Here is a 111,496-nt window from a genome sequence, read left to right as displayed (position 1 = left end):
TGTCCAGCGCCTTCATGATGGCCGCGCCGCCCACGCTGATGGAGCGCGAGCCATAGGTGCCCATGCCGAAGGGCACACGGCCCGTGTCGCCGTGGACGATGTCCACGTTCTCTACGGGTATCCCCAGGCGCGCGGCCACCACCTGGGCAAAGGTGGTCTCGTGCCCCTGGCCGTGGCTGTGCGAGCCCGTGAACACGGTGACGCTGCCCGTGGGGTGCACGCGCACCTCGCCGCATTCGAACAGGCCGGCCCGCGCGCCCAGGGCGCCCGCGATGTTGCTGGGCGCCAGGCCGCAGGCTTCGATGTAGCTGCTGTAGCCCAGGCCGCGCCTGAGGCCCCGCGCCTCGCTGTCGGCACGGCGCGCGGCAAAGCCGGCCACGTCGGCCAGGGCCTCGGCCTTGTCCATGCAGGCGCCATAGTCGCCCACGTCGTACTGCAGGGCCACGGGCGTCTGGTAGGGGAAGCTGGTGACGAAGTTGCGCCGCCGTATCTCGGCCTGGGACAGGTTCAGCTGCCAGGCGCAGCGGCTGACCAGGCGCTCCAGCAGGTAGGTGGCCTCGGGCCGGCCCGCGCCCCGGTAGGCATCGACGGGCGCGGTGTGGGTGAACCAGGCATCGACTTCCACATAGACCTGGGGCGTGGCGTACTGGCCGGCCAGCAGGGTGGCATAGAGGATGGTGGGCACGGCGCTGGCGAAGGTGCTCAGGTAGGCGCCCAGGTTGGCATCCGTGTGCACGCGCATGGCCAGGAATTTGCCGCTGGCGTCCATGGCCATCTCGGCATGGCTGACGTGGTCGCGGCCATGGGCGTCGGTGAGGAAGGACTCGCTGCGGTCGGCCGTCCACTTGATGGAACGATTGAGCTTGCGCGCCCCCCAGGTCAGGCAGACATCCTCGGCATACAGGAAGATCTTGGAGCCGAAGCCGCCGCCCACGTCGGGCGCGATCACGCGCACCTTGTGCTCGGGCAGGCCCATGACGAAGGCCGTCATCAGCAGCCGCTCGACGTGCGGGTTCTGGTTGGCCACGTACAGCGTGTACTCGTCATTGGCGCGGCTGTAGCTGCCGATGGCCGCGCGCGGCTCCATGGCGTTGGGAATCAGGCGGTTGTTGACCAGGTCCAGCTGGGCGACGTGGGCGGCACCGGCGAACACGGCATCCACGGCGGCCTTGTCGCCGATGGCCCATTTGTAGCAGTGGTTGTCGGGGGCGATGTCATGCACCACCGCGCCGGGCACGCTGCCCGCCGCCGCGTCGGCCACCAGCACCACGGCGGGCAGCGGGTCGTAGTCCACCTCCACCAGCTCGGCCGCGTCGCGCGCCTGCTCCAGCGTCTCGGCCACGACCATGGCGACCTGGTCGCCCACGTAGCGCACGGTGTCCAGCGCCAGGATGGGATGCGGCGGCTCCTTCATGGGCTCGCCGTTGGTGCTGGTGATCAGCCAGCCGCAGGGCAGGCCGTTGATCTTGTCGGCCGCCACGTCGGCGCCCGTGAGCACGCCGATGACGCCGGGCGCGGCCTTGGCCGCGTCGGTGGACACGGAGCGCACACGCGCATGCGCGTGCGGCGAGCGCACGAACACCGCATGGGCCTGGGCGGCCAGCGCGATGTCGTCGGTGTACTGGCCCGCGCCCGTGAGGAAGCGGTAGTCCTCCTTGCGCTTGACGGGCTCGCCGATGTGGGGGAGCTTGGAAAAGTCGGATGCACCCATGGCTGTCTCCTTGTGGTGACCTGCGGCGCTCAGGCCGCAGGTCCTGCCATGGCCTGGCTGCCCTTTTTCACGGCAGCCACGATGTTCTGGTAGCCCGTGCAGCGGCACAGGTTGCCCTCCAGCGCCTCGCGGATCTCGCGATCGCCCGCGCACGGCTGGCGCTGGCACAGGTCCACGGCGCTCATGACCATGCCCGGCGTGCAAAAGCCGCATTGCAGGCCGTGGCACTCCTTGAAGGCCGCCTGCATGGGGTGCAGGCCGCCGTCGATATCCGCCAGCCCTTCGATGGTGCGCACCTCGCAGCCCTCGGCCTGCACGGCCAGCATGGCGCAGGACTTGACGGCGTGGCCGTCGACGATGACGGTGCAGGCTCCGCACTGGCTGGTGTCGCAGCCCACATGCGTGCCGGTCAGGCGCAGGTGCTCGCGCAGCGCATGCACGAGCAAGGTGTTGGGAGGAACATCAATGCGCTGCGCGCGCCCGTTGACGGTGAGCTGGACATTCATCGTGCTGTCTCCTGCCTGTGATCGGCGGTGATCTGGAACGTGGGGGAACGCCGGAAACCTCGCCTGCCATGGTCGCCCTGCCCGCAGGCGCCCGTTCTAGGGTTGACCCGCAAGCCCGGGCCGGGCGGCGCGGATATTCTCAAAATGACACAGTTGCCTGCGCAGCCTCCGCCATCAGCGGCCGGGTCTTCGCCTGCGCCCGCTTGTGCACCCGCTTCTGCACCCGCCTGCCAGCCCGTTCGCAATCCCTTGCCAGCCAGCCACAGGAGTCCCCGCCCCATGTTCGCCCTGAGCCCCGACGCCGCGCAGCCCTGCCCCGCCGATCCGCGCCACCAGCAGGTCGCCCGGGCCCGCAGCCTGGCTTTCGGCGATCAGGCGCTGGCCGGTTCACCGCCCGGCATCGCACCCTGGCTGTGGCGCTCCTGGCAGCGCTGCCTGGCGGCAGGCCGGCGCCCGGACGAGCGCGTGGTCTACGAAGCATTGGGGCCGCATGCGCTGCGCCAGACCCGTGATGGCCATGAGGTGCTGCTGCAGGCCGCGCGCCCCGTGATGGCCCAGTTGGTGGGCGCCGTGGGGGCCATGCACTACTTCAGCCTGCTGACCGATGCACGCGGCACGGTGCTGGAGGTGCAGGGGCCGCTGGAGCGCAGCGACATCCGCGTGCAGGCCATCGCCCGCGTGGGCGTGGACCTGTCCGAGCAGGGCGTGGGCACCACGGCCATTGGCGCGGCCCTGGCCGAGCACAGCCCCGTCTGGCTGCACCGGGCAGAGCATTTCTTCGAGGCCAACCGCCACTACAGCTGCGCGGGTGCGCCGCTGTCCGGCCCGGACGGGAGCTGCCTGGGCATGCTGGACATCACGGGCGTGGATGTGCCGGAGCGGCCCGAACTCATGCACCTGGCGCTGCGCTGTGCCCGCGCCATAGAGGACCGGCTGCTGCGCGCCCTGCCCCATGCCCTGCTGCTGCACCTGAACTGGCCCGGCGGGCCGCTGGGCCAGGAGGGCGAAGGCCTGCTGGCCGTGGACGCCGAAGGGCATGTGGCGGGCAGCAATACCCTGGCCCGCCAGCTGGTGCCCCAGCCGCTGTCGCTGCCGGGCCAGCCGCTGCACTGCAGCGAACTGCTGGCCATGCCCTGGACGGCGCTGGTGGACCATGCGCGCCAGCGCCCCAACGAGCCGCTGCGCCTGCCGCTGTGGTCGGGCCTGCGGCTGCAGGCCCTGGTGCAGCCCGGCCCCCAGCTGCGCCAGCTGCTGCCTGCGCTGGGCACGGCGGCACTCGCTGCCGCCGCCCAGGCCAGCCCGCTGCGCGCCAGCGAGGGCGTGCTGATCGAGCAGGCCCTGCAGGACGCCCAGGGCAATGTGACCCGGGCCGCCCGCGCGCTGGGCATCAGCCGCGCCACGCTGTACCGCAAACTGGGGGCCCGCAAGCCTCACACCACCACTTGAACGGGACGTTTCCTCGGGTTCACACGGATTTCTTTTAGGGGGAGCAGGCCGCCTGCGGCGGTCGGGTCTCCGTAGAATCGACGGCTTTGGTCCATGCGCCGACAAGAGCGCTGCGCGCCGGCCTACAGGCTGGCGTACGGCGACGGACCCAATACAGCCTACTTTTTGGAGACACCATGCAGGCTTTGCTCAAATTCTCAAGGGGGGTCGACTGGCTCAACAGCCTGGTCGGGCGATGGCTTATCTGGCTGATCCTGGCCTCCACGGTCATCAGCGGCATCAATGCCATCGTGCGCAAGGTGTTGCACACCAGCTCGAACGCCTACCTCGAAGTGCAGTGGTACCTGTTCGCGGCCTCTTTCCTGCTGGCCGCCGGCTACACGCTGCTGCAGGGCGAGCATGTGAAGGTGGATGTGATCGCCAGCCGCCTGTCCAAGCGCACGCAGATCTGGATCGACATCTTCGGCTTCGTCTTCTTCCTGACCCCCATGGCGCTGGCCATCCTGTGGTTCGGCACGCCCTTCGTGATCCAGGCCATGCAGACCGGCGAGATGTCGGGCAATGCAGGCGGCCTGGTGCGCTGGCCCGTCTACCTGATGATCCCCATCGGCTTCGGGCTGCTGCTGCTGCAGGGCATGTCGGAGCTGATCAAGCGCATCGCTTTCCTGAAGGGCCTGATCGACGATCCCACGGCCAAGAAGGGCGAGAAGACCGCCGAGGAAGACCTGGCCGACGCCCTGCGCGGGCTGGCAGGTGCCAAGGACAAAAGCGGGCAAAGCGCCTGATCGGGGAAACAGACATCATGGAATTCGTAATCCACAACCTGGCCCCGATCATGTTCGCGGGGCTGATACTTTTCCTGCTCGTGGGTTTTCCCGTGGCATTCAGCCTGGGCGCCTGCGGCCTGTTCTTCGCCTTTGTCGGCATCGAACTGGGCGTGCTGCCCGAAGCCCTGCTGCAGGCCCTTCCGCTGCGCATCTTCGGCATCATGCAGAACGAGACGATGCTGGCCATACCGTTCTTCACCCTCATGGGGCTGATACTGGAGCGAAGCGGCATGGCCGAGGACCTGCTGGAGACCGTGGGCCAGCTCTTCGGCCCCGTGCGCGGCGGCGTGGCCTTTGCGGTGATCTTCGTCGGTGCGCTGCTGGCGGCGACCACGGGCGTGGTCGCGGCATCGGTGATCTCCATGGGCCTGATCTCCCTGCCCATCATGATGCGCTACGGCTATGACCGCCGGGTGGCATCGGGCGTGATCGCGGCCTCGGGCACGCTGGCGCAGATCATTCCGCCCTCGCTGGTGCTGATCGTGCTGGCCGACCAGCTGGGCCGCAGCGTGGGCGACATGTACAAGGGCGCCTTCCTGCCGGGCCTGATGCTGACGGGCTGCTATGCGCTGTTCATCGTCGTGCTGGCCATCTTCAAGCCCGCCATGGTGCCCGCCCTGCCGCCCGAGGCGCGCACGCTGCGCGAGCCCAATGGCAATTCCGGCCTGCCTTCCACCCTGGTGCTGACCGTGCTGTGCGTGGCCGCCTCCATCGTGGTGGGACAGTACATGCCCCAGCTGCACACCTGGTGGTCCGGCGAGGTGGTGGAGAAGGTCGCGCTGGACGAGACCATCGTGGTGTCCATGTGCTTCGGCGTGGCCCTGGCCTTCATCGCCGCCATGTTCAACAAGCTCACGGGCCTGCACCTGCTCAGCCGCATGGCCGAGCGCGTGACCTTCGTGCTGATCCCGCCGCTGCTGCTGATCTTCCTGGTGCTGGGCACCATCTTCCTGGGCGTTGCAACCCCCACCGAAGGCGGCGCCATGGGCGCGCTGGGCGCGGCCATCATGGCCTTCGCTCGCGGCCGCCTGAACATGGACCTGCTCAAGCAGGCGCTGATGTCCACCACCAAGCTGTCGTGCTTCGTGATGTTCATCCTGATCGGCGCGACCATGTTCGGCCTGACCTTCCAGGGCGTGGACGGCCCCAAGTGGGTGGAGGAACTGCTGGTGTCCCTGCCCGGCGGCGAGATCGGCTTCCTGATCGTGGTCAACATCATGATCTTCGTGCTGGCCTTCTTCCTGGACTTCTTCGAGCTGTCCTTCATCGTCGTGCCGCTGCTGGCTCCCGTGGCCGACAAGCTGGGCATCGACCTGGTCTGGTTCGGCGTGCTGCTGGCCGTGAACATGCAGACCTCGTTCATGCACCCGCCCTTCGGCTTCGCGCTGTTCTTCCTGCGCAGCGTGGCCCCCGCCAAGGCCTACGTGGACAAGGTCACCAAGAAGATGACCGAGCCCGTGACCACCATGCAGATCTATGCAGGTGCCATCCCCTTCGTGGTGCTGCAGCTGTTCATGGTGGCCCTGATCATCATCTTCCCCGGCATCGTCTCCAGCGGGCTGGACAAGAAGGTGGAGTACGACCTGGACAAGGTGCGCCAGGAGATGGAGGCATCCATGCCAGAGGCCATCGACTTCAACGACCCCATGTTCAACGGCGACGGCGCGAACCAGCCGCCTGCCCCCGGAGCAACGCCTGGCGAGCCTTCGGCCCCGGGCAGCGAGGACGATGCACTCAAGGCGCTGCAGGACCAGTTGCAGCGCGAGCAACCGGCCACGCCGGGCGAGAGCAAGTCCGGCAGCTGATCGCAGGCTCCCTCAAGGACAGCAAAGGCCCCGCAACCGCGGGGCCTTTTTTCGTTCGGACCCCGGCGTGCGCCGGTCCCCTGCGCCCATGAAAAAAGCCGGGCAGTGCCCGGCTTTCCCGCATGACGCCCGAGGGCGCCGCGACTTCACAGCTTTTGCGCCGACATGAAGGCGTCGTAGCGCGCCTCGGCAAAGCGGAACCACAGCACCTCGTCGCGCTGGAAGTTGCGGTAGTCGCCGTAGATCTTCTTCCATGCAGGATTTTTCTCGGCCAGCTCCGCATAGACCGCCATGGTGGTCTTGTAGGAAGCATCGAGCACGGTCTGCGGGAAGGCCAGCACCTTGGCCTTGCTGGCCACCAGTTGCTTGAGCGCGCCGGGATTGCGCGCGTCGTAGCGGGCCTGGGTGACCACATGGGCCTCGTGCGAGGCGGCCTGCACCATGGCGCGCTGCTCGGGCGTCAGCGCGGCCAAAGCCTTCTGGTTCACGTAGAACTCGAGGTTCAGGCTGCCTTCCCACCAGCCGGGGTAGTAGTAGAACGGAGCGACCTTGTTGAAGCCCAGCTTGAGGTCGTCATAGGGGCCGATCCATTCGGCCGCATCGATGGTGCCCTTTTCCAGCGCCTGGTAGATTTCGCCGCCCGGGATGTTCTGGGGCACGCCGCCCATGCGCTCGATGATCCGGCCCGCGAAGCCGCCGATGCGGAACTTCAGGCCCTTGATGTCCTCGGGTGTCTTGACCTCCTTGCGGAACCAGCCCCCCATCTGGGCGCCCGTGTTGCCGCCCAGGAAGTTGACGATGCCGTATTCGGCATAGAACTCGCGCATCAGCTTGCCGCCGTTGCCGTCCACGATCCACGCCGTGAGCTGGCGCGAGTTCATGCCGAACGGAATGGCGCCGCCAATGGCGAAGGCCTCATTCTTGCCAAAGAAGTAGTAAGGCGCCGTGTGCGCGATCTCCACCGTGCCGTTCTGCACGCCATCGACCACGCCGAAGGCAGGCATCAGCTCGCCGGCCGCATGGACCGAGACCTCGAACTTGCCGCCCGACATCTCCTTGATCGCCTTGGAGAACACCTCGGCCGAGCCGTAGATGGTGTCCAGCGAGCGCGGGAAGCTCGACGCCAGGCGCCAGCGTATTGCCGCCTGCGCGTGAACGGCCGGTGCCGCTGCGGCAGTCAACACACCGGCCAGACCGGCGTGCTTGAGTGCTTTTCTTCTGTCCATCACTGTCTCCTCCTGGTTCGCTCTGCTTGAGAGCATTCAAAAAAGGCCGGACTGCTCTTGGCAGCCCGGCCCACATACATCCTCGGAACAACAAAAAAAGCCCGCTGTCCCCTGCTGCATTCAACAGAGGGGACGCGGGCTTGGCCTGCAGGCTTGGAAGGCATGGACCGTCCTTGTGCGTGCTGCTGGCTGGGGAGACCTGGCCTTACAGCTTGGCCGTGGTCATGTAGCTGTTGTAGCGGAACTCCGAGAAGCGCTCCCACAGCAGCTGGTCGCGCTGGAAGGTGCGCAGGCTCTGGTTGATCTTCTTGAACATGGGCGACTTGGCGTCATGCTCGGCCATGATCTCCATGACGGCCTTGTAGCCGGCATCCATGAAGTCCTTGGGGAAGGCCTTGAGCTGGGTCTTGTCGGCCACCAGCTTCTTGAGTGCCACGGGGTTGTTGGCATCGTACTTGGCCGTCATGTCGCGTGCCGCCACGTTGCAGGCTGCATCGACCATGGCCTTGTACTCGGGCGACAGGGCCGCATACGCCTTGGTGTTGATGAAGAACTCCAGCTCGGCGCCGCCTTCCCACCAGCCGGGGTAGTAGTAGTAGGGAGCAACCTTGTTGAAGCCCAGCTTCTGGTCGTCGTAGGGGCCCACGAATTCCACGGCATCCAGCGTGCCCTTTTCGAGCGCCTGGTAAACCTCGCCCACGGGCATGTTCTGGGCGACCACGCCAAGCTTGAGCATGGCGTCGCCGAACAGGCCGCCGCCCAGGCGCATCTTCAGGCCCTTGAGATCGGCCACCGACTTGATTTCCTTGCGGAACCAGCCGCCCATCTGGGTGCCCGTGTTGCCGGCGCTCTGGCTCTTGATGTTGTACTGGGCATAGAACTCGTCCATGAGCTTGCGGCCGCCGCCGTGCTCCATCCAGGCATCCATCTGGCGGGCGGTCAGGCCGAAGGGCACGGCGCAGCCGAAGGCGAAGATGTAGTCCTTGCCGGTGAAGTAATAGGGCGCCGTCAGCGCCATCTCGATGGTGCCGTTCTGGATGCCGTCGACCACGCCGAAGGCGGGCATCAGCTCACCGGCCGCATGCACCGAGACTTCGAACTTGCCGCCCGACATCGCCTTGAGCGTCTTGGAGAACATTTCGGCCGAGCCGAAGATGGTGTCCAGCGACTTGGGAAAGCTCGCAGCCAGACGCCAGCGGATCGCCTCCTGGGCATGGACTGCGGGTGCGGCTCCCACAGCCAGCACGCCAGCGATTCCCGCATGTTTGATGATCGAACGACGGTCCATGAATGTCTCTCCGCGATGTGTTGTGTCAGTCAGAAAAAGCCCCCACGCCCCCCTTGCTGCGCAAGGTCCGCGGCCACCCCGAGGGGGCCGCTTTCTGCCTTGGGGCGACCCGGCGGCAAAAAAAACGCACGTTCGCACGTGCATTCACACTGTATCAGGTGGTATCGATTCTAAAAACGCCGCAAAGCAAGCGCGGACGGGGTTTTCCCCCGCGTAGTTCTGCTCGGCTGGCCGGCTGCCCGGCGCCGCTCAGGCCACGGCGCGCTCGGGTGCCAGATGGGCGCGGACCGAAGCCTCGATGCCCGCCGCATCCAGGCCCTGCAGGGCCAGCAGCTTGGCGGGATCGCCGTGCTCGATGAACTCGTCGGGCAGGCCCAGCTGCAGCAGCTGGCGCGTGATGCCGGCGGCCTGCAGCGACTCGGCCACGGCGCTGCCTGCGCCGCCCATGATGCAGCCCTCTTCCACGGTGACGATGAGCTCGTGCGTGGAGGCCACCTGGCGCAGCAGTTCCTCGTCCAGCGGCTTGGCCCAGCGCATGTTGACCACGGTGGCGTCCAGCGCCTCGGCCGCAGCCAGGGCCGGGTACAGCAGGGTGCCGAAGGCCAGGATGGCGACCTGCTTCTTGGCAGACTCGCGGCGCACCTCGCCCTTGCCGAAGGGCAGGCCCTCCAGGCTCTCCAGCGGCGCCACACCCACGCCCGCGCCACGCGGGTAGCGCACGGCCACGGGATGGTCCTGCTCGTAGGCGGTGGTGAGCAGCTGGCGGCATTCGCGCTCGTCGGCCGGGCAGGCCATGCTCATGTGCGGAATGCAGCGCACGAAGGCGATGTCATACGCACCTGCGTGCGTGGCACCATCGGCGCCGACCAGGCCTGCGCGGTCCAGCGCAAAGACCACGGGCAGCTTTTGCAGCGCCACGTCGTGGATCAACTGGTCGTAGCCGCGCTGCAGGAAGGTCGAATAGATGGCGACCACGGGCTTGAGGCCCTCGCAGGCCATGCCGGCCGCGAAGGTGACCGCATGCTGCTCGGCAATGCCCACGTCGTAGTAGCGGCCCGGAAAGCGCTTGTGGAACTCCACCATGCCCGAGCCCTCGCGCATGGCGGGGGTGATGCCCACCAGGCGCTGGTCCTTGTCCGCCATGTCGCACAGCCAATGGCCGAAGACCTGGGTGAAGGTCTGCTTCGGGGGCGTGGCCGGCTTGACCAGGCCCACGCTGGGATCGAACTTGCCGGGGCCGTGGTAGGCCACGGGATCGGCCTCGGCCAGCTTGTAGCCCTGGCCCTTCTTCGTGACCACATGCAGGAACTGCGGGCCCTTGAGGCTCTTGATGTTCTCCAGCGTGGGGATCAGCGAATCGAGGTCATGCCCGTCGATGGGGCCGATGTAGTTGAAGCCGAAGTTCTCGAACAGCGTGGCCGGCACGACCATGCCCTTGGCCTGCTGCTCCAGCCGCTTGGCCAGCTCCAGCAGCGGCGGCACCTGCTTGAGCACGCTCTTGCCCATGTCGCGCGCCTTGGCGTAGAACTGTCCGCTCATGAGCTGGGCCAGGTAGCGGTTGAGCGCGCCCACGGGCGGGCTGATGCTCATGTCGTTGTCGTTGAGGATGACCAGCAGGTTGGCATCGGTCACGCCGGCGTTGTTCAGCGCCTCGAAGGCCATGCCGGCCGTCATGGCGCCGTCGCCGATGACGGCGATGGCGCGGCGGTCCTCGCCCTTTTGCTTGGCAGCCAGGGCCATGCCCAGGGCGGCCGAGATGCTGGTGGAGGAGTGCGCCGTGCCGAAGGTGTCGTACGGGCTCTCGGCGCGCTGCGGAAAGCCCGACAGGCCGCCGAACTGGCGCAGCGAGGCCATGCGCTCGCGCCGGCCCGTGAGGATCTTGTGCGGATAGGTCTGGTGGCCCACGTCCCAGACCACGCGGTCGTAGGGCGTGTCGAACACCGCATGCAGCGCCACCGTCAGCTCCACCGTCCCCAGGTTGGAACTCAGATGCCCGCCGGTCTTGGAGACGCTGTCGAGCACATAGGCACGCAGTTGCTGGGCCAGGGTCTTGAGTTCGGCACGCGACAGACGCCTCAGATCCGAGGGATCGTCGATGGTCTGCAGCAGGGAGTAGGTGTTCGTGGTCATGCTAGGTATCTTGGAGCGGCAAGGCCGCGGTCCGTATTGTCAGTGGGTGCGGCTCACGACCATGTCGGCCAGTGCCGCCAGGGCCCGCGTGTCCGGCAGGCCGCTGCGCGCCAGCGCCGCGTGCGCCAGGGCGCACAGCTCGTCGGCATGGGCGCGGGCCTGGTCCAGGCCCAGCAGCGAGACGTAGGTCGGCTTGTCGTTGGCCGCGTCCTTGCCGGCCGTCTTGCCCAGGGTGGCCGAGTCGGCCACCACGTCGAGGATGTCATCCACCACCTGGAAGGCCACGCCCAGCGCCTGCCCGTAGTCGGACAGCGCCTGCCAGGCCTGGGCATCCACGCCCTCATTGCAGGCTGCTCCCATGAGCACGCTGGCATGCAGCAGGGCGCCGGTCTTGAGGCGGTGCATCTCGCGCAGCTGGGCCTCGCTCAGTTGCAGGCCCACGCTGGCCAGGTCGATGGCCTGGCCACCGGCCATGCCCTGCGCGCCTGCGGCACGGCCCAGCAGCCGGCACAGCCGCGCCTGCAGGGCGTCCGGCATGCTGCCGACCTGATCGGGCTCGGGAACGAGCAGCTCGAAGGCCAGCGCCTGCAGCGCATCGCCAGCCAGCAAGGCCGAGGCTTCGCCGAACTGCACATGCACCGTGGGCTTGCCACGGCGCAGCACGTCGTTGTCCATGCAGGGCATGTCGTCGTGCACCAGCGAATAGGCATGGATCAGCTCCACCGCGCAGCCGGCACGCACGGCGGCGGGCTGCAGGCCATCCACGGCCTCGGCGGCGGCCCAGACCAGCAGCGGGCGCAGGCGCTTGCCGCCATCGAGCACGGCGTAGCGCATGGCCTCGCCCAGGCCCGCAGGCGCATCCACGCCCACCCATTGCGACAGCGCGCTTTCGGTGCGCGCCAGGCGATCGGTCATCCAGCAGGGGAAATCCAGCGCGCCGGGGCCGGCCGGCTGGGAAACATCGGAAGCGCAAGTCATCACGGCACTCATGGCAATCTTCAATCCTGGCTCCACGGGGCCAGCGTCCCCTCGTCAAGCACCTTGACCTGTTCCTGCACCGCGTCGAGCTGGCCGCGGCAATAGCCGAGCAGCTGCGCCGCGCGCTGGTAGCCTGTCAGCATCTGCTCCAGAGGCAGCTGGCCCGACTCGATCTGCGCGATGAGCTGCTCCAGCTCCTGCAGCGCGGATTCGTAACTGGTGGGCTCGGCAAGAGCCTTGGGAGCAGCCTTGGGCATGGTGCGATGGCGGTGCGTTGTGGGGAACCGACGATTCTAGGCGCCCCTCCATGACCGTGCCGCCAATAACCGGACAGCCCTTGACAGGCGGCATCCGGCGCGCGCAATACACGTACCGGGCATCCGGAAATAACCCCACGGGCTATAATCCCATTCCCCGTCAAACCGGCCCCTTGCCTGGGCATACGGTCGGGCTCATCGACAAGAGACAGCGCCTCGGGCGCCGCTTCTTTTCACGTCGTGAAGCCTGCCTCCATGTCCAGGAACGGCCGGTTTTGCTTTTTCCAATCCCGTGCGCACGCGCACCCTCCCTGTGGGGAGTCTTTAGGTCAGGTCACCCATGTCTGATTTAAGTCTTCAACTGCAGCAGGCCGCAAGCCAACTACCAGTTTCCAGTTACTTCGACCCTGCGTTGTTCCAGCGCGAGTTGGAGACCATCTTTCAACGCGGCCCGCGCTACGTGGGCCACCAACTGGCCGTTCCCGAGATAGGCGACTACTACGCCCTGCCCCAGGAAAAGGAAGGCCGTGCGCTGGTGCGCAACGCCAGGGGGCAGGTGGAGTTGATCTCCAACGTCTGCCGCCACCGCCAGGCCGTGATGCTCAAGGGCCGGGGCAATCTGATGACCGAAGGCAAGGGCCATGCGGGGGGCAACATCGTCTGCCCGCTGCACCGCTGGACCTACAGCACCAGCGGCGAGCTACTGGGCGCACCGCACTTCAGCCACGATCCCTGCCTGAACCTGAACAACTACCGGCTGCGCGAGTGGAACGGTCTGCTGTTCGAGGACAACGGCCGCGACATCGAGTCCGACCTGGCCGGCATGAAGCTGCGCGAGCAGCTGAGCTTCGAGGGCTTCGTGCTCGACCATGTCGAGATGCACGAGTGCAACTACAACTGGAAGACCTTCATCGAGGTCTACCTCGAGGACTACCACGTGGGTCCCTTCCACCCGGGCCTGGGCAACTTCGTGACCTGCGACGACCTGCAGTGGGAGTTTGCCAAGGAGTACTCGGTGCAGACCGTGGGCGTGGCGCCCGGCTTTGCCCAGCCCGGCTCGGACACCTACAAGAAGTGGCACGACGTGCTGCTGGCCTACCGCAACGGCGAGCTGCCCGAACGCGGCGCGATCTGGCTGACCTACTACCCGCACATCATGGTGGAGTGGTATCCGCACGTGCTCACGGTCTCGACCCTGCACCCGCTGGCGGTTGACCGGACGCTGAACGTGGTCGAGTTCTACTACCCCGAAGAGATCGCGGCCTTCGAGCCCGAATTCGTGCAGGCGCAAAAGGCCGCCTACATGGAGACCTGCATCGAGGACGACGAGATCGGCGAGCGCATGGACGCCGGCCGCAGGGCGCTGTACGAGCGCGGCGACAACGAGGTCGGCCCCTACCAGAGCCCCATGGAAGACGGCATGCAGCACTTCCATGAGTGGTATCGCGGCGTGATGGGTGACGCAGTCCCCGCACGCTGATCTGCTCCGGCTCTCCCGACGGCCCGCATTCGTGCGGGCCGTCTGCATTGGGCCGTCTGCATCGGGCCGTCTGTATTAGGCGGCAGGCCCGCTGCACAGCTCCTCTGAATGCAAGCGCCCTGATGTGCCCAATGGGCAGGGCTGGCGGCGGCAATGCATCCCGAGGCAAGTCCAATGTCTTGGCTTATGCAATACAGTTCCTTGCGCGTGTCCCTGCCACGGCCCTGGGCCGTACGCAGCCAGGCGGCATGCGCCAAAAACAAAACCCAACCCTTTTCTCGTCCAGCGCCGCGGTCCTTGTGCGGCTCTATCCGGTCATTTATATGCAAGCCCTGTGGATGGTGGCGGCCGCATTCGTTTTCGCGGTCATGAGTGTGTGTGTGAAGTTCGCCTCCCAGGATTTCAATGCGGCGGAAATCGTCTTCTACCGCGGACTGGTCAGCATGGTGGCGCTGTGGTGGCTGGCGCGCCACCAGGGCATCTCGCTGGCCACTCGCTACCCGCGCGAGCATGCCTGGCGCAGCTTCGTGGGCGTGACGTCCATGGGCGCCTGGTTCTACTCCATCGGCCATCTGCCGCTGGCCACGGCGGCCACGTTCAACTCCATGAGCAGCATCTGGATGGCGGTCTTTCTGATCGGCCAGGGCCTGCTGCTGCGCCACCAGCTGCGCCGCCAGCCTGAATCGCATGCGCTGCGCGCGCTGCCGCCGTTTCCCTGGAGCCTGGTCGCCACCGTGGCCCTGGGCTTCGTGGGCGTGATCCTGGTGCTGCGCCCCAGCGCGGCGCCGCAGGAATTCGTGGCCAGCGCGGGCGGCCTGATCGGCGGGGTGTTCGCCGCCATGGCCTATATGCAGGTGGCCACGCTGTCGCGCATGGGCGAGCCCGAGGCGCGCGTGGTCTTCTACTTCGCACTGGGCTCGGCCGTGGCCGGTGCCCTGGCCATGTGCTTTACGGGCGTGTCCGTCTGGCCGGGCTGGCGCGCGCTGTGGCTGCTGCCCGTGGGCGTGCTGGCCGCCGTGGCCCAGGTCTGCATGACGGCGGCCTACGCCTCGGCCAGCAACAGCCGCAACACCCTGGTCGTGGCCAACCTGCAGTATTCGGGCATCGTCTTCGCGGCCCTGCTGAGCCTGGCGATGTTCGGCGAAAGCGTGCCGCTGATCGGCTGGGCCGGCATTGGCCTGATCGTGGCCAGCGGCGCCCTGGCCACGGCCCTGCGTTCGCGCGGCTGACGCCGCCGGCCCGCCTGGGGCCGTCGCATAATGGATCGGATCTTTTGCCGCAGGCGCACCACCGCCTGCACAGGCCTTCGGAGTTCCGCATCCATGACTTCCAACACCTCCTACCAGACCCTGATCTCCGTCCAGGAGCTGGCCGCGCTGCAGGCCAGCGGCCGTCCGCTGATGGTCTTCGACTGCAGCTTCGACCTGACCCAGCCTGCGGCCGGCAAGGCCCAGTATCTGCAGGCGCATATTCCAGGCGCCGTCTTCGCCGACCTGGACCATGACCTCAGCGCAAAACACGGCGTGCCCGGCGCACATGGCAGCGTGGCGGCCAGCGAGCAGGCCGCCTCGGGCGGCCGCCATCCGCTGCCCAACCGCGAACGCTTTGCCGTGTGGCTGTCCAGCATCGGTTTTTCCAACGACATGCAGGCCGTGGTCTATGACCGCAATGGTGCCAACCACTGCGGGCGCCTGTGGTGGATGCTGCAATGGGCCGGCCATGGCGATGTGGCCGTGCTCGACGGAGGTCTCCAGGCCTGGCAGGCCGCAGGCCAGCCCGTGGCATCGGGCGAGGAAAGCGCGCGCTTCCAGTCCAACTTCGAGCTGCGCGAGCCGCTGCAGCAACTGGCAACGGCGCGGCAGGTGCTCGATGCACTGGGCAGCGCAGGCCAGACCGTGGTCGATGCACGCGCCCCGGCCCGCTACCGCGGGGAGGTCGAGCCGCTGGACCCTGTGGCCGGCCACATCCCGGGCGCGCTCAACCGGCCCTTCACCGAGAACATCGCCGCCGACGGCCGCTTCAAGCCTGCCGCCCTGCTGCGCGCGGAGTTCGACCAGCTGCTGGCAGGCCGCGATCCTTCCAGCGTGGTGCACCAGTGCGGCAGCGGCGTGAGCGCGCTGCCCAACCTGCTGGCCATGCGCATTGCGGGGCTGCCGCCCGCAAGGCTGTTCGCGGGCAGCTGGAGCGAGTGGTGCAGTGACCCGAAGAGGCCGGTGGAGCGCGGCTAATTCGGCTTATGCCTCCCCTTGGGGAGGCTGCACAATGACAGCACTGTGTCAAAAGGCCGACATGCAACAACGCCACTGCAGCGGCCTGCTCCCAAGCCCCCAGACGGCGGGGCCAGAGCGAAATCGAGTCATCCAAACCTTGCTACAGGTGTAAGGTAAATCTTACAAACGCCGTCTCACAACCAGACATCCGGCGCAGACCTGCCCCGACTTCAACGGCGAAGGGCCCTCCTCCACAATCCATCTCAACAGATCGCAACAGGTTGAACATCTTGTTTCTACCCGGGCGTTGCGGCTGCCGAGATGCAAAGGATGGTCCTATGAACAATGAACAGCTGCTTGCCGAAATCCGCGAAGCCAACCTCACTTACCTGATGCTGGCCCAGACCCTGATCCGCCAGGACAAGGCCGAAGCGGTGTTCCGCCTGGGACTGAACGAAGAATCGTGCGACCTGCTGGCCGCACTGTCGGCAGCCCAGGTGCTGAAGCTGGCCTCGCGCAACACCTTGCTCGCCAGCTTCCGGGTGGACGACGAAATGGTCTGGAGCTTGCTGACCAACCACAGCAGCAACAAGATCGGCAACGGTGCGACCAACACGCTGCACGCCAACATCCTGATGGCCAGCCGCGTCTCCGAAGTCCTCTGATCCGCCTGAAGAACTCTGGAGCCCGCCATGTCCACCCCCGCCAAAAGTGTCCTGAACGAGTCCAAGCAGATCGAGCGCGCCGCCATGCTCATCGAGATGGGTGCACGCATGCAGGTGCTCGAATCCGAGACCACGCTGTCCTACGAGCGCCTGATCCGCCTGTACAAGGAGATCGCCGGCAAGTCGCCTTCCAAGGGCCAGCTGCCGTTCTCGACCGACTGGTTCCTGACCTGGCAGGAGAACATCCACAGTTCGCTGTTCCTGAATATCTACGAATACCTGTCCAAGGGCGCCGAGCTGGATGCCGTTGAACAATTGACCAAGGCCTACCGTCTCTATACCGAGCAGATCCAGGCCGCCGAACTGGAAGCGCTGCTGTCCTTCACCCGCGCATGGCGCCTGGTGAAGTTCGTCGACGCGCAGATGCTGACCCGCACCCAGTGCACGGTGTGCAAGGGCCAGTTCGTGACCGAGCCCTACGAGAACGAGCGCCACTACCAGTGCGGCCTGTGCAATCCGCCCGCACGCGCCGGCAAGAGCAAGAGCGCCGGCTCGCTGATGCTGCACTGATGATCTGCACTGCGCATCGCAACCGCGATGCCGCCACAGGAATCCAGGAATCTAGACCGTCCCGCCGCCTGCCCTGGCGGCGCAGTCCCTGGCGAACTGCGGCAGTTTCTCGCCCGGCAGGGCGCGGCTGAAGTACCAGCCCTGCACCAGCAGATCGCCCTCGAAGCCCAGGGCCTGCAACTGCGCCTCGGTCTCCACGCCCTCGGCCACCACGTTCAGCTGCAGCGCCTCGCAAAAGCGCAGCAGGCCGTCCAGCACCAGCTCGCCCTTGGCATGGCCGCTGGCCACGACGAAGCTGCGGTCGATCTTGATGGCATCCACATCGAACTGGTGCAGGTAGCTCATGGAAGAGAAGCCGGTGCCGAAGTCATCGATGGACACCTTGGCGCCCAGCGCATGGATCTGCCCTATGGCGCGGCGGATCGCCTCCACATCGCCCACCATTTCTTCCTCCGTGATCTCCACGCCGACCTGCCCCCTGGCCTGGGCCAGCAGCAGCATCAGGCGCGAGCAGTACTCGGGCGAGGTCAACGTGGCACCCGACACATTGATGCTGATCGGCATGGCAAAGCCCTCCTGGCGCCAGTGCCGGCTCTGGCGCACGGCAGCGCCCGCCACCCACAGGTCCACCTCGCGCATCAGCCCCGCATCGGCCAGCCAGCGCAGGAAACTGCCGGGCTGCTGCAAGCGGCCCTGCGCGTCCCGCGCGCGCAGCAGGGCCTCGCAGCCCAGGCACAGGCCGCTGCGGTGCGAGACCTGGGGCTGGAATTCCAGGTGGAACTCGTACTCGCTGATGCGACGGATATGCGCCAGCATGGTCTCGCGCCGGGCCTGCGCCTGGTGCGCCTGCACCAGCGGATCGCGCACGATCAGGCCAGCCTCTTCGGGCAGGCGCGAGAACGTGGTGTCCAGCGCATGCAGCACGATGGCACCGTCGTCCTGGCCCAGCCGGTCGATGGCCCGCACGTAGGGCGCATAGATCAGCGCTCCCAGGGCCGTCAATGCCAGTTGCAGCACAACGGCCGCCATGTCCCCGCCCGTGCTCACATAGGCATTGAAGAGCACGGGCGCAGTCAGCGGCAGCACCATGGAGGCCGGTGCCACCCAGCCGGCCTGCACCACCGTGACGGCCACGACCAGGTTGATGGCGGGTACCGCGAGAAACGGCACGAGCAGGCGCAGGTTCAGGATGATCGGCAGCCCGAACAGCAGGATCTCGTTGACGTTGAGCAAGGAGATGGGCAGCGCCGCCAGCGCCAGCACGCGCAGGCCCCGCCCCCGGCAAAACAGCAGCACGGCCAGCGCCAGCGACAGCGTTGCGCCGGAGCCGCCGATGAAGACGAAGGAGCCCATCAGCCCGCCGCTGAGCGCCCAGGGCGCCTGCAGCCCCTGCGCCATCGCGGCGGCATTGGCCACCACCGCCTGGTCCAGCACCTGGAAGAAGGGTTGCATGGCGTAGTACCCCTGGACGCCGAAGAACCAGAGCACGGAATTGAGCAGTGCCAGCGTCAGCCCGCTGCGGTAGGGGGTCTCTGGGCCCGCGATGGCCAGCGGCAGTTCGGCCCGCGTGAGATCCGGCAGCACCTGTTGCAGGCCCAGCAGCAGCAGCACGAGCAGCACGGCAACAAGGGCGCCGGGAACGACGAGGTTCATGACCTCGCGCACGTTCTCGCTCACGAAGCCGGTGCGCGCGATGCGCGTCCAGCGCAGCCGGCTCAGGCGCGCCATCAGGGGCACGGTGATCAGGGGGGAGGCGATGGAGATGAACAGCACCAGGGTGGCCGCCGCGCGCGGATGCTCGCTCAGCAGATAGATGGCCATCTGCACATGCGCGAAGCACAGAAAGGTCACCGGCAGGCGCGGCAGCCGGTGGCGTATGGAGAGCATGTAGCCGATGGACGCGGCCACCAGCAGCGGCAGGATGCTGCCGATCTCCGCGTGCAGGCCTGCAAGCACCCGCACCACGGGTTCGGGCTGGCCGGACATCTGCGCCAGCGCCGACAGGATGAGGAACAGGGCCGAGACCAGCAGACAGGGAACCAGCCAGAGCAGGCCCTCGCGTATGGCCCGCATGGAGTTGGCGCCGGCCAGCCTGGCCAGGCGCTGTGTCAGGAACAGTTGCACGTCCGGAAAGCCGGCCCGTGACGTCTTGTTGCCCATGGCTCCCACCCTTTTCTTCCCGGCAGAAGTCAGGCGCTCCTGTCCGGAGCACATCGTACAACGCCGGCCGCAAAGGGCTGTTGCGGCCTCCAGAGAGCAGGATCAGCCCGTGTTGCGCACCCCGGCCGCGATGCCGTTGATGGACAGGTGGATGCCGGTCTTGATGCGCTCATCGGTCTGGCCTGCGCGCCAGCGGCGCACCAGCTCCACCTGCAGATGGTGCAGCGGATCGATGTAGGGGAAGCGATGGCGAATGGAGCGCGCCAGCGCTTCGTTGTGGGCCAGGCGCTGCTTGTCGCCCGTGATGCGCGCCAGCGCATCGACGGTGCTGTGCCACTCGGCCTCGATGGCGCTGAAGATACGGCGGCGCAGGCGCGCGTCCGGCACCAGGTCGGCATAGCGCGAGGCCAGGTTCAGGTCGCTCTTGGCCAGCACCATGTCCATGTTGGACAGCAGGGTACGGAAGAACGGCCACTGGCGGTACATCTTCTGCAGCAGGGCCAGCTGGGCCTTGCCATCCTTGCCCGGCTGGTCGATGAAGGCCTTGACCGCGGCGCCAAAGCCGTACCAGCCCGGCAGCGTGAGCCGGCACTGGCCCCAGCTGAAGCCCCAGGGAATGGCGCGCAGGTCCTCGATCTTCTGCGAGGGCTTGCGCGAGGCCGGGCGCGAGCCGATGTTCAGCTCGGCAATCTCGCGGATGGGCGTGCTGCTGAAGAAGTAGCTGGTGAAGCCGGGGGTCTCGTACACCAGGGCGCGGTAGGCGCCCATGCTGGCGTCGGACAGGAAGGCCGCCGCATCCAGGAAGGCGCGCGTGGCCGGCTTGGTCGGCTGCAGCAGCGTGGCCTCCAGCGTGGCGGCCACCAGGGTCTCCAGGTTGCGCCGGCCGATCTCGGGGTTGGCGTACTTGGAGGCGATGACCTCGCCCTGCTCGGTCAGCCGGATCTGGCCGCGCACCGTGCCCGGGGGCTGGGCCAGGATGGCCTGGTAGCTGGGGCCGCCGCCCCGGCCCACGGTGCCGCCGCGGCCATGGAACATGCGCAGGCTGATGCCATGGCTGTCGGCCAGCTCGTCGAACAGCTCGACCAGCGAGATCTCGGCGCGGTACAGCTCCCAGTTGCTGGTGAAGATGCCGCCGTCCTTGTTGCTGTCGCTGTAGCCCAGCATGATGTCCTGCTCGCCGCCGCTGCGCTGCACCATGGCCGCCACGCCGGGCAGCTGGAAGTAGCGGCGCATGATGGGCGAGGCGCTGCGCAGGTCGCCAATGGTCTCGAACAGCGGCACGACGATCACGTCGCAGATGGCGCCGTCGTCCAGCGTGCCGCGCAGCAGCCCGGCCTCCTTTTGCAGCAGCAGCACTTCCAGCAGGTCGCTGACCGATTCGGTGTGGCTGATGATGCAGTGGCGTATGGCCTCGGCGCCCAGGGCCGCGCGCAGGCGGCGCGCGGTCTCGAAGATGGCCAGTTCGCCGCGCGCATGCTCGGAATAGTCGGCGCCCACCACGCGCAGCGGCCGCGCCTCTTCCAGCAGGCGCACCAGCAGGGCGCACTTGGCGTCTTCCTGCAGGCCCGAGTAGTCGGGCTCCAGGCGCGCCGCAGCCAGCAGCTCGGCCACCACTTCCTCATGCTTGTCCGAGCTTTGGCGCAGGTCCACCGTGGCCAGGTGGAAACCGAAGACCTGCACGGCGCGCATCAGCGGGCGCAGGCGCTGGGGCGCCAGCACCTCGCCGTGATTGCGGCTCAGGGAATCATCGATGACGCGCAGGTCGGCCAGGAACTCCTCGGGCGAGGCATAGGCGTTCTGCGGCGCCACGGCATGGCGCGCGGCCTCGCCGCCCGTCAGGCCCTTGAGCGTGGCGGCCAGGCGCGCATAGATGCCGGTGAGCGCGCGGCGGTAGGGCTCGTCGGAGCGGTGCTCGTTGGTGTCGGGCGAGCGCTCTGCCAGGGCCTGCATCTCGGTGGACACATCAGTCAGGCGCTGGGACAGCGACAGCTCGCCGCCCAGGTAGTGCACCTCGCGCAGATAGTGGCGCAGCGCCACGTCGGCCTGGCGCGACAGCGCCAGCTCCAGGCTCTGGGCCGTCACATTGGGGTTGCCATCGCGGTCGCCGCCGATCCAGTGGCCCATGCGCAGGAAGCTGTGCACGGGCAGGGTGTTGCCCAGCTCCTGCTCCAGCTGCGCATACAGCTTGGGGATCTCGCGCAGGAAGGTGGCTTCGTAGTAGGACAGCGCGTTTTCGATCTCGTCGGCCACGGTGAGCTTGGAGTAGCGCAGCAGGCGTGTCTGCCACAGCTGGCTGACACGGGCGCGCAGCTGGGCCTCGTTGCGTTCCAGCTCGCGCGGGGTGAGCGCGTCCTTGGCGCTGTTGTACAGCTGGGCGCGGGCCACGATGTCCTCGCGCGCGGCCAGCAGTTGGGAGATGTCGCGCTCGGCCACCAGAATGCTCTGGCGCTGCACTTCCGTGGGGTGGGCCGTGAGCACGGGCGCCACATAGCTCTTGGCCAGCGTCTGCGCCACGGTGCCGGCCGAGATGCCGGCCCAGCGCAGGCGCGCCAGCGCCACTTCGATGCTGCCTTCCTGGGTGTTGCCCGCGCGCTCGTGCACGGCGCGGCGGCGGATGTGGTGGCGGTCCTCGGCGAGGTTGGCCAGATGGCTGAAATAGGTGAAGGCGCGGATCACGCTCACCGTCTGGTCCGTCGTCAGGCCCTTGAGCAGGCGCTTGAGCGCGCGGTCGGCGGTCTCGTCGGCATCGCGGCGGAAGGTCACCGACAGCTGGCGCACCTGCTCGATCAGCTCGAAGGCCGCCACGCCTTCCTGCTCGCGGATCACATCGCCCAGAATGCGCCCCAGCAGGCGTATGTCCTCGATCAGCGGCAGGTCCTTGTCCGTCTTGCGGACAGGCTTGTCATCACGCCTGTCATCTCGCGCATTGCTCTTGCGGGGGGCGGTGGCCATCAACGAATCTCCTGGAATCGGTCAGCGTATCGGTTTGCTTGGGCTTCGGTCCTGGTGCCGGGTTTACTGCGGCGCAGCATGCTAGCATCCCGCGCTCCCCCCGAGGCACCTGATGAACACCAAACCACTTCTCCCCCACTCCATCGTGATCGCCACGCGCGAGAGCCAGCTGGCACTGTGGCAGGCCGAGCATGTCCAGGCGCTGCTGCGCGCCCGGGGGCATGAAGTGGAATTGCTGGGCATGACCACCAAGGGCGACCAGATCCTGGACCGCACGCTGTCCAAGGTCGGCGGCAAGGGCCTGTTCGTCAAGGAGCTGGAAGTGGCGCTGGAAGAAGGACGCGCCCACATCGCCGTGCACTCGCTCAAGGACGTGCCCATGGAGCTGCCCGAAGGCTTTGTGCTGGCCTGCGTGATGGAGCGCGAAGACCCGCGCGACGCCTTTGTCTCCAATCGCTACACCGCGCTGGCCGAGCTGCCGCAGGGCGCCGTCGTCGGCACATCGAGCCTGCGCCGCCAGGCACTGCTGCAGGCCCTGCGCCCCGACCTGAAGATAGAGCCGCTGCGCGGCAACGTGAACACCCGCCTGCGCAAGCTGGACGAAGGCCACTACGACGCCATCGTGCTGGCCGCCGCAGGCCTGATGCGCCTGGGCCTGGCCGACCGCATCCGCGCCAGGTTCGAGCCCACCGGCATGCTGCCGGCCGCAGGCCAGGGCGCGCTGGGCATCGAGGTGCGCGCCGACCGCCAGGACCTGATCGACGCGCTGGCCCCGCTGGCCCACCAGACCACCTGGCTGACCGTGACCGCCGAGCGCGCCGTCAGCCGCTGCATGGGCGGCAGCTGCTCCATGCCGCTGGCGGCGCACGGCACATTCGACGGCCGGCAACTGCGCCTGGACGCAGCCTGGGGAGACCCGGAAGGCCGGCTGCCGCTGGTGCAGGTGCACGCCGATGCCACCGTCACCGACTTCGCCAGCGCCGACGCGCTGGGCCAGCACGTGGCTGCGCTGCTGCAGGCGGCGGGCGCCCAACCGGCCCCCAAGCTCTAGACGGCACGCCCACATGCCACCGCGCATACTCGTCACCCGCCCGGCCCATGACGCAGCCGCGTGGGTGGATGCGCTGCAGGCCCGTGGCCTGCCGGCCCAGCCGCTGGCGCTGATGGCCATAGGCCCCTGCCGCGATGCGGCCACGCAACAGGCCTTGCAGGCCGCCCGCAACGCGCTGCGCGAAGGCCCGGGCTACCGCGCCGTGATGTTCGTCAGCGGCAATGCCGTCCAGCATTTCTTCGGCACCGACCCCGCACGGCTTCCGGCCTCCACCCGCGCCTGGACGCCCGGCCCCGGCACGGCCCAGGCGCTGCTGGCCCTGGGCATTGCGCCAGCACAGATCGACGGCCCGCCACCGGACGCCGCCCAGTTCGAATCCGAAACGCTATGGCAGCGCGTGCATGACCAGATCCATGCGGGCGACCGCGTGCTCATCGTGCGCGGCGACAGCCAGGCAGGAGCGCCCAGGACCGTGCCGGCCACGGCAGGCGCCGGCCGCGATTGGCTGGCCGCCCGACTGCGCGAGGCCGGTGCCCAGGTCGAAATGCTGGCCGTCTACCAGCGCGAACTGCCTGCCTGGGATGCAGCCCAGACGGCACTGGCACGCCTGGCGGCCGAAGATGGCTCGCTCTGGCTGCTCAGCAGCGCCGAATCCGTTGCCAACCTGCAACAGCTCTTGCCGGGCCAATCGTGGCAAAAGGCGCGAGCGCTTGCTACGCACGAGCGAATCGCCGCCCAGGCCAAACAACTGGGATTCGGATATGTCAAGCAATGTCGGCCGGCTCTGGAGGACGTGGTTGCGTCGATAGAATCGACGCCATGAGTTCCGACGCAGCGCAAGACCGCCCCACCCCGCAGGACCTGACGCCCCCAGCCTCCGCCGCAGCATTCGCTGCCGGCTCCGCCCAAAGCAGCCCCGCTGCAGACCTGCGCAGCGGCTCCTCTGCCCTGGTCCTGGGCGTGGGCGCCGTGGCCGTGGCGGCGCTCATTGCCTGCGGCATGCTCTGGCAGCGCCTGGGCAATATCCAGGAACAGTTGGCCCGCCAGTCCGCGCAGTCCGGCTCCCAGTCGGTCGAGGCCCGCACCCTGGCGCGCGACGCCCAGGACCTGGCCCGCGACAGCGCGGCGCGCACCTCGGTCATGGAAGCGCGCATTGCCGAGCTGTCGCTGCAGCGCACGCAGCTCGACGAACTCCTGCAAAGCATGTCGCGCTCGCGTGACGAGAACCTGGTGGTGGACATAGATTCCTCCATCCGCCTGGCCCAGCAGCAGGCCGAGCTGTCCGGCAGCCTGCAGCCGCTGGTGGCCACGCTCAAGAACGCCCGCCAGCGCATAGAGCGCGCCGCACAGCCCCGTCTGGCTCCCGTGATGCGCGCGCTGGACCGCGACCTGGAGCGGCTGGCCCGCATGAGCGTGACCGACACGGCCGGCCTGCTCACCCGCATCGAGGACCTGGTGCGCCTGGTCGACGAGATGCCCCTGCTCAACGCCGTGGCCCAGCCACGCGCCAGCCGCCATCGCGGCGTGGCCGGCCAGGCGGCCCGCCAGCCCGAGCCCGCCCCCATCGAGGGCAGCCCCACCGAGTGGAGCTGGTGGCAGTCCTGGGGCGAGCGCGGCTGGACGGCCGTGCGCGAAGAGGCCCAGGACCTGCTGCGCGTCAGCCGCATCGACCACCCCGACGCCATCTTGCTGGCGCCCGAGCAGGCCTATTTCCTGCGCGAGAACCTCAAGCTCAAGCTGCTGAACTCGCGCCTGGCCCTGCTGTCGCGCCAGTGGGATGCGGCGCGTGCCGACCTGGCCGCCTCGGGCATGGCTGTGAACAAATACTTCGATCCTGCCGCGCGCCGCACCCAGATCGTGCAGGCCCAGCTGCAGCAGATCCAGGCCAATCTGCGCACCACCGAACAGCCGGCGCTGCAGGAAACCCTGGCGGCGCTGGCAACAGCCGCCGCAGGCCGCTGAGCAGCCGGGAGACAGACGAATGCGCGCTGCACTGTGGTTGATCGGTTTGTTCGGCATGGCCGTTGCGGCCGCCTTGTTCGCGGGCTCCAACCAGGGCACGGTGACCCTGTTCTGGGCGCCCTACCGGCTGGACCTGTCCCTGAACCTGGCCATTGCCATCATCGTGCTGGCCTTCGTGCTGCTGTATGCCGCGCTACGCGCCCTGGCCGCGCTGCTGCAGATGCCGCACCAGGCACGGCGCTGGCGCAGCCAGCAAAAAGAGCGCGCCATGCACCACAGCCTGCTGGAAGCCCTGTCGCACCAGCAGGCCGGCCGCTTTCTGCGCGCACGCAAGTCGGCACTGGCCGCCCTGGCGATGGAGGAATCCCTGGCCGAGGCCCATGCCGCCGTGCCACACGGCACGCGGCTGCGTGCGGCCGCCCACATGGTGGCCGCCGATGCCTCCCACGCCCTGCAGGACAGCCCGCAGCGCGACCATCACTGGCGCGAAGTCCTGGCCAATGCACCGGCCCAGGGCAATGCCCAGGAGCAGGAAATGCGCGAAGGCGCCCAGATGCGCGCCGCGCGCTGGGCCCTGGACGACCGCGACGCAGCTGATGCGCTGCGCCGCCTGGCCGAACTGCCCCAGGGCGCGGCACGCCGCACGATCGCGCTGCGCATCCGCCTGAAGGCCTCGCGCCTGGCCGGCCAGACATCGACGGCGCTGGACACGGCGCGCCTGCTGGCCAAGCACCGCGCCTTCTCGCCAGCGGCCGCCGCCAGCGTGGTGCGCGGCCTGGTGCTGGAGAGCATCAACGAGGCACGCGACACCACGCAGCTGCAGCACTTCTGGCTGTCGCTGGACGGTGAGGAACGTGCCATGCCCGAGATCGCGCTGCCGGCCGCATCGCGCCTCATGGCCCTGGGCGGCGAGGCCGCGCAGGCCCGCGCCTGGCTGCTGCCCGTGTGGGAACGCCTGCTGTCCCATGCCGGCCCGCGCAGCGAATCGCATCTGCCGCGCCTGGTCCAGGTGCTGGAGCCCTGCCTGGACGGCCTGGACGGCACCTGGCTGGCGCGCATCGAGGCGGCCACCAACAGCCATCCGCGCGAACCCCGCCTGCAATACCTGGCCGGCATGGCCTGCGTGCAGCGCCAGCTCTGGGGCAAGGCCCAGCAACTGCTGCTGCGCGCTGCGCCCCATCTGCAGGAAAGCGCACTGCGCACCCGTGCCTGGCAGCGCCTGGCCCTGATGGCCGAGCACCGGGGCGATGCCGACGCAGCCGCCGCCGCATGGAAGCAGGCGGCGCAGGCCGTGGTCATGCTGCCCGCCGATCCCGCCCGGCCCTGAACTCCCGCAGCCCGCGCGTAACGCTGGTACTGCGGGCACGGGTGCTGCGGCCTTCATCTTTTTTGAATTGAGCCGTCAATACCGCTGAACTCTTTTGGATTTGCCGCTTCCTACACTGCACGTTGTCCGCAGTGCACGAAGTTCTCGCAGAGCGCACCGCACCCTTTTTGCCATCCAGGGCCCCTTCACAGGGGCCCTGAACGGTTCCAAAGCCTGCCGCCATCCATGACAGAGTCCTCAGCCCGCGCCAACGCGCCAGCAAAATCCTCCTCCAGAGCCACGCGCTATACCGGCGTGGCCATGGCCGCCCACTGGGTGCTGGCACTGGGCCTGATCGCCGCCCTGGGCCTGGGCTGGTACATGACCGGCCTGCCGTTCTCCCCTTCGCGCCTGAAGCTGTACAACTGGCACAAGTGGCTGGGCGTCACGCTTTTGTCGCTGAGCCTGCTGCGCCTGCTCTGGCGCGTCACCCACCGCCCGCCCGAGCTGCCGCCCGCCGTGGCCCGTGCCATGCCGCAATGGCAGCACTGGGCCCACAACGGCACCCACCACGCCATGTACCTGCTGTTCTTCGCCGTGCCCCTGCTGGGCTGGGCCTACAGCTCGGCGGCCGGCTTTCCCATCGTCTTCCTCGGCATGCTGCCCCTGCCTGACTTCGTGAGCGCCAGCCCCGAACTGGCGGAAACCCTCAAGCCCCTGCACGGCTGGGCGGCCTGGGCCCTGGTCGTGCTGATTGCCATGCATGTGGGCGCCGCCCTCAAGCACCAGTTCATCGACCGCGACGGCCTGATCTCCCGCATGCTGCCGGGCCGCGCCTGAACCTTTCGCCAACCTCTCGCCAGCCAGGGCCGGAGTCCATCCGGCCCCAGCCACCCCCTGACCGGATTTTCCCGACCCCTAGGAGTCTCGCCATGCGCTTTTCCTCCACGCTGACCACCATCGCCCTGGCCGCTGCGGCCCTGGCTTCCCAAGCGGCACTGGCCGAGCAAAAGCTCGTGCCCGCCCAAAGCGCCGTGAACTTCACGGCCAAGCAGATGGGCGTGCCCCTGCAGGGCCACTTCAAGAAGTTCGATGCCCAGGTCCAGTTCGACACGGCCAAGCCCGACACCAGCAAGATCCGCTTCACCGTGGACACCGGCAGCGCCACCATGGGCGCCAAGGAAACCGACGCTGAACTGCCCAAGGCGGATTGGTTCAACGTCGCCAAATTCCCGCAGGCCGTGTTCGACTCCACCGCCGTCAAGGCGCTGGGCGGCGGCAAGTACCAGGTGGACGGCAAGCTCAGCATCAAGGGCCAGGTCCAGAACGTGAGCATTCCCGTGCAACTGGCCCAGTCCGGCACCACGACCACGGCCACCGGCACGCTGCCGCTCAAGCGCCTGCAATTCAAGATCGGCGAAGGCGAATGGGGCGATACCTCCATGGTGGCCGACGAGGTGCAGGTGCAGTTCAAGCTGGCACTGACCGGCGTGGGCAAGCTGTAAGCCGCGTCCCTGCCCAAGATCGGCCATTTTCTTTCCCGTTTCGTGCAACCCCAACCTAGGAGTTCTTTCATGCGCACTTCCGTGTTTGCCCTGGCCATTGCTGGCCTGTTCGCCACCGCTGTCCAGGCTGCTCCCGCAACCTACGCCATCGACCCGACGCACACCTTCGCCACGTTCGAGATCGACCACAACGGCGCCTCGACCAACCGCGTGCGCTTCGACAAGAAGAGCGGCACCGTGGAATTCGACCGTGACGCCAAGGCCGGCAAGGTCGAAGTCGTGCTGGAAATGGAATCGCTGAGCTCGGGCACCGCCGCCTTCGACAAGCACCTCAAGAGCGCCGACATCTTCAACGTGGCCAAGTTCCCCCAGGCCAAGTTCGTCTCCGACAAGTTCGTCTTCGACGGCGACAAGCTCAAGGAAGTCACCGGCCACCTGACCATCCTGGACAAGACCCAGCCCGTGACCATCAAGGCCAACAAGTTCACCTGCTACCCCAACGCCATGCTGCAAAAGCGCGAGACCTGCGGCGGCGACTTCGAAGCCGTGATCGACCGCACCGCCTTCGGCGTGAACTACGGCGTGGACTATGGCTTCCCCAAGCAAGTGCGCCTGGTGATGTCCATCGAAGCGGTCAAGCAGCAGTAAAACCGCATTCGCCGCAGTGCCTTTCAGGGCGCTGCCGCCCAAAGCCCGTGATCCGCAAGCCGGTCACGGGCTTTTTTTTGCCTTTTCTGAATTCCCCGGAAAAGACCTTGCCAACGCCCTCCATTCGCACCCGCTCCACAGAGGAACAGCGAGCACATTGGCGGCCTTTGCAAATGCATCAAATTGATAGCGATTTCACGGTCATTGAAAAGTCGCAGCATAACGATTCCTCGATATCGATAGATACAAATAGACATACTCCAAAAAACTTACTTTAAATTTCATTTTCCGATCACTCCCTGGCACTCACCCATGAAGCAGATCTCCATTGCCCCCGCCGTTGTCGCCGCCATTGCCGCCCATTCATTCCCAATGGCCGCCAATGCCCAGAGCATCACGGTCGCTCCGGCTGCCGCCGTCGCGGCAACCGCGATTCCGGTGGACAACCCTTGGAGTCTGTTGGCCCTTGCCATAGGGCTGGCCATGGCCGCCTGGCTGGTGCTGCGCAACCGGCAGCACCGGGCGCTCTTCATGGCGCTGTGCACCAGCGCCATCGTGTGCGCCACGCTGTGGCACAGCCCCGATCTGCGTGCCCAATTGACGGGCAGCTTTACCAACCCGGCGGGCGAGACACGGCCATTGCTCGTTGCGCAAATTGTCAATGGCGGCAATATCAATGGATTTTCTGCAGAAGATTTCACCAATGATTCCGGTGTGGCACTGAAAATCACCGCCATTCAGCCACCGAATTTGAATCAGTGTTTTCCCTCGGGCTTCACCCATCTCATGCCGCCAGGGGCACCGCCCGCATCGCCCCCGCCTCTTTGCGCCGTGGGCAACACCATTGCGCCCAATGGCACATGCCGGGTGAATGTGGAAACCATTTGCCGCGCCGAGGCAGCCCAGGCCACGGCCGGCGCCAGCCCCACCACGCTCAGCGTTCCCGGCGCGGGCCTGTCATTTGCCGCAGGCAGCACCGGCACGGTGAACGTCAGCAACAGCGGCGGCTCGGCAGCGCTCAATGTGCAGGCCACCATTCCCGCAGGCAGCGGCATCACCATCTCCTCCAACAGCTGCGCGGCAACGCTGCCTGCGGGCTCCAGCTGCGCCATCACCCTGACGGCACCCGCGGCGGAAGGCCCGACCACCGTCAGCATTGCCGGCAGCAACGCCGCAGCCACCACCACCCCGGTCACCGTGACAGGCGGCCCGGCCCCGACCACCACGCTGAGCATTCCCGCCACGCCGCTGTCGTTTGCGGCGGGCAGCACGGGATCGGTGACCATCACCAACAGCGGCGGCGCAAATGCGCTCAATGTGCAGGCCAGCATTCCTGCAGGCAGTGGCATCACGGTGTCCAACACCACCTGCCCTGCCGCCCTGGCACCCTCTGCCAACTGCACGATCACGTTGACCGCGCCCTCGGCGGAAGGCCCGACCGCCATCGGCTTCGGCGGCAGCAATACGGCATCCACTTCCGTGCCGGTCACGGTGTCGGCAACCGGCACGCCCACCACGCTGAACATTCCTGCGACGTCCGTGTCCTTCGGAGCGGGCGGCGCCGGCTCGGTGAGCATCACCAACAGCGGCAGCGCACCTGCGCTCAATGTGCAGGCCAGCATTCCCGGGGGCAGTGGCATCACGGTGTCCAACACCACCTGCTCCGCCATCCTGGCTCCCTCGGCCAGCTGCACGATCACGCTGACAGCCCCCTCGGCGGAAGGCCCGACCTCCATCGGCTTCGGCGGCAGCAACACGGCTTCCACGTCCGTGCCCGTCACGGTGACGACTGCCGTCCTGCCCGCCACGCTGACCATTCCCTCGGCGTCCCTGTCCTTCGGGGCGAACGGTGCTGGCTCGGTGACCATCACCAACAGCGGCAGCGCACCTGCGTTCAATGTGCAGGCCAGCATTCCGGCGGGCAGTGGCATCACGGTGTCCAACACCACCTGCGCCGCCATCCTGGCTCCCTCGGCCAGCTGCACGATCACGCTGACAGCCCCCTCGGCGGAAGGCCCGATCCCCATCGGCTTCGGCGGCAGCAATGCGCCCGCCGCTACCGCACAGGTCACGGTCACCGCACCCGTCGCGCCAACCGCGCCTACCGTTCCCCCGGCACCCGTGCTGTTCGGCGCCTACGGCGCAGGCTCAGTGACCATCACCAACAACGGAACGGCGCCTGCGTTCAATCTGCGGGCCATCATTCCGGTCGGCAGCGGCATCACGGTGGCCTCCTCCACCTGCCCGGCGTCACTGCCGGTGGGCGCAAGCTGCACCATCACACTGACGGCGGCAGGACCGGAAGGCCCCACGAACATCGGCGTTGGCGGCAGCAACACGCCGGCCACGACCGTGCCTGTCACGGTAACGACCCCTGTCACGCCGACTACGCTGAACATTCCCACTGCCCCCGTGTCCTTCGGCACCGGTGGCGCCGGTTCGGTGACCATCAACAACAGCGGAAGCGCACCCGCGTTCAACGTACAGGCCACCATTCCGGCCGGCAGCGGCATCACGGTGTCCAACACCACCTGCGCCGCCATCCTGGCCCCCGCTGCCAGCTGCACGATCACACTGACGGCCGCTGCGGCCGAAGGGCCGACCGACATCAGTTTCGGCGGCAGCAACACGCCGGCCACGACCGTGCCGATCACGGTGACAGCCCCCGTCGTGCCCACCACGCTGAACATTCCCACGACACCCCTGTCGTTCGGCACCGGCGGTGCAGGTTCGGTGACCATCACCAACAGCGGAAGCGCACCCGCGTTCAACGTACAGGCCACCATTCCGGCCGGCAGCGGCATCACGGTGTCCACCACCACCTGCCCCGCCATCCTGGCCCCCGCTGCCAGCTGCACGATCACGCTGACGGCCGCTGCGGCCGAAGGGCCGACCGCCATCAGCTTCGGCGGCACCAACACACCGGCGACGACGGTGCCGGTCACGGTGACGGTCCCCGTCACGCCGACCACGCTGGACATTCCCGCCGCACCCGTGTCGTTTGGCACCAGCGGAGCGGGCACGGTGACCATCACCAACAACGGGCCCGCACCGGCGTTCAACGTGCAAGCCACCATTCCGGTCGGCAGCGGCATCACGGTGGCGTCCAGCACCTGCCCCATCTCCCTGGCCCCCGGGGCCGGCTGCACGATCACGCTGACGGCTGCGGCCGCAGAAGGCCCGACCGCGGTCATCTTTGGCGGCAGCAATACGCCCACCACGACCGTGCAGGTCACGGTGACGGTGCCCGTTCCCACGGCCACGCTTTCGATACCCAGCGCTCCGCTGTCGTTCGCTGCGGGCGGCTCGACAACGGTCCTCATCAGCAACACCGGCGCTTCTGCAGCCTTCAACGTGACCGCCACGGCGCCGGCCGGTAGCGGAATCACCGTGCAGTCGAACACGTGCGGCGCCGCAATCGCCTCTTTGGCCAGCTGCGGCATCACCCTGACTGCGGCCGCCGCCGAAGGCCCCACGGCCATCAGCTTCGGCGGCAGCAATACGCTGGCCACGACCGTGCCGGTCACGGTGACGGCGCCCGTCACGCCGACCACGCTGGGCATGTCCACCACGCCCGTGTCGTTCAACACAGGCGCAACGGGCTCGGTGACCATCACCAACAATGGTGGGGCCCCTGCGCTCGACGTTCAGGCCACGATTCCAGCAGGCAGCGGCATCACGGTGTCGGCCAACACCTGTGGTTCATCGCTGGCAGCGGGGGCCAATTGCACGATCACGCTGACTGGAGCCACGCCGGAAGGTCCGACGGCCATCAGCTTCGCTGGCAGCAACACCACGGCAACGTCAGTGCAGTTCACCGTGACGGCGCCCAGCACCACGACCACGCTGGGGATCTCCGCATCGACCCTGACGATTGCTCCTGGCGACACGGGCTTCGTGACCATCACCAACACGGGATCGAATGCCGCCGCCAATATCGGCGCCACCATCCCCGGCGGCAGTGGGCTGTCCGTTTCCGGCAACACCTGCGGGCTGTCGCTGCCGGCCGGGGGGACTTGCACGGTGACCTTCACCGCAGGTTCGGACGAGGGGCCGACCAATGTCACCATCCAGGGCAGCAACACCGACACCGCAGCCGTGTCGATCACGGTCTCGGGTTCCATCGACATTGGCGCCTACCACCTCGATGGCAGCTGTGGTGTGCTTGGCGTCCTTGGCCCCGGCTTCACCCTCACGGCAGGCTCTGCGCCGCTTCCCGTCGGCACCACGGTGACCATCATCGGTTCGGGAGTTGCCAACATCGGTGTGTTCAGTGTGACGGGAGGCACAGCCAGCGTGTCGGTACTTTCCCCAACCTCCCGCCAGGTCACCCTGACCTCGGCACTGCCGGCAGGGGCCACGATCGCGTTCAGAACCACGCTGTCCATCAGCGTCGCCTTCACGCTGAATGGCTCGACGACGCTGCCCAACGGCTATGCGGGCACAGGCGGGAAGCCCGCTGGCAGCGTGAGTTCCACGCTCGTTCTCTGCAGCGCCACCTGATTGCAGGCGCTGCGGCAACACCCGGAAACCTCAGCGTCAGCAAGGCGGGGCCTCGAAGGCCCCGCCTTTTTTCTGTCCATCCCGCACCACGCCCGCCAGCCTGCGCACCCCTTGCTCGATGGCCTGCGGCTGCAGGCTCGCATAACCCAGGACCAGCCCGGCGCAGGACTGGCGGCGATGGGCATCACCGGCCGCATAGAGCGGCGAGATGGGGCGAACGCCCACGCCACGCTCTCGCGCCAACCGCACCAGGGCAATCTCATCGCGCTGATGCACGGCAGGCACCCAGGCCACCACATGCAGGCCGGAGGCCGAGCCTTCGACCTGCACCGCGCCCGGCAAGTGCCGCTCCAGCGCCTGCAGCAATGCCGCCCGCCGGCCTTCGTTGCGACGGCGGGCAGCGCGCACATGGCGCTCGTAGCTGCCGTCCTCGATCAGCGCGGCCAGCACCAGCTGGTCCAGGCGCGGCGCATGCCGGTCGGCCAGCCGCCGGGCTTCCCGGAACACGGGCACCAGGGACGGCGGCAGCACCAGGTAGCCCATGCGCATTTGCGGCGATAAGGCCTTGGAGAAAGTGCCGACATGGATGACGCAACCCACCTCGTCAATGGACTGCAGGGCGTCGATGGGGCGCAGCCCGTAGCGGAATTCGCCGTCGTAGTCGTCCTCCAGAATCCAGGCACCCGTGGCGCGCGCCCAGGCCAGCAGTTGCTGCCTGCGGCCTATGGGCAGCACGCCGCCCAGCGGAAACTGGTGCGAGGGTGTGACATAGGCCAGCCGCGCCTGGCGCCCGGCCAGCGCCGAGGTATCCAGGCCCTGTTCATCGACGGCCATTTCCTGCAGGCATGCGCCCTGGGCCTCGAACACGCGGCGCGCCATCAGGTAGCAGGGCTCTTCCATCAGCACGGTCTCGCCCGGATCGACCAGCACGCGCGCACACAGGTCGATGGCCTGCTGCGAGCCCTGCACCACCACGATCTGATCGGCCGAACAGACAAGCCCCCGCGCCCTGCGCAGATAGCCTTGCAGCGCCATGCGCAGCGCCGGCTCGCCTTCGGGCGCGTCGTAGGACAGGGAAGACTGGCGCTGCACGATGGCGCGGTTGTAGGCGCGCCGCCAGGCCAGCGTGGGAAAGTCGTCAAAGGCCAGGGCGCCGTAGAGAAAGTCGATCGGGGCCGGCCCACCATCGCCTGCTGCCGGCGGCAGGGCTGACGCCAGCGCATCCACCCGCTGCCCAAAGGAAGACAGCCGGGGACGGCCATGCTGCTGGGCCGCTGACGGCATGCTGCGCGCACGGCTGCGCTGCGCCGCGCCAGCCGCCACGCGCGCCCTGCTGCCTGGAGCGGTCTCCAGATAGCCTTCGGCCGCAAGCTGCTCGTAGGCGGCCGTGACGGTGGTGCGCGACACGCCCAGGTCCAGCGCCAGGGCGCGGGTGGAGGGCAGGCGTGCGCCCACGGCCAGGCTGCCGTCGGCCACCTGTGATTTCAGCCATTCGTGGAGGGTGCGGGCGCCGGGCGCTGCGCCGGCTTGGCGGGTGAAAGCGGATTTCAACTGGTCTGCCAAAAAATCATAAAACTGGATTTTTCATTGTGCCAGGGATGGTGGATAGTCCGGTTTCCCCCGATGCCGGCACACCAGCCCAGGAAGCGCCCATGTACACGCCCGCCCATTTCTCCCTCACCGATTCCGACAGCCTGCACGGCCTGATCCGCAGCCACCCCCTGGGCACGCTCGTCACCCAGGCCAACGGCGTGCTGGACGCCAACCACCTGCCGTTCCTGCTGGATGCGGACCCAGGGGAGATGGGCACGCTGAGCGCCCATGTGGCCCGCGCCAATCCCCTCTGGCAGCAGTGCCGCGACGGCGCCGAGGTGCTGGTCGTCTTCCGTGGCGCCGAAGGCTATATCTCGCCCAGCTGGTATCCGAGCAAGCACGAGACGCACCGCCTGGTGCCCACCTGGAACTACGAGGCCGTGCATGTGCACGGGCAAATCAGCATCCATGACGACGAGAAATTCGTGCGCGGCCTGGTCGGCCGGCTCACGCGGGTCCATGAGGCATCGCAGGCCCAGCCCTGGAAGATGTCCGACTCGCCGCGTGAATTCATCGACGGCATGCTGCAGGCCATCGTCGGCCTGCAGATCCGCATCACCCGCCTGGAGGGCAAGGCCAAGCTCAGCCAGAACCGGCAGGCCCGGGACCTGGAAGGAGCCATCGGCGCGCTGCGCGAGCGCGGACAGGAGCCGCTGGCCAGCGCCATGGATGCGGCGCCGCGCATCTAGCGCCAGCCACCCTCACACAGATTGCCAACCGCCGATGTACACATCCACCTTCACCTTTGCGCCGGGCGAATATGACGCGCCATTCCATGCCCTTGACGGCCGGATCGCCGAGATCGCCCGCGCCATCCCCGGCTATCTGGGCGAAGAGGCCTGGGAGAACCCAGCCACAGGCCTGGTCTCCAACGTCTACTACTGGCAGACCTGGGAGGCGCTGCAGCAACTGATGCGCCACCCTGCGCACCTCGAAGCCAAGCAGCAACAGGCGCGCTGGCTCAAGGGCTACCAGGTGGTGATCGCCCAGGTGGTGGGCAGCTACGGCGATGGCGGGATAGCGCACCCGCTGGCCACCACTGCGCAAGGCACTGCGCACCCGGCTCGCTGACCGGACCCGCTTTTGGCCCGATGATGGCGGCCATGCGATGGCGTTTTGATCCTGTTTCCCTGGCGTGGGCGGTGGCCCTGTTTGTCTTGCTCGTGCTGCTGGCCACCGTCGGCGCGCGCTGGGGCTGGGTGCGCAGCTTCTTCGGCGACGTGATGGCCGTGGCCTGGGTCTATGCCGTGTTCAAGACCGTGATCGCCGCGCGCGTGCTGACGCTGGCATCGGCCGCGCTGTGCGTGGGCCTGCTGGTGGAGCTGAGCCAGTTCCTGGCATCGACCTTCCAGTTGCACATTCCCAACCGCGCTTTGCGCATCGTGCTGGGCAGCACGGCCGACTGGTGGGATGTGCTGGCCTATGTGATGGGTTTTGCAGCCGTGCTGGCGGTGGAGGCTGCGTTCCAAAGCCGCAGAGCCAGGCCTGTGCTCTGATCAGGCCCGTACAGCGCAACCGCCGGCCTTGAGCACCCGCTTCGTCGAGGCCGGATACCGCTCCAGCTTGTCCACCGGCCGGCGCGGCCTGGCCACCAGCTCGCCACCGCAGTTGGGGCAGGCGCCGTGCAGCACATGATCCGCACAGCCGGCACAGAACGTGCACTCGAAGGTGCAGATGCGAGCCTCGGCAGACTCTGGCGGCAGGTCCTTGTCGCAGCATTCGCAGTTGGGTCGAAGCTCAAGCATCGGTGCACTCCGGGTGTGGTCCATGAAGACTGGGCATCCTAGTGGATGTGCTCTGACGGGGAGCGGTCCTCGCGCTCCATCTGCAGCGTCGTATGGTGCAGGTCGAAGCCGGCCTGCAGCCTGTCTTCGATATCGCGGCGCACCTGCTCGCCGTCCGCGCCGGGCAGCAGCACCACATGGCCGGTCAGCATGGGCTTGCTCTGCGTGACCGCCCACAGGTGGACATCGTGGATCGCTGCCACGCCCGCCGTGCCCGCAATCGTCTCGCGTACCGCCTGCAGGCTCATCCCCGAGGGCACGCCTTCCAGCAGGATGTTGATGCACTCGCGCAACAGGGTCCAGGTACGCGGGAACACCATGAAGCCGATGCCCACGGCCACCGCCGAGTCGATCCACCGCCAGCCCGTCAGCCAGATCAGCGCGGCACCGGCGAGCACGCCGACCGAGCCCAGCATGTCCGCCCATACCTCCAGATACGCGCCCTTCACGTTCAGGCTCTCATCCTTGCCGCCCGACAGCAGGCGCATGGAGAGCAGGTTGATCACCAGGCCCACGGCCGCCACCGCCATCATGCCCAGGGACTGGATTTCTGCAGGTGCCGACAGCCGGCGGTAGGCCTCATAGAGGATGTAGAAGGCCACGCCCAGCAGCACCAGCGCATTGATGGCGGCGGCCAGGATCTCGAAGCGCGCATAGCCGTAGGTGCGCATCAGGTCGGCTGCCTTGCGGCCGGCGCGTATGGCCACCAGGGCCAGCAGCAGCGCCATCGCATCGGTCAGCATGTGCATGGCGTCGGAGATCAGGGCCAGACTGCCCGTGACCATGCCGCCGATGATTTCCACCACCATGAAGGTGCCGGTCAATCCGAAGGCAAACCAGAGGCGGGATTCCGGCAGGGCACGCACGTCGCCGTGCTGATGGCTGTCGCTCATGAGATTCCTTGACTTGAAAACGGTTGTGAACAGAGGGCCGCTGCACCGATGGCGTCCATGGCAGGCAGGGGCTCGGACCTCCATGAGAAAGTGTGAAGTGACTTGAAGGTCAAGTGCTGCCGGCAACTCGGCACCGCAGGTGAACCAAACACCACAGCGCGCATATCCCTGCATTCATCGCAACATTTCATTTAGGTAAATTGATTACGAATAGTAGAATCAAAACATCCACCAAGGAGACATTCGATGAACACAAGCGCCCGTCCCGACCTGTCCACGCTGCCACCGCCCGCCGCCGTGCAGCAACTGCACCACTACGCCTACAAGGCCCGCGATGCCGAGGAGACCCGCCACTTCTACGAGGACATCCTGGGCCTGCCGCTCTATCACATCATCCAGAGCGACTACGTGCCCAGCACGGGCGAGTACTGCCCCTACACGCACTTCTTCTTCCGCCTGAAGGATGGGTCGTTCATCGCCTTCTTCGACATCGGCGACGACGAAAAGGCCCTGCCCTCGCCCAACACGCCGCTGTGGATCAACCACATTGCCTTCCGCGTGGACACGGTCGAGGAACTGGAGAACACCAAGGCCCGCCTGGTGGCGCATGGCATCGAGGTTCTGGGTGTGACCGACCACCACATCTTCAAGAGCATCTATTTCTTCGATCCCAACGGCATCCGCCTGGAGCTGTCGGCCCAGCTGGCCGACGAAGTGCAGATGGCGCGCGAAAGCACCACCGCCCACGCCCGCCTGAACGAGTGGACGGCACGCAAGGAGCAATGGCGCAAGGAACGCGCCGAAGGCAAGGCAGCCCAGCCGCTCAAGCCCCAGAGCAACGACCGGCCCGAGTTCGTCCCCGACGCAGCCTAGAGCGTGTTGTGCACTTTAAAGTGCCCGCGAAAGCCGGGGAACGGGCCCGGAACGAGGCGTAGCACGCGCCGCGGTTGCCACACCGCAAGCGGGCTGCAACGAAGGACCGGGCCCGTTCCCCGGCTTTCCCGAAGGGTTGGCTCTGTGCGCAGGCGCTCGCGGCGTTGCAGCGCTTGCCAAGGCATGAGCCTTGGCGGCGCACTGCGCCTTGCGATCACCAGCGCGCAGAGCCAACGCGGGCGCTTAAAAGTGCACAACACGCTCTCAATAAAACCCGGCGAACAGGCAGGCGGACGGGGTCGGTAGAATCCCCGTCAAACCGTCATCCATTTCGCATATGCAGACGGCATCCCTTCAACGGATGCCGTTTTCATTTGCCAAACGCCATTCGCACAATTCCCCGCAAGCAAGCCATGAGCGACACCATTGCCCAGCCAGGCCTCGACAGCCTGTCCAAATCGTTTGAACCCGCCGCCATCGAGGCCCAATGGGGCCCTGAATGGGAAAAGCGCGGCTACGGCGCAGCCGGCGTGCGCGGCACGGGCCAGGCAGATGCATCCCAGCCATCGTTCTCCGTCCAGCTGCCGCCGCCCAATGTGACAGGCACGCTGCACATGGGCCATGCGTTCAACCAGACCATCATGGACAGCCTCACGCGCTACCACCGCATGAAGGGCCACAACACGGTCTGGGTTCCCGGCACCGACCACGCGGGCATCGCCACCCAGATCGTGGTGGAGCGCCAGCTGCAGGAGCAGGGCATCGCCAGCCGCCACGACATGGGCGCGACGCCTCCCGAGGCGCGCAAGAACTTCGTGAGCAAGGTCTGGGAGTGGAAGAACCAGAGCGGCAACACCATCACCGGCCAGATGCGCCGCATGGGCGACAGCGTGGACTGGAGCCGCGAGTACTTCACCATGGACGACAAGCTGTCGTCCATCGTCAACGAGACCTTCGTGCGCCTGTACCAGCAGGGCCTGATCTACCGCGGCAAGCGCCTGGTGAACTGGGACCCCAAGCTGATGTCCGCCGTCTCCGACCTCGAGGTCGAGAATGAGGAAAAGGACGGCTCGCTGTGGCACATCGCCTATCCGCTGGCCGACGGCTCGGGCCAGCTCGTGGTGGCCACCACGCGCCCGGAAACCATGCTGGGCGACGCAGCCCTGATGGTCCACCCCGAGGACGAGCGCTACCAGGCGCTGATCGGCAAGACCGTGATCCTGCCCCTGGTGGGCCGCGAGATCCCCATCATTGCCGACGACTACGTGGACCGCGAGTTCGGCACGGGCGTGGTCAAGGTCACGCCTGCGCATGACAACAACGACTACGCCGTGGGCCAGCGCCACGGCCTGCCGATGATCTGCGTGCTGACGCTGACGGCCACCATCAACGACGAGGCGCCCGAGAAGTACCGCGGCATGGACCGCTTCGTGGCGCGCAAGGCCATCGTGGCCGACCTGGACGCGGCCGGCCTGCTGGTCGAGACCAAGAAGCACAAGCTCATGGTGCCCATCTGCACGCGCACGGGCCAGGTGATCGAGCCCATGCTGACCGACCAGTGGTTCGTGGCCATGAACAAGGTCGGCGAAGGCGATGCCACGGGCAAGTCCATCGCGCAGAAGGCCATCGATGCCGTCTCCAGCGGCCAGGTGCAGTTCGTGCCCGAGAACTGGGTCAACACCTACAACCAGTGGATGAACAACATCCAGGACTGGTGCATCTCGCGCCAGCTGTGGTGGGGCCACCAGATTCCCGCCTGGTACGACGAGGACGGCAAGGTCTACGTGGCCCGCACCGAGGAAGAAGCCCGCGCCCAGGCCCCCGGCAAGACGCTCACGCGCGACGAGGACGTGCTGGACACCTGGTACTCCTCGGCCCTGGTGCCGTTCTCCACCATGGGCTGGCCGAACCAGACCGAGGCGGCCGACGATGACTACAACCTCTACCTGCCCAGCTCGGTGCTGGTCACGGGCTACGACATCATCTTCTTCTGGGTCGCCCGGATGATCATGATGACCGCGCACTTCACAGGCCGCGTGCCCTTCCGCCATGTCTACATGCATGGCCTGGTGCGTGACGCCCAGGGCAAGAAGATGAGCAAGTCCGAGGGCAACGTGCTCGACCCCGTGGACCTGATCGACGGCATCGACCTGGACACCCTGCTGGACAAGCGCACGCAGGGCCTGCGCCGCCCCGAGACCGCGCCCCAGGTGCGCAAGAACACGCAAAAGGAATTCCCCGAGGGCATTCCCGCCTACGGCGCCGACGCGCTGCGCTTCACCTTCGCGGCCCTGGCCTCGCTGGGCCGCTCCATCAACTTCGACAGCAAGCGCTGCGAGGGCTACCGCAACTTCTGCAACAAGCTGTGGAACGCCAGCCGCTTTGTGCTGATGAACTGCGAAGGCCATGACTGCGGCCTGCTGCCCCACACCAAGGAGCAATGCCAGGCCGGCGGCGAGTTCGCGGGCTACATGCAGTTCAGCCAGCCCGACCGCTGGATCGCCTCGCAGCTGCAGAAGGTCGAGGCCGAAGTGGCCAAGGGCTTTGTCGAATTCCGCCTGGACAACGTGGCCAACGCGCTGTACGACTTCGTCTGGAACGAGTTCTGCGACTGGTACCTGGAAATCGCCAAGGTGCAGATCCAGACCGGCAACGAGGCCCAGCAGCGCGCCACGCGCCGCACGCTGATCCGCACGCTGGAAGCCATCCTGCGCCTGGCCCACCCCATCATCCCGTTCGTGACCGAAGCCCTGTGGCAGAAGGTCGCCCCGGTCGCCGGCCTGCCCGGCGAGTCCGTGGCCGTGGCCCGCTACCCCGAGGCCCAGCCCGAGAAGATCGACGAGGCCGCCATCGCCTACGTGGGCCGCATCAAGCAGATGATCGACGCCTGCCGCACGCTGCGCGGCGAAATGGGCGTGTCGCCCGCACAGCGCCTGCCGCTGCTGGCCGTGGCCAGCTCGGCCGATGAGTCGCAGTTCCTGCGCACCAATGCCGCCGTGCTGCAAAACCTGGCCAAGCTCAGCGAGGTCAAGGTGTTCGACGACGAAGCCGCCTGGGCCGAGGCCGCCCAGGCCGCGCCCGTCTGCGTGGTGGGCGAGGCGCGCCTGGCGCTGTTCGTGGAGATCGACGTGGCGGCCGAAAAGGCCCGCCTGTCCAAGGAAGCCGCACGCCTGGAAGGCGAGATCACCAAGGCCAATGCCAAGCTGGGCAACGAGGCCTTCGTGGCCAAGGCGCCCCCGGCCGTCATCGACCAGGAAAAGAAGCGCGTGGCCGACTTCGGCGCCACGCTGATCCGCATCCAGGAACAACTCGCCCGCCTGGGTTGACATGGAATCTCCCCCTGAGCGGCTGCGCCGCTTCCCCCTCTCTCGCTTCGCGGGAGGGGGACGACACCCTCGGCGCGGGGCGGCGCGGCCGGCTCAGGCCCTTCCTCGGTGTCCCTGATCTTGGGCTGCGCCAGTTTCATCGTCCGAGGGCATCAAGTCGCACAATGAAAGCTGAGACACTTAGCGAAGAAGACGCAAAGCCGCACGCTTTTTCCATCACCTGAATCCCAAGATTTTCATGAGTAATCAGACCCGTGTCCGCAAAGCCGTGTTTCCCGTTGCCGGGCTCGGCACGCGCTTTCTGCCCGCCACCAAGGCCTCTCCCAAGGAGATGCTGCCCGTGGTGGACAAGCCGCTGATCCAGTACGCCGTGGAAGAGGCCTACGAGGCAGGCATCCGCGACATGATCTTCGTCACCGGCCGCAGCAAGCGCGCCATCGAGGACCATTTCGACACCGCCTACGAGCTGGAAAACGAACTGGAGAACGCCGGCAAGCAGGCCATGCTGGAGCTGGTGCGCAGCATCAGCCCCGCCGACATGAACTGCCTGTTCGTGCGCCAGCCGCGCTCGCTGGGCCTGGGCCATGCCGTGCTGTGTGCCGAGCCGCTGGTGGGCAACGAGCCCTTTGCCGTGCTGCTGGCCGACGACCTGATGGTGGGCGAGCCTGGCGGCCCCGGCGTGATGGCGCAGATGACATCGGCCTTCCACAAGCAGGGCCGCTCCCTGCTGGCCGTCCAGGAAGTGCCGCTGGAGCAGACCAAGCGCTACGGCATCGTGGCTGGCGAGCCGGCCGGCGGTTCGCTGATGCGCATCGAGAAGATCGTGGAAAAGCCTGCGCCCGAGAAGGCCCCCTCGCGCATGGGCGTGGCTGGCCGCTACGTGCTGACACCGGCCATCTTCGAGGAGATCCGCAACCAGCCCAAGGGCGTGGGCGGCGAGATCCAGCTGACCGACGCCATCGAACGCCTGATGGCCCATGAAGCCGTCTACGCCTTCCAGTACCAGGGCAAGCGCTACGACTGCGGCAGCAAGGAAGGCTTTCTGCAGGCCACGGTGGAACTGGCGCTGCAGCACGAGGACGTGGGCGCGAGCTTCCGCGAATACCTGCAGGGCCTGAGCATCTGAGGCCGGGCCTTAGAGCCGCCCCTGCCCCATGCAAAAGGCCTGCGAAAGCAGGCCTTTTTCTTTGGAGCGAACCGCGTGCAGCCGCTCAGCGTCGGCGCAGGATATGGATGAACTCCGCACCCACGGTCTGCTGCTCCACCAGTTCATTGCCGGTCTGCTTGGCAAAGGCCTGGAAGTCGCGCAGCGAGCCCGTGTCGGTGGCCACCACCTTGAGCAGCTGGCCGCTGTCCAGTTCGGCCAGCGCCTTCTTGGCCTTGAGAATGGGCAGCGGGCAGTTGAGCCCGCGCGTGTCGATTTCCTTGTGAATTTCCATCGGATGCACCTCTTGAGCCTGGGATTCTAGGCGGCATCGCGGCTGAGGCCGGCAGCACTGTCTTGATCGGCGCGACTCGCTTCAGCCTCCTGGGCCTGCTCTGCACGCTTCCAGAAGTCACGGATCACAGGATCATGCCCCCGGCTGCGCAGCCACTTGGCCAGCGCCATGCCGGTGCCCGAAGGCCAGGCCTGGACTTTCTCGGGCTCCAGCAGGCGGTACTCGAGCAGCTCGGGCGACAGCCGCACCTGGCCGCTGGCGCGCACATGGAAGGCGATGATCACCTGGTTCATGCGCAGGAACTCATGCACGCTGATCAGCTCCAGCGACTCGGCCTGCAGGCCGGTTTCCTCCGCCACCTCGCGTGCCACGCCCTCCTCGGGCGACTCGCCGGCTTCCATGAAGCCCGTGATCAGGCCGAAGACCTTCTCGGGCCAGGCCGCATTGCGCGCCAGCAGCACCTTGCCGTCCAGCTCCACGATGGCGGCCAGCACCGGCGTGGGGTTGTTCCAGTGCGTCCAGCCGCACTCGGGGCAGCGCAGGCGCGATACATCGCCGCCGTCCTCGGCCTGGATCACCCACTGCAGGGGCGTTGCGCAGTGCGTGCAATAGCGGGTTTCATAGTGCATGGGCTGTTCCTGGTTTTTTGCTGTCCTGGCTCTATGCAAACAGGAAGGCCCGCCGGAAGGCGAGCCTGTCGCTGCGTCAGGCGGGGAAGACGCCCGTGGACAGATAGCGGTCGCCGCGGTCGCAGACCACGAAGACGATGGTGGCGTTGTTCTCGCGCTCGGCAATCTGCTGGGCCACCCAGCAGGCGCCCGCCGCAGAGATGCCGGCAAAGATGCCTTCCTCGCGCGCCAGGCGGCGCGCCATGTCCTCGGCATCGTCCTGGCCCACGAGCACGGTCTCGTCGATCAGCGAGGCGTCGTAGATCTTGGGCATGTATTCCTCGGGCCACTTGCGGATGCCTGGGATGCGCGAGCCCTCGGCCGGCTGGGCGCCCACGATGCGGATGGCCGGGTTCTTTTCCTTGAGGAACTTCGCCACGCCGGTGATCGTGCCCGTGGTGCCCATGGCGCTCACGAAATGCGTGATCTCGCCGCCGGTCTGCTCCCACAGCTCGGGGCCGGTGGTCTCGTAGTGGATGCGCGGGTTGTCGGGGTTGCCGAACTGGTCGAGCACCACGCCCTTGCCCTGGGCCACCATCTGGTCGGCCAGGTCGCGCGCGTATTCCATGCCGCCGCTCTTGGGCGTGAGGATCAGCTCGGCGCCATAGGCCTTCATCGTCTGGGCACGCTCGATGGACAGGTCCTCGGGCATGATCAGCACCATCCGGTAGCCCTTGATCGTGGCGGCCATGGCCAGCGCAATGCCGGTATTGCCCGAGGTGGCCTCGATCAGCGTATCACCGGGCTTGATGTCGCCGCGCTCTTCGGCGCGGCGGATCATCGACAGGGCCGGCCTGTCCTTGACCGAACCGGCCGGGTTGTTGCCTTCCAGCTTGCCCAGCACCACGTTGCCACGTTCCTGGCGAGACTGCGCACCGATGCGCTGCAATGCCACCAGGGGCGTGCGGCCGATGGCGTCTTCGATGGTCGGATAAATTTTCATAGCCTCACACTGTGCCATAATTCGCCCCTGCGCTAAGTAGCCCGGGTGGTGAAATTGGTAGACGCAGGGGACTCAAAATCCCCCGCCGCAAGGCGTGCCGGTTCGATTCCGGCCCCGGGCACCAGAGATTACGTAGCCGAAAAAGCAGTCCCCTGCTTTTTCGGCTATTTCTTTTCCGGCCGCTGTCTTCACAGCGTCCGCACAAACCTCAAGCCCCTTTGCATCCAGCCGTGTTCAACGGCTGCACTGCATTTCAAGGCCCTCCAGCCTGCACCAATCCTGCGTCCTCATGCCTTGGGCGGGATGACGCCTGCGCGCTTTTCGCCGCACAGGGCCCAACCTGTGCACAACTTTGGCATCAACCGCCTCTCAAGGCCTGCCAGGCCTGGACCTTGGCCCATGCTGAAGCCTGCTTGAAGCAGCACCATCCCAGCCCGCAGGCAGGGCTGCAGCCCTGCGTCAAATTCAGCCCCTTCCCTCTGAAAACAGCCACTTGCACCACCGTCATGCAGCCCTTGCCCAGCGCGGGCACCAGCCCGGTGCGCCCACGGTTCGGTCCTGTAAAAGCCCATGAAAAAAGCCACCCTGAGGTGGCTTTCTTTCTCCACAGATCCATTGAACAACCCTGTGGATAATCAGTGAACAGCAAGTGAACGAGGCGTCCAAGTGCTTGCATTCACTGGCCGCAGGCTAAGCTGCCTGCAAATCAGGCAACCTCCAGATCCAAGGGAAAACCCTCGATTCGGAAGGCGCCTGACTCACCTCGCCTCAGGCATCCGTGCGGCGGATCTGCGCGCGCCCTGCCGCCGTGATGTGCCATTGATGGCTGCTGTCCACTTCGACCAGTCCACGCTCGCGCAGCCTCTTGGACAGATGCTCGCGCGCCGCGCTTTCCAGCGACACGGGCTCGCCCATCTCCAGCTTCTTGAGCACTTCGAGTTCATCCACCGTCGGCTCGTACACGGGTGCGTGATATGTGGTTTCGGCCATCGCTACTCCTTCGCTATTCAAAGTCTCATGCCCCAGGACTCTCGGGGGCACGGACCCAAACATAGCCTTGGCCCGGGAGCCGCGCAATCGGTGGCCGCACCTTTTTTCGAGTTGTGGGCGATGATTGCACGCTTTGCGGCGGCGTCCCACAGGCGCCAAGGCCAGGCCCCGGCCTGACAACGGGCGATCCACGCTCTTGCCGCACCTGCCCCTTTGGCCGCTCCCTCACCCATCTGACCCAGGAATTCAGGTTTTCATGCTGTACGCCATCACCGCCTTGTTCGCCTTCCAGTTGCTGGGGGAGGCCATCGTCCAGCTCACGGGGCTGCCGCTTCCGGGCGCGCTCGTGGGCACGCTGCTGCTGCTGGGGGCGCTGCTGCTGCACGGCCGCCTGCCCGAGTCGCTGGAGAAGGCCGCCGGCGTGCTGCTGCAAAACATGATGCTGCTGTTCATTCCCGTCATTGCAGGCGTGATGCTGGAGTTCGACCGGCTGTCGCGCGAATGGCAGCCCTTTGTGATCGCCTGCGTGGCGGGTGCGGCCATCACCTTCCTGGCCACGGCCTTCACCTTCCGCTGGTGCCTGGAGCGCCAGCGCGCCCGCGAAGCGGCCGCCAGCCAGGGAGACAAGACATGAGCGCGCTCGCCACCCACTGGCACAGCGCCTGGCAGTCGCTCTCCGGCAACGCCTCCACCGCCCATCTGCCCTGGCTGGTGCTGACCATGGCCGTCTACCTGGCGGCCATGGCGCTGTACCGCCGAAGCGGCAACCATCCGCTTCTGATTCCCGTGTTCACGGCCGTGGTCGTCATCGTGGGCGTGCTGCTGGCCACGGGCACCTCCTATGCCAGCTACCGCAGCGGCGTCTCGCTGCTGGGGCTGCTGATCGGCCCGGCCACCGTCGCGCTGGCAATTCCGCTGTACGCCCAGCGCGAGCGCATCCGCGCGCTGTGGCTGCCCATCAGCGTGGCGCTGGCCGTGGGCTGCGTGGTGGCGTTGCTGTCGGCACTGCTGATCGGCTGGAGCCTGGGAGCGACGGTGCAGACGCTGGTGGCGCTGGCGCCCAAGTCGGCCACCATTCCCATTGCCCTGCCCATGGCCGAGCGCTTTGGCGGGCCGGCCTCGCTGGCGGCCGTGGCCGTGGCCATCACCGGCATTGCGGGCACGATGATGGCGCCGCTGCTGATCCGCCTGGTGCGCAGCGATGACCCGGCCGTGCAGGGTTTTGCCCTGGGACTTACGGCCCACGCCATCGGCACGGCACGCGCGCTGCAGGTGAATCCGACCATGGGCGCCTTCTCGGCCCTGGCCATGGGCCTGAACGGCGTGGCCACGGCCGTGGTCATGCCGCTGTGCCTGGCCGTGCTGCCCTGGTTTTGAGTGCGATTGCGGGTTTTCCCCAGAGACACCCCCACAAGCCTGTGGACAAGCGCCGCCAGCAGCAAGGATAAGTCAGTTAAGTGACTGTCATCGTTGAACAATCCAAAGCCTGCTTAATTTTCAGGCAGGCCGGTGCTCCCTGGCGCGCTGCTGCAGCCATGAAGAGAACACGCGCAGGGCGGGCGCGGGCTGCGCATCGGGCGCCAGGGCCGGCGTGACCAGGTAGTAGGCACGGTTGCCGCGCAGCGGCTGCGGGCAGGCAATGATGAGGTCGCCGCGCGCCAGTTCCTGCTCGATCAGCATGGGTGGCATCAGCGCCACGCCCAGGCCCTGGCTGGCCGCCACGGCCAGCATGGAGAACAGCTCCAGCCGCATGCCGTCCAGCGCGCGCGGCGCGGCCACGCCCATGGCATCGAACCACTGCTGCCAGCCGTAGGGCCGCGTGCTTTGCTGCAGCAGCGGCATCCGGGCCACGATATCCGCCCCCACGGGCAGCCAGGCGCGACCCGGCTCGCGCGCCTGCGCCGTGGCCAGCAGTTGCGGGCTGCACACGGGCACCACCTCTTCGTCCATCAGCCATTGCGCCTGCACACCGGGCCAGCGCGCCACCTGCTCGGGCGTGCCTGCATAGAGCGCGGCGTCGAACACGGTATCGGCGAAAAGGAAGGGCCGCGTCTGCACGTCGATATGCACCGTGACCTCGGGATGCTCACGCGCCAGCTGCGGCAGGCGCGGCAGCAGCCAGCGCGTGGCGAAGGTGGGCACGGCCGCCAGGTTGAGCGGGCCGCCTTCGCCCTGGTGGGCCATGATGTCCAGCGTGTCGCGCTCCAGGCCGTGCAGCCAGCGCGAGACCTGCTGGGCGTACTGCGTGCCCGCCTCCGTCAGCAGCACGCCGTGGCGCGTGCGCCGGAACAGCTGCACGCCCAGGAACTCCTCCAGCGCAATGATCTGGCGCGATACCGCGCTTTGCGTGAGCGACAGTTCCTGCGCCGCACGGGTATAGCTGATGTGGCGGGCGGCCGACTCGAAGCAGGCAAGGGCTTGGGTGGATGGCAGGGCTCTACGCATATCTCATGAATTCAACGCACTCCAATGGCACACATCATAGGGAATAACCCGCAACATGGAATCCATACATGCGCTTTACGCATTCATGGATGAACAAACATCGTTTGCGCCACGCGCAGGCCCGCTTCTAAGATGCGTCGCAACAACGCTCCATGGCCACAGCCTGCCCGGCTTTGGCATATGGCAGCGACCCGCCCTTGACCTCTTTGTTTTTTGGAGAAATCACGCCATGGCCCGCAACAGCTTCCAATGGGATGACCCCTTCCAGCTCGACCAGCAACTGAGCGAAGACGAGCGCATGATCCGCGACGCGGCCCATGCCTACTGCCAGGAGAAGCTGGCCCCCCGCGTGCTGGAAATGTTCCGCCACGAAAAGTCCGACGTGAGCATCTTCCGCGAGATGGGCGAACTGGGCCTGCTGGGCCCCACCATCCCCACGCAGTACGGCGGCGCCGGCCTGAACTACGTCAGCTATGGCCTGGTGGCGCGCGAGATCGAGCGCGTGGACTCGGGCTACCGCTCCATGGCCAGCGTGCAAAGCTCGCTGGTGATGGTTCCCATCAATGAATTCGGCACCGAAGACCAGAAGAACAGGTACCTGCCCAAGCTGGCCAGCGGCGAGTTCATCGGCTGCTTCGGCCTGACGGAACCCGACCACGGCTCCGACCCCGGCAGCATGTCCAGCCGCGCCTACAAGGTGGACGGCGGCTACCGCCTCAAGGGCAACAAGATGTGGATCACCAACAGCCCCGTGGCCGACGTGTTCGTGGTCTGGGCCAAGGAAGTGACCGAGGACGGCCATGTGGGCGAGATCCGCGGCTTCATCCTGGACAAGGGCATGAAGGGCCTGTCGGCCCCGGCCATCCACGGCAAGGTGGGCCTGCGCGCCTCCATCACGGGCGAGATCGTGATGGACGACGTCTTCGTTCCCGAGGAAAACGCCTTCCCCGAGGTGCGCGGCCTCAAGGGCCCCTTCACCTGCCTGAACAGCGCACGCTTCGGCATCGCCTGGGGCGCCCTGGGCGCAGCCGAGTTCTGCTGGCACACGGCGCGCCAGTACACGCTGGACCGCAAGCAGTTCGGCCGCCCCCTGGCTGCCAACCAGCTGATCCAGAAGAAGCTGGCCGACATGCAGACCGAGATCACCCTGGGCCTGCAGGCCGCGCTGCGCGTGGGCCGCATGAAGGACGAGCACCAGAACGTGATCGAGATCACCTCGCTGATCAAGCGCAACAACTGCGGCAAGTCGCTGGACATCGCCCGCATGGCGCGCGACATGATGGGTGGCAACGGCATCAGCGACGAGTTCGGCGTGGCCCGCCACTTGGTCAACCTGGAAGTGGTCAACACCTACGAAGGCACGCACGATGTGCATGCGCTGATCCTGGGCCGGGCCCAGACCGGCATCGCAGCGTTTTCGAACTGAAGCTCCCCCTGAGCCGCTGCGCGGCTTCCCCCTCTCTACTTGCTTCGCAAGGGAGGGGGACGACACCCTCGCTGCGGGGCGGCCCTTGCTTGGTGTCCCTCGCTTTGGGCCGCGCCCGTTTCATGCGAAGCGGGTGATGCATGACCAAGGGTCAGCCGACGACGGCAAGACCGCACTTCTGTCTTTTCATGTCCTCCACATCCTCCGCGCCGGCCGCATTGGCTGGCATCAAGGTGCTTGATCTTTCCCGCGTGCTGGCCGGGCCCTGGTGCACGCAGACACTGGCCGACCTGGGTGCCGATGTGATCAAGGTCGAGCGGCCCGTGGCCGGCGATGACACGCGCCACTGGGGGCCTCCGTTCCTGCCGCGCGACGATGGGCAGGCCACGCAGGAGGCCAGTTATTTCACGGCCTGCAACCGCAACAAGCGCTCGGTCACCATCGACATGTCCACCCCCGATGGGCAGCAGCTGATTCGCCAGATGGCGGCCGGGGCCGATGTGCTGGTGGAGAACTTCAAGGTCGGTGGCCTGGTGCAGTACGGGCTGGACTACGAAAGCCTCAAGGCGCTCAACCCGCGCCTGATCTATTGCTCGGTCACGGGTTTCGGCCAGACCGGCCCGTATGCCGAGCGCGCGGGCTACGACCTCATGGTGCAGGCCATGTGCGGGCTGATGAGCATCACCGGCCATGCCGACGAGGCGCCCGGAGGCGGCCCGCTCAAGGTGGGCGTGGCCGTGATCGACGTCTTCACGGGCCTGTATGCCAGCAATGCCATCCTGGCCGCGCTGCATGCGCGCCAGGCCTCGGGCCGGGGCCAGCACATCGACATGGCCCTGCTCGACGTGGGCATGGCCGTGCTGGCCAACCAGGCCGCCGGCTTTCTGGCCACGGGCGAATCGCCGGGCCGTGCCGGCAACATCCACCCCAGCCTGGCGCCCTACCAGGACTTCGCCACGGCCAACGGCAACGTGCTGCTGGCCATTGGCAACGACGGCCAGTTCGCGCGCTTTTGCGCCGCCGTCGGCGAAGCCGGCTGGGCGCAGGACGAGCGCTTTGCCACCAACACCGCGCGCGTGCGCAATCGCCAGGCGCTGCTGGAGCGGATGGTGCCCCTCATGAAGACACGCGGCACGGCCGAATGGATTGCGCTGCTGGAAGACAAGGCCGTGCCCTGCGGCCCCATCAACACCATCGCCCAGGCCTTCGACGACCCGCAGGTGCGTGCACGCGGCATACGCGTCGAGCTGCCGCGCGAGGCCGGCGACGGCATCTCGCGCATCGCCGGCGTGGCCAGCCCCATGCGCCTGAGCGATACCCCGCCCGTGCTGCGCAGCGCACCGCCCTCCCTGGGCCAGCACACCGATGAAGTGCTGGGCGAGCTGGGCATTGCGCCCATGGCCATCCAGGCGCTGCGCTCGCGCGGCGTGGTCTGATCGCCAGCGCCGCGCAACACCGCCTCCACATTTCTCAGCCCAAGCACCGCCATACGAATGTCCTAAAGAATCACGCCCTCCCACCCGTCGGTGCCTCACAACAAACGTCCACAACATCCATTCAAGGAGACAACACCATGACTCACACCTCCCGCATCGCGCTCGCCGGCATCCTCGGCGCCCTCGCGCTTTCGGGCGCAGCCCATGCCCAGGGCTACCCCACCAAGCCCATCAAGCTGCTCGTGCCCTTCGCGGCCGGCGGCACCACCGACCTGATCGCGCGCATCGTGGCCGAGCCGCTGGGCCGTGCCCTGGGCCAGCCCGTGGTGGTCGAGAACAAGGGCGGCGGCGGCGGCAGCATCGGCGCGGCCGAGACGGCGCGCTCCCAGCCCGATGGCTACAGCCTGGGCATCGCCACCGTGTCCACCACGGCCACCAACCCGGCGATCAACCCCAAGATCCCGTACAACGTGCTGACCGACTTCACGCCCATCGTGAACATCGCGGCCACGCCCAACATCATTGCGGCCAACCCCAAGTTCGCGGGCAAGAACTACCAGGAGTTTCTGGCCGAGGTGAAGAAGAACCCCGGCAAGTACTCCTACGCCTCGCCCGGCAACGGCAGCATCACCCATCTGATGATGGAGATGTTCAAGCTGTCCACGGGCACCGACATCACCCACGTGCCCTACCGTGGCAGCGGCCCCGCGCTGAACGACGCCGTGGCCGGCCAGGTTCCGCTGATCTTCGACAACCTGCCCTCCGCCCTGGGCTTCGTCAAGGAAAAGCGCCTGGTGCCCATCGTGGTGGCCGCGCCCCAGCGCCTGGCAGCGCTGCCCGATGTGCCCACCTTCAAGGAAGTGGGCCTGGCCCCCGTCAACCGCATGGCCTACTACGGCATCGTCGGCCCCAAGAACCTGCCGCGCGACATCGTGGACAAGGTCAACGCCGCCACGCGCAAGGTGCTGCAGGACCCGGCCATCAAGAAGCGCATCGAGGAAACCGGCTCGCTGATCGTGGCCGACACGCCCGAGCACTTCTTTGAAGAGATCAAGGCCGAACTGGCGGTCTACAAGGACGTGGTGCAAAAGCAGAACCTGACGATGGATTGAGCCTGCGCGTCACCCACTGACCATCCCCGCCACGGCGGGGATTCTTTTTCAGGCCTCGCCAGCGGCAGGCGACAGCAACGCCTCGCACACCTCGCACAGGCGCTCAGCCAGACTCCGGCCCGGCGCCGACAACTGGGCGCGCACATGCAGTGCCACCTCCACATCAGGCACGGGGGCGAAGCCGGCCATGCCGTCGAGCAGGCGGTGGCCGGGCCCGACCAGCCTGCGCGGCAGCAGGCTGATGCCCAGGCCCTGCTCCACGGCGGCTTCCAGGCTGGCCAGGCTGGCGCTCACATAGGCCAGGCGCCAGCGCCGGCCGGCGGCATCCAGCGCATGCGTCATCTCGCTGCGGTACAGGCCGCCCTGCGGAAACACCACCAGGGGCAAGGGATCCATCCCGTGGCAGGGATGCCGCGCACTGTCTATCCAGGCCAGCGGTTCGGGCCAGCGCGCCATGCCGGGCGTGCTGCCGCTGCGCTGCTTGACGATGGCCAGGTCCAGCTCGCCGGCCTGCAGTTGCTGCCATATCGCCTGCGACAGCCCGCTGGTCAGCTCCAGGCGCAACTGCGGCTGGCTGCGCGCCAGCGCGCCCAAGGCGGGCATCAAGGCATGGCCGGCAAAGTCCTCCGGTACGCCGATGCGCAGCACGGCTTCGGTGGCGCCAGCCAACTGCTCCACGGCCTCGTCCATGAGGGCCAGGATGCGTTGCGCATAGGCCAGCAAGCGCTCTCCTTCCAGCGTGCATTCCACATGGCGCCCGCTGCGGTCCAGCAGCGTGCAGCCCATTTGCTCCTCCAGCCTGCGGATCTGCTGGCTGACCGTGGACTGGGTCAGGTGCACGCCCTGCGCGGCACGCGTGAAGCTGCCGGTTTCGGCCACGGCGCAGAAGCTGCGCAGCAGGGTGGGGTCTATGGAAGAGGGTTGCATGGGGCGTGGGCGGATTTCAGTGGCTTTGTCACTGCCCGGCATTTGATCATTTAATTTTCCAATTGATGGGCCCCGTCCTAGACTGCGGCCTCAGCTCCCGATTGCCCAGCCATCCCCATGCAAGAACAAGAACACATCCGCCTGCTGCGCCATGCCGTGCAGCTGGCGCACGACAACCGCCTGCGGGGCGGCCGGCCCTTCGGCGCCCTGCTCGCGCGCGAGGGGCAGATCCTGTCCACGGGCGTCAACGAGATCGTGCAAAGCCATGATCCCAGCGCCCATGCCGAAATGCAGGCGCTGCGCGCAGGCACGCGCGCCCAGGCCAACCCCAGCCTGGCTGGCTGCACCATCTACGCCAGCGGCCACCCCTGCCCCATGTGCCTGGCGGCGCTGGTGATGGCCGGGGCCGAGCAGGTCTTCTTCGCCTTCGACAACGCGGATGCCCAGCCTTACGGCCTGTCCAGCGAAGGCGCCTACCAGCGGCTGCGCATGCCGCTGCAGCCGCCACCCCTGCCCCTGACGCGGCTGGACACGGGCATCACGGCGGCCCAGCTGTACGGCAACGCCCCCTGGGCCTGAAGCCATGTCGTCCATTGCGCCTGCACGCACCGAGGCGCCTGCCGCAGCGCACGCCATTCCAACGGCGCTGTGGCTGGCCACCGTGGTCCTGGTCACGCTGAACCTGCGCCCGTTTCTCACGGCCATCGGCCCGCTGGGCCCGCAGATACAGTCCGCCACGGGCATGGATCTGTCCACGCTGTCCTGGCTGACGCTGCTGCCCATGGCGTTGATGGGCGTGGGCGCCTGGCTGGCCCCGGCCGCGCTGCGGCGCCTGGGTCCGCGCCGCGCCGTGGTCGGGTCCTTGGCGGTGATTGCGCTGGGCTGCGCGCTGCGCGTGGCGGGCTCCAGTGCTGCCACCCTGCTGGCCACGGCCGCGCTGTGCGGCGCTGGCGTGGCCCTGGTGCAAGGCGTGCTGCCGGGCCTGATCAAGCGCCAGTCGCCCGCACGCATGGCCCAGATGATGGGGCTGTACTCGGCCGCGCTCATGGGCGGCGGGGCGCTCGGTGCCCAGATTTCGCCGCTGGCCGTGCAATGGGGACTGGACTGGCGCTTTGCACTGGCGCTCTGGACTGCGCCCGCCCTGCTGGCATTGGCGCTGGCGCGGCATGCGCTGCGCGCGTTGCCGGGTCCGGCGCCCATGGCAGCCCATGCCTCGCAAGACACCGGATGGCTGCGCCAGCGCCCGCGCACCTGGCTGCTGATGGCCTGCTTCGGCCTCATCAACGGCGGCTATGCGGCCATGGTGGCCTGGCTTGCGCCCTTCTACCAGACGCACGGCTGGAGCCCCGCGCAAAGCGGCGGCCTGGTGGCCCTGCTGTCGGTGGCCCAGGCCAGCGCCGCGCTGGGACTGCCCGTGCTGGCTGCGCGCCATGCCGACCGGCGGCCATGGCTGGGGTTCACGCTGCTGTGCCAGATCATCGGCCTGGCCGCGCTGGCCTGGTGGCCTGATGCAGCGCCGCTGCTCAACATCGTCATCCTCGGCATCGGCCTGGGTGGCTGCTTCGCGCTGATGATGGTGGTGGCGCTCGACCATCTTCCCCACCCCACGCAGGCCGGTGCGCTCAACGCGCTGATGCAGGGCGGCGGCTTTCTGATTGCGGCGCTGGCGCCCTATGTGATCGCCCGGCTGCACCAGTTCACGGGCGGATTCGGCGCCGGCTGGCTGGCCCAGATGGCCGCCGTGCTCGTGGTCTGCGTGCTGGTGTCCCGCCTGGCACCGCAGCGCTATGCCCAGGCCATGCGGGCACCCGGCGGCTGACCCGCTTCAGTGCGCGGCCTGGAAGCCGGCCGACCAGCGCACGAAGGCCCAGATGCACCAGGCCAGGCCCAGCGCCACCAGGCCACCGCCGATCCAGCCGATGTTCTGCATGCCCGCGTGCATGCTCACCTGGCTGCCCAGCAGCGCGCCGCCGCCAATGCCGATGTTGAAGATGCCCGAGAACATGGACATGCCCACATCGGTGGCGTCGGCCGCCAGCTTGAGCACCTGGGACTGCATGGCCAGGGCGAAGCAGATCATGGCGACACCCCAGACCGAGCTCATCACGTAGAGCGATGCCTCATGGCCCGAGGCCGGCACCAGCATCAGCAGGCTGGCCGACAGCACGCCAATGGCGGCCAGCAGGAAGCCGCGCGGATGGCGCAGCCCCCACCAGCTGAACATCACGCTGCCCACGATGCCCATGCCGCCGTACAGCAGCAGCACGGCCGTGGTCACCTTGCCCTCGAAGCCCGCGATGTCCTGCACGAAGGGCTCGATATAGCTGTAGGCCGTGAACTGCCCGGTGATCACGACCACCAGCAGGATGTAGATGGACAGCAGCGCCGGGCGGCGCAGCAGCATGGGCACGCTGGCCAGGTTGCCCGCGTTCTCGCTGGGCAGGCGCGGCAGCAGCCGGGCCAGGGCCACCATGACGATGGCGGCCACCCCGCCCACGGCCAGGAACGTCGTGCGCCAGCCCAGCCATTCGCCCACGATGCGGCCCAGCGGAATGCCCAGCACCATGGCCATGGAGGTGCCGGTGGCCAGCAGGCTCAGCGCCACGGCCTTCCTGCCGGGCGGCGCCACGCGCACGGCCAGCGAGGCGGTGATGGACCAGAACACCGCGTGCGACAGCGCAATGCCGATGCGGCTGACCATGAGCGAGGCAAAGCTCCAGGCCACGCCCGACAGCACATGGCTGGCCACGAACAGCGCGAACACGCCCATCAGCAGCTTGCGCCGCTCCACATTGCGCGTGAGCAGCATGAAGGGCAGCGAGGCCAGGGCCACGATCCAGGCATAGATGGTCAGCATCAGCCCGACCTGCTCGGTGGGCATGCCAAAGCTCGCGCCAATGCTGCTGAGCAGGCCCACGGGCACGAACTCGGTGGTATTGAAGACGAAGGCGCCCAGCGCCAGCGCGATCACGCTGAGCCAGGCCTGGGCGGCCGTGGGTGTGGATGACGCGGAAACGGAGCCGGCCGCAGCGGAGACGGAAGGGGGCATGGGGAACGTGGGGCCTTTTTTGTTGCAGCGCAATATTGTGCTGCGCCATGCGACCGCCTGATGTCAGCTGCCGCGCAGGCCCCAGTGCCGCCAGGGGGACTCAGGCCGGAGGCAGGTGGCAGACGGCCTCGATGTTGTGGCCGTCGGGGTCGAGCACGAAGGCCGCGTAATAGTCGTCGTGGTAGTGCGGTCGCAGGCCGGGCTCGCCGTTGCAGCGCCCGCCTGCCGCCAGGGCCGCCGCATGGAAGTCATCGACCATGTGGCGGTTGTCCACGCGGAAGGCCACATGGATGGGCGGCTGGTTGGGCGTGCCCCCGCTGATCCAGAAATCGGGCTTGGGCGGCTCGCCGAAGCCCGCAGTGTCCGTATGGCCCGTGACTTCGGCAGAAAGCTCCATGAGGATTTCATAGCCCAGCGGCGCCAGGGCGCGTGCATAGAAATCCTTGCTGCGCTCGAAGTCCGATACGAGGATTCCCGTGTGGTCGATCATGGCTGTGCTCCTGCCTGTTCATGACGGACACCAGCATGCCATGGAGACCGCTGCGGCACCAGTGGACTGGCGCAGGTGTTCAGTAAGCGACGGTGAAACGCTGGCGCAGGTGCAGGCCCTTGTCCAGCGCGTCGACCAGGGCCACGGCCAGGTCCGCTGCCGAAATCGTGCCGGGCTGGCCATCGGCCTGCATCAGCGGCTCATCCTTGCCCGTGCGGTATTGGCCTGTGCGTTCGCCATGGTCGCCCAGATGCAGGGCAATCGGAGGGCTCAGCATCGTCCAGTCCAGGCCCTGCTCCTTTTGCAGATCGTTGAGGGCATCGCGGGCAGCCGAGGCGCCGGGCTTGATGGCGGCCGGGAACTCGGGCGTGTCCACCAGTTGCTTGCCGGGTGCGATGTAGAGGCTGCCTGCGCCGCCGACCACAAGGTAGCGCTTGATGCCGGCCGCCTTGGTGCCCGCCACGATGGCGCGCGAGCCGCGCATGAAGTCCTCATAGATGTCGGGATTGCCCCAGCCCGCGTTGTAGGCGCTGACCACGGCGTCCGCGCCCGCCACGGCGCGCTGCACGGCGGCGGCGTCCAGTACATCGGCCTGCACGGCCTGAACCCGCGGCTGGGGCGCCAGCTTGGCGGGGTCGCGCACCAGGGCCACGACCTCATGGCCGCGCTGCAGCAGCTCCTTCAATACCGCCGAACCCACAAAGCCGGTTGCGCCAATCAATGCCACTTTCATCTTCGGTCCTTTATGGCGCCAGGGCGCCTGTTCACGATGGCATTGAGATTACGCCGTTCACAATGCGTGCGGTAGACGGCAATTTTTACCAAGACCTTGAAGTGCAGCTTCACAATACAGCCCATGGATGACTACAAACGCATGGCCGTTTTCGCCGCCGTGGTGCAGCACGGCTCCATGAGCGCCGCCGCGCGTGCCCTGGGCATGAGCCCCTCGGCCGTGAGCCAGCAGGTGCGCCAGCTCGAACGCGATGGCGGCGTCACCCTGCTGCACCGCTCCACCCGGCAGATCGCGCTGACCGACACCGGCGAGCGCTACTACCAGCAGTGCGCCGCCATGGCCCAGGCCGCCAGCCAGGCGCGGGCCGAGCTGGCGGCCGCGCGCGACGAGCCCGGCGGCGAGCTGCGCCTGTCAGCCACCGTGGGCTTTGCCCGCCACATCGCGCCGGCCCTGGGCCACTGGCTGGCCCGGCACCCCGCACTGCGCCTGCACCTGGATGTGGACGACGCGCCCATCGACCTCATACAAAGCCGCATCGACCTGGCCTTGCGCTTCGGCCGGCTGGCCGATTCCGGCTGGGCCGCCCGGCGCCTGGGCGCCATGCGCAACTGGCTGTGCGCCTCGCCCGCATGGATACAGGCCCAGGGTGGTAGCGGTGCCTGGCGCCACCCGGCACCGCTGGCCAGCATGCGCTGGCTGGGCCTGGCGCGCGAGGGCCAGGGCCAGGCCCTGCGTGCCGAGGCGCGCCACCCTGACACGGGCGAGACCTACAGCCTGCAGGTGCTGCCGCATGTGGCCAGCAACAACCAGCTGTCCATCCAGCAGATGTGCGAGGCCGGCCTGGGACTGGCCCTGCTGGGCAGCATGGACGTGGCCGACACGGTGGCCGAAGGCCGCCTGGTGCGCCTGCTGCCCGACTGGGACTTCGGCGGCCTCGACATCTGGGCGGTCACCCCGCAGCGCCAGGCCCAACCCGCCAAGGTGCGCCAGGCCATCGCTGCCTTGCAGGCCTATCTGGCCCGGTTGCCGGGCGTGGTCGATGCGCCGGCCCCGGCCTGAGGATCATGGACAGCGCACGAAAAAAAGCCCGCACGGGGCGGGCATGAAAACGAAGGAAGGACGCTCGCTCAGTCGAGGGCTGTCTTCTGGCCGTTCTTGAACACGCTCAGCGTGTACGAGGGGTTCTTCATCTCGCCGTTCTTCTCGAAGGCGATCTTCGAGGTCACGCCCGAGTAGTCGGCCTTCTGCAGGAAGGGGATGTAGACCTTGGGGTCCCAGGAGTTGGCGCGCTTCATGGCGTCGGCCAGCATCATGGTGGCGTCGTAGAAGTACGGGCTGTAGACCTGGAACTGGCCGGGGTACTTGGCGTCGTAGCGCTTTTTCCATTCCGTGCCGCCGGGCATCTTGGCCAGCGAGGCGCCGCCATCGGCGCAGATCACGTTGTCCAGCGGCTTGGCACCGGCCGCCACCTTGGCCAGCTCGGGCACGCACAGGCCGTCGCCGCCGAAGTACTTGGCATCGTTCAGGCCCAGTTGGGCCATCTGGCGCAGCATGGGGCCGGCCTGGCCGTACATGCCGCCGTAGAAGATGCCATCGGGCTTCTTGGCCTTGATCGAGGTCAGGATGGCCATGAAGTCCGTGGCCTTGTCGTTCGTGAACTCCGAGGCCACGACCTTCACGCCCAGCTTTTCCGCATCCTTCTTGAACACATTGGCCAGGCCCTGGCCGTAGGCCGTGCGGTCATCGATGATGGCCACGGTCTTGAGCTTGAGCGTCTGCGCCGCGTATTTGGCCAGTGCCGCGCCCAGCGCGTTGTCGTTGGCGATCACGCGGTAGGTGGTGTTCCAGCCGGGCTTGGTCAGGTCGGGGTTGGTGGCCGCGCCCGTGATCATGGGAATGCCGCAATCCTGGAAGACCTTGGACGAGGGAATGGCCACGCCCGAGTTGAGGAAGGCCACGGCGCCGGCGACCTTGTCGTCGCACAGCTTCTGCGAGGCGGCCGTGCCCTGCTTGGGATCGGCCACATCGTCCTCGGCCACCAGCTGGAACTTGACCTTCTTGCCGGCGATCTCCATGCCCTTGGCATTGAGCTCGTCGATGGCCATGCGCACGCCGTTTTCGTTGTCCTTGCCGAAATTGGCCTGGGGACCGGACACCGGGCCGATGTGGCCGATGCGGATCACCTGCTCCTGGGCCATGGCCACGCCACCCATGCCGGCCACGACGGCCGCAATACACAACTTCCGGGACATCTTCATCGCGCACTCCTCAGTTGAAACAGGCCGTCACGTTATTCCCGTCATCGCGGCTTGGCAATGCCGCGTGACGGGGCCGCGACACTCGGCACCAACTCAGTGTTTACGAGCATCCGTCCCCACCCAAAGCTGTGCTGGGTGGCGCGCCGCAACCGGCGACGCAGGCGGCGCTTGCAACTCAGGCCGCGCGGGCCTGGCCCAGCGCCTGCACCTGGGCCAGCTGGTCCAGGGCCGCCAGGCAGGCATGGGCCACCTCCACGCCCTTCTTCACGAAGTGGGCGCGGAAGAACTCCACATGGTCGCCGTGCTCGTGGAAGTCGCGCGGCGTGAGCACGGCGGAGAACACCGGCACCTCGGTGTCGAGCTGCACGCGCATCAGCCCGTCGATCACGGCCGAGGACACGAACTCATGGCGGTAGATGCCGCCATTGACCACCAGAGCGCAGGCGATGATGGCGTCGAAGCGGCCAGTGTCGGCCAGCTTCTTGGCCAGCAGCGGGATCTCGAAGGCGCCGGGCACATTGAAGTGGCTGATGTTCTGCGCGGCCACGCCCTGGGCCTGCAGCTCGGCCGCCATGGAGTCGCGCGCCTGGTGCACGACATCGGTATGCCAGCTCGCGCAGATGACGGCCACGCGGCTGCGGCCCGCGACGGCCCTCCACGGCGTGCCCGAGGCCGTGCCGTGTGCGGAGAAATTCAAGGAGACAGGAGTCTGATTCATGGTGCTCTTTCAAGATGAGACAAATGAATCAGGGCGCGCGCCATGGCGCCGCATGGCGCGGCGCAGCCCATGGGACAACCATGGGCATGGCGCCTGCCATGCAGGTGCTGCGCGATCTCTTTCATCCGGACTGTGACCGTCGGCTCTGGCATCTCACCAGATCTGCTGACCCCGGCCGGCCTTGCGGCTTGCCGGGCGCTCGCGGGCTCCTGGACACATGCCGAAAGACAGATCCAGATACCGCCGGTGGGGAATTTCGCCCCGCCCTGAGAACGCTGCTTTGCGGCGCACGGACTGCGCACCGCCAAAGACAGAGGCCATTCTAGCCGCGCCCGCAAGCCATTGCCGCGATCGGGGCGGCAGGCGCCCTTGCGCACCACGCCTGCGCAATTCATCTGGCAACACCTACAGAATATGGGCGAATTGCTATCAAAATAGAAGCTCCGCTGTCGCACTTGTTGCCTTGCAAGGACGACCCAGGTCAACCAATACGGCCTGTCAAACGTCATAGGAAGAGATCCAGACAGGAAACACGCCTTTGCCCGGACCCCATACCATGCCCCGTTCCAACGCCCCCACCGCGCAGTCACACCAGCAGCGTGACCTGCGCCCCCTGCGCACGCTGCGCCTGCTGGCCGGCCTTGGCCTCGCCGCCCTGGTCACCGCCTGCGCCGTGCCGCCCGATGGCTACTCGGACATGGGCTCCGGCTATCCCAGCTATCCGACCTACCCCAGCTACCCCTCTGGCGGCGGCGTCATCTACCCCTCCTATCCCACGCAGCCCGCCTATCCCGACAACGGCTGGTACGAACGCCAGCGCCTGCAGCGCGAGCGCGATCGCCTGCAGTACGAGCGCGAGCGCATTCAGCAGGAGCGCAACCGCGACGCCTGGCGCGACCGCCAGGAGCGCGAGCGTGAAATGCGCGAGCGCGACCGGGACCGTGACCGCCAGGCACAGGACCGCGACCGCCAGTTGCGCGAACGCATGCAGGAGCAGCAGCGCCGCGAAGCCGAGCGCCAGCAGCGGGACCGCGAGCGCGATCAGGGCCAGCAGCAACGCGATCGTGAACGCCAGCAACGCGACCGGGAACAGCAGCAGCGTGACCGCGAGCAGCAGCAACGCGCCATCGAGCGCATGCAGCGCGAAAGCCAGGGCGGCGGCAACCCCTACCCCACGCAGGATCCGCGCCACTGGCGTTGAACGGCTGACCAGCGGCATGTCCAGCCCCCTGCGCTCCGCACCATAATCGGCAATGCACCACATCCCTGTGCCGCTTGTGATGGGAAAGGAAACCGCCATGCACCGCACCCAAGACCTTTGCCAGCGCCTGGCGCTTGTACCGATGCTTGTAACGCTGGTGGTGGCGCTCACCGCAGGCCCGGCCTCGGCACAGGTCATCCGCTGCACGGACGCCAAGACCGGCCGCGTCACCTACACCAACAGCAGTTGCAAGGACGGCGAGAACCGCGTGCAGGTGCAGGAAGCCCCCAGCCCCGAAGAGCTGGAACGCGAGCGCGCGCAGTCCGCCGCCGCCATAGAGCGCAAGAACCAGCAACTGACCCGCGAAGAGGCCGAGCGCCGCGCGCGCGCCCAGCAGCAGGAGCGCGAGGCGCGCAGCCGGCGCGAGCGCGAAAACTCGGCCCAGCGCGACAGCGGCGACTCCCCTGCCTGCCAGCAGGCGCGCCGCCGTCTGGACACCATCCTGGCCGAGTCCAATCCCGATCCCGCCACCTGGGGCCCGCGCAGCCAGGCCGCCCAGCAGCAAATGGAAATGGCCTGCCTGGGCCCCAAGGCCTATGAGCAGCTGCAGCAATCGCGCGCATTGCAGCCCAATGCCATCAACCGGCCGTGGATCGTCGGGCGCCCCGTGCCGCCGCAGCCGCTGCCGCCTTCGGCGCCCATCTCGCACTGCAACGTGTTCCGCTGCTACGACACCAACGGCGGCATCCATCCGCGCTGATTCACGCGCGCAGGCCCTGCTCCACGGTGGGGTAGCGCAGGCGCAGGCCCAGCTCGGCCTTCAGGCGCTGGTTGCGCAGGCGGCGTGACTCCCCCATGAAGCTCAGAAGGCTGGCCGGCAGCTCGCGCTGTGCCTGCTCGCGCGTGATGCGCGCGGGGCGCGGCAGGCCGTAGAGATCGGCCGCAAAGTCGAAATAGTCCCCCATGCGCAGCTGCGTATCGTCGCTGGCGTGGTAGATGCGCTGCGGCCGGCCGCGCCACAGCGCCCGCACGCAGGCGCGGGCCAGGTCGTCGGCATGGATGTGGTTGGTGTAGACATCCTCTGCGGCACACAGCAGGGGCGTGCCGCGCAGCAGGCGCCCGCGCGGCGTACCGTTTTCCCGGTCCGGCGCATAGATCCCCGGGATGCGCAAAATGCTGGCGCGCAGGCCGCCGCGCCCGGCAAAGCGCACGGCACGCTCGGCGTTCACGCGGCGCTGGGCACGCGACGTGGCCGGTGCGGGCGGGCGGCTTTCATCGATCCAGGCGCCCTCGCAGTTGCCATAGACGCCGGAGGTCGAGCCATAGACCAGGCTCGCCGGCCGGCCGCGACGGCGCAGCACGCGCAGCAGGGCCGTGGTGCGCGGGTCCAGCCACCAGCCCTCTTCGCCAGCGGGCGGATTGGGCGGCGGCGCCAGGTGGACGACGCGCGTGGCCAGGCCGGCCAGACGGCGCAGCGTGGCAGGTGCGTCCAGATCGCCCAGCAGCGGCGTGATGCCGCGCCCGCGCAGATCCTGCAGGCGCTCGGCGCCACGCGTCAGGGCCAGCACGCGCGGGCCCCGTCGTGCGACGCCGGAGCGCGCGCCGGGCGCGCCCGCCAATGCACCAGCCACGCGCAGCCCCACGTCGCCGCAGCCGACGATGAGCACGCGTTCGCGTCGAAAGCGCGCCGGCAGCGCGCCCAATGGGTTTTGGTTTGAGGGCAAAATCCTGGCCTGTTGCGAGGGCGGCCACCCGCGCGCCGCCGGTCGCGGCAGCGGCATGTCCGTCCGGGAAAGAAGATCGCCGGCGCGCTCCACGCGCCCGCCAGCGCCCCCGAGGATACCGAGAACATGACCGAGATAGCCAACGCTTCCCACGAAATCACCGTACAGCCCAGCGGCCGCGCCTTCGCCACGCAGGGCAGCGAGACCATCCTGGCCGCCGCCATCCGCTCCGGCGTGGGCCTGCCCTATGGCTGCAAGGACGGTGCCTGCGGTTCCTGCAAGTGCAAGAAGCTCAGTGGCGATGTCACCCATGGCCCGCATGCCGACAAGGCGCTGACCGCCCAGGAAGAGGCCGACGGCTATGTGCTCACCTGCTGCGCCAGGCCAGCCACCTCGGTGGTGCTGGAGTCGCGCCAGGTCACCGATGCCAGCGCCTTTCCCATCAAGAAAATGCCCGTGCGCGTGGCCACGCTGGAGAAGAAGTCGCACGACGTGATGCAGGTGCGCCTGCAACTGCCCGCCGCAGACAAGTTCCGCTACCACGCAGGCCAATACGTGGAGTTCATCCTGCGCGACGGCGCCCGCCGCGCCTACTCCATGGCCACGGCCCCCCACGTGCAGGACACGGCGCCGGGGCTGGAGCTGCACATCCGCCACATGCCGGGCGGCAAGTTCACCGACCATGTGTTCGGCGCCATGAAGGAAAAGGAAATCCTGCGCGTGGAAGGACCGTTCGGCAGCTTCTTCCTGCGCGAAGACAGCGACAAGCCCGTCATCCTGCTGGCCTCGGGCACGGGCTTCGCCCCCATCAAGGCGCTGCTGGAGCACATCCGCCACAAGGACATCCACCGCTCCGTCACCCTGTATTGGGGCGGCCGCCGCCCCGAAGACCTCTACATGGATGCCTGGGTGCGCGAACAGGCCGAAGCCATGCCGCAGCTGTGCTACGTGCCCGTGGTCTCGGATGCCCTGCCCGAAGACGCCTGGACCGGCCGCACGGGCTTCGTGCACCAGGCCGTGCTGGACGATTTTGCCGACCTCTCGGGCCACCAGGTCTATGCCTGCGGCGCGCCCATCGTGGTCGATTCCGCGCACCAGGCCTATGTGCACCAGCGTGGACTGCCCGACGAAGAGTTCTACGCCGACGCATTCACCACGGAAGCCGACAAGGCAGCCTGAAGCCAGGACAGATCAATCAATACGCAGAAAAACTGCTCTGCATACCTGCGCGCAGCCAGGTGTCGCAATTTTTTTGCACAATAGCGCCCCTATGAACCGTAGAAACAGCCTTCTCTCGGTCATGGCGGCCGCTGCTGCCCTGGCCTCCCCGCTTGCCCTGGCGCAAGAGCCCATCCGCCTGATCGTGCCCTATGCGCCCGGCGGTCCGCTGGACATCACCTCGCGCGCGCTGGCCGAGCGGGTGCGTGACTCCCTGGGAGTGGTGATCATCGACAACAAGGCCGGCGCCGGCGGCAACATCGGTGCCGACGCCATTGCCCGCGCCACGCCGGACGGCATGACCATCGGCCTGGCCGCCACGGCCACCCATGCCGTCAATCCCTGGCTGTACGCCAAGATGCCCTATGACGCGGGCAAGGACTTCGCCGGCATCACCCAGATGGTGCGCGTGCCCAATGTGCTGGTGATGAACGCGGCCCGTGCCGAGCAGCTCAAGATCCACAGCGTGGCCGACCTGATCGCCTACGCCAAGGCCAACCCCGGCAAGCTCAACTACGGCAGCGGCGGCAACGGCAGCGCGGGCCACCTGGCCGGCGAAATGCTCAAGCAAAAGGCCGGTATCTTCGCCCTTCACGTGCCCTATCGCGGCGCCAACCCGGCCCAGCTGGCCCTGCTGTCGGGCGAGGTGGACTTCAACATCGACAACCTGGCCGCCGCTGCACCCAACATCCGCTCGGGCAAGCTCAAGGCGCTGGCCGTGACCACGCTGAACCCCACCACGCTGCTGCCCGGCGTGCCCGCACTGTCCAAGACCTTCCCCGGCTTTTCCATCGACACCTGGTGGGGCCTGGTGGCCCCGGCCGGCACGCCCAAGCCCGTGCTGGACAAGCTGAGTAAGGCCTTTGGCGATGCACTGGCCGCGCCCGAGACCAAGACCCGCTTCGAGACCCTGATGGCCGAGCCCGTGTCCTCCACACCCGCCGAATTCGACAGGTTCATGGCCGCCGAGCGCGCCAAGTACCAGCCCATCGTCAAGGCCTCCGGAGCGAAGGTGGACTGAGCCGATCCACCGCGTCCCGACTGGCAAAAAGCCGCAGCCGCCCTCAGGGCGCTGCGGCTTTTTCATTCAGGCCACTACTGTCGGGATTCAGGCTTGTCGGAGATGCCAGCCAGGCTTGTGCGCCAGGCGGATGCCCTGTCCCGCCACGGCCTGCAGTTGCGCGGGCGTGATGCGCTCTGGCGCGATCTCGGCCAGCGGCACGAGCACGAAGGCGCGCTCGTGCATGCGCGGGTGCGGCACGCTCAGGCGCGGCAGCGCGATGCGCTCGTCGTCCCACAGTTCGATGTCCAGGTCCAGCGTGCGCGGCGCGTTGCGGTAGGGACGCTCGCGGCCGGCCGCCAGTTCGATGGCCTGCAGCGCATCGAGCAGCGCCAGCGGCTGCAGCGTGGTGTGCACGGCGGCCACGGCGTTCAGGTAGTCCGGGCCGCTGGAATCGACGGGTGCCGTGCTGTAGAGGGAGGACACGGCCACAAGGCGCGTGCCCGGCAGGCCGCCAATGGCCTGCAGCGCCTGGGCCAGCGCCTGGCCCCGGTCGCCCAGATTGGCGCCCAGGCCAATGGCGACCCAGTGCCCCGGCTCAGTCATCCCCACCCACGGCGCCATCACCACCGCCCTGTGGCTTGCGGCGACGGCGGCGGCGCTTCTTGGGCGCTGCCCCTTCCTCACCTTCCACCTGGGGCAAGGCGGCGGCAGGTGCGTCGGCCTGCTGCGCTTCGCCAGCGCCGGCGTCCTCGCGCGCAGGGCGGGCCTTGGCCACGCGGTGCACCTTGGGCTCGGCGCTGCGCTGGCGGGCGCGCTGCTCGTCGCGGGCCTGGGCGATCAGGTCGTCGCGGCGCGCGTCGTCGGCGTTCTGGAATTCCTGCCACCAGCTGGCCAGGCTTTCATCGACCTCGCCGATGTCGGCGCGCAGGCGCATGAAGTCGAAGCCCGCGCGGAAACGCGGCTGGGCCACCAGGCTGAATGGCGTGGCGCCGGTGCGCTTGTCGAAGCGCGGCTGCATGACCCAGATCTCGCGCATGTCGGCGGCCAGCTTGCCGCGGCCCGAGACATCGCCGATGCGCTGGTCGAACACTTCGTCGATGGATTCCTGCAGCGCGGGGAAGGGGTGCTGGCGCTGGTTCAGGCGGCGTTCCCAGCCGGTCTTGACGTCATGCCACAGCACGCAGGCCAGCAGGAAGCTGGGCGCCACGGGCTTGCCTTCCTCGACACGGCGGTCGGTATCGGTCAGCGCGGCGCGCACAAAGGGCTGCTCCGCGCGCTCGACCACCACATCCAGCAGCGAGTAGATGCCGCGCGCCAGGCCCAGGCCGCGCAACTGCTCCACCGAAGCCAGCGCGTGGCCGGTCTGCAGCAGCTTGAGCATTTCATCGAACAGGCGGCTTTGCGGCACATCGGCCAGCAAGGGCTCGCATTCCACCAGGGGCTTGGCGGTCTTGGGCTCGATCTTGAAGCCCTTGCCCGCCAGCTTGGCCGCGAAGCGCACGGCGCGGATGATGCGCACCGGGTCTTCGCGGTAGCGCGTGGCCGGGTCGCCGATCATGCGCAGCATGCGCTTCTTGGCGTCGTCGATGCCCTTGTGATAGTCCACCACGATCTGCGTGCGCGGGTCGTAGTACATGGCGTTGATGGTGAAGTCGCGGCGCGTGGCGTCCTGGTCCTGCGGGCCCCAGACGTTGTCGCGCAGCACGCGGCCGCTGGCGTCCACCGCATGGTGCATGCCGGCGAGCTGGGCCTTGCTGGTGCGCTCGTTGCCGCTCACGGCCTCGGCCGCGCTGTTGTCCAGGAAGGCGCGGAAGGTGGAGACTTCGATGACCTCGTTCTCGCGTCCACGGCCATAGACCACGTGCACGATGCGAAAGCGCTTGCCGATGATGAAGGCGCGGCGGAACAGGCCCTTGACCTGCTCGGGCGTGGCATTGGTGGCCACGTCGAAGTCCTTGGGGCGCAGGCCCAGCAGCAGATCGCGCACGGCGCCGCCGACGATGTAGGCCTCGTAGCCGGCGTCCTGCAGCGTCTCGACCACGTCGATGGCACGCCGGTCCACCAGGTTGGGGTCGATGCCGTGCACCTGCACGGGCACTTCCTGGCGCTTGCCGAAGGGGGACTTGCGGGCGCGGGGGGCAGCCGAGGTCTTGCCCAGCAGCTTGTCGATGATGTTCTTGATCATGGTGCTTCGCCAAACAGGTCCAGAATGCGCCAGCCACGTTCCTGGGCCAGGGCGCGCAGCCGTGCGTCGGGGTTGGTGGCCACGGGGTGGTCCACGCGTTCGAGCAGGGGCACGTCGTTCCAGGAGTCGCTGTAGAAGAAGCTCTCCACGCCGCCCCAGTCCAGGCCACGCGCATCCAGCCACTGCTGCATGCGCTGGACCTTGCCGTCGCGCATGCTGGGCGTTCCACGGATCTCGCCCGTGAACCAGCCCTGGGCGTCGCGCTCCAGTTCCACGGCAATCAGCTCCTGCACGCCCAGTGCGGCTGCGATGGGGCGCGTCACGAACTCGTTGGTGGCCGTGACGATGATGATCTGGTCGCCCGCCTGCTGGTGCGTGCGCAGCAGCTCCAGTGCCTGGGGACGGATCGCGGGGGTGATCACCTCGCGCATGAAGCGCTCATGCGCCTCGCCGGCCTGTTGCGCGCCACGGCCGCAGAAGGCCTCGGTGGCAAAGCGCACATAGTCGTGCACGTCGAGCGTGCCAGCCTGGTAGTGCGCGAAGAACTCGGCGTTGCGGCGGCCGAACTCGGCCGGATCGGTCCAGCCGATGCGCGTCGTGAACTCGCCCCACTCGTAGTCCGAATCGAGCGGCAGCAGCGTATGGTCCAGGTCGAACAACGCCAGCCGGGGCCGGAGTTGCTTCTGATCAGAGGTCATGCATATCCTAAAAAAATGGGTCCCGCGCTGCCCTTGCAACGCAGGCTCCGCCGGCTCCCGCAGTCCCTGCCCACACGAGAATGTGGGCTCATTCGGTTTCCAGCATCGTCTTGAGCAACGGAATGGTGATGGCGCGCTTGTTGCGAAGCGCAAAGCCGTCGAGCATGTCGAGCAGCTGCATCAGGCTGCCCAGGTCGCGTGAGAAGCGCTTGAGCATGTAGTCCATCACATCGTCGCCCAGAAAAACGCCACGGGCATCGGCCTCCTGGCGCAGCACCGCGCGGCGCGCGGTTTCATCGAGCAGTTGCAGCTGGAACACATGGCCCCAGCCCAGCCGCGTGCGCAGATCCTCGCGCAGCTTCAGGTCGGCCGGCGGCAGGGGGCCGGCTCCCAGCACCCAGCGCGGCGAGCCCGTGGCCGGGCTCGTCGCATTCACGAACCAGTTGAAGGCCCGCGCCTGCTGCAGCGGAGTGTAGATGTCCACGTCGTCCATCAGCACCGCCGCCCAGCGCTCGTCGAACGGCGGCGGGAACAGGGTGGAAGCATCCATCCAGCCCACCATGGCGCCCTGCTCGCGCAGCGCCTCGCGCACGGCCTTGAGCAGGTGGGTCTTGCCCGAGCCCGACTCGCCCCAAAGATAGGTGGGTACCGGCGTGCGGGCGGTCTGCATGCGGCCGTCGCCCACCCAGTGGCGCAGATGATCGATCACTGCGGCATTGGGACCGACGAAAAAGCGCGACAGCGTCGGACTCGACGCCATGCTGATATCCAGAGCCAGCTGCTTCATCTGCGACATACGCGCAGCGCCCCCTTTCCTGTGTCCAGGCGGGTCCATGCGGCAAAAGCAGGCAGAGGAATCGGCAACGGCATTGGGTTGAGAGCAAAGACAGGCCCGCCTCGGCGCAGCGCTGCGGCAAGGCGGACAACGCCCGGGAGCTCCCGGGCGGACGAGGGATTTTAGTCTGCGCGGCGCCCGGCACGGCGGCAGCCGGCCCGCATGTGCAACGAAAGCCCCCTCGAAGCCCACTGGCGCGCGCGCCTGCCGGCGGCCGGCGCCGTAGAATCCCGGGGTTCCAGCCCGGCATCGGGCCTACCGCACCGTACCCATCCATGAGCTCTTCTGCCCCCTCCTCTACCCCGATTTCCTACAAAGACGCCGGCGTCGACATCGTCGCTGGCGATGCGCTGGTCGAGCGCATCAAGCCGCTGGCCAAGAAGACCATGCGCGAAGGCGTGATGGCCGGCATCGGAGGCTTCGGCGCGCTGTTCGAGGTGCCCAAGCGCTACAAGGAGCCCGTGCTGGTCTCGGGCACCGATGGCGTGGGCACCAAGCTCAAGTTGGCCTTCGAGTGGAACATGCACGACACCGTGGGCATCGACCTGGTGGCCATGAGCGTCAATGACGTGCTGGTCCAGGGCGCCGAGCCCCTGTTCTTCCTCGACTATTTCGCCTGCGGCAAGCTGGACGTGGACACGGCCGCTGCCGTGGTCGGCGGCATTGCACGCGGCTGCGAGCTGTCGGGCTGCGCACTGATCGGCGGCGAAACCGCCGAAATGCCCGGCATGTACCCGGCCGGTGAATACGACCTGGCGGGCTTTGCCGTCGGCGCCGTCGAAAAGTCCAAGATCCTCACGGGCCAGAGCGTGGCCGCAGGCGACGTGGTGCTGGGCCTGGCCTCGGCCGGCGTGCACTCCAATGGCTTTTCCCTGGTGCGCAAGTGCATCGAGCGCGCCGAAGCCCAGGGCAGCCTGCCCGAATCGCTGGACGGCAAGCCGTTCAAGCAGGCCATCATGGAACCCACGCGCCTGTACGTGAAGAACGTGCTGGCCGCACTGGAGCAGCACCCCATCAAGGCGCTGGCCCACATCACCGGCGGCGGCCTGCTGGAGAACATCCCCCGCGTGCTGCCCGAAGGCCTGGCCGCCCACCTGGATGCCGGCAGCTGGCCCCAGACCGAGCTGTTCGCCTGGCTGCAGAAGACGGCCGGCATCGACGCCGTGGAAATGAACCGCACCTTCAACAACGGCATCGGCATGGTCGTTGTCGTGCCCGCCGAAGCTGCCCAAGCCACGGCCGCCACGCTCAAGCAGCTGGGCGAGACGGTCTACACCATCGGACGCATCGCCGCACGCGGCGAGGGCGAGCCTGTCGAGGTCCGCTGACCACGGGCCCGCAGCGCATGACCCAGCACCTGCCCTCGCCCATCATCTCCCCGCAGCCCGCGCCCACGCGCGGCGTGACGCTTTCCAGCTATGTGCTGATGGCAGGCGCCCTGCTGCTGATCATGTGGCAGGGCCTGTTGCCGGGCATGCTCTGTGTCTGCGTGGGCTTTCTGGTCACGCGTGCCCTTGCCGGGCTGCTGGCACGGGCCCAGCCCAAGGCCCGGCGCGGCTCGCTGCCGCGCTGGACCCAATTGGTGGCAGCCACCATCGTCATTCTTGCGCCGCTGGCCCTGCTGAGCGGCGCGCTCTCGCATACACGCACCTACATCACCGACGCGCCGCAGCAGTACCGCGAGCTGCTCGACTATCTGGCCCACACGGTGCTGGAGCTGCGTGACAAGCTGCCCGCCGACATGGCCGACCAGTTGCCGGACGGCGCGCAGGAAATCCAGCACCTGCTGGCCAGCTACCTGGCGGCCAAGGCCGGTGCCCTGGCCCATGCGGGCCGCGCCTGGCTTACCGGCCTGCTGTACGCCTATGTGGGCCTGATCATCGGCGCGCTGGCCGCCGTGCGCCCCATCACCACGCGCCGCCCGCCCCTGGTGGCTGCGCTGCGCGAACGCATCCGGCTCATGGGGCTGGCCTTCCGCCAGATCGTGGCGGCGCAGTTCTGGATTGCGGCCTTCAACACCTTCCTGACGGCCATCTTCCTGCTGGGCGTGCTGCCGCACTGGAACCTGACCCTGCCCTACACGCCAGCCCTGATCACGCTGACCTTCATCGCGGGCCTGGTGCCCATCGTGGGCAACCTGCTGTGCAATGCGGTGATCACCATCGTGGGGCTGTCGGTCTCCCCGGTGGCCGCCGCGGCCTGCCTGGGCTTTCTGATCCTGATCCACAAGGCCGAGTACGTGATCAACGCCAAGGTGGTGGGCCAGCGCACGCACATGGGCGTTTGGGAGCTGCTGGCCGTGATGTTCGTGGCCGAGTCGGTGTTCGGCCCCGCAGGCCTGGTGGCGGCGCCGCTGTTCTACGCCTATCTCAAGAAAGAGCTGGAAGCCGTCCGGCTGGTCTGAGCAGCGCTCCGACCCTGGGGGCTGCCCCCGCTACAGCCCCCTGAGCCGCCGGATCACCTCGCGCACGGCCACGGCCTGCGCGCCCTGCTGGGAATGCAGGAAGCGCTCCAGGTCTTCGAGCGCACGCTCGGTCACTCCCCACTGCGCATAGGCCAGCCCCCGGTCCCGGAAGATCTCCGGCATGTCGGGCCGCAGCACGGCCAGCCGGTTGAGCACGGCCACCAGCAGCGGCCAGTCGCGCCGCGCATGGTGGATCTCCTGCAGATTGCGCAGCATGCGCTCCAGGATGTCGCGCGGCGATGCGCCCTGCAGGTACATGCCCAGCGGAGCCGCCTCCTCGGCGGACAGGCCGGCGTTCTGCCAGAAGGGCTCCAGCCGCTCGGCCAGGCTGTTGGCCGAGAAGGATTCACCGCTCAGCGGGTCCATCACCACCTGCCCCTGGGGCAGGCGCAGCTTGACCAGGAAATGCCCGGGAAAGCTCACGCCCTGTGCCGGCAGATCGATGGCCGCAGCCAGCTCCAGCCAGATCAGCGCCACACTGATGGGAATGCCGCGCCGCGTCTGCAGCACATGGTGGATGTAGCTGTTGGACGGGTCGTAGTAATCGTTGAGATTGCCGCCAAAGCCCAGCTCGCCATAGAAGAACTGGTTGAGCACGCGCAGGCGCTGCAGGGAATCGGTTTCGCCGGCCAGGCGCTGGAGCAGGCGCACCTGCAGCCGGTCCAGCTCGGCGCTGGCCGCCTGCAGGTCGAGATCGGGCACGGCATCCTGGGCGATGCTGATTGCCGCCTCCATCAACGGCAGGTGGTCATCGCTTTGCACCAGCGCTGCAAAGTATTGCAGGGCCGTTGGCGTGTCTTCGTAACTCCAGCTCATGATGCTTTGTATATTGCAGCGCCCAAGCCTGCAATTATGCGGGTTTGGGCGATGCCTCTCAGCGCCGCAGCAGTGCGCGCAGCTTGAGCCCCGCCGCCCACAGCGCACCGAAGTACAGCAGCACCGAGGCGGCCATCAGCGCGGCGAGCAGGCCCACACGCTGCCAGCCGTTGGCGCGCAGCGCGATCCAGTCGAAATGCTGACTGCCCCAGGTCAGCAGCACGGCCAGCAGGCTGCTGGCCGCGACTACCTGCAAGCCCAGCCGTCCCCAGCCCGGCTTGGGACGGTAGACGCCCCGGCGCAGCAGACCCCACAGCAGCCAGCCCGCGTTGACCAGGGCCGCCAGGCCGATGGACAGCGCCAGGCCGGTATGCGCCATGAAGGGCACCAGGACCAGGTTGAGCAGTTGGGTGATGACCAGCACCACGATGGCGATCTTGACGGGCGTGCGGATGTCCTGGCTGGCGTAGTAGCCTGGCGCCAGCACCTTGATGGCCACCAGGCCCACCAGGCCTGCGCCGTAGCCGACCAACGCCAGGGCGATCTGGCCCACGTCGCTGTCCTGCAGCGCACCGCGGTGGAACAGCGTGGCCACCAGCGGCTCGGCAAAAGTGAGCAGGCCCACAGCGCACGGCACGGACAGCAGCACCACCAGGCGCAGCCCCCAGTCCAGCATGGCCGAGTAGCGCTCCGAGTCGTCGGCCGCCTTGGCAGCGGCCAGCTGGGGGGTGAGCACCACGCCCAGCGCCACGCCCAGCAGCGCCGTCGGAAACTCCATGAGCCGGTCGGCATAGAACAGCCACGTCACGCTGCCCGGTTGCAGATAGGAGGCGATCTGGGTGTTGATCATCAGCGAGACCTGGGCCACGCCCACGCCCAGCAGGGCCGGCGCCATCAGCTTGAGGATGCGGCGCACGCCGGCCTCGGCCCAGGCTTCGCGCAGCGCAGCTGGCGAAAAGCCGATGCGCGGCAGCAGGCCCAGGCGCGCCAGCGCAGGCAGCTGCACTGCCAGCTGCAGCACGCCGCCCAGCATCACGCCACCGGCCATGGCATAGATGGGCTCGATGCCACGCGCCTGCAGCCAGGGCGCGCCCCAGAAGGCGGCGGCGATCATGGCCAGGTTCAGCAGCACCGGCGTGGCGGCCGAGACGGCAAAGCGCCGCCAGGTATTGAGCACGCCGGCAGACAGCGCCACCAGGGACATGAAGCCGATGTAGGGGAACATCCAGCGTGTCATCAGCACGGCGGCGTCATAGCCCTCGGGCGACTGGCGCAGGCCGCTGGCCAGCAGCCAGACCAGCAGCGGCGCGCCCACCACGCCCAGCACGCAGGTCACCAGCAGCACCCAGAACAGCAGCGTGGCCACGTGCGAGATCAGCGTGCGCGTAGCCTCTTCTCCCTCCTTGGCCTTGCTGGCGGCCAGCACCGGCACGAAGGCCTGGCTGAAGGCCCCCTCGGCGAACAGCCGCCGAAAGAGATTGGGAATCCTGAAGGCGACATTGAACGCATCGGTCAGCGCATTGGCTCCGAACATGGAGGCCATGAGCAGATCGCGCACCAGCCCGGTGATTCGGGAGGCCAGCGTCAGCAGGGAAACGGTGGAGGCGGCTTTGAACAGTGACACCGTGGGGAGTGTATGCGCTGGCATGCCCCGTCGGCCGGCGCTCCAGGCGGGCCTGGCCGCTCTTGCACTCCGTTGCAACAGGCCGGCCCGCGCGGCCTGGGCCCTCAAGGCCCCGTCCGGGCTGCGTGCTATAATCCCGCGCTTCGCCGACAACATCCTCAGACACTAGGAATACATATCATGGCATCCAAGCCCGCAAAGAAGAACCCCCGTCTCGCCTCCGGCCGCAAGCGCGTCCGCCAGGACACCAAGCTCAACGCAGCCAACACCTCGCTGCGTTCCAAGTACCGCACCGCCGTCAAGAAGGTCGAAAAGGCCGTTCTGACTGGCGACAAGGCCAAGGCAACCGAACTGTTTGCCGCAGCCCAATCCGTTCTGGACACGATCGCCGACAAGGGCATCTTCCACAAGAACAAGGCCGCTCGCGACAAGAGCCGCCTGTCCGCCAAGGTCAAGGCCCTGGCCGCCGCCTAATCCAATTAGGCAACCGCACGGATGGCTCCGGCCATCTGCCGTTTGTAACGGGTGCGCTGTCAGCGAACGAGAAAACCGCCTTCGGGCGGTTTTTTTGTGCCTGAACGATGCTCCTGCATCCACAGGATCCACCAAAAAAGCCCCACCCTCCGGAGCACAGGCGAAAAAAAACGCACCCCAGGCGCGCTTCACATCGGACGGGAACGACCCGCAAAAAAAAAGAAGCCGGCCTCAGCGGGCCGGCTCGTCCGGTATCAGGCAGGCCTCGGCAACCTGCAGGTTGTTGTCCTTGGCGAAGTTCAGGCAGAAATCCCAGGCCATGGGCTCGTAGTCGCGCAGGTCGCGGTGCACGACCACGCACTTGACGCCATTGAGCGTTGTGGGAACACACCAGGGCGAGTAGCTCAGGTGGCTGCCGCGCTGGGCACCACCGGGGCGAAACTGGCTCATGACGCCTGCCAGCCGCTCGGCCCAGTCGCTGGGCCGGAAAGTCTTGCCTTCGTGGGTGATGCCCTGGATGAACAGTTCTTTGCTGGAGGGAGAGACCATCAGGATGCACGCCAAAATACGACTTGCCCAACAAGGAACAAAACAGGCGACCTGCCAAGGGGCACGGCGCCCTGCCACGTCCTGTTTGCGCAAGTCCTTCAAAAAAGTCAGAGCCCACAGGCAGGATCGCTGCCAGCAGGCCAAGCCGGCATTTTATCTCTTATATAAGAGCTGAGGCCTTGTTGCAGCGCACTACCCAAGTGTGGCGTAGGTTCATTGCATGGCTGTGATGCGCAAACCGCAACGGTAGGCCATCGCGCGGCCCCTAGAATCGGGCTTCGCTGTTTTTCAGGCATCTGCGGCGGCAACGCCCGGATGCCGTTTACTTTCCAGCTCAGGAGATTTTTGCAATGACCGCTTTCATTGAGGCTGCCTCGCCCCACGTGATGAACACCTATGGCCGCGTACCGATCGCTCTGGAGCGAGGCCAGGGCTGCCGCGTGTGGGACGTCAACGGCAAGCAGTACCTCGATGCGCTGGGCGGCATTGCAGTGAACACGCTGGGCCACAACCACCCCAAGCTGGTGCCTGCATTGCAGGACCAGGTGGCCAAGCTCATCCACACCTCCAACTACTACCACGTGCCCGGCCAGGAAACGCTGGCCAAGCTGCTGACCGAGCGCGCGAAGATGACCAATGTCTTCTTCTGCAGCACGGGCCTGGAGGCCAACGAGGCCGCCATCAAGATCGCGCGCAAGTACGGCGTGGACAAGGGCATCGCCAAGCCGGTGATCGTGGTCTACGAGCATGCCTTCCACGGCCGCTCCATCGCCACCATGACGGCCACGGGCAACCCCAAGGTGCGCGACGGCTTCGGCCCGCTGCTCGACGGCTTCCTGCGCGTGCCGGTGAACGACTTCGAGGCGCTCCAGAAGGCCACGGCCGGCAACCCCGACGTGGTGGCCGTGATGATGGAGCCCATCCAGGGCGAAGGCGGCCTGCACCCCATGCGCATCGAGTACATGCAGCAGGTGCGCGCACTGTGCGATGCCAACGGCTGGCTGATGATGTTCGACGAAGTCCAGGCCGGCATGGGCCGCACGGGCAAGTGGTTCGCCCACCAGTGGGCCGGCATCATCCCCGACGTGATGACCCTGGCCAAGGGCCTGGGCTCGGGCGTGCCCATCGGCGCCGTCGTGGCCCATGGCAAGGCGGCCACCGTGCTGCAGCCGGGCAACCATGGCTCCACCTTCGGCGGCAATCCGCTGGCCATGCGCGCGGGCATCGAAACCATCCGCATCATGGAAGAGGACGGCCTGCTGGCCCACACCACCAAGGTGGGCGACCACCTGAAGGCCACGCTGCAAAAGGAACTGGCCGACGTCAAGGGCGTGGTCGATGTGCGCGGCCAGGGCCTGATCATCGGCATCGAGCTGAACAAGCCCTGCGGCGCCCTGCTGGGCCGTGGCGCCGAAGCCGGCCTGCTGTTCAGCGTGACCGCCGACACCGTGGTGCGCCTGGTGCCGCCGCTGATCATGACCGAGGCCGAAGCCGACGAAGTGGTCGCCAAGCTCAAGCCCCTGATCGTGCAATTCCTGTCCGAATGAGTACCTGCCTATGACTGCCATCAAGCACTATCTGCAGTTTTCCGACTTCACGGCCGACGAGTACGCCTATGTGCTCGAACGCGCGGCCCTGATCAAGAAGAAGTTCAAGGGCTACGAAAAGCACCACACGCTCAGCGACCGCACGCTGGCCATGATCTTCGAGAAGGCCAGCACGCGCACCCGCGTGAGCTTCGAGGCGGGCATGTACCAGCTCGGCGGCTCGGTGGTCCACCTGACCACGGGCGACAGCCAGCTGGGCCGCGCCGAGCCCATCGAGGACAGCGCACGCGTCATCAGCCGCATGACCGACCTGGTGATGATCCGCACCTATGGCCAGGACAAGATCGTGCGCTTTGCCGAATACTCGCGCGTTCCCGTCATCAACGGCCTGACCAACGAGTTCCACCCCTGCCAGATCCTGGCCGACATCTTCACCTTCATCGAGCACCGCGGCTCGATCCAGGGCAAGACCGTCGCCTGGGTCGGCGACGGCAACAACATGGCCAACACCTGGCTGCAGGCGGCCGACCTGCTGGGCTTCACCGTCCACGTCAGCACGCCGGGCGGCTACGAGGTGGACGAGAAGCTGGCCTTTGGCGGCAAGACCCCGCGCGAGGGCTGCTACAAGGTCTTCAAGGACCCGCTGGACGCCTGCAAGGGCGCCGACCTGGTGACCACCGACGTGTGGACCAGCATGGGCTACGAGGCCGAGAACGAAGCCCGCAAGAAGGCCTTTGCCGACTGGTGCGTGGACGCCGAAATGATGGCCGCCGCACGTGGCGATGCCCTGTTCATGCACTGCCTGCCCGCCCACCGCGGCGAGGAAGTGGAGGCCGAGGTCATCGACGGGCCGCAGTCCGTGGTCTGGGATGAGGCGGAGAACCGGATGCATGTGCAGAAAGCTCTGATGGAATACCTGCTGCTGGGCCGCCAGCCGAACTGACAACGCAGTCCGCTCAAAAAAGAATGCCTGCAGGCTTTGCGCCTGCAGGCATTCTTTTTTCCCGGCGGAAGTTCGGGCCGTGGCCTTACGGCCCCCGCTTGTCCGGTGCGCAACTGTCTCCGCCGCAGGCACTGCAGCCGCCACAGCCGCCCGCATCCTTGGGCGCCAGCGCCGGATGCATCTGCCCGGCCTTCTGGCGCCAGCGCGCGGGCAGATAGCGCCAGACCAGGGACACGCCGGCCAGGGCCACGATCAGACCCACGATGATGTTTTGCCACATGGTCCGTGCTCCTTTCAGCCCGCGCCCAATGCGATGGCCACGCGGTAGGTGATGAAGCTGGCAAGGTAGGCCAGCGCGAACAGATAGCCGGTCATCAGCAGCGGATAGCGCCAGCCGTTGGTCTCGCGCCGCACGGCGGCCAGCGTGGAGATGCACTGGGGCGCGAACACGAACCAGGCCAGCAGCGACAGCGCCGTGGCCATAGACCAGGTGTGGGCGATCAGCGGGCCCAGTTGCTCGGCCATGGCCTCGTCGCTGGCGGCGGACAGGGCATAGACCGTGCCCATGGCGCTGACGGCCACCTCGCGTGCGGCCATGCCGGGCACCAATGCAATGGCGATCTGCCAGTTGAAGCCGATCGGCGCCAGCACCACCTCCAGCCAGCCACCGATGCGGCCCGCAAAGCTGTAGCGGATGGCCGCTTCGGTGACGCCATCGGGCGGCGCCGGGTAGCTGGCCAGGAACCACAGCACGATGCTCACGGTCAGGATGATGCCGCCGACGCGGCGCAGGAAGATCATGGCGCGCTCGTACAGGCCCAGGGCCAGGCTGCGCGGGCTGGGCCAGCGGTAGGAGGGCAGCTCCATCAGCAGCGGCGTGGGTCCGGCGCTGCGGCCGGCCAACTTGGCCACGCCGGCCACGGCCATGGCGCTGACGATGCCGGCCACGTACAGCGCAAACAGCACCAGGCCCTGCAGGTTGAAGATGCCGCCCACCGTGCGCTCGGGAATGAAGGCGCTGATCAGCAGCGCATAGACCGGCAGGCGCGCCGAGCAGGTCATCAGCGGCGCGATCATGATGGTCACCAGGCGGTCGCGCCAGCTGGTGATGGAGCGCGTGGCCATGATGCCGGGCACAGCGCAGGCGAAGCTGGACAGCAGCGGAATGAAGGAGCGGCCCGACAGGCCGACCTTGCCCATGATGCGGTCCAGCATGAAGGCGGCACGCGGCAGGTAGCCCGAGTCCTCCAGCGCAAGGATGAACAGGAACAGGATCAGGATCTGCGGCAGGAAGACCAGCACCGCGCCGGTGCCCGCGATCACGCCGTCGGCCAGCAGGCTGCGCAGCGCGCCTTCGGGCATGTGCTCGTTGACCAGAGCCGAGACGGCCGAGACGCCGCCCTCGATGCCGTCCATCAGCGGCTGCGCCCAGCTGAACACGGCCTGGAACATCAGGAACAGCGTGGCCGCCAGCAGCAGCATGCCCCACAGCGGGTGCAGCACCACGGCGTCGATGCGGTCATCGCGCCGGGTGTCCACCACGGGCTCCTTGACACAGTCGGCCATGATGCGGGCCACCTGCTGGTGCAGGGCCAGCACCTGCTCGCGCGCATCGCCCGGGCGGGCCGGGGCCTGCAGCTGCGGCGCTGCCAGGGCGCGCGCTTCGGGGCCGTCCAGCCATTGCAGCAGTTCGCGCGCGCCGTCCTGGCGCACGCCCACCGTGGACAGCACGGGCATGCCCAGGGCGCGTGACAACGCTTCGCGGTCGATATCGATGCCCTGGCGCCTGGCCATGTCGCTCATGTTCAGCACCAGCAGCATGGGCAGGCCCAGGCGCTGGGCTTCCAGCACCAGGCGCAGGTTCAGGCGCAGATGGGTGGCGTCGGTGACGCAGACCAGCAGTTCGGGCGGCGCCTCGCGCGCGTGGCGGCCCGAGACGATGTCGCGCGTGATGCGTTCGTCCTCGCTGTGGGCGTGCAGGCTGTAGGTGCCCGGCAGGTCCAGCACGCGCACACGCCGGCCGCTGGCCGTGCTCAGCCAGCCTTCCTTGCGCTCCACGGTCACGCCCGCGTAGTTGGCCACCTTCTGGCGTGCGCCGGTCAGCAGGTTGAACAGCGCCGTCTTGCCGCAGTTGGGATTGCCCAGCAAGGCCAGGCGCAGTGCGGAATCACCGCTGCCGCCGCCCTGGGCAGGCTGCAGCGGCTGGATGAGCTTGGGAGAGGACGACGCGCTCATGCCACCGCCTCCGGCGCCACGCGCACCAGGGCCGCCTCATGGCGGCGCAGCGCGAACGTGGCCTGGCCCACGCGCACGGCCAGCGGGTCGTCGCCCGGAAAGCCTGCGGCCAGGATGCGAACGGGCTCGCCCGGCAGGAAACCGATTTCCATGAGGCGCAGCAGCAGTTCCTGCTCGACGGCATCGCGCGCCGCATGGAGTTCGACCACGCGCGCCGGAACCTGGCGCGGCAGCGCATCCAGGGTGGTGGCCGCAGCGGTGGCCGGGCTTGGAGAGCTGGGAGGCGCGGACAGTGCGGACGGAGCCGTGGCGTCCGTCCCGGGATTCATCGAATGCATGGCGTGTTGTATCAACTGATTTTTATTCTCATTTTGATTTTGATCGAATCCCCGTGGGAAGCCCGCGCATGGTATCGGAGTAAGAGGCAGGGTCTTGCCAAATGGCCGTCATGGTTTTTGGCCGGTTCCAGGCGCCCCGCACGCGTGCGCGCGACAATCGCGCTCCCACGATCCGCACCTGCACCTGCTTGCCCACGCCATGACCCATCCCTGCCTGAACTGCGGCGCCTGCTGCGCATCGTTTCGCGTGGACTTTTCCGTGCACGAGTCGCAGGAGCATGGCGGCCGCGTGCCGGCCGGGCTGATCGAGGAAGTCACCGACTACACCTGCCGCATGCGCGGCACGGACTGGTCGCGCCCGCGCTGCGCAGCGCTGGTGGGCAAGGTGGGCGAGAAGGCCCATTGCGGCATCTACGAGTGGCGGCCCTCGCCTTGCCGCGAATTTGCGGCCGGCAGCGATGCCTGCAACCGCGTGCGCGTGCGCCATGGCATGCAGGCGCTGGACAGCGGCCTGCTGTAGCAACCAGCCAGGCGCCAACAGCCGCCACCACCAGCCGCTATTCCACGGGCAGCCCCGCCAACTGCCCCTTGAACTCCTGCAGCGAGAAATGCGTGTGCACCTGGCGCACGCCGGGCAGCCGGTGCAGGCGGGTGAGCAGCAGGTCCGAATAGGCATCGAGATCGCGCGCCACGACGACCAGCAGGAAGTCCTCCGGCCCCGAGATGCCGTGGAACATCACGACCTCGGGGATGGCGCAGACCGCTTCCTGGAAGTGGCGCGATGACTCCTCGTTCTGATGGTCTATGCCCACCATCACGAAGGCCAGCACGCCAAAGCCGATGGCGCGCCGGCTCAGCGCGGCGTGGTAGCCGGTGATCACGCCCTCATCCTCCAGCCGCTTGATGCGCCGCCACGACGGCGATTGCGACAAGTGCACGCGTTGCGCCAATTCGCCCGAGGTCAGCCGCGCGTTGTCCTGCAAGGCGCGGATCAGCAGCCGGTCCGTTCTGTCGATCTCGATTGACATAAACCACCTATGAATTCATGTTTCACAGAATAACTTATCCAAGATCAAGCGCATTTAGGGATAACTACTAAACGCCCTGCGAAGGCCGTAACTAGCATCCGCCTCCGAAGCCCCCCACAGCAACGGAGACAACAACCCATGCCAGCCTTCGAAGACATCGTCCAGCGCGAAGCCGGACTCCAACAGCAGCTGTCCGCCGGACAGATGACCATGATCGCCATCGGCGGTGCCGTCGGCACCGGCCTGTTCCTGGGCAGCGGCTTTGCCATCGGCTTCGCCGGGCCCAGCGTGCTGATCAGCTATGCCATCGGCGCGCTGATCTCGCTGCTGCTCATGGGCTGCCTGGCCGAGATGACGGTGGCCCACCCGACCTCGGGCTCGTTCGGCGCCTATGCCGAGCACTACATCGCACCCTGGGCCGGCTTCGTGGTGCGCTATGCCTACTGGGCCTGCGTGGTGCTGGCCGTAGGCACCGAGGTGACGGCCGTGGGCCTGTACATGGGCTACTGGTTCCCCGAGGTGCCGCGCTGGGCCTGGGTGGTGATCTTCTCGGGCGCGCTGATCGGCGTGAACATGATGAGCGTCAAGGCCTTCGGCGCCGTGGAGTACAGCTTCTCCATGATCAAGATCATCGCCATCGTGGCCTTCATCGTGGTCGGCGCCTGGGTGGTGTTCGGCACCCGGCCGGCCGGCGTGGGCTTTGCCAACTACGTCAACAACGGCGGCTTCTTCCCCAACGGCCTGTGGGGCACCTGGGTGGGCGTGATCATCGCCATCTTCAGCTACCTGAGCATCGAGATGATCGCCGTGGCCGCCGGCGAGGCCAAAGACCCGCAGCGCGCCGTCACCAGCGCCTTCCGCTCCACCATGGTGCGCCTGGTGGTGTTCTACCTGGCCACGATCGCGCTGATGCTGGCCATCGTGCCGTGGTCGGCCGCCGGCAAGGACGGCAGCCCCTTCGTGAAGGTGATGGAGATCATCGGCCTGCCCGGCGCGGCCAGCGTGGTCAATTTCGTGGTGCTGGTGGCGGCCCTTTCGGCCATGAACAGCCAGCTGTACATCACCACCCGCATGATGTTCAGCCTCTCGCGCGCCGGCCATGCGCCCGCCGTGCTGGGCCGCGTGAACTCGCGCGGCGTGCCGCTGCCGGCGCTGCTGCTGTCCTGCCTGGGCATTGCCGTGGCCACGCTGTTCAACATCGTCAACCCCGAGCAGTCCTTCATGCTGATGATGGCCGTGGCCATGTTCGGCGCCATGTTCACGTGGTTCATGATTTTCGTGACCCACCTGTTCTTCCGCATCCACTGGGTGCGCCAGGGCAACAAGCCGCTGGCCTTCCGCATGTGGGGCTTTCCGGTGCTGACGCTGCTGGGCGCGGCGCTGATGCTGGCCGCCCTGGTGTCCACGCTGTTCACCGACGTGTTCCGCCTGACCGTGCTCACCGGCCTGCCCTTCCTGCTGCTGCTGGGCGCCATCTACGCCATCTGGTACCGCAAGCCGGCCGGCGAGACCGCAACCGCTTCTCAAGCCAATACCCCAACCCAGGCCCAGGCCCGGTGACATCCGGCCTCCCGTTTTTCTCCATCCCTTAGAAACATGACGACTCTTGCCCCCCTCGATACCGCCCGCGCCTCGATGTTCAGCCACGTCCCGCCCTACCCCGGAGATCCCATCCTGTCGCTGATGGAAGCCTTTCAGCAGGACCCGCGCACCGACAAGGTCAGCCTGAGCATCGGCCTGTATTTCGACGAGGCCGGCCGCCTGCCCGTGCTGGACTCCGTGCGCCAGGCTGGCGATGTCCTGGCCCGCGAGCAAAGCCCCAGCGGCTACCTGCCCATCGAAGGCATAGCCCCCTACCGCCAGCTGGTGCAGAACCTGGTGTTCGGCGCTGAGCACGAGGCCGTGCGCGCGCAGCGCATCGCCACCGTGCAGACCCTGGGCGGCTCGGGCGCGCTCAAGCTGGGCGCGGACTTCATCAAGCACTATTTCCCCGACGCCGAGGTCTGGCTCAGCGATCCCACCTGGGACAACCATCTGGCCATCTTCCAGGGCGCGGGCCTGCGCACCCACAGCTACCCCTACTACGACGCGGCCACGGGCAGCCTGCGCTTCGACGCCATGCTGCAGACACTGCGCAGCCTGCCCTCGGGCAGCGTGGTGCTGCTGCATGCCAGCTGCCACAACCCCACGGGCGTGGACCTGTCGCGCGAGCAGTGGCAGCAACTGATCCCCGTGATCGTGGAGCGCGGCCTGATCCCCTTCGTGGACATGGCCTACCAGGGCTTTGGCGATGGGCTCGATGAAGACGCCTGGTCCGTGCGCGCGCTGGCCGATGCGGGCGCCCAGGCCTTTGTGGCCAATTCGTTTTCCAAGAACTTCTCGCTGTATGGCGAACGCGTGGGCGGCCTCAGCGTGGTCTGCAACGACGCGGCCACGGCCGGCAATGTGCTGGGCCAGCTCAAGGCCACGGTGCGCAGCAACTATTCCTCGCCCCCCACGCGTGGCGCGCGCCTGGTGCAGCAGGTGCTGGCGTCGCCCGAGCTGAGCGCCCAATGGGCGCAGGAGCTGGCGCAGATGCGCGGGCGCATCAAGGACATGCGCGCCCAGCTGCACGGCGCGCTGCATGAACGCTTTGGCGAGCGGCGCGACTTCGGCTTCCTGCTGACCCAGCGCGGCATGTTCAGCTACACCGGCATCAGCGAGCCCCAGGTCCACCGCCTGCGCGACGAGCACGGCGTGTACCTGATCCGCTCGGGCCGCATGTGCATGTCGGGCCTGTCCGGCGCCAACGTGCAGTACGTGGCCGACGCCATTGCCACGGTGCTGGAGGCACCGCAATGAGCGGCTGCCCCGTCCATGGCGGCCTGACCGAGCGCATCGTCGCCGAGGAAAGGGCACAGCTGGATTTCAGCCAGTCCATGAGCTATGGCGACTACCTGCAGCTGGACGCCATCCTGGGCGCACAGCAACTGCTGTCGCCCACGCATGACGAGTTGCTGTTCATCATCCAGCACCAGACCAGCGAGCTGTGGATGAAGCTGATGCTGCACGAGCTGGGCGCGGCCACGGCCGCCGTGGCGGCCGACCGCCATGCCGATGCCTTCAAGATGCTGGCCCGCGTGAGCCGCATCATGGAGCAGCTGGTGGGCGCCTGGTCCGTGCTGGCCACCATGACGCCTACCGAGTACACGGCCATGCGCCCGTATCTCGCCAGCTCCAGCGGCTTCCAGAGCTACCAGTACCGCTGCATCGAGTTCGCGCTGGGCAACAAGAACGCCGCCATGCTCCAGCCCCATGCCCACCGGCCCGACCTGCTGGCCCGGGTGGATGCAGCATGGCGCGCACCTTCCCTGTACGACGAGGCCCTGCGCCTGCTGGCACGCCAGGGCCTGGCCATTCCTGCCGGGCACCTGGAACGCGACTGGACCCAGCCCTACACGGCCAGCCCCGAGGTCGAGGCCGCCTGGGCCCAGGTCTACCGCGACCCGCAGTCGCACTGGGACCTGTACCAACTGGGCGAAAAGCTGGCCGACATCGAGGACGCCTTCCGCCTGTGGCGCTTTCGCCATGTGACCACGGTGGAGCGCGTCATCGGCTTCAAGCGCGGCACGGGTGGGACCGGCGGCGTCAGCTATTTGCGCAAGATGCTGGACGTGGTGCTGTTCCCCGAAATCTGGTCCGTGAGAACGAAACTGTGACCCCTGAGCGGCTTTGCCGCTTCCCCCGCTCTCGCTGCGCGGGCGCGGGACGACACCATCGCTGCGGGACGGCCCTTGCTCGGCGTCCGCCGATGGGCCGCGCCAAGTTTCCGACGCAAGAACACCATGCCTTCGCATGTAGTCAAGACACAAGGAAATCCATGAAGCAAATCATCGACGTGGGACTGCCGCCGCTCAAGCAGCCCTTCTCCTGGGCCGTCAAGGCCAGCGGCCAGATGCTGTTCACGGCCCACGGCCCCGTGCGGCCCGACGGCAGCATCGACACCGGCCCCATCGAACAGCAGGCGCGCCTGACCTTCACCAACCTGCGCAACGCGCTGCAGGCCGCAGGCGGCACGCTGGCGCATGTGACCCAGGTGCTGATCTACATGACCGACGTGGCCGACATGCCGGCCATCGACGCCGTGTACCGCGAGTTCTTCGAGGCGCCCTATCCCAACCGCTCCAGCATGGGGATTTCGGCGCTGGTGGTGCCGGGCATGAAGCTGGAGATCGTGGCCTACGCCATGCTCCCCTAGAGGATGTGACGGACATGCCGGCGCCCCGCAATTGCGTTCAATACAGGGGCGGCGTGCGGGACGAGACTGCGGGCCTTGTGCAGTCCTGCGTCCGCGCGAAATCTCATGTCCTCCTCGCTGCTCGCCATGGGCGTCTTCACCCTCGTCGGCGCCATCACGCCCGGCCCCGTCAATGTGCTGGCCCTGCGCCACGGCGCAGCCCGCTCGCGCCTGGTCTCTGCCGCCTATGTGCTGGGCGCCAGCGCCAGCTATGCGGCCGTGGTCTGGGTCATGGGCCAGGGCGCACAGTGGCTGCTGCAGACGCTGCCGCAACTTTCCACGGCCGCACAGTGGCTGTGTGCCGCCTATCTGCTGTGGCTGGCCTGGCGGCTGGCCAACGCACCTGTGGGCCAGGCCGGTGCGCAGCAGCAGGCCGGATCGCAGCGCACGCTGCAGGCCCTGCTGCAAGCGCTGTTGCAGGGCACGGCCGTGCAGACGCTCAATCCCAAGGCCTGGCTGGTGGCGCTGGCCGGCGTGGGCCTGTTCGTGCTGCCCCACGCGAATGCGCCGTGGGCACTGCTGCAGTTTTGCGCCATTTCGCTGCTGGCCTGCCTGGTGGGGGTCGGCAGCTGGGCGCTGCTGGGGCAGCTGCTTTCGGGCTGGCTGCGCACCGAACGCCGCCAGCGCCTGTTCCACCGCCTGCTGGCCCTGCTGCTGGTCGCCAGCGTGGCGGCCATGCTGGCATGATGGCTGGCCGCCATGACTTCAACCTCTCCCCACCGCTTCCACCGCCATCCGGCCGCCCCCTGGGCCGAGCTGCGCGACAGTGCGCGCTCGCCGCATTGCTTTCGGCTGCACATGCATGCCGAGTATTCGATCGGCATCGTGGACGCGGGCCGCACCGTGTTCCACCATGCCCACGGCCCGCAGCCTGTGGAGGCGGGCGGCGTGGTGCTGATCGAGCCCGGCGCCTGGCATGCCTGCAATCCCGACCCCGGCGCGCCGTGGTCCTACCGCATGCTGTTTGTCGATGCCGACTGGCTGCACGCGCGGCTGAGCGTGGCCGCGCTGCGCTTTCCCCGGCGCACGCTCACGGATGCGGACATCGGCCGCCTGGTGGATGGCCTGTGCCGCCCCGTCGATGGCACGGCGGCCGCCGACCGCCTGGCCCTGGGCCTGAAGCACCTGCTGGACCGCTGTGCCCAGCCCGCAGCCTTGCCCCTGCCCGGCGATGCGGCGGCCCTGGCCCCCGCACTGCAGCGCCTGCATGCGGGGCCCGATGCGGGCCTGACCGTGCAGTCTCTGGCCCAGGAATGCGGCATGAGCGCCACGCGCTTCATCCGCCGCTTCAAGGCGGCCACGGGCATGACGCCCGGCAGCTACCGCCTGAACCTGCGCATCAACGGCGCGCGCCGCCTGCTGGCCACGGGCGCAGCGCTGTCCGATGCAGCCTATGCCATGGGCTTTGCCGACCAGGCGCACCTGCAGCGCGCCTTCAAGGCACACCATGCGCTGACGCCGGGCTGCTACGCACGCGGCGCCTGAGCCGGACCCTCCCATGGTTTTGCATCGGCCAGCCCGGGGCCGGCGGTGAAAGCGCAGATACTTACGCCTTCCGCTTTCAGCCCCCACCTGCCGCGCACCATGGCCGCCTTCCAAGACATTCAGCAACGAGAAACCGGCCTGCGCCAGCAGCTGTCCGCCGCCCAGATGGTGATGATCGCCATTGGCGGCGCCATCGGCACCGGCCTGTTCATGGGCAGCGCCTTCGCCATCGGCTTCGCCGGCCCCAGCGTGCTGGTCAGCTATGCCATCGGCGCGCTGATCTCGCTGCTGCTGATGGGCTGCCTGGCCGAGATGACGGTGGCCCACCCGACCTCGGGCTCGTTCGGCGCCTATGCCGAGCACTACATCAGCCCGCTGGCCGGCTTCATGGTCCGCTATGCCTACTGGGCCGCCGTGGTGCTGGCCGTGGGCATGGAGGTGACGGCCATCGGCATCTACATGGGCTACTGGTTCCCGGACGTGCCGCGCTGGATATGGGTGCTGGTGTTCTCGGGCGCGCTGGTGGCCGTCAACGCCAGCAGCGTCAAGGCCTTCGGCCAGGTGGAGTACGGCTTTTCCATGGTCAAGATCATCGCCATCGTGGCCTTCATCCTGATCGGCGCCTGGGTGGTGTTCGGCTCGCAGCCCCAGGGCATCGGCTTTTTCAACTACACGGCCGATGGCGGCTTCTTCCCCAAGGGCCTGTGGGGCACCTGGGTGGCCGTGATCATCGCCATCTTCAGCTACCTGAGCCTGGAGGCCGTGGCCGTGGCGGCCGGCGAGGCCGAGGACCCCAAGCGCGCCATCACCCGGGCCTTTCGCACCACCATGGCGCGCCTGGTGATCTTCTACCTGGCCACGATCGCGCTGATGCTGGCCATCGTGCCCTGGCAGCAGGCCGGCACGGACAAGAGCCCCTTCGTGAAGGTGATGGAGATCATCGGCATCCCGGGCGCTGCCAGCATCATCAACTTCGTGGTGCTGGTGGCCGCGCTGTCGGCCATGAACAGCCAGCTGTATGTGACCTCGCGCATGATGTTCAGCCTGTCGCGCGGCGGCTATGCGCCCTCGGTGTTCGGACGGCTGAACAGCCGCGGCGTGCCCGTGGCGGCCATTGCCATCTCCTGCCTGGGCATTGCCGTGGCCGTGGCCGTGAACCTGTGGAAGCCCGAGGGTTCGCTGCTGTGGATGATGTCCGTGTCCATGTTCGGCGCCATGTTCACCTGGTTCATGATCTTCGTGACCCATCTGTTCTTCCGCGCGCGCTGGTCGCGCGAGCATCCGGGCCAGCGCCTGCAGTTCCGCATGTGGGGCTTTCCGCTGTTCACGCTGGCCGGCGCCGCGCTGATGCTGGGCGTGATCGTCACCACCTATTTCACCGAGGTCTTCCACATGACGCTGCTCACGGGCCTGCCCTTCCTGGGCCTGCTGGCCCTGGTGTACGCGCTGTGGTACCGGCCCCGCGCACAAGCGCGCAAGAAGGACTGAAGCCATGACCCGCAGACTCTGGGACATCTCCCCGGCCGTGCAGGCCGCCAGCCCCGTCTTTCCCGGCGACACGGCCTACAGCCAGCAATGGTGCGCCACCATCGGTCCGGGCTGCCCGGTCAATGTCAGCGCCATCACGCTGTCGCCCCATGTGGGAGCGCATGCCGATGCACCGCTGCACTATGACGCCGACGGGGCATCCATCGGCAACGTGGACCTGGACGCCTTCCTCGGCCCCTGCCGCGTGATCCACGCCATCGGCAAGGGACCGCTGGTTGAATGGGAGCACATCGCCCACGCCGTGGAGCATCTCCCGGCACGCGTGCTGGTGCGCACCTACGAGCGCGCCCCCACCACCTGGGACCAGGAACTGGCAGCCTATGCACCGGCCACGGTCGAGCGGCTGGCCGACCTGGGCGTGAAGCTCATCGGCATAGACACGGCCAGCATCGACCCGGCCAGCAGCAAGAGCCTGGACAGCCACCAGGTGATCCGCCGGCGCGGCCTGCGCGTGCTGGAGAACCTGGTGCTGGACGAGGTGGCCGAGGGCGACTACGAGCTCATCGCCCTGCCGCTCAAGCTGGTCGAGGCCGATGCCTCGCCCGTGCGCGCCGTGCTGCGCGCCCTGGCCTGATCCCTGCCCGCATTGCGGCGCCGGCCCAGCCCGCGCCTTTCGCCTTTTAGAAACCCAAGGAGACCCCGTGACGAGCCTGCAAGACTGCCTCACCCTCGATGCGCAAGACCCGCTGCGCGCCCTGCGCGACCAATTCACGCTGCCCGAAGGCGTGATCTACCTTGACGGCAATTCGCTGGGCGCCAGCCCCCGCGCCGCCGCCGCGCGCGTGGCCGAGGTGGTGCAGCAGGAATGGGCGCAGGGCCTGATCCGCTCGTGGAACGATGCCGGATGGATCAGCCTGCCCCAGCGCCTGGGCGACCAGTTCGCCCCCTGGCTGGGCGTGGGCGCGGGTGAGCTGGTGTTCACCGACACGGCCTCCATCAACCTCTACAAGGTGCTGACAGCGGCGGCCCGCATCGCGCGCGAGGACGCGCCGCAGCGCAAGCGCCTGATCAGCGAGCGCAGCAACTTCCCCACCGACCTCTATATCGCCCAGTCGGTCTGCCAGGAATACGGGCTGGAGCTGGTGCTGCTCGAACCCGAGGAGATTGCCGGCGCGCTGACCGACGAGGTGGCCATCTGCATGCTCACCCATGTGAACTACCGCACGGGCGCCATGCACGACATGGCTGCCGTGACGGCTGCCGCGCAGGGCAAGGGCATTCTCTGCGTCTGGGACCTGTGCCACAGCGCGGGTGCCGTGCCTGTCGATCTCAAGGGCGCGAATGCAGACTTCGCCATCGGCTGCAGCTACAAGTACCTCAACGGCGGCCCCGGTGCGCCGGCCTTTGTCTGGGCCAACCCGCGCCTGATCAACCGCTTCTGGCAGCCGCTGTCGGGCTGGTTCGGCCATGCCGAGCCTTTCAAGTTCGTGCCGGACTACCACCCGGCCCAGGGCATACAGCGCTACCTGTGCGGCACCCAGCCCATGGTCAGCCTGAGCGTGCTGCAGTGCGGCCTGGATGTGTTCACGGCCGTGGAGCCGCTGGGCGGCATGGACGCGCTGCGCAACAAGTCGCTGGCGCTGACCGACCTGTTCATCGCCCTGGTCGAGGAACGCTGCCAGGGCCACGGCCTGGGCCTGGCCACGCCGCGCGAGCACGGCCGGCGCGGCTCCCAGGTCTGCCTCACGCGCGAGGAGGGACTGGGCGTGGACGGCAAGGACAGCGGCGCCTATGCCATCGTGCAGGCGCTGATCGCGCGCGGCGTGATCGGCGACTTCCGCAAGGGCGACGGCACGGGCCTGCACAAGGACATCCTGCGCTTCGGCTTCACGCCGCTGTACGTGGGATTCGAAGATGTCTGGCATGCCGTGGAGCACCTGCGCCAGGTGCTGGAATCAGGCGAATGGCGCAAGCCGGAGTTCAACCGCGTCAATGCGGTGACCTGAAGCCTGGAGCCCGGCGCTCAGAACGCCGTGGACGACAGCGAGGCCCAGAGATGGGCCGCGACCAGGGCGCGCCAGGGCGCGAAGTCCCGCAGCCACAACTCGGTCTGCACCGCGTCCATGGCGTCCGTCTTCAGCAGCAGGGCCAGGGCCCGGCGCACGGCCACATCGCCGTGCAGCGGGCCGTCCAGGTGGCCATAGCCGCGCAGCAGCATGTAGTTCACGGTCCACGGGCCTATGCCCTTGAGGGCCAGCAGCCGCTCGCGGATCTCGGCCACCGGCAGTTCAGGCAGGGCCGCCCAGTCGTCCAGCGGCAATTCACCCGACTGCACGGCCTGCGCCAGCAGGCGCAGCGTGTGCGTCTTGCTCCGCGAAAAGCCGGCTGCGCGCAAATCCTCCTCACCGAGCTGTGCCAGCTGGGCGGCCTCCGGCATGCACCACAGCTGCTGCGGCGCGTCGGCATGGCCATCGTGCAGCGCCACCGGCTGGCCGGCTGCAGCGATCAGGCGGCGGCGCAGCGACACGGCTGCCGCCACGCTGATCTGCTGCCCGGTGACGGCCCAGCTCAGCGCCTCCCAGGGCGTGCAGGCCGCCGGCACATGCAGGCCACGCTGGCGCGCCAGCAGCGGCCCCAGCCGCGCATGGCGGCCAAAACGGCGCTCGAATTCGCCCACATCCTGGGACAGTCCGAACATGCGCCGCAGCATGGCGGCCAGCACATCGTCCATGCCGGCGATGGCGCCTGCACCGGCGGGCAGGCGCCATCGGGCCTGTACCACGGCCGCCTCTTCGCAATGCTGCGTCAGCTCCAGGGTGAGCAGCGTGGGAAGGCCTTTCCACATCAGGCCCTTGTGCATGCGGATGGTGTCGCCGTCCTGCAGATCGCATTCGGACAGGCGCTGGGCATCGCGCCGGTGAAAGCCCCAGAACTCGTTCATGCGGTAGCCGGCCGGCAGCGTCAGTTGCTGCTGCGCCTGATGGATCTGGCCGGTGCCTCGCCCTTGCCCGCTCATGCGCTTCCTGCCTGGCGCAGCGGTGCGTGCCCAGCGTCCTTGCCAGCCGCCTCCTGCGCCTGGCGCGCCTCGCGCAGCAGCAGGGCACGCTTGCGCTCCACGCCCCAGCGGTAGCCGGAGATGCTGCCGTCGTTGCGCACCACGCGGTGGCAGGGCACGGCCACGGCAATCGGGTTGGCAGCGACGGCGCTGGCCACGGCGCGGGCGCCCGTGGGCATGCCCAGGCGCAGGGCCAGTTCCGAATAGCTCAGGGTCTGGCCGGCCGGAATGGCGCACAGCGCCTGCCACACGCGCTGCTGGAAGACCGTGCCCTGCACGTCCAGCGGCAGCGCCAGGCCGCGGCGCGGCTGCTCGACCAGGGCCACGACCTGGGCCACGGTGTGCTCGAAGCCCGCATCGCCACCCACCAGCTCGGCCAGCGGAAAGCGCTGCTGCAGGTCCTGCACCAGGGCCTCGGCGTCGTCGCCCAGCAGCACGCAGCACACGCCGCGCTCGGTGCTGGCCACGAGGATGCTGCCCAGCGTGCATTCGGCCACGGCAAAGCGGATGGTCTGGCGCATGCCGCCGCGCCGGTAGTCGCCGGGCGCCATGCCCAGCATGGCGCCTGCGTCGCGGTAGAAACTGCTGCTGGCCGCATAGCCGCTGGAGTAGGCCGCATCGGTGACCGAGTCGCTCTGGCCCGGCTGCAGCGCCGCGCGCAGGGCATGCGCGCGATGGGCCTTGGCATAGGCCTTGGGCGTGAGGCCCGTGGCCTGCTTGAACAATCGGTGCAGTTGCCAGGGGCTCAGGCCCGAGCGTTCGGCCAGCTGGCCCAGGGCGGGTGGGGGCTCCTCGGTCTCCAGCCAGCGGCAGCATCGGGCCACCAGGGCCGCGGGGTTGGCAGTGGCATCGCTGGCTTGATTCATGGCTTGGTTGGACACGGCATGTCTTTCTGGGTCATCGGATGCCCTACTCTACGCAGCCCGGACCACCTGCGCATCCCGCTTCTTGCAACCCGCAGGATTTCAGCGCGGGATTCGGTTACGCTGCGCCCTGCATTTTCCGCGTCGAGACTTGCGAGACTCCCACATGACCACCGAACACTCAGGCTGCCCCATGAACAGCCCCGGCCGCACCGAATCCATCGTCAAAGAGGAGCGCGCCCAGCTGGACTTCAGCCAGTCCATGAGCTATGGCGACTACCTGCACCTGGACCAGATCCTCACGGCACAGCATCCGCTGTCGCCCGCGCATGACGAGATGCTGTTCATCATCCAGCACCAGACCAGCGAGCTGTGGATGAAGCTGATGCTGCATGAGGTCCGAGCCGCCACGGCCGCCATCGCAGGCGGCACGCGTGCCGACGCCTTCAAGATGCTGGCCCGCGTGAGCCGCATCATGGAGCAACTGGTCAGTGCCTGGACCGTGCTGTCCACCATGACCCCGCCCGAGTACACGGCCATGCGTCCCTACCTGGCCAACTCCAGCGGCTTCCAGAGCTACCAGTACCGCTGCATCGAGTTCTCGCTGGGCAACAAGAACGCCGCCATGCTCCAGCCCCATGCCCACCGGCCCGACCTGCTGGCCCAGGTGGAGGCGGCATGGCGCTCGCCCTCGCTCTACGACGTGTCCCTGCAGCTGCTGGCGCGCGAAGGCATCGACGTGCCCGCCGACCGGCTGGAGCGCGACTGGACCCAGCCCTATGAGGCAAGCGAAGGCGTCAAGCAGGCCTGGATCACCGTCTACCGCGATCCCCACAAGCACTGGGACCTGTACCAGCTCGGCGAAAAGCTGGCCGACATCGAGGACGCCTTCCGCCTGTGGCGCTTCCGCCACCTGACCACGGTGGAGCGCGTCATCGGCTTCAAGCGCGGCACGGGCGGCACCGGCGGCGTCAGCTATCTGCGCAAGATGCTGGACGTGGTGCTGTTCCCCGAAATCTGGGTGCTGCGCACCGAGCTGTAAGAACTGGCGGGCGCCACCGACGGCAGGCCGCTGCGGTGGCGACAGCGGGCAGGCGCGCAAACGGGTAAGCTGCGGCGCCAGGAGAAATACCGTGTCCGCAGCGCCACAACAGCCCCCACACAACAACATACACACAGAGGCTTCGCAGACCTCCCCCGCAGCACCGCCGCCGCGCAGCCAGCTGCTGTGGGCCATGCTGCTGTCCCTGCTCTCGGCCTTTGCGCTGAGCCAGGCCTTTCGCACCACCACCTCGGTCATGGCCACGGGTCTTCAGCAGGATTTCGGGCTCACGGCCCAGTCGCTGGGCGCCTTCGCCGGCCTGTTCGGCCTGTCCTTCGGCGTGGCCCAGTTGCTGATGGGCATCGGCATGGACCTCTACGGCCTGCGGCGCACGGTGCTGCTGTCGTTTCCGCTGGCGATTGCGGGGTCGGCACTGTCCGCCGCTGCACCCAATTACGGCTGGCTGATGGTGGGCCAGTTGCTGATCGGCGTGGGCTGCTCGCCCGCCTTTCTGGCCTGCACCATGTTCATCTCGCGCCACTTTCCCATGGACCGCTTTGCCTTTCTGTCGGGCGTGGGCATGGGTGTCGGTGGACTGGGGCTGCTGTTCACAGGCACGCCACTGGCCTGGCTGGTCCAGCATTTCGGCTGGCGCTCGGGCTTTGCGCTGCTGGCCGTGATGTCGGCCCTGTCGTGGCTGCTGATCTGGTGGCGCGTGCACGAGCCTGCCCGCAGCGGAGCACAGACCGCCGCACGGGAAAGCTGGGGCGTGGCGGCACGCCGCATGGCCGAGCTGTTCACGCTGCCGCATACGCTGGGCATCGTCCTGCTGGCCATGGCCTGCTATGCATCGTTTCTGGCGCTGCGCGGCCTGTGGCTGGGGCCGCTGCTCATCCATCGCTATGGCTTTTCGCTGGTGGAAAGCGGCAATGTGGCGCTGGTCGTATCGATGATCTCGCTGTTCAGCCCCGCGATTTTCGGGCGCATGGATCCCGGCCCAGGACGGCGCCGGCGCTGGCTCACCAATTACTCGCTGCTCATGGGCAGCCTGTTCATGCTCATGGCCTTTTTGCACCATGGCTGGACCAATGTGGCGCTGATCTTCGCCATGGGCCTGCTGTCGGGCTATTCGGTGCTGCAGTACGCCGACGTGCGCGCTTCCTACCCCCCCGAGATGACCGGCCGCGCACTGTCGCTGTTCACCATGGCCATGTTCCTGGGCGTGGCCCTGGTGCAATGGTTCACGGGCTGGGTGGCGGCCTGGGCCGAGGCCTGGGGCGTGGAGCCCTACAAGGCCGTGATGATCTCGATTGCAGCCACGCTGGTGGGCGCGTCGACCGCGTTCCGTTTCCTGCCCTCCTCGCCGCTGCTGCGCCAGGCATCCGCCGCCTAGCGGCCGGAGTCTGTGTCTCTACAAGGCGTTGGCGGCCGAGCCATCGCCACGGTACAGCCAGGGCAGATCCATCAGCCTGGAGCCCAGCAGGCGGAGCGACAGGTCACGCCCCCAGCGCACGGGACCCGTGGCATGGAAGATGCGGCCGTTGCGCTGCGAGCGTGCCTGCACGCGCGCGTTGCGCTGCCAGCGGTTGAGCGCGTAGCGGCGCAGGCGCATGTTGACGTCGAGATCGTGCATGGACAGGGCGCGCTGCAGCTCCGCTGCATCTTCAATCGCCATGCCCGCACCCTGGGCCAGATAGGGGCGCATGGGATGGGCCGCATCGCCCAGCAAGGCCACCACGCCGCGCGCCATCTGCGCGGCCGATTGCACGGGCGGGCGGTCCCCCACCGGCCACAGCCGCCAGTCGCCACCGGCTGCAGGCACATGCTGGACCAGGTCCAGCAGCTGGGGGCAACTGCCCTGCAGCACCCGCACCAGATCGTCCAGATTGCCCGCATGGTCCCAGTTCGCCAGATCCTCGGGCGCCGGGCCCTGGATGATGATCACCAGGTTCTGCAGCTCGCCCCGGCGCACGGGGTACTGGATGGCATGCATGCGCGAGCCCAGCCAGGCCGTGACATCGGTGGCTCGCAGGCGCTTGGGCAACTGGGCCTGGTGTACCAGGGCGCGGTAGGCCAGGTGCCCGGTGACACGCGGCGGGCCGTCGCCCAGCAACTGCTGGCGCAGAACGCTGCGCACGCCATCGGCGGCGACCAGGGCATCGCCTTCGATCAGCTTGCCGGCCCGGGTTCGCACGGTGACCACGCCGTCGGTCTCGGAAAAGCTCTCGATGGGCTGACCCAGGTTCAGGTGCATGCCCGGATAAGTCTGAGCGGCTTCCCGCAGCAATTGCTGCAGATCGGCCCGGTGGATGGTGGCGTAGGCCGCGCCATAGCGTTGCACGGACTCGCTGCCCAAGGGCATGTGCGCCAATTCCTGCCCGGTGACTGCGCTGCGCACACGCAGGCTGCCCGGCAATGCCACCACCTGCTGCAGCGGTTTTTGCAGGCCCCAGGCCTGAAGCCGCCGCACGACATTCGGACCGATCTGGATTCCGGCGCCCACTTCACTGAGCGCGGGCGCCTGCTCGAAAAGACGCACTTCCCAACCCGCCCGCGACGCACCGATGGCGGCGGCCAGGCCACCAATGCCGCCGCCGGCAATCAACACCTGCTTGTTCATGTGCGTATTGTGCCCCTGCCGCCACCCATGGCGGCCGGGGCCTGATTATTCAAGTCGGACACCGCTGAAGAAAATCAAAGAATGCTCGGAATCTTCTGAAACATGCGCACATCCCCCAGGCATTGAGGCGCATCAAGATCCCAAAAACGGGCATCCCGCCACGCACCAAACTGCCATAAAGGACATCGCCCCGCCATCACCTGTGCGGCGCGGCCAAAAATCGGCCTTTGCATCGCCGCTCTGGAAATGTCCATACACGGATCCACACTTTACGCCTCAGATGATAGAGATTCTCAACTGAGACAATCTTTTGACAAATGGCCGTGACAATGAAAAAAGCCCGCACTGGGCGGGCTCTTTCATGCGCGACGGGAAAATCAGATGACAAACTTCTCACGGTCCTGATTCTGAATCCACTTTGGCGGCTTGCCGCGTCCGGTCCAGGTTTGGCCGGTTGCGGGATCGCGGTACTTGGGAGCCACTTTGGCGCCGGTTGTGCCAGCGGTACGACCACGAGCTGCAGGAAACACGTCATCGGCAGTCAGACCATATTCGGCAATCAAGTTGCGAACCTGTCCCACGGCGTCGGCAAGCTCGCGCTTGCGTGCTTCCTGGATCTGTTGCTCCAGTTCCTGTCGCTGCTTCAGCAGTTCCTTGTAAGAGCTCATGGTATGCGCCTTGAAAGTAGTTTAAGAGCTTTCATTATAAAAACATAATCAGCCCATGGCGCAAGACGCATGTAAGCAAAACCCACAATATCGCTGCTGCCTATTGCGAAGAGTAGTTCTCGGATAAATCCGATATGGCCAGCACCTTGTCAATGCGTTTGCCATCGAGATCGATCACCTCGAAGATCCAACCCGCACAGCTGACCCGTTCCCCCAGAATGGGCAAATGACCGCTTTCTGCCATGAGAAGGCCCGCCACGGTGTTGTATCGGCCGCGGTGCTCATCGGGAAGATCACGAATATCGAGGCGCGCCTTCAGCTCCGATATGGGCATCAGACCGTCCAATAGCCAGGAGCCATCCTCACGCTGCATGGCCCAGGCTTCTGCCTCGGTCACAGGCTGTAACTCGCCGGTAATCGCCTCGAGCAAATCCCGGGGCGTCATGATGCCCTGCACCACGCCATATTCGTCCACCACAAACACCATGCGCCCGGACCGGGCACGCAATTGCTCCAGCAGCTCCATGGCGCTGAGCGTCTCGGGCAGGAAAGAAGCCGGGAGCACATGTTCGTACAGCGTGGTGCCGGCGGCATCCGAGCCCAATGCCAGCAGGCGCGCCACGCTGATGATGCCGACCACGTCATCCAGCGAATTACGGCACACCGGGTACCAGGAATGCCCGCCCTTCGAGTGGTCGTCGGCCGAGGCCTGCAATGCCTCGGTGACGGTCATGTCGGCATCCAGCCATTGCACGTCGCCGCGCGGGACCATGATCGACGTCAGTGAGCGGTCGTCGAGGTGAAAGACGTTTTGCACCATCTGGTGCTCGTTGGCCTCGATCACTCCGGCATCCCGCCCTTCGGCGAGGCTTGCCACGATTTCCTCTTCGGTCACGGCGCGCGCTGCGGATTCATTGATGCGCAGCAGAGTCAGCATGGCGCGCGTGGAAAAGGCCAGCAGCCGCACAAAGGGCTTTGCGGCGGATGCCACCCAGGTCATGGGCCGGGAAACCACCGTGGCCACGGTTTCGGGATAAAGCTGGCCTATGCGCTTTGGCACCAGCTCTCCGAAGACGATGGTGACGAAGGTGATCACGGTCACGACGAGCGCCGTGGCAGAAATGCTGGCCGCGCGTTCCGGAATTCCCAGGCCCAGCAGCCATGCGGCCAGCCCGTCACTGAAGGCCGCCTCGCCCAAAATGCCGTTGAGCAGGCCGATGGAGGTGATGCCCACCTGCACCGAAGAAAGAAATTGCGTGGGGTTTTCGAGCAAGGCCAGTGCTGCCACCGCACCCTTGTCGCCTGTTTCAGCCAGTGCCACCAACCGAGCCTTGCGGCTGGAGGCCAGTGCCAATTCGGACATTGCAAACACCCCATTGAGCAGCGTAAGCAACGCGATCAGCAGAAAATCCATGGTTCGTATATCAGAAAGAAGACCATGGCACTTTACTGTATCGGCGATATCCAGGGATGCCACGACGCCTTTGAGCGCCTGCTGCACCGCGTGGACTTCTCCGCCAGCCGCGATACCTTGTACATCCTGGGCGACCTTGTGAACCGCGGTCCGGAATCGGACAAGGTGCTGCGCACCTGCATGGCCGCCGGCGACTCCATGCGCGCCCTGCTGGGCAACCATGACCTGCACCTGCTGGCCGCCGCCCAGGGCGTGCGCCGCAGCAGCCGGCGCGACACGCTGGCCCGGGTGCTGGATGCGCCCGACCGCGATCAGCTGCTGGACTGGCTGCGCCACCAGCCGCTGGCGCGCAGCCACCGCATGGCGCATGGCGAGGAACTGCTGATGGTCCATGCCGGCGTGCTGCCGCAGTGGAGCAGCCAGGAAGTGATGGCGCTGGCGGGCGAGGTGCATGCGGTACTGCGCAGCAAGCAGTTGCCCGATTTCTTGCAGGCCATGTACGGCAACCAGCCCGATCGCTGGTCACCCGACCTGCAGGGCTGGGAGCGCCTGCGGGTCATCGTCAACGCCTTGACCCGGCTGCGCTTTTGCACCGCACAGGGTGTCATGGATTTCGACAGCACCGAGTCGGCCGAGCAGGCGGCGCCCGGCCTCATGCCCTGGTTCGATGTGCCGGGCCGCGCCACGGCGAGCGCAACGATTGCGTTTGGCCACTGGTCGACGCTGGGCCACATCAGCCGGCCCGACCTGGTGGCGCTGGACACCGGCTGCGTTTGGGGCGGCTGCCTGAGCATGATGCGTTTCGGCGATCACCTGGCGGACCGGGAACTGATCCAGGTGGACTGCCCGCAGGCGCAGGCCCCGGGCTGACCTGGACGACGCCGATGGGCGAGCGCCCATGAAAAAACGCCTGCAAGGCAGGCGTTTATCGTGAGGCAGGCGGCTTGCGCGGTGCTCAGACCTCGGAAGTGGCGACGGGTGCCACAGGCGGGACCGGCGCGACGGGCGCAACAGGCGCCTTGAACAGCGCGGCCAGCTTGCGCTTGGGCTTGATGCCGCTGCCCGCCTTGGGCGCGGCAGCACCCTGGCTGTCCCAGCTCGCATCGACGCTGGCGGTTGCCTCGTAGGGCTTGTCGAAGAACGGGTCCGAGTGCGCCGGGCGCTGGGCCATGCGCGAGCCGCGATGGCCAAAACCGGAACTGCCCCGCGACGCATCACCGCCGCGATCGCCACGCTCGGCGCCGCGATCCCGTTCACGACCGTAGCCGCCGCTGCTTTGGCGCGGCAGCTCGTCAAAACGGTGACCACGCGGTGCGCTGCCACGGAAATCTTCCATGGGGCAGGCCTCGACGTTGATCTTCTTCTTGATGAGCTTCTCGATCTCGCCCACCAGGCGCGCATCGTGGTTGGTCACCAGGGTCACGGCAATGCCGGAGGCGCCTGCGCGGCCCGTGCGGCCGATGCGGTGCACATAGTCTTCGGCGTTGAAGGGCACGTCGTAGTTGAAGACGGCCGGCACGTCCTTGATGTCCAGGCCACGGGCCGCGACATCGGTACACACCAGCAGATCCACCTCGCCGCGCTTGAAGGCTTCAAGCGCCTTCAGGCGCTCGTCCTGGCTCTTGTCGCCGTGCAGCGCCGTTGCGCGCAGGCCATCACGCTCCAGGGCACGCGTCAGGCGCGCACAGCCCAGCTTGCTGTTGGAGAAGACGAAGGCCTGGCGGATGTCGCGCTGCTTGAGCAGGGAGCGCAGCGCATAGCGCTTGTCGTCGTCGCTGACGCTGTAGAAGCGCTGCTCCACCGTGGACGCCGTCTCGTTGGGGCGGGCCACTTCGATGGTGACGGGGTCCTGCAGGTAGCTGCTGGCCAGGCGCTTGATCTCGGGCGAGAAGGTGGCGCTGAACAGCAAGGTGGTGCGTGTCTTGGGCAGGTGGGACAGGATGCGCTGCAGATCGGGCAAAAAGCCGATGTCCAGCATGCGGTCTGCCTCGTCAAGCACCACGTACTCGACCTGGTTGAGCACGGCGTTCTTGGCTTCGATGTGGTCAAGCAGACGGCCCGGCGTGGCCACCAGCACCTCGACGCCCTTCTTGAGCTCCAGCGTCTGCGGCTTCATGTCCATGCCGCCGAACACCACGGTGCTGCGCAGCTTGGTGTACTTCGCATACTGGGCGATCTGCTGGGCCACCTGGTCCGCCAGTTCGCGTGTGGGCAAAAGCACCAACGCCCGCACGGGGTGGCGTGCAGGCGAAGCGGAGGTATTTTCGTGGCGCATCAGCCGCTGCAGCAACGGCAGCGAGAACGCCGCCGTCTTGCCTGTGCCGGTCTGGGCGGCGCCCATGACATCCTTGCCGGTCAGAACGACCGGAATGGCCTGTGCCTGGATGGGCGTCATGGACTCGTAGCCCATGTCGGCCACGGCGCGCGCCAGGGACTCAGCCAGCTGGAGATTGGAGAAAGAGCTTGTCATTGAGAGCGCTATTGTCGCACCTAGCGCGATTTGTGCGTTGCAATAACGCCAATTGGCACCTGGACAAGCATGGCGTTGTGTGAGCGCAACCCGCAAAAACCCGGTATGAGGGCCCGCAATGCGGGCATTTTTTCATCGCCGGGCAGCCTCCAGATGAAAAAGCGGCCCCTCGCAGGGGCCGGCGAAGCTTGCGCAGCAACGCGAGCGTGGGGGGTACTTCTCAGAGGGACGCGGCCGAAAAAGTGTCGCAGGACTTGACGCTGCCGGTACGCAGGCCGGTGCTGAACCAGCGCTGGCGTTGGGCGCTGGTGCCGTGCGTGAAGCTGTCCGGCACCACGGCGCCGCCGCCTGCGCGCTGCAGGGCGTCGTCGCCGATCTTGGATGCCGCATTCATGGCCGACTCCACATCGCCCTGCTCCAGGATCTGGCGGGCGCTTTGCGCGCGGTTCGCCCAGACGCCTGCCAGGCAATCGGCCTGCAGTTCCAGCTTGACCGACAGGTGGTTGTATTCGACCTTGCTGACGCGGCCACGGGCGCGGTCCACCTGGGCGCTGATGCCCAGCAGGTTCTGCACGTGGTGGCCCACCTCGTGGGCAATCACATAGGCCTGGGCGAAATCGCCGGGCGCGCCCAGCTGGTTCTTGAGCGTTTCGTAGAAGCCCAGGTCGATATACACCTTCTGGTCGGCAGGGCAGTAGAAGGGCCCCATGGCCGACTGCCCCGTGCCGCAGGCCGTGGGCGTTGCGCCACGGAACAGCACGAGCTTGGGATCGGTATATTGGGCGCCGCCCTGGCGGAACACATCGCGCCAGACATCTTCGGTATCGGCCAGCACGGTGGAGACAAAGCGGGCGAGCTTGTCATCGGCCGGCGGCTTGTGGGCCGGGCCCTGAGGCTGCTGCACCTGCACCGGCGAGCCGCCGCTGAGCGCACCCAGGATGGTCAGCGGGTTGATGCCCAGCACCCAGCCGCCGACCAGGGCGATGACGATGGTGCCAATGCCTATGCTGCGTCCGCCGAAGACGGGGCCGCCGCCACCGCCACCCTCGTCACGGCGGTCTTCCACATTGTCCGACTCGCGGTTGCCATCCCATCTCATGGTGTTCACTCCTGGATCTGTGCTGCAGCCTGCAGCATCGGGCGGCGATATTACGTCGGAACCTGCGGGACTGCAGCGACCGCAGCTGCGGCAATGATACGGCGTGTATCAGCGCACGGGCTGCACCGCCATGGGGGCGGTGGCCGGTGGCGCCTGGCTGCGCAGGACCTGCTCGCGGGCCACCAGCACCATGGCGGCCAGCAGCGCGGCGACGATGCCCAGGCCGATGACGACCGCCAGGCCCAGCCCCCATCCGCCGCGCCTGCGCCGCTCGCGTGCAGGCTCGCCGGGCCGGCGGGGCGCGGGAGCCTGCTCGCTGGGCGGCTGTTCGCGCTGCCACGGCTCGGGCGCGGGTCCGCGCCGCTGCTGCTCATAGCGCGGGGCCGATTCCTTGCGCGGAGCTTCGGGCCGCGCCGAACCGTCCCAGCGGGGCTCTTCGCGCGGATAAGAAGGCTTTTGTGACATAGGCGACATCGTAGTGCCTGCGCAGGCCCTCACGGGCCTGTGCGCAGCACTGGACACATCGTGAATTGGTCGATCCAAGCCTACTGTGTACAGTCGCGGCCATGAGCCATTCCAGCATGCCCTCCTCCACCGCCCTTGACGCCCAGGCCACGGCCGGGCTGTTGCCCTGGAACGAACTGGCCGAAGAGATCGCCGCCCTGCTGCTGCAGCCCCAGGCAGCGCAGGTGCCGGCGCGCATCGTGATGCCCCTGCCGGCCGGTGGCAGCCTGTTTTGCATGCCCGCCACCGACGGCCAGGTGGCCATGACCAAGCTGATCAGCTTCACGCCCGGCAACGCCGGCACGCCGCGCGCCACCATCCAGGGGGATGTGGTGGTCTTCGACGTGGCCACGGGCGAGCGCCGCCTGATCCTGGACGGCCCCACGGTCACGGCGCGGCGCACGGCCGCCGTGTCGCTGCTGGCCGCGCAAAGGCTGGCGCCGAATCCGCAGGGTCCGTTGCTGATCGTGGGCGCCGGCGTGCAGGGCCTGGCCCATTTGCAGGCCTTTGCCGCAGGCCTGGGCGTGCGCGAGGTTCAGGTGGCATCGCGCAGCGCGCAGAGCGCCCAGGCGCTGGTCGACCAGGCGCGGGCCATGGGACTGCAGGCCACCGCCGTGGAGGATGTGGAGGCGGCGGCGCGCCACTGCCCGCTGATCGTGACCTGCACGCCCGCCCGGGCCGTGGTGCTGCGCGAGGCGCCGCGCAGCGATGCCTTCATCTCGGCCGTGGGCGCCTTCACGCCGCAGATGGTGGAGCTGGCACCCGGCCTGTGCCAGGGCTTGCTGCAGTCGGGCCGCGTGGTGGTCGATACCGGGGATGCGCTGCATGAGGCCGGTGACCTGCTGCAGGCCGGCATCGATGTCGCCGCCCTGCCCACGCTGGAGCAGGTGGTGCGCGAGCAATGGCCGCGCTCGGATTCGCCCGTGCTGTTCAAATGCTGCGGCTGGGGTGGCTGGGATCTGGCAGCCACCCGCCTGGCCATGCGCCGGGCCGCACTCCAGAACAGTTGAAAGCGGATTTCTGCGTTGAACGAGCTTTTCCCCCCGGATTCCCCCGCCCCGGATTCCAGCACCGCGCCCAGCCGCTGGCAGCGCCTGGGCCTGCGCACGCAATTGGCCCTGGTCTTCGGCTCGCTGCTGGTGGGCGTGACGGTGCTGATGTCCCTGGCATTCGGCGAGCTGCTGCGCTGGCGCATGGAGCGCGAGGTCAGCGTCTCGCTGCATGCCATGGCCTCCAACGCCGCCCGGCAGCTGTCCGATGGACTGTTCAGCCGCGCCCATACCGTGGAAGTGCTGGCCGCCTCGCCGGAGCTCTGGATCCAGGGGCTGGAGGCCCCGGGCGTGGGAGCACTGCTCAACCGCGCCCGTTCACTGACGCCCACCAGCCTCTGGATCGGCGTGGCCGACGCCGAGGGCACGGTGCGCAGCGCGACCGACCAGGTGCTGGTGGGCCTCGATGTCAGCGACCGGCCCTGGTTCGAGCCGGGCCTGCAGCGCGTCCATGTGGGCGATGTGCGCGCCTCCTCGCCTGTGATGTCCGCCTTGCTGCCGCCTGCGGCCGACGGCGCGCCGCGCCGGTTCATGGACTTCGCGGCGCCCATTCGCGTGGGCGATCTCACCCAGGGCGTGCTGTGCATGCACAGCAGTTGGGAATGGGTGCGCGAAACCATGCAGACCCTGCAGCAGGCCGACAGCGCCGACCGGCAGATCGGCCTGTTCATCTTCGACCGGCGTGGACGGCTCATCCACGCGCCGGGCGACAGCCTGGAGCCGTTGCTGGCCCTGGACCAGCGCCTGCCGGTGGCCCATACCGTGTCTGCCGATACGGCCGATGTCACGCTGCAGCCCGTACAGGTGGCGCGCTGGCAGGACAGCCCGCAGAGCTTTCTGACGGCCACCGTGCCGCTGCAGGCCCACAACCGGGCAACGGCCATGGGCTGGCACATCGTGGCCCGCCAGCCGCATGACAGCGCCTACGCGCCCGCGCGCCAGGCCATGCACCAGGTGCTGGCCGGCGGCCTGGCGGCCGCGCTGGTGGCCGCCGTCATCGCCTGGCTGGTGGCGCGCAGGCTGAGCCAGGATCTCAAGCGCCTGGCCCGTGCCGCCAATGGCATCGACGGAAGCGGTGCGGCCTCCGACATCCCGCAGTTGCACAGCAGCCGCGAAGTACACCGCCTTTCGCAAGCGCTGCGCGGCAGCATTGCCCAGTTGCGCTCGGCCAACGAGGCCATGGAGCGCCAGGTGCGCGAGCGCACGCTGCAGCTGCAGCAGGCCAATGCCGAACTGGAGCACCAGGCGCGCAGCGACCCGCTCACGGGCCTGCTCAACCGCCGCGGCTTCGACTTCCAGCTGGACTTTGCCATGGCGCTGGCGCGCCGCAGCGGCCGCCCCTTGAGCGTGCTCGTCATCGACGTGGACTACTTCAAGCGCATCAACGACCAGCACGGCCATGACATGGGCGACGCCGTGCTGCGCACCCTGGCGCGCGCCTTCCGCATGCGGCTGCGCGAGTCCGACGTGCTGGCCCGCATGGGCGGCGAAGAGTTCCTGGCGCTGCTGCCCGACACCACGGCCGATGCCGCCGTGGTCATTGCCGAGCAACTGCGCGAACTGCTGGCCTCCACGCCCATGGCCCACGGCGAGCCCGTCACCGCCAGCGTGGGCGTGGCCACGCTGCGCGGCACCACGGACACTGCCACCGCCATGCTGCGCCGTGGCGACGAAGCGCTGTACGAGGCCAAGGGCGCAGGCCGCAACAACGTGCAGCTGCAGCGCTGAGGCGGCCCCGCGCCGCTTTTCCCGCCCTCGATTTCCTGGCTGCCGCACAACACCTGTGCGACAAAAAACACCACACTAATACTCAAATTGAGCATATTATTCGCAGCCATCACCAGCCCTTTCCACAGTCCCGGACGGCCACCATGCAGCTCAAATCCGTGCAGTACGACAAGCCCCATTTCTCCCTCGCCGGCCAGTGCGGCATCGGCGAGGCCTGGGCCCGCATTCCTCCCGAACTTGACCGCGCCCAGCGCCTTCGGACCGCCGAGCGCATACGCGCCCTGCTGCACGAGCGCGATGCGGTGCTCGTAGCCCATTACTACGTGGACGGCGAACTGCAGGACCTGGCGCGCGAGACCGGCGGCTGCGTGGGCGATTCGCTGGAGATGGCACGCTTCGGCGCCCAGCACCAGGCCAGCACCCTGGTCGTGGCAGGCGTGCGCTTCATGGGAGAGACCGCCAAGATCCTCAGCCCGGAAAAGCGGGTGCTCATGCCCGACGACGACGCCAGCTGCTCGCTGGACCTGGGCTGCCCGGCAGACGAGTTCAGCGCCTTTTGCGACGCCCACCCGGACCGCACGGTCGTGGTCTACGCCAACACCAGCGCGGCGGTGAAGGCGCGCGCCGACTGGGTGGTCACATCGTCAGTGGGACAGGACATCGTGGCCCACCTGCACGCCTGCGGCGAGAAGATCCTCTGGGCCCCCGACCGCCACCTGGGCGCCCACATCCAGCGCCAGACCGGCGCCGACATGCTGCTGTGGCATGGCTCCTGCCTGGTCCATGACGAGTTCAAGGCCGACGAACTGGCCGCCATGGCGCTGGAGTATCCGCAGGCCGCCATCCTCGTGCACCCCGAGTCGCCGGCCGCCGTGGCCGCCCAGGCCGATGTGGTGGGCTCCACCACCCAGCTCATCAACGCGGCAGGCCGGCTGCCCACCGACACCTTCATCGTCGCCACCGACCAGGGCATCCTGCACGACATGCGCATGCGCTACCCGGGCAAGACCTTCCTGCCCGCGCCCACGGCCGGCCAGGGCGCCACCTGCAAGAGCTGCGCCATGTGCCCTTGGATGGCGATGAACAGCCTGCAGGGCGTGGAGCTGGCCCTGGAGCAGGGCCTGTGCGCCATCGAGGTGGACCCCGCCATCGCCCAGGCCGCGCGCCGACCCATCGAACGCATGCTGGCTTTCGCGGCCGGCCACCGCCAGCCCGTGCGCGCCAGCGGCGACCTTGCGCGCGATGCGGCGCTCTTCCAGCATTTCGGTCCCGCCTGAGGACAGCGCCATGACACAGCCTTGCACAGACGTACTCATCATCGGCGCCGGCCTGGCCGGCATGGCCGCCGCCCTGTCACTGCCGCCGCATCTGCGCGTGGCCCTGCTCAGCAAGGGCGCGGCCGAGGAATGCGCCAGCGCCTGGGCCCAGGGCGGCATTGCCGCCGTGCTGGATGCACAGGACAGCATCGACGAACACCTGGCAGACACCCTGGTTGCGGGCGCAGGCCAGTGCGATGCACAGGCCGTGCGCGCCATCCTTGCACAGGCGCCTGCCGCCATCGATTGGCTGGTGGCCCACGGCGTGCCTTTCACGCGCGACGACAGCGGTGGCCTGCACCTCACGCGCGAGGGCGGCCACGGCCGCCGCCGCATCGTGCATGCCGCCGACTGCACCGGCCAGGCCGTGCACGCCACCCTGCTGCGCGCCTGCCGGGAGCGCGCGAACATCGATTTGCATGAGCACACCAGCGCGCTGGACCTGCTGACCGAAGGACAGCCTGCGCACTGCACAGGCGCGCAGGTGCGCTTGCCCGATGGCCGCCAGCAGCGCTGGCATGCCGCGCATACCGTGCTGGCCACGGGCGGGCTGGGGCAGGTCTATCCCGCCACCACCAACCCGGCCACCGCCACGGGCGACGGCGTGGCCATGGCCTGGCGCGCGGGCTGCCGCGTGGGTGATCTGGAGTTCATGCAGTTCCATCCCACGGCCCTGCAGGTGGGCGGCCGTGCGGCCGGCCTGGTCTCCGAGGCATTGCGTGGAGAAGGCGCCCTGCTGCGCCTGCCGGACGGCACGCGCTTCATGCCTGCCCATGACGAGCGGGCCGAACTGGCGCCGCGCGACATCGTGGCCCGGGCCATCCGGCACGAGATGGACCGCCATGGCCTGGCCTTCGTGCACCTGGACATCACCCACCGGCCACGTGCCTGGCTGCAGTCACATTTCCCCGGTGTGATGGCTCTGTGCGCCAGCCATGGCATCGACATTGCCACGCAGCCGATTCCCGTGGCCCCATGCGCCCACTACGCCTGCGGCGGCGTGCTGGCCGGCATCGACGGGCGCACGGATGTCGATGGCCTGCACGCCATTGGCGAGGTGGCGCGCACCGGCCTGCACGGCGCCAACCGGCTGGCCAGCAATTCGCTGCTCGAATGCGTGGTGATGGGGCGGGCTGCCGCCCGGGCCATCGCGCAGCAGCCGGCTGCCGCCCCGGCGCCGGCCCGGCCGACCGAAACCCTGCAGGCCGGCGCACAGGAGCAGGACACGGCCGCCGTCGCGCAGGAGTTGCGCCAGCTCATGCAGGACTGCGTGGGCATACAGCGCAGCGACCAGGGCCTGGCGCAGGCCGTGCAGCGCATTGCGGCATGGCGTGAAAGGCTGGCGCCTGCCGCAGGCCATGCGCTGCGCAACCAGCTCGATGTCTGCTGGCTCATGGCCACGGCTGCCGCTGCGCGGCGCGAGAGCTGCGGTGCGCATTCGCGCATCGACGCCGCCCTGGCGCTGGTGGAATGAAAAATGGCCCCCACGCTCCCCTTGCTGCGCAAGGTCCGCTGCCCCCCGAGGGGGCTGCTTTTCATCTTGGGGCGGCCCGGCGATGAAAAATGGCCCCCACGCTCCCCCTGCTGCGCAAGGTCCGCTGCCCCCCGAGGGGGCTGCTTTTCATCTTGGGGCGGCCCGGCGATGAAAAAGGCCCGCAGCTTTCGCTGCGGGCCTTGTCTTCCGGGCCAAAGCCGTCAGGCCTTGGGAAGCGTCACGCCCACCTGCCCCTGGTACTTGCCGCCACGGTCGCGGTAGCTGACCTCGCAGACATCGTCGGGATCGCTCTCGAAGAACAGCACCTGGGCGCAGCCCTCGCCGGCGTAGATGCGGGCGGGCAGCGGCGTGGTGTTGGAGAACTCCAGCGTCACATAGCCTTCCCATTCGGGCTCGAAGGGGGTGACGTTGACGATGATGCCGCAGCGCGCGTAGGTGCTCTTGCCCAGGCAGATGGTCAGCACGTTGCGCGGGATGCGGAAGTACTCGACCGTGCGCGCCAGCGCGAAGCTGTTGGGCGGGATGATGCAGCTGTCGCCCTCGAAATCGACGAAGCTTTTCTCATCGAAGTTCTTGGGGTCCACCACGGTGCTGTGGATGTTGGTGAACACCTTGAATTCGGGTGCGCAGCGGATGTCGTAGCCATAGCTGCTGGTGCCGTAGCTGATGATCTTGCGGCCATCGACGTTGCGAACCTGGGCCGGCTCGAAAGGCTCGATCATGCCGTGATCCTCGGCCATGCGACGGATCCACTTGTCGCTCTTGATGCTCATGGCAATTCCTCGTTCCCTAGCTGCACTTGTCAGGCGCCAGCACCCGGCAGGGCACTGGCGCAAAGGCGCTATTTTGCTTGAGAAACGACGGTGCGCTCGATCAGGCGGTCATCGCCCAGGATGATCATGGCGAACAGCAGCTCGTCCAGGCTCTCGGCCTGGCGGGTCTTGCGCTCGAGCAGCGGCGTGCAGGCCGGGTTGATGACCACGAAGTCGGCCTCGCAGCCCGGCTGCAGGTTGCCCACCTGCCCCGCCAGGCCCAGGGCGCGCGCCGCGCCCGCCGTGTGCTGCCACCACAGGTTGCCGGGCGACAGGCTCAGGCCCTGCTTGGTCTGGCCCTCGCGGCCCGCCACGTAGGCGGCCTGCATGGTGCGGAAGGGGCTGAAGCTCATGCCGCCGCCCACGTCGCTGGCCAGGCCGTAGAGGAACTGCGCGGCATCGGCCCGCGCAAAGTCGAAGAAGCCGCTGCCCAGAAACAGGTTGCTGGTGGGGCTGACGGCCGCAGCGGTGCTGCGTTCACGCATCAGGGCGCGGTCTTCATCGTCCAGGTGAATGCAGTGCGCGTAGACGGCGCGCTCGCGCATCAGGCCGAAGTCGTCGTAGACCGACAGGTAGCTGCGCGCCTTCGGAAAGAGCTCGGCCACCCAGCGCACTTCATCCAGGTTCTCGGCCACATGGGACTGGATCCAGACATCGGCGTAGCGTGCGGCCAGCTCGCCCGCGCCGCGCAGCTGCTCATGCGTGCTGGTGGGCGCAAAGCGCGGCGTGATCGCGTAGCCCAGGCGGTCCACGCCATGCCAGCGCTGGATCAGGTTTTCGGTGTCGATCAGGCTTTGCTCGGTCTGGTCGCGCACGCCGTCGGGGCTGTGGCGGTCCTGCAGCACCTTGCCCGTGATCATGCGCATGCCGCGCGCCTGCGACGCGCCCATGAGCGCATCGACGGAACCCGGGTGCGAGGTGGCAAAGGCCAGCGCCGTGGTCACGCCGTTGCGCTGCAGCTCGTCCAGGAAGAACTCGGCCACGCTGTCGGCATGGGCGCGTTCGCAAAAGGCCGACTCGTGCGGAAAGGTGTATTTCTCCAGCCAGGGCAGCAGGCCGGCGGCGGGCGCGCCGATCACATCGGTCTGCGGATAGTGGATGTGCAGGTCGATGAAGCCCGGCGCGAGGATGCGGCCCGGCAGATGGGTGACTTCGGCGCCCGGCTGTCCGGTGAACTGCGCCTGCAGCGCCTGCCAGCTGCCGGCGGCGACGACGCGCTGCTGCCCCCTGTCATCCGGGGCGACGGCCAGCAGGCCGTCTTCGTCGTAGAGCGCCTGGCCATCGTCGGCAAAACGCAGCAATGAGGAACGGTAGATTTGCATGCCGCCAAGCTTAGCGGGCGGACAGGCAGATGCCATATCCGCAGCGCTATAGGCGTCATCGGCAGGCGCCATCCTAGGGTTTACGCCAGGACCGGACGCCCCACGGGCCGCATCACTTGGGCAGGGTGGCCTGCACGCCTTCCACCAGCCAGTTCATCTGCAGGATCTGCGCATCGTCCAGCTGCTTGCCGGCTGGAATGCGCACCTGGCCCTGGTTGTCGCGCACCGGCTGGTCGCCGGCCTTGAAGGGCTGCAGACGGCCCTGGGCCATGTCCTTTTGGCGCTGCAGCACTTCCTCGCGCACGGCAGGCGGCAGCCTGGGGCCGAAGCCCTCCACGCGGATCATGCCCTCGCGCACGCCGCCCCAGGTGTCCTGGCTCTTCCAGCGGCCGTCCAGCACCGCTTTGGCGCGCGCCGTGTAGTAGTCGCCCCACTGGTGGGTGACGGCCAGCAACTGGGCGTCGGGCCCGTCCTTGCGCATGTCGGAGTGGTAGGCAATCGCCATGCGGCCGCGCTCCTGGGCGGCCTGCATCACGGCGGTGGATGCGACCTGGAAGGACACCACGTCCACGCCGCCGTTGAACAGCGCCATGGCCGCATCGCGCTCGCGCGGCGGGTCGAACCAGGTATCCAGCCAGACCACCTTGACCGTGGCCTTGGGATTGACCGAACGCATGCCCAGCGTGAAGGCGTTGATGCCCTGCAGCACCTCGGGAATCGGAAAGCCGACCACGAAGCCGGCCACGCCCGTCTTGCTGGCACGGCCTGCGGCAATGCCCGACAGATAGCGGCCCTCGTAGTAGCGCGCATTCGAGGTGGCCACGTTGTCGGCGCGCTTGAAGCCCGTGACCGACTCGAACTTCACCTGCGGGAAGTCGCGCGCCACGCGCATCACGGACTCGGTGTAGCCGAAGCTGGTGGTGAAGATCAGCTGGTTGCCGCTGGCGGCCAGGTCGCGCAGCACGCGCTCGGCGTCGGGGCCCTCGGGCACGCTGTCCACCGCACGCGTCTGCACGCGCGGGCCCAGCGCCGCCTGCAATGCGCGCCGGCCCTCGTCGTGCTGGCGCGTCCAGCCGGCGTCGAGCACGGGCGTCAGATAGACGAAGGCGGCCTTGAGGGGCGCGGAACCTGCGGGGGATGAAGGGGCGGGATGGCCTTGGGACAAGGCCGTGGATACAAGACTTGCGGCCGCGACTGCGGCTGCGAGGTTTTTGTACATGGTGTTCCTCTACATGGCCCGGAAATGAAAACGCACCTGCCGTGGGCAGCGGCCGGTGCGGGGCGCGATTATAGGCAGCGGCCCTGAGGGCTGCCTGGGCCTGCGCTTATGGCCTCCATAAGGGACGGCAGATACCGTCCACTAGAGCGCAGAACCCGCGCGGGTACTTAAAAGTGCTTAACACGCTCTAAGATCGTCGGCAAATTCCAACCCCCAGCAACCACCAAGGAGTACAGGACCATGCCGATGTTCGTCGATACCTCGCCCCCGGGGCAGTGCCTTTTTTGCCGCCTCGTGGCGGGCGAGATCCCGTCCGCCAAGGTGTTCGAGGACGAGCAGACCATCGCCTTCATGGACATCGGCCAGGTCAACCCCGGCCATGTGCTGGTGGCCAGCAAGC

The 111,496-nt window shown here is 67.6% G+C and carries 104 protein-coding genes, 1 tRNA gene and 1 riboswitch (2 of these 106 running past the window's edge); of the genes, 58 read left to right on the top strand and 47 right to left on the bottom strand.

The features are described 5' to 3' along the window. Window positions 1-1,711: the 5' portion of a xanthine dehydrogenase family protein molybdopterin-binding subunit gene (locus tag ACUTR7_RS18845; RefSeq protein ID WP_445609518.1), read on the bottom strand. Its footprint begins 680 nt before the window's first position; only the first 1,711 of its 2,391 coding nucleotides appear in the window; its start codon is at window positions 1,709-1,711; the stop codon falls past the left edge of the window. Window positions 1,712-1,740: 29 nt separating this feature from the next. Next, a complete protein-coding gene (locus ACUTR7_RS18840; RefSeq protein ID WP_013803615.1) occupies window positions 1,741-2,217 on the bottom strand; it encodes a (2Fe-2S)-binding protein in 477 nt (158 codons plus the stop codon). A 279-nt stretch (window positions 2,218-2,496) separates the two neighbouring features. Here ACUTR7_RS18840 and ACUTR7_RS18835 point away from each other — a divergent pair, with 279 nt between their 5' ends. The 3 genes from ACUTR7_RS18835 (at window position 2,497) to ACUTR7_RS18825 (ending at window position 6,295) form a co-directional block, all read left to right on the top strand. Continuing rightward, window positions 2,497-3,663 carry a helix-turn-helix domain-containing protein gene (locus ACUTR7_RS18835; RefSeq protein WP_445609517.1) on the top strand — a complete coding sequence of 389 codons (1,167 nt, stop codon included), beginning with the start codon at window positions 2,497-2,499 and terminating at the stop codon, window positions 3,661-3,663. Between the two features lie 176 nt (window positions 3,664-3,839). Continuing rightward, window positions 3,840-4,448 (top strand): TRAP transporter small permease subunit, encoded by a 609-nt coding sequence (locus ACUTR7_RS18830; protein WP_034391292.1) that lies wholly within the window; start codon window positions 3,840-3,842, stop codon window positions 4,446-4,448. Between the two features lie 17 nt (window positions 4,449-4,465). Further along, window positions 4,466-6,295: a TRAP transporter large permease gene (locus tag ACUTR7_RS18825; RefSeq protein ID WP_065346830.1), complete on the top strand. Its 1,830-nt coding sequence runs from the start codon at window positions 4,466-4,468 to the stop codon at window positions 6,293-6,295. Window positions 6,296-6,441: 146 nt separating this feature from the next. Here the strand turns inward: ACUTR7_RS18825 and ACUTR7_RS18820 are convergent, their stop codons facing one another. From ACUTR7_RS18820 to xseB, 5 genes are all read right to left on the bottom strand, one after another. Further along, window positions 6,442-7,521, bottom strand: coding sequence for a TRAP transporter substrate-binding protein (locus tag ACUTR7_RS18820; protein ID WP_034391287.1), 1,080 nt, complete (start codon window positions 7,519-7,521; stop codon window positions 6,442-6,444). Between the two features lie 205 nt (window positions 7,522-7,726). Next, window positions 7,727-8,809 (bottom strand): TRAP transporter substrate-binding protein, encoded by a 1,083-nt coding sequence (locus tag ACUTR7_RS18815; RefSeq protein WP_012204166.1) that lies wholly within the window; start codon window positions 8,807-8,809, stop codon window positions 7,727-7,729. Between the two features lie 249 nt (window positions 8,810-9,058). Continuing rightward, entirely contained in the window at window positions 9,059-10,939 is a 1,881-nt protein-coding gene (gene dxs, locus ACUTR7_RS18810; RefSeq protein WP_043783320.1) for a 1-deoxy-D-xylulose-5-phosphate synthase, read from the bottom strand. 39 nt (window positions 10,940-10,978) lie between these two features. Further along, entirely contained in the window at window positions 10,979-11,929 is a 951-nt protein-coding gene (locus tag ACUTR7_RS18805; RefSeq protein WP_445609516.1) for a polyprenyl synthetase family protein, read from the bottom strand. Between the two features lie 8 nt (window positions 11,930-11,937). After that, entirely contained in the window at window positions 11,938-12,174 is a 237-nt protein-coding gene (gene xseB / locus ACUTR7_RS18800; protein WP_012204163.1) for an exodeoxyribonuclease VII small subunit, read from the bottom strand. A gap of 340 nt (window positions 12,175-12,514) precedes the next feature. Between xseB and ACUTR7_RS18795 the strand changes: the two genes are divergently transcribed. The 5 genes from ACUTR7_RS18795 to flhC all read left to right on the top strand — a co-directional run bounded on the left by ACUTR7_RS18795 (window position 12,515) and on the right by flhC (window position 17,099). Beyond that, entirely contained in the window at window positions 12,515-13,654 is a 1,140-nt protein-coding gene (locus ACUTR7_RS18795) for an aromatic ring-hydroxylating oxygenase subunit alpha (protein ID WP_099751925.1), read from the top strand. Between the two features lie 323 nt (window positions 13,655-13,977). Beyond that, window positions 13,978-14,883, top strand: coding sequence for a DMT family transporter (locus ACUTR7_RS18790; protein WP_063326876.1), 906 nt, complete (start codon window positions 13,978-13,980; stop codon window positions 14,881-14,883). A 93-nt stretch (window positions 14,884-14,976) separates the two neighbouring features. After that, entirely contained in the window at window positions 14,977-15,882 is a 906-nt protein-coding gene (locus ACUTR7_RS18785; protein WP_445609515.1) for a sulfurtransferase, read from the top strand. Between the two features lie 320 nt (window positions 15,883-16,202). Then, a complete protein-coding gene (flhD, locus tag ACUTR7_RS18780) occupies window positions 16,203-16,529 on the top strand; it encodes a flagellar transcriptional regulator FlhD (RefSeq protein ID WP_012204159.1) in 327 nt (108 codons plus the stop codon). A gap of 27 nt (window positions 16,530-16,556) precedes the next feature. Beyond that, window positions 16,557-17,099, top strand: coding sequence for a flagellar transcriptional regulator FlhC (flhC, locus tag ACUTR7_RS18775; protein WP_012204158.1), 543 nt, complete (start codon window positions 16,557-16,559; stop codon window positions 17,097-17,099). A 51-nt stretch (window positions 17,100-17,150) separates the two neighbouring features. Here flhC and ACUTR7_RS18770 read toward each other — a convergent pair whose 3' ends face one another. Further along, complete coding sequence (locus tag ACUTR7_RS18770) at window positions 17,151-19,259, bottom strand: PTS sugar transporter subunit IIC/EAL domain-containing protein (protein WP_445609514.1); 2,109 nt, start codon at window positions 19,257-19,259, stop codon at window positions 17,151-17,153. 102 nt (window positions 19,260-19,361) lie between these two features. Beyond that, window positions 19,362-22,211 (bottom strand): phosphoenolpyruvate carboxylase, encoded by a 2,850-nt coding sequence (gene ppc, locus ACUTR7_RS18765; RefSeq protein ID WP_013803627.1) that lies wholly within the window; start codon window positions 22,209-22,211, stop codon window positions 19,362-19,364. Window positions 22,212-22,323: 112 nt separating this feature from the next. Between ppc and hemC the strand changes: the two genes are divergently transcribed. The 8 genes from hemC to ACUTR7_RS18725 all read left to right on the top strand — a co-directional run bounded on the left by hemC (window position 22,324) and on the right by ACUTR7_RS18725 (window position 33,186). Continuing rightward, the gene (gene hemC, locus ACUTR7_RS18760) at window positions 22,324-23,262 is read left to right on the top strand and encodes a hydroxymethylbilane synthase (RefSeq protein ID WP_445609513.1); all 939 of its coding nucleotides are present in this window, start codon (window positions 22,324-22,326) and stop codon (window positions 23,260-23,262) included. Between the two features lie 13 nt (window positions 23,263-23,275). Further along, a complete protein-coding gene (locus ACUTR7_RS18755; RefSeq protein WP_192366946.1) occupies window positions 23,276-24,085 on the top strand; it encodes a uroporphyrinogen-III synthase in 810 nt (269 codons plus the stop codon). Further along, entirely contained in the window at window positions 24,082-25,224 is a 1,143-nt protein-coding gene (locus ACUTR7_RS18750; protein ID WP_012204153.1) for a uroporphyrinogen-III C-methyltransferase, read from the top strand. The genes ACUTR7_RS18755 and ACUTR7_RS18750 overlap by 4 nt, the downstream gene beginning before the upstream one ends. A gap of 19 nt (window positions 25,225-25,243) precedes the next feature. Beyond that, window positions 25,244-26,551: a heme biosynthesis HemY N-terminal domain-containing protein gene (locus ACUTR7_RS18745; protein ID WP_012204152.1), complete on the top strand. Its 1,308-nt coding sequence runs from the start codon at window positions 25,244-25,246 to the stop codon at window positions 26,549-26,551. Between the two features lie 225 nt (window positions 26,552-26,776). Further along, a complete protein-coding gene (locus tag ACUTR7_RS18740) occupies window positions 26,777-27,370 on the top strand; it encodes a cytochrome b (RefSeq protein ID WP_043824099.1) in 594 nt (197 codons plus the stop codon). A gap of 92 nt (window positions 27,371-27,462) precedes the next feature. Then, window positions 27,463-28,035, top strand: coding sequence for a YceI family protein (locus ACUTR7_RS18735; protein WP_034391259.1), 573 nt, complete (start codon window positions 27,463-27,465; stop codon window positions 28,033-28,035). Window positions 28,036-28,104: 69 nt separating this feature from the next. Beyond that, window positions 28,105-28,683 (top strand): YceI family protein, encoded by a 579-nt coding sequence (locus ACUTR7_RS18730; RefSeq protein ID WP_012204149.1) that lies wholly within the window; start codon window positions 28,105-28,107, stop codon window positions 28,681-28,683. 312 nt (window positions 28,684-28,995) lie between these two features. Further along, window positions 28,996-33,186 carry a midcut-by-XrtH protein gene (locus ACUTR7_RS18725; RefSeq protein ID WP_445609512.1) on the top strand — a complete coding sequence of 1,397 codons (4,191 nt, stop codon included), beginning with the start codon at window positions 28,996-28,998 and terminating at the stop codon, window positions 33,184-33,186. A gap of 36 nt (window positions 33,187-33,222) precedes the next feature. On the opposite strand, the gene pdxR is transcribed toward ACUTR7_RS18725, so the two are convergent. Then, the gene (pdxR, locus tag ACUTR7_RS18720; protein ID WP_445609511.1) at window positions 33,223-34,737 is read right to left on the bottom strand and encodes a MocR-like pyridoxine biosynthesis transcription factor PdxR; all 1,515 of its coding nucleotides are present in this window, start codon (window positions 34,735-34,737) and stop codon (window positions 33,223-33,225) included. 101 nt (window positions 34,738-34,838) lie between these two features. On the opposite strand from pdxR, the gene ACUTR7_RS18715 reads away from it, so the two are divergent. Genes ACUTR7_RS18715 through ACUTR7_RS18705 form a run of 3 tightly spaced genes read left to right on the top strand, consistent with a single transcriptional unit; the run spans window position 34,839 to window position 36,275 of the window. After that, window positions 34,839-35,468, top strand: coding sequence for an FMN-binding negative transcriptional regulator (locus ACUTR7_RS18715; protein WP_445609510.1), 630 nt, complete (start codon window positions 34,839-34,841; stop codon window positions 35,466-35,468). Between the two features lie 34 nt (window positions 35,469-35,502). Beyond that, window positions 35,503-35,850, top strand: coding sequence for an antibiotic biosynthesis monooxygenase family protein (locus tag ACUTR7_RS18710; protein ID WP_065346822.1), 348 nt, complete (start codon window positions 35,503-35,505; stop codon window positions 35,848-35,850). Window positions 35,851-35,870: 20 nt separating this feature from the next. Then, complete coding sequence (locus ACUTR7_RS18705) at window positions 35,871-36,275, top strand: ribosomal maturation YjgA family protein (RefSeq protein ID WP_445609509.1); 405 nt, start codon at window positions 35,871-35,873, stop codon at window positions 36,273-36,275. Here ACUTR7_RS18705 and ACUTR7_RS18700 read toward each other — a convergent pair whose 3' ends face one another. Further along, the gene (locus tag ACUTR7_RS18700; RefSeq protein ID WP_099752402.1) at window positions 36,276-36,524 is read right to left on the bottom strand and encodes a DUF1272 domain-containing protein; all 249 of its coding nucleotides are present in this window, start codon (window positions 36,522-36,524) and stop codon (window positions 36,276-36,278) included. 38 nt (window positions 36,525-36,562) lie between these two features. Beyond that, window positions 36,563-37,456: a cation diffusion facilitator family transporter gene (locus tag ACUTR7_RS18695; protein ID WP_445609508.1), complete on the bottom strand. Its 894-nt coding sequence runs from the start codon at window positions 37,454-37,456 to the stop codon at window positions 36,563-36,565. Window positions 37,457-37,702: 246 nt separating this feature from the next. On the opposite strand from ACUTR7_RS18695, the gene ACUTR7_RS18690 reads away from it, so the two are divergent. The 3 genes from ACUTR7_RS18690 (at window position 37,703) to galU (ending at window position 42,781) form a co-directional block, all read left to right on the top strand. Next, a complete protein-coding gene (locus tag ACUTR7_RS18690; RefSeq protein ID WP_034391240.1) occupies window positions 37,703-38,329 on the top strand; it encodes a VOC family protein in 627 nt (208 codons plus the stop codon). 413 nt (window positions 38,330-38,742) lie between these two features. Beyond that, entirely contained in the window at window positions 38,743-41,655 is a 2,913-nt protein-coding gene (locus ACUTR7_RS18685; RefSeq protein ID WP_445609507.1) for a valine--tRNA ligase, read from the top strand. A 238-nt stretch (window positions 41,656-41,893) separates the two neighbouring features. Beyond that, window positions 41,894-42,781 carry a UTP--glucose-1-phosphate uridylyltransferase GalU gene (galU, locus tag ACUTR7_RS18680; protein ID WP_012204138.1) on the top strand — a complete coding sequence of 296 codons (888 nt, stop codon included), beginning with the start codon at window positions 41,894-41,896 and terminating at the stop codon, window positions 42,779-42,781. An 85-nt stretch (window positions 42,782-42,866) separates the two neighbouring features. On the opposite strand, the gene ACUTR7_RS18675 is transcribed toward galU, so the two are convergent. From ACUTR7_RS18675 to cysM, 3 genes are all read right to left on the bottom strand, one after another. Then, complete coding sequence (locus ACUTR7_RS18675) at window positions 42,867-43,094, bottom strand: sulfurtransferase TusA family protein (RefSeq protein ID WP_012204137.1); 228 nt, start codon at window positions 43,092-43,094, stop codon at window positions 42,867-42,869. A gap of 26 nt (window positions 43,095-43,120) precedes the next feature. Then, the gene (locus ACUTR7_RS18670) at window positions 43,121-43,723 is read right to left on the bottom strand and encodes an NUDIX domain-containing protein (protein WP_445609506.1); all 603 of its coding nucleotides are present in this window, start codon (window positions 43,721-43,723) and stop codon (window positions 43,121-43,123) included. Between the two features lie 76 nt (window positions 43,724-43,799). Continuing rightward, window positions 43,800-44,705, bottom strand: a complete 906-nt coding sequence (gene cysM, locus ACUTR7_RS18665; RefSeq protein ID WP_017407070.1) for a cysteine synthase CysM — start codon at window positions 44,703-44,705, stop codon at window positions 43,800-43,802. Between the two features lie 39 nt (window positions 44,706-44,744). On the opposite strand from cysM, the gene ACUTR7_RS18660 reads away from it, so the two are divergent. After that, a tRNA-Leu gene (locus ACUTR7_RS18660) sits at window positions 44,745-44,829 on the top strand. A 644-nt stretch (window positions 44,830-45,473) separates the two neighbouring features. On the opposite strand, the gene ACUTR7_RS18655 is transcribed toward ACUTR7_RS18660, so the two are convergent. Next, window positions 45,474-45,695 (bottom strand): hypothetical protein, encoded by a 222-nt coding sequence (locus tag ACUTR7_RS18655; RefSeq protein WP_012204134.1) that lies wholly within the window; start codon window positions 45,693-45,695, stop codon window positions 45,474-45,476. Between the two features lie 256 nt (window positions 45,696-45,951). On the opposite strand from ACUTR7_RS18655, the gene ACUTR7_RS18650 reads away from it, so the two are divergent. Together ACUTR7_RS18650 and ACUTR7_RS18645 are read left to right on the top strand one after the other, a co-directional pair. Next, the gene (locus ACUTR7_RS18650) at window positions 45,952-46,329 is read left to right on the top strand and encodes a CidA/LrgA family protein (RefSeq protein ID WP_445609505.1); all 378 of its coding nucleotides are present in this window, start codon (window positions 45,952-45,954) and stop codon (window positions 46,327-46,329) included. Further along, on the top strand, window positions 46,326-47,072 hold the full coding sequence (locus ACUTR7_RS18645) for an LrgB family protein (RefSeq protein WP_016452576.1): 747 nt from the start codon (window positions 46,326-46,328) through the stop codon (window positions 47,070-47,072). Before ACUTR7_RS18650 ends, ACUTR7_RS18645 begins: the two co-directional genes overlap by 4 nt. 120 nt (window positions 47,073-47,192) lie before the next feature. On the opposite strand, the gene ACUTR7_RS18640 is transcribed toward ACUTR7_RS18645, so the two are convergent. Next, window positions 47,193-48,140, bottom strand: coding sequence for a LysR substrate-binding domain-containing protein (locus tag ACUTR7_RS18640; protein WP_012204131.1), 948 nt, complete (start codon window positions 48,138-48,140; stop codon window positions 47,193-47,195). 229 nt (window positions 48,141-48,369) lie between these two features. Here ACUTR7_RS18640 and ACUTR7_RS18635 point away from each other — a divergent pair, with 229 nt between their 5' ends. The 3 genes from ACUTR7_RS18635 (at window position 48,370) to ACUTR7_RS18625 (ending at window position 52,114) form a co-directional block, all read left to right on the top strand. Further along, a complete protein-coding gene (locus ACUTR7_RS18635; protein WP_013803645.1) occupies window positions 48,370-49,566 on the top strand; it encodes an acyl-CoA dehydrogenase in 1,197 nt (398 codons plus the stop codon). A 188-nt stretch (window positions 49,567-49,754) separates the two neighbouring features. Next, window positions 49,755-51,002 (top strand): CaiB/BaiF CoA transferase family protein, encoded by a 1,248-nt coding sequence (locus ACUTR7_RS18630; RefSeq protein ID WP_445609504.1) that lies wholly within the window; start codon window positions 49,755-49,757, stop codon window positions 51,000-51,002. A gap of 137 nt (window positions 51,003-51,139) precedes the next feature. Then, entirely contained in the window at window positions 51,140-52,114 is a 975-nt protein-coding gene (locus ACUTR7_RS18625) for a tripartite tricarboxylate transporter substrate binding protein BugE (RefSeq protein ID WP_012204128.1), read from the top strand. A 48-nt stretch (window positions 52,115-52,162) separates the two neighbouring features. Here ACUTR7_RS18625 and ACUTR7_RS18620 read toward each other — a convergent pair whose 3' ends face one another. After that, window positions 52,163-53,041 carry a LysR family transcriptional regulator gene (locus ACUTR7_RS18620; RefSeq protein WP_445609503.1) on the bottom strand — a complete coding sequence of 293 codons (879 nt, stop codon included), beginning with the start codon at window positions 53,039-53,041 and terminating at the stop codon, window positions 52,163-52,165. A 117-nt stretch (window positions 53,042-53,158) separates the two neighbouring features. Here ACUTR7_RS18620 and ACUTR7_RS18615 point away from each other — a divergent pair, with 117 nt between their 5' ends. Beyond that, a complete protein-coding gene (locus ACUTR7_RS18615) occupies window positions 53,159-53,620 on the top strand; it encodes a nucleoside deaminase (protein WP_012204126.1) in 462 nt (153 codons plus the stop codon). A 4-nt stretch (window positions 53,621-53,624) separates the two neighbouring features. Next, window positions 53,625-54,860 carry a cyanate transporter gene (locus ACUTR7_RS18610; RefSeq protein WP_445609502.1) on the top strand — a complete coding sequence of 412 codons (1,236 nt, stop codon included), beginning with the start codon at window positions 53,625-53,627 and terminating at the stop codon, window positions 54,858-54,860. Window positions 54,861-54,866: 6 nt separating this feature from the next. Here the strand turns inward: ACUTR7_RS18610 and ACUTR7_RS18605 are convergent, their stop codons facing one another. The 3 genes from ACUTR7_RS18605 to ACUTR7_RS18595 form a co-directional block, all read right to left on the bottom strand. Continuing rightward, window positions 54,867-56,090: a sugar transporter gene (locus ACUTR7_RS18605; RefSeq protein WP_012204124.1), complete on the bottom strand. Its 1,224-nt coding sequence runs from the start codon at window positions 56,088-56,090 to the stop codon at window positions 54,867-54,869. A 100-nt stretch (window positions 56,091-56,190) separates the two neighbouring features. Then, window positions 56,191-56,580 (bottom strand): VOC family protein, encoded by a 390-nt coding sequence (locus tag ACUTR7_RS18600; protein WP_012204123.1) that lies wholly within the window; start codon window positions 56,578-56,580, stop codon window positions 56,191-56,193. 79 nt (window positions 56,581-56,659) lie between these two features. Continuing rightward, window positions 56,660-57,313 carry an NAD(P)-dependent oxidoreductase gene (locus ACUTR7_RS18595; RefSeq protein WP_099734370.1) on the bottom strand — a complete coding sequence of 218 codons (654 nt, stop codon included), beginning with the start codon at window positions 57,311-57,313 and terminating at the stop codon, window positions 56,660-56,662. A gap of 123 nt (window positions 57,314-57,436) precedes the next feature. Between ACUTR7_RS18595 and ACUTR7_RS18590 the strand changes: the two genes are divergently transcribed. Next, window positions 57,437-58,372, top strand: a complete 936-nt coding sequence (locus ACUTR7_RS18590; RefSeq protein ID WP_043824067.1) for a LysR family transcriptional regulator — start codon at window positions 57,437-57,439, stop codon at window positions 58,370-58,372. A gap of 68 nt (window positions 58,373-58,440) precedes the next feature. Here ACUTR7_RS18590 and ACUTR7_RS18585 read toward each other — a convergent pair whose 3' ends face one another. Both ACUTR7_RS18585 and ACUTR7_RS18580 read right to left on the bottom strand, forming a co-directional pair. Further along, window positions 58,441-59,571, bottom strand: a complete 1,131-nt coding sequence (locus tag ACUTR7_RS18585; protein WP_013803650.1) for a branched-chain amino acid ABC transporter substrate-binding protein — start codon at window positions 59,569-59,571, stop codon at window positions 58,441-58,443. Between the two features lie 175 nt (window positions 59,572-59,746). After that, entirely contained in the window at window positions 59,747-60,289 is a 543-nt protein-coding gene (locus ACUTR7_RS18580; RefSeq protein WP_012204119.1) for a 6,7-dimethyl-8-ribityllumazine synthase, read from the bottom strand. 109 nt (window positions 60,290-60,398) lie between these two features. Next, window positions 60,399-60,567: riboswitch (FMN riboswitch) on the bottom strand. Window positions 60,568-60,845: 278 nt separating this feature from the next. Between ACUTR7_RS18580 and ACUTR7_RS18575 the strand changes: the two genes are divergently transcribed. Together ACUTR7_RS18575 and ACUTR7_RS18570 are read left to right on the top strand one after the other, a co-directional pair. Then, window positions 60,846-61,490: a hypothetical protein gene (locus tag ACUTR7_RS18575; protein WP_099734371.1), complete on the top strand. Its 645-nt coding sequence runs from the start codon at window positions 60,846-60,848 to the stop codon at window positions 61,488-61,490. 97 nt (window positions 61,491-61,587) lie between these two features. Next, window positions 61,588-62,250 (top strand): DUF4124 domain-containing protein, encoded by a 663-nt coding sequence (locus ACUTR7_RS18570; protein ID WP_180317769.1) that lies wholly within the window; start codon window positions 61,588-61,590, stop codon window positions 62,248-62,250. A gap of 1 nt (window position 62,251) precedes the next feature. On the opposite strand, the gene ACUTR7_RS18565 is transcribed toward ACUTR7_RS18570, so the two are convergent. Further along, window positions 62,252-63,271, bottom strand: coding sequence for an SDR family oxidoreductase (locus tag ACUTR7_RS18565; RefSeq protein ID WP_445609501.1), 1,020 nt, complete (start codon window positions 63,269-63,271; stop codon window positions 62,252-62,254). Between the two features lie 69 nt (window positions 63,272-63,340). Here ACUTR7_RS18565 and ACUTR7_RS18560 point away from each other — a divergent pair, with 69 nt between their 5' ends. After that, window positions 63,341-64,393: a CDP-6-deoxy-delta-3,4-glucoseen reductase gene (locus ACUTR7_RS18560; protein ID WP_012204115.1), complete on the top strand. Its 1,053-nt coding sequence runs from the start codon at window positions 63,341-63,343 to the stop codon at window positions 64,391-64,393. A gap of 91 nt (window positions 64,394-64,484) precedes the next feature. Continuing rightward, window positions 64,485-65,453 carry a Bug family tripartite tricarboxylate transporter substrate binding protein gene (locus tag ACUTR7_RS18555; protein ID WP_043781175.1) on the top strand — a complete coding sequence of 323 codons (969 nt, stop codon included), beginning with the start codon at window positions 64,485-64,487 and terminating at the stop codon, window positions 65,451-65,453. A gap of 87 nt (window positions 65,454-65,540) precedes the next feature. Here ACUTR7_RS18555 and folK read toward each other — a convergent pair whose 3' ends face one another. The 4 genes from folK to hda form a co-directional block, all read right to left on the bottom strand. Continuing rightward, complete coding sequence (gene folK, locus ACUTR7_RS18550) at window positions 65,541-66,056, bottom strand: 2-amino-4-hydroxy-6-hydroxymethyldihydropteridine diphosphokinase (RefSeq protein WP_445609500.1); 516 nt, start codon at window positions 66,054-66,056, stop codon at window positions 65,541-65,543. Further along, window positions 66,031-67,620, bottom strand: coding sequence for a polynucleotide adenylyltransferase PcnB (pcnB, locus tag ACUTR7_RS18545; protein WP_088166752.1), 1,590 nt, complete (start codon window positions 67,618-67,620; stop codon window positions 66,031-66,033). The genes folK and pcnB overlap by 26 nt, the downstream gene beginning before the upstream one ends. Then, window positions 67,617-68,318, bottom strand: a complete 702-nt coding sequence (locus ACUTR7_RS18540; protein WP_012204110.1) for a histidinol-phosphatase — start codon at window positions 68,316-68,318, stop codon at window positions 67,617-67,619. Before ACUTR7_RS18540 ends, pcnB begins: the two co-directional genes overlap by 4 nt. 88 nt (window positions 68,319-68,406) lie before the next feature. Continuing rightward, on the bottom strand, window positions 68,407-69,105 hold the full coding sequence (hda, locus tag ACUTR7_RS18535) for a DnaA regulatory inactivator Hda (protein WP_026062235.1): 699 nt from the start codon (window positions 69,103-69,105) through the stop codon (window positions 68,407-68,409). A gap of 323 nt (window positions 69,106-69,428) precedes the next feature. On the opposite strand from hda, the gene purM reads away from it, so the two are divergent. Continuing rightward, a complete protein-coding gene (gene purM, locus ACUTR7_RS18530) occupies window positions 69,429-70,481 on the top strand; it encodes a phosphoribosylformylglycinamidine cyclo-ligase (protein ID WP_013803658.1) in 1,053 nt (350 codons plus the stop codon). A gap of 17 nt (window positions 70,482-70,498) precedes the next feature. Further along, window positions 70,499-71,557 carry an AI-2E family transporter gene (locus tag ACUTR7_RS18525; protein WP_012204107.1) on the top strand — a complete coding sequence of 353 codons (1,059 nt, stop codon included), beginning with the start codon at window positions 70,499-70,501 and terminating at the stop codon, window positions 71,555-71,557. A gap of 30 nt (window positions 71,558-71,587) precedes the next feature. Here the strand turns inward: ACUTR7_RS18525 and ACUTR7_RS18520 are convergent, their stop codons facing one another. After that, complete coding sequence (locus ACUTR7_RS18520; protein WP_013803659.1) at window positions 71,588-72,433, bottom strand: SirB1 family protein; 846 nt, start codon at window positions 72,431-72,433, stop codon at window positions 71,588-71,590. Between the two features lie 58 nt (window positions 72,434-72,491). Then, window positions 72,492-74,057 (bottom strand): murein biosynthesis integral membrane protein MurJ, encoded by a 1,566-nt coding sequence (gene murJ, locus ACUTR7_RS18515; protein ID WP_099734375.1) that lies wholly within the window; start codon window positions 74,055-74,057, stop codon window positions 72,492-72,494. 180 nt (window positions 74,058-74,237) lie between these two features. Between murJ and rpsT the strand changes: the two genes are divergently transcribed. Next, entirely contained in the window at window positions 74,238-74,531 is a 294-nt protein-coding gene (gene rpsT, locus ACUTR7_RS18510) for a 30S ribosomal protein S20 (protein ID WP_012204104.1), read from the top strand. 231 nt (window positions 74,532-74,762) lie between these two features. Here the strand turns inward: rpsT and ACUTR7_RS18505 are convergent, their stop codons facing one another. Then, window positions 74,763-75,080 carry a DUF3579 domain-containing protein gene (locus tag ACUTR7_RS18505; RefSeq protein WP_012204103.1) on the bottom strand — a complete coding sequence of 106 codons (318 nt, stop codon included), beginning with the start codon at window positions 75,078-75,080 and terminating at the stop codon, window positions 74,763-74,765. Between the two features lie 350 nt (window positions 75,081-75,430). Between ACUTR7_RS18505 and ACUTR7_RS18500 the strand changes: the two genes are divergently transcribed. Continuing rightward, window positions 75,431-76,627, top strand: a complete 1,197-nt coding sequence (locus tag ACUTR7_RS18500) for an aspartate aminotransferase family protein (RefSeq protein WP_099734376.1) — start codon at window positions 75,431-75,433, stop codon at window positions 76,625-76,627. Window positions 76,628-76,637: 10 nt separating this feature from the next. Then, window positions 76,638-77,570: an ornithine carbamoyltransferase gene (gene argF, locus ACUTR7_RS18495; RefSeq protein WP_012204101.1), complete on the top strand. Its 933-nt coding sequence runs from the start codon at window positions 76,638-76,640 to the stop codon at window positions 77,568-77,570. A gap of 85 nt (window positions 77,571-77,655) precedes the next feature. On the opposite strand, the gene ACUTR7_RS18490 is transcribed toward argF, so the two are convergent. Genes ACUTR7_RS18490 through ACUTR7_RS18480 form a run of 3 tightly spaced genes read right to left on the bottom strand, consistent with a single transcriptional unit; the run spans window position 77,656 to window position 80,143 of the window. Further along, window positions 77,656-77,850, bottom strand: a complete 195-nt coding sequence (locus tag ACUTR7_RS18490) for a hypothetical protein (protein WP_043824054.1) — start codon at window positions 77,848-77,850, stop codon at window positions 77,656-77,658. 14 nt (window positions 77,851-77,864) lie between these two features. After that, window positions 77,865-79,805: a ferrous iron transporter B gene (gene feoB, locus ACUTR7_RS18485; RefSeq protein WP_445609499.1), complete on the bottom strand. Its 1,941-nt coding sequence runs from the start codon at window positions 79,803-79,805 to the stop codon at window positions 77,865-77,867. Next, entirely contained in the window at window positions 79,802-80,143 is a 342-nt protein-coding gene (locus tag ACUTR7_RS18480) for a FeoA family protein (RefSeq protein ID WP_445609498.1), read from the bottom strand. The genes feoB and ACUTR7_RS18480 overlap by 4 nt, the downstream gene beginning before the upstream one ends. A gap of 199 nt (window positions 80,144-80,342) precedes the next feature. Here ACUTR7_RS18480 and ACUTR7_RS18475 point away from each other — a divergent pair, with 199 nt between their 5' ends. After that, window positions 80,343-80,663 (top strand): YkgJ family cysteine cluster protein, encoded by a 321-nt coding sequence (locus tag ACUTR7_RS18475; protein ID WP_445609497.1) that lies wholly within the window; start codon window positions 80,343-80,345, stop codon window positions 80,661-80,663. Window positions 80,664-80,700: 37 nt separating this feature from the next. On the opposite strand, the gene ACUTR7_RS18470 is transcribed toward ACUTR7_RS18475, so the two are convergent. Then, the gene (locus ACUTR7_RS18470; protein ID WP_012204096.1) at window positions 80,701-81,171 is read right to left on the bottom strand and encodes an Lrp/AsnC family transcriptional regulator; all 471 of its coding nucleotides are present in this window, start codon (window positions 81,169-81,171) and stop codon (window positions 80,701-80,703) included. A 138-nt stretch (window positions 81,172-81,309) separates the two neighbouring features. Here ACUTR7_RS18470 and ACUTR7_RS18465 point away from each other — a divergent pair, with 138 nt between their 5' ends. The 9 genes from ACUTR7_RS18465 (at window position 81,310) to kynU (ending at window position 90,426) form a co-directional block, all read left to right on the top strand. Next, window positions 81,310-82,731, top strand: coding sequence for an amino acid permease (locus ACUTR7_RS18465; RefSeq protein WP_445609496.1), 1,422 nt, complete (start codon window positions 81,310-81,312; stop codon window positions 82,729-82,731). Between the two features lie 75 nt (window positions 82,732-82,806). Further along, window positions 82,807-84,012 carry an amino acid aminotransferase gene (locus tag ACUTR7_RS18460; protein WP_445609590.1) on the top strand — a complete coding sequence of 402 codons (1,206 nt, stop codon included), beginning with the start codon at window positions 82,807-82,809 and terminating at the stop codon, window positions 84,010-84,012. After that, entirely contained in the window at window positions 84,009-84,869 is an 861-nt protein-coding gene (gene kynA / locus ACUTR7_RS18455; RefSeq protein ID WP_043790480.1) for a tryptophan 2,3-dioxygenase, read from the top strand. The genes ACUTR7_RS18460 and kynA (ACUTR7_RS18455) overlap by 4 nt, the downstream gene beginning before the upstream one ends. 161 nt (window positions 84,870-85,030) lie before the next feature. Next, complete coding sequence (locus ACUTR7_RS18450) at window positions 85,031-85,408, top strand: RidA family protein (RefSeq protein WP_013803668.1); 378 nt, start codon at window positions 85,031-85,033, stop codon at window positions 85,406-85,408. Window positions 85,409-85,513: 105 nt separating this feature from the next. Beyond that, window positions 85,514-86,134, top strand: coding sequence for a LysE family translocator (locus ACUTR7_RS18445; RefSeq protein ID WP_012204091.1), 621 nt, complete (start codon window positions 85,514-85,516; stop codon window positions 86,132-86,134). A gap of 12 nt (window positions 86,135-86,146) precedes the next feature. Continuing rightward, entirely contained in the window at window positions 86,147-86,932 is a 786-nt protein-coding gene (locus ACUTR7_RS18440; RefSeq protein ID WP_445609495.1) for a helix-turn-helix domain-containing protein, read from the top strand. Between the two features lie 99 nt (window positions 86,933-87,031). Next, window positions 87,032-88,420: an amino acid permease gene (locus tag ACUTR7_RS18435; protein WP_013803671.1), complete on the top strand. Its 1,389-nt coding sequence runs from the start codon at window positions 87,032-87,034 to the stop codon at window positions 88,418-88,420. Window positions 88,421-88,424: 4 nt separating this feature from the next. Continuing rightward, a complete protein-coding gene (gene kynB, locus ACUTR7_RS18430) occupies window positions 88,425-89,054 on the top strand; it encodes an arylformamidase (protein ID WP_043824042.1) in 630 nt (209 codons plus the stop codon). Between the two features lie 67 nt (window positions 89,055-89,121). After that, entirely contained in the window at window positions 89,122-90,426 is a 1,305-nt protein-coding gene (gene kynU, locus ACUTR7_RS18425) for a kynureninase (RefSeq protein ID WP_063326908.1), read from the top strand. A 17-nt stretch (window positions 90,427-90,443) separates the two neighbouring features. Here the strand turns inward: kynU and ACUTR7_RS18420 are convergent, their stop codons facing one another. Together ACUTR7_RS18420 and ada are read right to left on the bottom strand one after the other, a co-directional pair. Further along, window positions 90,444-91,436, bottom strand: coding sequence for a DNA-3-methyladenine glycosylase family protein (locus ACUTR7_RS18420; protein ID WP_445609494.1), 993 nt, complete (start codon window positions 91,434-91,436; stop codon window positions 90,444-90,446). Continuing rightward, window positions 91,433-92,341: a bifunctional DNA-binding transcriptional regulator/O6-methylguanine-DNA methyltransferase Ada gene (gene ada / locus ACUTR7_RS18415; protein WP_445609589.1), complete on the bottom strand. Its 909-nt coding sequence runs from the start codon at window positions 92,339-92,341 to the stop codon at window positions 91,433-91,435. The genes ACUTR7_RS18420 and ada overlap by 4 nt, the downstream gene beginning before the upstream one ends. A 163-nt stretch (window positions 92,342-92,504) precedes the next feature. On the opposite strand from ada, the gene kynA (ACUTR7_RS18410) reads away from it, so the two are divergent. After that, on the top strand, window positions 92,505-93,380 hold the full coding sequence (gene kynA, locus ACUTR7_RS18410) for a tryptophan 2,3-dioxygenase (RefSeq protein WP_445609493.1): 876 nt from the start codon (window positions 92,505-92,507) through the stop codon (window positions 93,378-93,380). Between the two features lie 91 nt (window positions 93,381-93,471). Further along, window positions 93,472-94,773: an MFS transporter gene (locus ACUTR7_RS18405; RefSeq protein ID WP_065347802.1), complete on the top strand. Its 1,302-nt coding sequence runs from the start codon at window positions 93,472-93,474 to the stop codon at window positions 94,771-94,773. A gap of 18 nt (window positions 94,774-94,791) precedes the next feature. Here the strand turns inward: ACUTR7_RS18405 and ACUTR7_RS18400 are convergent, their stop codons facing one another. The 4 genes from ACUTR7_RS18400 to ACUTR7_RS18385 form a co-directional block, all read right to left on the bottom strand. Next, a complete protein-coding gene (locus ACUTR7_RS18400; RefSeq protein ID WP_013803678.1) occupies window positions 94,792-96,000 on the bottom strand; it encodes an FAD-dependent monooxygenase in 1,209 nt (402 codons plus the stop codon). 74 nt (window positions 96,001-96,074) lie between these two features. Beyond that, window positions 96,075-96,254 carry a hypothetical protein gene (locus ACUTR7_RS18395; protein WP_445609492.1) on the bottom strand — a complete coding sequence of 60 codons (180 nt, stop codon included), beginning with the start codon at window positions 96,252-96,254 and terminating at the stop codon, window positions 96,075-96,077. Window positions 96,255-96,377: 123 nt separating this feature from the next. Further along, window positions 96,378-96,668 carry an H-NS histone family protein gene (locus ACUTR7_RS18390; protein WP_012204081.1) on the bottom strand — a complete coding sequence of 97 codons (291 nt, stop codon included), beginning with the start codon at window positions 96,666-96,668 and terminating at the stop codon, window positions 96,378-96,380. Window positions 96,669-96,768: 100 nt separating this feature from the next. After that, the gene (locus tag ACUTR7_RS18385) at window positions 96,769-98,082 is read right to left on the bottom strand and encodes a hemolysin family protein (protein WP_012204080.1); all 1,314 of its coding nucleotides are present in this window, start codon (window positions 98,080-98,082) and stop codon (window positions 96,769-96,771) included. Between the two features lie 24 nt (window positions 98,083-98,106). Here ACUTR7_RS18385 and ACUTR7_RS18380 point away from each other — a divergent pair, with 24 nt between their 5' ends. Further along, complete coding sequence (locus tag ACUTR7_RS18380; RefSeq protein ID WP_180317779.1) at window positions 98,107-98,952, top strand: symmetrical bis(5'-nucleosyl)-tetraphosphatase; 846 nt, start codon at window positions 98,107-98,109, stop codon at window positions 98,950-98,952. An 85-nt stretch (window positions 98,953-99,037) separates the two neighbouring features. On the opposite strand, the gene ACUTR7_RS18375 is transcribed toward ACUTR7_RS18380, so the two are convergent. The 3 genes from ACUTR7_RS18375 to ACUTR7_RS18365 form a co-directional block, all read right to left on the bottom strand. Continuing rightward, window positions 99,038-100,552, bottom strand: a complete 1,515-nt coding sequence (locus tag ACUTR7_RS18375) for a DEAD/DEAH box helicase (protein ID WP_013803680.1) — start codon at window positions 100,550-100,552, stop codon at window positions 99,038-99,040. A 220-nt stretch (window positions 100,553-100,772) separates the two neighbouring features. Then, entirely contained in the window at window positions 100,773-101,651 is an 879-nt protein-coding gene (ypfJ, locus tag ACUTR7_RS18370) for a KPN_02809 family neutral zinc metallopeptidase (protein WP_012204077.1), read from the bottom strand. A 108-nt stretch (window positions 101,652-101,759) separates the two neighbouring features. Beyond that, window positions 101,760-102,116 (bottom strand): hypothetical protein, encoded by a 357-nt coding sequence (locus ACUTR7_RS18365; RefSeq protein ID WP_224986416.1) that lies wholly within the window; start codon window positions 102,114-102,116, stop codon window positions 101,760-101,762. Between the two features lie 101 nt (window positions 102,117-102,217). On the opposite strand from ACUTR7_RS18365, the gene ACUTR7_RS18360 reads away from it, so the two are divergent. From ACUTR7_RS18360 to nadB, 4 genes are all read left to right on the top strand, one after another. Next, on the top strand, window positions 102,218-103,165 hold the full coding sequence (locus ACUTR7_RS18360) for a delta(1)-pyrroline-2-carboxylate reductase family protein (RefSeq protein WP_065346726.1): 948 nt from the start codon (window positions 102,218-102,220) through the stop codon (window positions 103,163-103,165). Window positions 103,166-103,180: 15 nt separating this feature from the next. Continuing rightward, window positions 103,181-104,932 (top strand): sensor domain-containing diguanylate cyclase, encoded by a 1,752-nt coding sequence (locus tag ACUTR7_RS18355; protein ID WP_445609491.1) that lies wholly within the window; start codon window positions 103,181-103,183, stop codon window positions 104,930-104,932. Between the two features lie 143 nt (window positions 104,933-105,075). After that, window positions 105,076-106,209 (top strand): quinolinate synthase NadA, encoded by a 1,134-nt coding sequence (gene nadA / locus ACUTR7_RS18350; RefSeq protein ID WP_034391148.1) that lies wholly within the window; start codon window positions 105,076-105,078, stop codon window positions 106,207-106,209. 10 nt (window positions 106,210-106,219) lie between these two features. Continuing rightward, window positions 106,220-107,722: an L-aspartate oxidase gene (gene nadB / locus ACUTR7_RS18345; RefSeq protein ID WP_445609490.1), complete on the top strand. Its 1,503-nt coding sequence runs from the start codon at window positions 106,220-106,222 to the stop codon at window positions 107,720-107,722. Window positions 107,723-107,943: 221 nt separating this feature from the next. On the opposite strand, the gene dcd is transcribed toward nadB, so the two are convergent. From dcd to ACUTR7_RS18330, 3 genes are all read right to left on the bottom strand, one after another. Beyond that, on the bottom strand, window positions 107,944-108,516 hold the full coding sequence (gene dcd / locus ACUTR7_RS18340) for a dCTP deaminase (protein WP_013803686.1): 573 nt from the start codon (window positions 108,514-108,516) through the stop codon (window positions 107,944-107,946). A gap of 68 nt (window positions 108,517-108,584) precedes the next feature. Continuing rightward, window positions 108,585-109,877 carry a guanine deaminase gene (guaD, locus tag ACUTR7_RS18335; protein WP_046986663.1) on the bottom strand — a complete coding sequence of 431 codons (1,293 nt, stop codon included), beginning with the start codon at window positions 109,875-109,877 and terminating at the stop codon, window positions 108,585-108,587. Between the two features lie 112 nt (window positions 109,878-109,989). Continuing rightward, the gene (locus ACUTR7_RS18330) at window positions 109,990-111,096 is read right to left on the bottom strand and encodes a BMP family ABC transporter substrate-binding protein (RefSeq protein ID WP_199137556.1); all 1,107 of its coding nucleotides are present in this window, start codon (window positions 111,094-111,096) and stop codon (window positions 109,990-109,992) included. 240 nt (window positions 111,097-111,336) lie between these two features. Here ACUTR7_RS18330 and ACUTR7_RS18325 point away from each other — a divergent pair, with 240 nt between their 5' ends. Next, a protein-coding gene (locus ACUTR7_RS18325; RefSeq protein WP_445609489.1) for an HIT family protein crosses the window boundary here: on the top strand, window positions 111,337-111,496 show its beginning. It continues 281 nt past the right edge of the window; the window shows 160 of its 441 coding nt (coding positions 1-160); its start codon is at window positions 111,337-111,339; the stop codon falls past the right edge of the window.

Source organism: Delftia sp. NA_296.1, from assembly GCF_052692095.1.
Note: the sequence above shows the minus strand (reverse complement) of the source record. Positions and strands in the feature narration are given on the sequence as shown.

Bases quoted from the DNA above. Each gene is read 5' to 3' on its own strand.
- ACUTR7_RS18840 (WP_013803615.1), bottom strand. From the start codon at position 2,217: ATGAATGTCCAGCTCACCGTCAACGGGCGCGCGCAGCGCATTGATGTT.
- ACUTR7_RS18835 (WP_445609517.1), top strand. From the start codon at position 2,497: ATGTTCGCCCTGAGCCCCGACGCCGCGCAGCCCTGCCCCGCCGATCCG.
- ACUTR7_RS18830 (WP_034391292.1), top strand. From the start codon at position 3,840: ATGCAGGCTTTGCTCAAATTCTCAAGGGGGGTCGACTGGCTCAACAGC.
- ACUTR7_RS18825 (WP_065346830.1), top strand. From the start codon at position 4,466: ATGGAATTCGTAATCCACAACCTGGCCCCGATCATGTTCGCGGGGCTG.
- ACUTR7_RS18820 (WP_034391287.1), bottom strand. From the start codon at position 7,521: ATGGACAGAAGAAAAGCACTCAAGCACGCCGGTCTGGCCGGTGTGTTG.
- ACUTR7_RS18815 (WP_012204166.1), bottom strand. From the start codon at position 8,809: ATGGACCGTCGTTCGATCATCAAACATGCGGGAATCGCTGGCGTGCTG.
- dxs (WP_043783320.1), bottom strand. From the start codon at position 10,939: ATGACCACGAACACCTACTCCCTGCTGCAGACCATCGACGATCCCTCG.
- ACUTR7_RS18805 (WP_445609516.1), bottom strand. From the start codon at position 11,929: ATGAGTGCCGTGATGACTTGCGCTTCCGATGTTTCCCAGCCGGCCGGC.
- xseB (WP_012204163.1), bottom strand. From the start codon at position 12,174: ATGCCCAAGGCTGCTCCCAAGGCTCTTGCCGAGCCCACCAGTTACGAA.
- ACUTR7_RS18795 (WP_099751925.1), top strand. From the start codon at position 12,515: ATGTCTGATTTAAGTCTTCAACTGCAGCAGGCCGCAAGCCAACTACCA.
- ACUTR7_RS18790 (WP_063326876.1), top strand. From the start codon at position 13,978: ATGCAAGCCCTGTGGATGGTGGCGGCCGCATTCGTTTTCGCGGTCATG.
- ACUTR7_RS18785 (WP_445609515.1), top strand. From the start codon at position 14,977: ATGACTTCCAACACCTCCTACCAGACCCTGATCTCCGTCCAGGAGCTG.
- flhD (WP_012204159.1), top strand. From the start codon at position 16,203: ATGAACAATGAACAGCTGCTTGCCGAAATCCGCGAAGCCAACCTCACT.
- flhC (WP_012204158.1), top strand. From the start codon at position 16,557: ATGTCCACCCCCGCCAAAAGTGTCCTGAACGAGTCCAAGCAGATCGAG.
- ACUTR7_RS18770 (WP_445609514.1), bottom strand. From the start codon at position 19,259: ATGGGCAACAAGACGTCACGGGCCGGCTTTCCGGACGTGCAACTGTTC.
- ppc (WP_013803627.1), bottom strand. From the start codon at position 22,211: ATGGCCACCGCCCCCCGCAAGAGCAATGCGCGAGATGACAGGCGTGAT.
- hemC (WP_445609513.1), top strand. From the start codon at position 22,324: ATGAACACCAAACCACTTCTCCCCCACTCCATCGTGATCGCCACGCGC.
- ACUTR7_RS18755 (WP_192366946.1), top strand. From the start codon at position 23,276: ATGCCACCGCGCATACTCGTCACCCGCCCGGCCCATGACGCAGCCGCG.
- ACUTR7_RS18750 (WP_012204153.1), top strand. From the start codon at position 24,082: ATGAGTTCCGACGCAGCGCAAGACCGCCCCACCCCGCAGGACCTGACG.
- ACUTR7_RS18745 (WP_012204152.1), top strand. From the start codon at position 25,244: ATGCGCGCTGCACTGTGGTTGATCGGTTTGTTCGGCATGGCCGTTGCG.
- ACUTR7_RS18740 (WP_043824099.1), top strand. From the start codon at position 26,777: ATGACAGAGTCCTCAGCCCGCGCCAACGCGCCAGCAAAATCCTCCTCC.
- ACUTR7_RS18735 (WP_034391259.1), top strand. From the start codon at position 27,463: ATGCGCTTTTCCTCCACGCTGACCACCATCGCCCTGGCCGCTGCGGCC.
- ACUTR7_RS18730 (WP_012204149.1), top strand. From the start codon at position 28,105: ATGCGCACTTCCGTGTTTGCCCTGGCCATTGCTGGCCTGTTCGCCACC.
- ACUTR7_RS18725 (WP_445609512.1), top strand. From the start codon at position 28,996: ATGAAGCAGATCTCCATTGCCCCCGCCGTTGTCGCCGCCATTGCCGCC.
- ACUTR7_RS18715 (WP_445609510.1), top strand. From the start codon at position 34,839: ATGTACACGCCCGCCCATTTCTCCCTCACCGATTCCGACAGCCTGCAC.
- ACUTR7_RS18710 (WP_065346822.1), top strand. From the start codon at position 35,503: ATGTACACATCCACCTTCACCTTTGCGCCGGGCGAATATGACGCGCCA.
- ACUTR7_RS18705 (WP_445609509.1), top strand. From the start codon at position 35,871: ATGATGGCGGCCATGCGATGGCGTTTTGATCCTGTTTCCCTGGCGTGG.
- ACUTR7_RS18700 (WP_099752402.1), bottom strand. From the start codon at position 36,524: ATGCTTGAGCTTCGACCCAACTGCGAATGCTGCGACAAGGACCTGCCG.
- ACUTR7_RS18695 (WP_445609508.1), bottom strand. From the start codon at position 37,456: ATGAGCGACAGCCATCAGCACGGCGACGTGCGTGCCCTGCCGGAATCC.
- ACUTR7_RS18690 (WP_034391240.1), top strand. From the start codon at position 37,703: ATGAACACAAGCGCCCGTCCCGACCTGTCCACGCTGCCACCGCCCGCC.
- ACUTR7_RS18685 (WP_445609507.1), top strand. From the start codon at position 38,743: ATGAGCGACACCATTGCCCAGCCAGGCCTCGACAGCCTGTCCAAATCG.
- galU (WP_012204138.1), top strand. From the start codon at position 41,894: ATGAGTAATCAGACCCGTGTCCGCAAAGCCGTGTTTCCCGTTGCCGGG.
- ACUTR7_RS18675 (WP_012204137.1), bottom strand. From the start codon at position 43,094: ATGGAAATTCACAAGGAAATCGACACGCGCGGGCTCAACTGCCCGCTG.
- ACUTR7_RS18670 (WP_445609506.1), bottom strand. From the start codon at position 43,723: ATGCACTATGAAACCCGCTATTGCACGCACTGCGCAACGCCCCTGCAG.
- cysM (WP_017407070.1), bottom strand. From the start codon at position 44,705: ATGAAAATTTATCCGACCATCGAAGACGCCATCGGCCGCACGCCCCTG.
- ACUTR7_RS18655 (WP_012204134.1), bottom strand. From the start codon at position 45,695: ATGGCCGAAACCACATATCACGCACCCGTGTACGAGCCGACGGTGGAT.
- ACUTR7_RS18650 (WP_445609505.1), top strand. From the start codon at position 45,952: ATGCTGTACGCCATCACCGCCTTGTTCGCCTTCCAGTTGCTGGGGGAG.
- ACUTR7_RS18645 (WP_016452576.1), top strand. From the start codon at position 46,326: ATGAGCGCGCTCGCCACCCACTGGCACAGCGCCTGGCAGTCGCTCTCC.
- ACUTR7_RS18640 (WP_012204131.1), bottom strand. From the start codon at position 48,140: ATGCGTAGAGCCCTGCCATCCACCCAAGCCCTTGCCTGCTTCGAGTCG.
- ACUTR7_RS18635 (WP_013803645.1), top strand. From the start codon at position 48,370: ATGGCCCGCAACAGCTTCCAATGGGATGACCCCTTCCAGCTCGACCAG.
- ACUTR7_RS18630 (WP_445609504.1), top strand. From the start codon at position 49,755: ATGTCCTCCACATCCTCCGCGCCGGCCGCATTGGCTGGCATCAAGGTG.
- ACUTR7_RS18625 (WP_012204128.1), top strand. From the start codon at position 51,140: ATGACTCACACCTCCCGCATCGCGCTCGCCGGCATCCTCGGCGCCCTC.
- ACUTR7_RS18620 (WP_445609503.1), bottom strand. From the start codon at position 53,041: ATGCAACCCTCTTCCATAGACCCCACCCTGCTGCGCAGCTTCTGCGCC.
- ACUTR7_RS18615 (WP_012204126.1), top strand. From the start codon at position 53,159: ATGCAAGAACAAGAACACATCCGCCTGCTGCGCCATGCCGTGCAGCTG.
- ACUTR7_RS18610 (WP_445609502.1), top strand. From the start codon at position 53,625: ATGTCGTCCATTGCGCCTGCACGCACCGAGGCGCCTGCCGCAGCGCAC.
- ACUTR7_RS18605 (WP_012204124.1), bottom strand. From the start codon at position 56,090: ATGCCCCCTTCCGTCTCCGCTGCGGCCGGCTCCGTTTCCGCGTCATCC.
- ACUTR7_RS18600 (WP_012204123.1), bottom strand. From the start codon at position 56,580: ATGATCGACCACACGGGAATCCTCGTATCGGACTTCGAGCGCAGCAAG.
- ACUTR7_RS18595 (WP_099734370.1), bottom strand. From the start codon at position 57,313: ATGAAAGTGGCATTGATTGGCGCAACCGGCTTTGTGGGTTCGGCGGTA.
- ACUTR7_RS18590 (WP_043824067.1), top strand. From the start codon at position 57,437: ATGGATGACTACAAACGCATGGCCGTTTTCGCCGCCGTGGTGCAGCAC.
- ACUTR7_RS18585 (WP_013803650.1), bottom strand. From the start codon at position 59,571: ATGAAGATGTCCCGGAAGTTGTGTATTGCGGCCGTCGTGGCCGGCATG.
- ACUTR7_RS18580 (WP_012204119.1), bottom strand. From the start codon at position 60,289: ATGAATCAGACTCCTGTCTCCTTGAATTTCTCCGCACACGGCACGGCC.
- ACUTR7_RS18575 (WP_099734371.1), top strand. From the start codon at position 60,846: ATGCCCCGTTCCAACGCCCCCACCGCGCAGTCACACCAGCAGCGTGAC.
- ACUTR7_RS18570 (WP_180317769.1), top strand. From the start codon at position 61,588: ATGCACCGCACCCAAGACCTTTGCCAGCGCCTGGCGCTTGTACCGATG.
- ACUTR7_RS18565 (WP_445609501.1), bottom strand. From the start codon at position 63,271: ATGCCGCTGCCGCGACCGGCGGCGCGCGGGTGGCCGCCCTCGCAACAG.
- ACUTR7_RS18560 (WP_012204115.1), top strand. From the start codon at position 63,341: ATGACCGAGATAGCCAACGCTTCCCACGAAATCACCGTACAGCCCAGC.
- ACUTR7_RS18555 (WP_043781175.1), top strand. From the start codon at position 64,485: ATGAACCGTAGAAACAGCCTTCTCTCGGTCATGGCGGCCGCTGCTGCC.
- folK (WP_445609500.1), bottom strand. From the start codon at position 66,056: ATGGCGCCGTGGGTGGGGATGACTGAGCCGGGGCACTGGGTCGCCATT.
- pcnB (WP_088166752.1), bottom strand. From the start codon at position 67,620: ATGATCAAGAACATCATCGACAAGCTGCTGGGCAAGACCTCGGCTGCC.
- ACUTR7_RS18540 (WP_012204110.1), bottom strand. From the start codon at position 68,318: ATGACCTCTGATCAGAAGCAACTCCGGCCCCGGCTGGCGTTGTTCGAC.
- hda (WP_026062235.1), bottom strand. From the start codon at position 69,105: ATGAAGCAGCTGGCTCTGGATATCAGCATGGCGTCGAGTCCGACGCTG.
- purM (WP_013803658.1), top strand. From the start codon at position 69,429: ATGAGCTCTTCTGCCCCCTCCTCTACCCCGATTTCCTACAAAGACGCC.
- ACUTR7_RS18525 (WP_012204107.1), top strand. From the start codon at position 70,499: ATGACCCAGCACCTGCCCTCGCCCATCATCTCCCCGCAGCCCGCGCCC.
- ACUTR7_RS18520 (WP_013803659.1), bottom strand. From the start codon at position 72,433: ATGAGCTGGAGTTACGAAGACACGCCAACGGCCCTGCAATACTTTGCA.
- rpsT (WP_012204104.1), top strand. From the start codon at position 74,238: ATGGCATCCAAGCCCGCAAAGAAGAACCCCCGTCTCGCCTCCGGCCGC.
- ACUTR7_RS18505 (WP_012204103.1), bottom strand. From the start codon at position 75,080: ATGGTCTCTCCCTCCAGCAAAGAACTGTTCATCCAGGGCATCACCCAC.
- ACUTR7_RS18500 (WP_099734376.1), top strand. From the start codon at position 75,431: ATGACCGCTTTCATTGAGGCTGCCTCGCCCCACGTGATGAACACCTAT.
- argF (WP_012204101.1), top strand. From the start codon at position 76,638: ATGACTGCCATCAAGCACTATCTGCAGTTTTCCGACTTCACGGCCGAC.
- ACUTR7_RS18490 (WP_043824054.1), bottom strand. From the start codon at position 77,850: ATGTGGCAAAACATCATCGTGGGTCTGATCGTGGCCCTGGCCGGCGTG.
- feoB (WP_445609499.1), bottom strand. From the start codon at position 79,805: ATGAGCGCGTCGTCCTCTCCCAAGCTCATCCAGCCGCTGCAGCCTGCC.
- ACUTR7_RS18480 (WP_445609498.1), bottom strand. From the start codon at position 80,143: ATGCATTCGATGAATCCCGGGACGGACGCCACGGCTCCGTCCGCACTG.
- ACUTR7_RS18475 (WP_445609497.1), top strand. From the start codon at position 80,343: ATGACCCATCCCTGCCTGAACTGCGGCGCCTGCTGCGCATCGTTTCGC.
- ACUTR7_RS18470 (WP_012204096.1), bottom strand. From the start codon at position 81,171: ATGTCAATCGAGATCGACAGAACGGACCGGCTGCTGATCCGCGCCTTG.
- ACUTR7_RS18465 (WP_445609496.1), top strand. From the start codon at position 81,310: ATGCCAGCCTTCGAAGACATCGTCCAGCGCGAAGCCGGACTCCAACAG.
- ACUTR7_RS18460 (WP_445609590.1), top strand. From the start codon at position 82,807: ATGTTCAGCCACGTCCCGCCCTACCCCGGAGATCCCATCCTGTCGCTG.
- kynA (WP_043790480.1), top strand. From the start codon at position 84,009: ATGAGCGGCTGCCCCGTCCATGGCGGCCTGACCGAGCGCATCGTCGCC.
- ACUTR7_RS18450 (WP_013803668.1), top strand. From the start codon at position 85,031: ATGAAGCAAATCATCGACGTGGGACTGCCGCCGCTCAAGCAGCCCTTC.
- ACUTR7_RS18445 (WP_012204091.1), top strand. From the start codon at position 85,514: ATGTCCTCCTCGCTGCTCGCCATGGGCGTCTTCACCCTCGTCGGCGCC.
- ACUTR7_RS18440 (WP_445609495.1), top strand. From the start codon at position 86,147: ATGACTTCAACCTCTCCCCACCGCTTCCACCGCCATCCGGCCGCCCCC.
- ACUTR7_RS18435 (WP_013803671.1), top strand. From the start codon at position 87,032: ATGGCCGCCTTCCAAGACATTCAGCAACGAGAAACCGGCCTGCGCCAG.
- kynB (WP_043824042.1), top strand. From the start codon at position 88,425: ATGACCCGCAGACTCTGGGACATCTCCCCGGCCGTGCAGGCCGCCAGC.
- ACUTR7_RS18420 (WP_445609494.1), bottom strand. From the start codon at position 91,436: ATGAGCGGGCAAGGGCGAGGCACCGGCCAGATCCATCAGGCGCAGCAG.
- ada (WP_445609589.1), bottom strand. From the start codon at position 92,341: ATGAATCAAGCCAGCGATGCCACTGCCAACCCCGCGGCCCTGGTGGCC.
- kynA (WP_445609493.1), top strand. From the start codon at position 92,505: ATGACCACCGAACACTCAGGCTGCCCCATGAACAGCCCCGGCCGCACC.
- ACUTR7_RS18400 (WP_013803678.1), bottom strand. From the start codon at position 96,000: ATGAACAAGCAGGTGTTGATTGCCGGCGGCGGCATTGGTGGCCTGGCC.
- ACUTR7_RS18395 (WP_445609492.1), bottom strand. From the start codon at position 96,254: ATGGACATTTCCAGAGCGGCGATGCAAAGGCCGATTTTTGGCCGCGCC.
- ACUTR7_RS18390 (WP_012204081.1), bottom strand. From the start codon at position 96,668: ATGAGCTCTTACAAGGAACTGCTGAAGCAGCGACAGGAACTGGAGCAA.
- ACUTR7_RS18385 (WP_012204080.1), bottom strand. From the start codon at position 98,082: ATGGATTTTCTGCTGATCGCGTTGCTTACGCTGCTCAATGGGGTGTTT.
- ACUTR7_RS18380 (WP_180317779.1), top strand. From the start codon at position 98,107: ATGGCACTTTACTGTATCGGCGATATCCAGGGATGCCACGACGCCTTT.
- ACUTR7_RS18375 (WP_013803680.1), bottom strand. From the start codon at position 100,552: ATGACAAGCTCTTTCTCCAATCTCCAGCTGGCTGAGTCCCTGGCGCGC.
- ypfJ (WP_012204077.1), bottom strand. From the start codon at position 101,651: ATGAGATGGGATGGCAACCGCGAGTCGGACAATGTGGAAGACCGCCGT.
- ACUTR7_RS18365 (WP_224986416.1), bottom strand. From the start codon at position 102,116: ATGTCACAAAAGCCTTCTTATCCGCGCGAAGAGCCCCGCTGGGACGGT.
- ACUTR7_RS18360 (WP_065346726.1), top strand. From the start codon at position 102,218: ATGAGCCATTCCAGCATGCCCTCCTCCACCGCCCTTGACGCCCAGGCC.
- nadA (WP_034391148.1), top strand. From the start codon at position 105,076: ATGCAGCTCAAATCCGTGCAGTACGACAAGCCCCATTTCTCCCTCGCC.
- nadB (WP_445609490.1), top strand. From the start codon at position 106,220: ATGACACAGCCTTGCACAGACGTACTCATCATCGGCGCCGGCCTGGCC.
- dcd (WP_013803686.1), bottom strand. From the start codon at position 108,516: ATGAGCATCAAGAGCGACAAGTGGATCCGTCGCATGGCCGAGGATCAC.
- guaD (WP_046986663.1), bottom strand. From the start codon at position 109,877: ATGCAAATCTACCGTTCCTCATTGCTGCGTTTTGCCGACGATGGCCAG.
- ACUTR7_RS18330 (WP_199137556.1), bottom strand. From the start codon at position 111,096: ATGTACAAAAACCTCGCAGCCGCAGTCGCGGCCGCAAGTCTTGTATCC.